At 38.4% G+C, this 114,383-nt stretch carries 106 protein-coding genes, 1 tRNA gene and 1 pseudogene (1 of these 108 running past the window's edge); 61 read left to right on the top strand and 47 right to left on the bottom strand.

Annotated elements, in window-relative coordinates; all coding sequences use genetic code 11:
- Nucleotides 1-145 precede the first annotated feature (145 nt).
- The 3 genes from AC1PJP_RS02605 (at nt 146) to AC1PJP_RS02595 (ending at nt 1,642) form a co-directional block, all read left to right on the top strand.
- Nucleotides 146-219 (top strand) — tRNA-Trp (locus tag AC1PJP_RS02605).
- A 461-nt stretch (nt 220-680) separates the two neighbouring features.
- Nucleotides 681-890 carry a cold-shock protein gene (locus AC1PJP_RS02600; protein ID WP_003650775.1) on the top strand — a complete coding sequence of 70 codons (210 nt, stop codon included), beginning with the start codon at nt 681-683 and terminating at the stop codon, nt 888-890.
- 281 nt (nt 891-1,171) lie between these two features.
- Entirely contained in the window at nt 1,172-1,642 is a 471-nt protein-coding gene (locus AC1PJP_RS02595; RefSeq protein WP_005306937.1) for an AnBLUF65 family BLUF photoreceptors, read from the top strand.
- Here the strand turns inward: AC1PJP_RS02595 and AC1PJP_RS02590 are convergent.
- Nucleotides 1,617-1,958: a hypothetical protein gene (locus AC1PJP_RS02590; protein WP_005306934.1), complete on the bottom strand. Its 342-nt coding sequence runs from the start codon at nt 1,956-1,958 to the stop codon at nt 1,617-1,619. The two genes, AC1PJP_RS02595 and AC1PJP_RS02590, sit on opposite strands and share 26 nt — an antisense overlap.
- A gap of 716 nt (nt 1,959-2,674) precedes the next feature.
- Nucleotides 2,675-3,826, bottom strand: coding sequence for an alpha/beta fold hydrolase (locus AC1PJP_RS02585; RefSeq protein ID WP_479766480.1), 1,152 nt, complete (start codon nt 3,824-3,826; stop codon nt 2,675-2,677).
- Between the two features lie 359 nt (nt 3,827-4,185).
- On the opposite strand from AC1PJP_RS02585, the gene gltS reads away from it, so the two are divergent.
- Nucleotides 4,186-5,421 carry a sodium/glutamate symporter gene (gltS, locus tag AC1PJP_RS02580; RefSeq protein ID WP_479766479.1) on the top strand — a complete coding sequence of 412 codons (1,236 nt, stop codon included), beginning with the start codon at nt 4,186-4,188 and terminating at the stop codon, nt 5,419-5,421.
- Nucleotides 5,422-5,630: 209 nt separating this feature from the next.
- Nucleotides 5,631-7,457 (top strand): monovalent cation:proton antiporter-2 (CPA2) family protein, encoded by a 1,827-nt coding sequence (locus AC1PJP_RS02575; protein WP_198306910.1) that lies wholly within the window; start codon nt 5,631-5,633, stop codon nt 7,455-7,457.
- Between the two features lie 126 nt (nt 7,458-7,583).
- Here the strand turns inward: AC1PJP_RS02575 and AC1PJP_RS02570 are convergent, their stop codons facing one another.
- The gene (locus AC1PJP_RS02570) at nt 7,584-8,417 is read right to left on the bottom strand and encodes an SDR family NAD(P)-dependent oxidoreductase (RefSeq protein WP_192835446.1); all 834 of its coding nucleotides are present in this window, start codon (nt 8,415-8,417) and stop codon (nt 7,584-7,586) included.
- Between the two features lie 50 nt (nt 8,418-8,467).
- On the bottom strand, nt 8,468-8,845 hold the full coding sequence (locus AC1PJP_RS02565) for a DoxX-like family protein (protein ID WP_005306921.1): 378 nt from the start codon (nt 8,843-8,845) through the stop codon (nt 8,468-8,470).
- A gap of 474 nt (nt 8,846-9,319) precedes the next feature.
- Between AC1PJP_RS02565 and AC1PJP_RS02560 the strand changes: the two genes are divergently transcribed.
- Nucleotides 9,320-10,411 carry a DUF6670 family protein gene (locus AC1PJP_RS02560; RefSeq protein ID WP_005306918.1) on the top strand — a complete coding sequence of 364 codons (1,092 nt, stop codon included), beginning with the start codon at nt 9,320-9,322 and terminating at the stop codon, nt 10,409-10,411.
- Between the two features lie 130 nt (nt 10,412-10,541).
- On the opposite strand, the gene AC1PJP_RS02555 is transcribed toward AC1PJP_RS02560, so the two are convergent.
- Nucleotides 10,542-11,600, bottom strand: a complete 1,059-nt coding sequence (locus AC1PJP_RS02555) for an AraC family transcriptional regulator (RefSeq protein WP_005306915.1) — start codon at nt 11,598-11,600, stop codon at nt 10,542-10,544.
- Between the two features lie 111 nt (nt 11,601-11,711).
- Here AC1PJP_RS02555 and AC1PJP_RS02550 point away from each other — a divergent pair, with 111 nt between their 5' ends.
- Both AC1PJP_RS02550 and AC1PJP_RS02545 read left to right on the top strand, forming a co-directional pair.
- Nucleotides 11,712-12,938: an oxygenase MpaB family protein gene (locus AC1PJP_RS02550; protein ID WP_479766478.1), complete on the top strand. Its 1,227-nt coding sequence runs from the start codon at nt 11,712-11,714 to the stop codon at nt 12,936-12,938.
- A gap of 627 nt (nt 12,939-13,565) precedes the next feature.
- Entirely contained in the window at nt 13,566-14,120 is a 555-nt protein-coding gene (locus AC1PJP_RS02545) for a TetR/AcrR family transcriptional regulator (RefSeq protein ID WP_005306909.1), read from the top strand.
- Nucleotides 14,121-14,203: 83 nt separating this feature from the next.
- On the opposite strand, the gene AC1PJP_RS02540 is transcribed toward AC1PJP_RS02545, so the two are convergent.
- Together AC1PJP_RS02540 and aspT are read right to left on the bottom strand one after the other, a co-directional pair.
- Entirely contained in the window at nt 14,204-15,802 is a 1,599-nt protein-coding gene (locus AC1PJP_RS02540) for a bifunctional aspartate transaminase/aspartate 4-decarboxylase (RefSeq protein WP_192835447.1), read from the bottom strand.
- Nucleotides 15,803-15,858: 56 nt separating this feature from the next.
- Entirely contained in the window at nt 15,859-17,544 is a 1,686-nt protein-coding gene (gene aspT, locus AC1PJP_RS02535) for an aspartate-alanine antiporter (RefSeq protein WP_013197284.1), read from the bottom strand.
- A gap of 1,059 nt (nt 17,545-18,603) precedes the next feature.
- On the opposite strand from aspT, the gene AC1PJP_RS02530 reads away from it, so the two are divergent.
- The 4 genes from AC1PJP_RS02530 to AC1PJP_RS02515 are packed head-to-tail and all read left to right on the top strand — an operon-like array spanning nt 18,604 to nt 22,390.
- Nucleotides 18,604-19,212 carry a paraquat-inducible protein A gene (locus AC1PJP_RS02530; RefSeq protein ID WP_479766477.1) on the top strand — a complete coding sequence of 203 codons (609 nt, stop codon included), beginning with the start codon at nt 18,604-18,606 and terminating at the stop codon, nt 19,210-19,212.
- A complete protein-coding gene (locus AC1PJP_RS02525) occupies nt 19,209-20,018 on the top strand; it encodes a paraquat-inducible protein A (protein ID WP_479766476.1) in 810 nt (269 codons plus the stop codon). The genes AC1PJP_RS02530 and AC1PJP_RS02525 overlap by 4 nt, the downstream gene beginning before the upstream one ends.
- 7 nt (nt 20,019-20,025) lie before the next feature.
- Nucleotides 20,026-21,693 (top strand): PqiB family protein, encoded by a 1,668-nt coding sequence (locus AC1PJP_RS02520; protein ID WP_479766486.1) that lies wholly within the window; start codon nt 20,026-20,028, stop codon nt 21,691-21,693.
- Nucleotides 21,683-22,390 (top strand): PqiC family protein, encoded by a 708-nt coding sequence (locus AC1PJP_RS02515; RefSeq protein WP_479766475.1) that lies wholly within the window; start codon nt 21,683-21,685, stop codon nt 22,388-22,390. Before AC1PJP_RS02520 ends, AC1PJP_RS02515 begins: the two co-directional genes overlap by 11 nt.
- Nucleotides 22,391-22,448: 58 nt before the next feature.
- On the opposite strand, the gene uraH is transcribed toward AC1PJP_RS02515, so the two are convergent.
- Entirely contained in the window at nt 22,449-22,850 is a 402-nt protein-coding gene (gene uraH, locus AC1PJP_RS02510; RefSeq protein WP_005306885.1) for a hydroxyisourate hydrolase, read from the bottom strand.
- A gap of 11 nt (nt 22,851-22,861) precedes the next feature.
- The gene (locus AC1PJP_RS02505) at nt 22,862-23,329 is read right to left on the bottom strand and encodes a GlcG/HbpS family heme-binding protein (protein WP_479766485.1); all 468 of its coding nucleotides are present in this window, start codon (nt 23,327-23,329) and stop codon (nt 22,862-22,864) included.
- 125 nt (nt 23,330-23,454) lie between these two features.
- On the opposite strand from AC1PJP_RS02505, the gene AC1PJP_RS02500 reads away from it, so the two are divergent.
- The 10 genes from AC1PJP_RS02500 (at nt 23,455) to AC1PJP_RS02455 (ending at nt 33,770) form a co-directional block, all read left to right on the top strand.
- The gene (locus AC1PJP_RS02500; protein ID WP_479766474.1) at nt 23,455-24,126 is read left to right on the top strand and encodes a heavy metal response regulator transcription factor; all 672 of its coding nucleotides are present in this window, start codon (nt 23,455-23,457) and stop codon (nt 24,124-24,126) included.
- Complete coding sequence (locus tag AC1PJP_RS02495) at nt 24,123-25,526, top strand: heavy metal sensor histidine kinase (RefSeq protein ID WP_479766473.1); 1,404 nt, start codon at nt 24,123-24,125, stop codon at nt 25,524-25,526. The genes AC1PJP_RS02500 and AC1PJP_RS02495 overlap by 4 nt, the downstream gene beginning before the upstream one ends.
- A gap of 96 nt (nt 25,527-25,622) precedes the next feature.
- Nucleotides 25,623-26,186, top strand: coding sequence for a lipocalin family protein (locus AC1PJP_RS02490; protein WP_479766472.1), 564 nt, complete (start codon nt 25,623-25,625; stop codon nt 26,184-26,186).
- A gap of 119 nt (nt 26,187-26,305) precedes the next feature.
- Nucleotides 26,306-27,277: an acyl-CoA desaturase gene (locus AC1PJP_RS02485; protein ID WP_479766471.1), complete on the top strand. Its 972-nt coding sequence runs from the start codon at nt 26,306-26,308 to the stop codon at nt 27,275-27,277.
- On the top strand, nt 27,274-28,536 hold the full coding sequence (locus AC1PJP_RS02480) for an NAD(P)/FAD-dependent oxidoreductase (protein WP_479766470.1): 1,263 nt from the start codon (nt 27,274-27,276) through the stop codon (nt 28,534-28,536). Before AC1PJP_RS02485 ends, AC1PJP_RS02480 begins: the two co-directional genes overlap by 4 nt.
- A 21-nt stretch (nt 28,537-28,557) precedes the next feature.
- Nucleotides 28,558-29,349: a DUF1365 domain-containing protein gene (locus AC1PJP_RS02475; protein WP_479766469.1), complete on the top strand. Its 792-nt coding sequence runs from the start codon at nt 28,558-28,560 to the stop codon at nt 29,347-29,349.
- Entirely contained in the window at nt 29,346-30,545 is a 1,200-nt protein-coding gene (locus AC1PJP_RS02470) for a class I SAM-dependent methyltransferase (RefSeq protein WP_479766468.1), read from the top strand. The genes AC1PJP_RS02475 and AC1PJP_RS02470 overlap by 4 nt, the downstream gene beginning before the upstream one ends.
- A 29-nt stretch (nt 30,546-30,574) precedes the next feature.
- Nucleotides 30,575-31,354: a DUF1295 domain-containing protein gene (locus AC1PJP_RS02465; RefSeq protein ID WP_191900017.1), complete on the top strand. Its 780-nt coding sequence runs from the start codon at nt 30,575-30,577 to the stop codon at nt 31,352-31,354.
- Between the two features lie 8 nt (nt 31,355-31,362).
- Complete coding sequence (locus AC1PJP_RS02460; RefSeq protein ID WP_479766467.1) at nt 31,363-32,412, top strand: SAM-dependent methyltransferase; 1,050 nt, start codon at nt 31,363-31,365, stop codon at nt 32,410-32,412.
- Nucleotides 32,413-32,441: 29 nt separating this feature from the next.
- Nucleotides 32,442-33,770, top strand: coding sequence for a sensor histidine kinase (locus AC1PJP_RS02455; protein WP_479766466.1), 1,329 nt, complete (start codon nt 32,442-32,444; stop codon nt 33,768-33,770).
- Here the strand turns inward: AC1PJP_RS02455 and AC1PJP_RS02450 are convergent.
- The 3 genes from AC1PJP_RS02450 to AC1PJP_RS02440 are packed head-to-tail and all read right to left on the bottom strand — an operon-like array spanning nt 33,767 to nt 35,513.
- On the bottom strand, nt 33,767-34,462 hold the full coding sequence (locus AC1PJP_RS02450) for a response regulator transcription factor (protein ID WP_479766465.1): 696 nt from the start codon (nt 34,460-34,462) through the stop codon (nt 33,767-33,769). The two genes, AC1PJP_RS02455 and AC1PJP_RS02450, sit on opposite strands and share 4 nt — an antisense overlap.
- Nucleotides 34,463-34,479: 17 nt before the next feature.
- Nucleotides 34,480-34,974: a chalcone isomerase family protein gene (locus AC1PJP_RS02445; protein WP_282496169.1), complete on the bottom strand. Its 495-nt coding sequence runs from the start codon at nt 34,972-34,974 to the stop codon at nt 34,480-34,482.
- A complete protein-coding gene (locus AC1PJP_RS02440) occupies nt 34,941-35,513 on the bottom strand; it encodes a nuclear transport factor 2 family protein (protein WP_282496170.1) in 573 nt (190 codons plus the stop codon). The genes AC1PJP_RS02445 and AC1PJP_RS02440 overlap by 34 nt, the downstream gene beginning before the upstream one ends.
- Nucleotides 35,514-35,791: 278 nt before the next feature.
- On the opposite strand from AC1PJP_RS02440, the gene AC1PJP_RS02435 reads away from it, so the two are divergent.
- From AC1PJP_RS02435 to AC1PJP_RS02400, 8 genes are all read left to right on the top strand, one after another.
- Nucleotides 35,792-36,544: an aspartate/glutamate racemase family protein gene (locus AC1PJP_RS02435; protein ID WP_479766464.1), complete on the top strand. Its 753-nt coding sequence runs from the start codon at nt 35,792-35,794 to the stop codon at nt 36,542-36,544.
- 136 nt (nt 36,545-36,680) lie between these two features.
- Nucleotides 36,681-37,667 carry a quinone oxidoreductase family protein gene (locus tag AC1PJP_RS02430; protein ID WP_479766463.1) on the top strand — a complete coding sequence of 329 codons (987 nt, stop codon included), beginning with the start codon at nt 36,681-36,683 and terminating at the stop codon, nt 37,665-37,667.
- Nucleotides 37,668-37,678: 11 nt separating this feature from the next.
- Nucleotides 37,679-38,527: a TauD/TfdA dioxygenase family protein gene (locus tag AC1PJP_RS02425; protein WP_263614069.1), complete on the top strand. Its 849-nt coding sequence runs from the start codon at nt 37,679-37,681 to the stop codon at nt 38,525-38,527.
- 60 nt (nt 38,528-38,587) lie between these two features.
- The gene (locus tag AC1PJP_RS02420) at nt 38,588-39,640 is read left to right on the top strand and encodes a beta-keto acid cleavage family enzyme (protein WP_416706767.1); all 1,053 of its coding nucleotides are present in this window, start codon (nt 38,588-38,590) and stop codon (nt 39,638-39,640) included.
- 115 nt (nt 39,641-39,755) lie between these two features.
- Complete coding sequence (locus AC1PJP_RS02415; RefSeq protein ID WP_479766462.1) at nt 39,756-41,105, top strand: MFS transporter; 1,350 nt, start codon at nt 39,756-39,758, stop codon at nt 41,103-41,105.
- Nucleotides 41,102-41,758 carry a DsbA family oxidoreductase gene (locus AC1PJP_RS02410; RefSeq protein WP_479766461.1) on the top strand — a complete coding sequence of 219 codons (657 nt, stop codon included), beginning with the start codon at nt 41,102-41,104 and terminating at the stop codon, nt 41,756-41,758. The genes AC1PJP_RS02415 and AC1PJP_RS02410 overlap by 4 nt, the downstream gene beginning before the upstream one ends.
- Nucleotides 41,759-41,772: 14 nt before the next feature.
- The gene (locus AC1PJP_RS02405; protein WP_479766484.1) at nt 41,773-42,081 is read left to right on the top strand and encodes a Rieske (2Fe-2S) protein; all 309 of its coding nucleotides are present in this window, start codon (nt 41,773-41,775) and stop codon (nt 42,079-42,081) included.
- On the top strand, nt 42,074-43,084 hold the full coding sequence (locus AC1PJP_RS02400) for a YeiH family protein (protein ID WP_479766460.1): 1,011 nt from the start codon (nt 42,074-42,076) through the stop codon (nt 43,082-43,084). Before AC1PJP_RS02405 ends, AC1PJP_RS02400 begins: the two co-directional genes overlap by 8 nt.
- Before the next feature lie 92 nt (nt 43,085-43,176).
- Here AC1PJP_RS02400 and AC1PJP_RS02395 read toward each other — a convergent pair whose 3' ends face one another.
- Entirely contained in the window at nt 43,177-44,187 is a 1,011-nt protein-coding gene (locus tag AC1PJP_RS02395) for an AraC family transcriptional regulator (protein ID WP_022575469.1), read from the bottom strand.
- 290 nt (nt 44,188-44,477) lie between these two features.
- On the opposite strand from AC1PJP_RS02395, the gene AC1PJP_RS02390 reads away from it, so the two are divergent.
- The 8 genes from AC1PJP_RS02390 to AC1PJP_RS02355 all read left to right on the top strand — a co-directional run bounded on the left by AC1PJP_RS02390 (nt 44,478) and on the right by AC1PJP_RS02355 (nt 54,054).
- Complete coding sequence (locus AC1PJP_RS02390; protein ID WP_479766459.1) at nt 44,478-45,083, top strand: RBBP9/YdeN family alpha/beta hydrolase; 606 nt, start codon at nt 44,478-44,480, stop codon at nt 45,081-45,083.
- Nucleotides 45,084-45,183: 100 nt separating this feature from the next.
- Complete coding sequence (locus AC1PJP_RS02385; RefSeq protein ID WP_479766483.1) at nt 45,184-47,013, top strand: DUF1302 domain-containing protein; 1,830 nt, start codon at nt 45,184-45,186, stop codon at nt 47,011-47,013.
- A 69-nt stretch (nt 47,014-47,082) separates the two neighbouring features.
- Complete coding sequence (locus tag AC1PJP_RS02380) at nt 47,083-47,493, top strand: PH domain-containing protein (protein WP_416661889.1); 411 nt, start codon at nt 47,083-47,085, stop codon at nt 47,491-47,493.
- Between the two features lie 70 nt (nt 47,494-47,563).
- Nucleotides 47,564-48,937, top strand: a complete 1,374-nt coding sequence (locus AC1PJP_RS02375; RefSeq protein WP_479766458.1) for a PQQ-dependent sugar dehydrogenase — start codon at nt 47,564-47,566, stop codon at nt 48,935-48,937.
- 177 nt (nt 48,938-49,114) lie between these two features.
- The gene (gene salA / locus AC1PJP_RS02370) at nt 49,115-50,392 is read left to right on the top strand and encodes a salicylate 1-monooxygenase (RefSeq protein ID WP_479766457.1); all 1,278 of its coding nucleotides are present in this window, start codon (nt 49,115-49,117) and stop codon (nt 50,390-50,392) included.
- A 42-nt stretch (nt 50,393-50,434) separates the two neighbouring features.
- On the top strand, nt 50,435-51,790 hold the full coding sequence (locus AC1PJP_RS02365) for an aromatic acid/H+ symport family MFS transporter (protein WP_479766456.1): 1,356 nt from the start codon (nt 50,435-50,437) through the stop codon (nt 51,788-51,790).
- Between the two features lie 89 nt (nt 51,791-51,879).
- The gene (locus tag AC1PJP_RS02360; protein ID WP_144731540.1) at nt 51,880-52,770 is read left to right on the top strand and encodes a LysR family transcriptional regulator; all 891 of its coding nucleotides are present in this window, start codon (nt 51,880-51,882) and stop codon (nt 52,768-52,770) included.
- Nucleotides 52,771-52,902: 132 nt separating this feature from the next.
- Nucleotides 52,903-54,054, top strand: a complete 1,152-nt coding sequence (locus AC1PJP_RS02355) for a sterol desaturase family protein (RefSeq protein ID WP_479766455.1) — start codon at nt 52,903-52,905, stop codon at nt 54,052-54,054.
- A 40-nt stretch (nt 54,055-54,094) separates the two neighbouring features.
- Here the strand turns inward: AC1PJP_RS02355 and AC1PJP_RS02350 are convergent, their stop codons facing one another.
- Complete coding sequence (locus AC1PJP_RS02350) at nt 54,095-55,297, bottom strand: MFS transporter (RefSeq protein ID WP_192833798.1); 1,203 nt, start codon at nt 55,295-55,297, stop codon at nt 54,095-54,097.
- 133 nt (nt 55,298-55,430) lie between these two features.
- Here AC1PJP_RS02350 and AC1PJP_RS02345 point away from each other — a divergent pair, with 133 nt between their 5' ends.
- Nucleotides 55,431-56,003: a TetR/AcrR family transcriptional regulator gene (locus AC1PJP_RS02345; protein WP_005306800.1), complete on the top strand. Its 573-nt coding sequence runs from the start codon at nt 55,431-55,433 to the stop codon at nt 56,001-56,003.
- A 446-nt stretch (nt 56,004-56,449) separates the two neighbouring features.
- Nucleotides 56,450-57,748, top strand: a complete 1,299-nt coding sequence (locus AC1PJP_RS02340; protein WP_004791418.1) for a dicarboxylate/amino acid:cation symporter — start codon at nt 56,450-56,452, stop codon at nt 57,746-57,748.
- Nucleotides 57,749-57,921: 173 nt separating this feature from the next.
- Here the strand turns inward: AC1PJP_RS02340 and AC1PJP_RS02335 are convergent, their stop codons facing one another.
- From AC1PJP_RS02335 to AC1PJP_RS02285, 11 genes are all read right to left on the bottom strand, one after another.
- Nucleotides 57,922-58,125 (bottom strand): hypothetical protein, encoded by a 204-nt coding sequence (locus tag AC1PJP_RS02335; protein WP_003652518.1) that lies wholly within the window; start codon nt 58,123-58,125, stop codon nt 57,922-57,924.
- Nucleotides 58,126-58,470: 345 nt separating this feature from the next.
- Entirely contained in the window at nt 58,471-59,202 is a 732-nt protein-coding gene (gloB, locus tag AC1PJP_RS02330; protein WP_479766454.1) for a hydroxyacylglutathione hydrolase, read from the bottom strand.
- Between the two features lie 161 nt (nt 59,203-59,363).
- Nucleotides 59,364-60,059, bottom strand: coding sequence for a methionine ABC transporter permease (locus AC1PJP_RS02325; protein ID WP_005306795.1), 696 nt, complete (start codon nt 60,057-60,059; stop codon nt 59,364-59,366).
- Complete coding sequence (locus AC1PJP_RS02320; protein ID WP_005306792.1) at nt 60,056-61,081, bottom strand: methionine ABC transporter ATP-binding protein; 1,026 nt, start codon at nt 61,079-61,081, stop codon at nt 60,056-60,058. Before AC1PJP_RS02320 ends, AC1PJP_RS02325 begins: the two co-directional genes overlap by 4 nt.
- A gap of 75 nt (nt 61,082-61,156) precedes the next feature.
- On the bottom strand, nt 61,157-62,029 hold the full coding sequence (locus tag AC1PJP_RS02315; protein WP_005306789.1) for a MetQ/NlpA family ABC transporter substrate-binding protein: 873 nt from the start codon (nt 62,027-62,029) through the stop codon (nt 61,157-61,159).
- A gap of 481 nt (nt 62,030-62,510) precedes the next feature.
- Nucleotides 62,511-63,794 (bottom strand): phosphoribosylamine--glycine ligase, encoded by a 1,284-nt coding sequence (gene purD, locus AC1PJP_RS02310; RefSeq protein WP_479766453.1) that lies wholly within the window; start codon nt 63,792-63,794, stop codon nt 62,511-62,513.
- A 124-nt stretch (nt 63,795-63,918) separates the two neighbouring features.
- Nucleotides 63,919-65,493: a bifunctional phosphoribosylaminoimidazolecarboxamide formyltransferase/IMP cyclohydrolase gene (gene purH, locus AC1PJP_RS02305; RefSeq protein WP_013197325.1), complete on the bottom strand. Its 1,575-nt coding sequence runs from the start codon at nt 65,491-65,493 to the stop codon at nt 63,919-63,921.
- Nucleotides 65,494-65,578: 85 nt separating this feature from the next.
- Complete coding sequence (fis, locus tag AC1PJP_RS02300) at nt 65,579-65,848, bottom strand: DNA-binding transcriptional regulator Fis (protein WP_001086304.1); 270 nt, start codon at nt 65,846-65,848, stop codon at nt 65,579-65,581.
- 376 nt (nt 65,849-66,224) lie between these two features.
- Nucleotides 66,225-67,070 (bottom strand): DUF3426 domain-containing protein, encoded by an 846-nt coding sequence (locus AC1PJP_RS02295; RefSeq protein ID WP_151767628.1) that lies wholly within the window; start codon nt 67,068-67,070, stop codon nt 66,225-66,227.
- Between the two features lie 12 nt (nt 67,071-67,082).
- Complete coding sequence (prmA, locus tag AC1PJP_RS02290; protein ID WP_005306779.1) at nt 67,083-67,988, bottom strand: 50S ribosomal protein L11 methyltransferase; 906 nt, start codon at nt 67,986-67,988, stop codon at nt 67,083-67,085.
- A gap of 155 nt (nt 67,989-68,143) precedes the next feature.
- Entirely contained in the window at nt 68,144-68,437 is a 294-nt protein-coding gene (locus AC1PJP_RS02285) for a lipase chaperone (RefSeq protein ID WP_013197328.1), read from the bottom strand.
- A gap of 231 nt (nt 68,438-68,668) precedes the next feature.
- Here AC1PJP_RS02285 and mnmG point away from each other — a divergent pair, with 231 nt between their 5' ends.
- Complete coding sequence (gene mnmG / locus AC1PJP_RS02280; protein ID WP_013197329.1) at nt 68,669-70,549, top strand: tRNA uridine-5-carboxymethylaminomethyl(34) synthesis enzyme MnmG; 1,881 nt, start codon at nt 68,669-68,671, stop codon at nt 70,547-70,549.
- A 377-nt stretch (nt 70,550-70,926) separates the two neighbouring features.
- Here the strand turns inward: mnmG and AC1PJP_RS02275 are convergent, their stop codons facing one another.
- A complete protein-coding gene (locus tag AC1PJP_RS02275; protein WP_004791440.1) occupies nt 70,927-71,934 on the bottom strand; it encodes a helix-turn-helix transcriptional regulator in 1,008 nt (335 codons plus the stop codon).
- A 228-nt stretch (nt 71,935-72,162) separates the two neighbouring features.
- Between AC1PJP_RS02275 and AC1PJP_RS02270 the strand changes: the two genes are divergently transcribed.
- Genes AC1PJP_RS02270 through AC1PJP_RS02255 form a run of 4 tightly spaced genes read left to right on the top strand, consistent with a single transcriptional unit; the run spans nt 72,163 to nt 75,865 of the window.
- Nucleotides 72,163-73,713, top strand: coding sequence for a circularly permuted type 2 ATP-grasp protein (locus AC1PJP_RS02270; RefSeq protein WP_199987763.1), 1,551 nt, complete (start codon nt 72,163-72,165; stop codon nt 73,711-73,713).
- 22 nt (nt 73,714-73,735) lie between these two features.
- On the top strand, nt 73,736-74,332 hold the full coding sequence (locus AC1PJP_RS02265; protein ID WP_282496183.1) for an alpha-E domain-containing protein: 597 nt from the start codon (nt 73,736-73,738) through the stop codon (nt 74,330-74,332).
- A 2-nt stretch (nt 74,333-74,334) separates the two neighbouring features.
- Nucleotides 74,335-75,114, top strand: coding sequence for a transglutaminase family protein (locus AC1PJP_RS02260; RefSeq protein WP_282496184.1), 780 nt, complete (start codon nt 74,335-74,337; stop codon nt 75,112-75,114).
- 16 nt (nt 75,115-75,130) lie between these two features.
- Entirely contained in the window at nt 75,131-75,865 is a 735-nt protein-coding gene (locus tag AC1PJP_RS02255; RefSeq protein ID WP_004791447.1) for a proteasome-type protease, read from the top strand.
- Nucleotides 75,866-75,925: 60 nt separating this feature from the next.
- Here AC1PJP_RS02255 and alr read toward each other — a convergent pair whose 3' ends face one another.
- The 12 genes from alr to ppsA form a co-directional block, all read right to left on the bottom strand.
- On the bottom strand, nt 75,926-76,996 hold the full coding sequence (gene alr, locus AC1PJP_RS02250; RefSeq protein ID WP_479766452.1) for an alanine racemase: 1,071 nt from the start codon (nt 76,994-76,996) through the stop codon (nt 75,926-75,928).
- 32 nt (nt 76,997-77,028) lie between these two features.
- Nucleotides 77,029-78,474, bottom strand: coding sequence for a replicative DNA helicase (gene dnaB / locus AC1PJP_RS02245; protein WP_004791451.1), 1,446 nt, complete (start codon nt 78,472-78,474; stop codon nt 77,029-77,031).
- Between the two features lie 198 nt (nt 78,475-78,672).
- Nucleotides 78,673-79,119: a 50S ribosomal protein L9 gene (rplI, locus tag AC1PJP_RS02240; protein ID WP_004700828.1), complete on the bottom strand. Its 447-nt coding sequence runs from the start codon at nt 79,117-79,119 to the stop codon at nt 78,673-78,675.
- An 8-nt stretch (nt 79,120-79,127) separates the two neighbouring features.
- Nucleotides 79,128-79,355 carry a 30S ribosomal protein S18 gene (rpsR, locus tag AC1PJP_RS02235; protein ID WP_004791454.1) on the bottom strand — a complete coding sequence of 76 codons (228 nt, stop codon included), beginning with the start codon at nt 79,353-79,355 and terminating at the stop codon, nt 79,128-79,130.
- Nucleotides 79,356-79,366: 11 nt separating this feature from the next.
- Nucleotides 79,367-79,750 (bottom strand): 30S ribosomal protein S6, encoded by a 384-nt coding sequence (gene rpsF / locus AC1PJP_RS02230; RefSeq protein ID WP_004791455.1) that lies wholly within the window; start codon nt 79,748-79,750, stop codon nt 79,367-79,369.
- Between the two features lie 184 nt (nt 79,751-79,934).
- On the bottom strand, nt 79,935-80,813 hold the full coding sequence (gene cyoE, locus AC1PJP_RS02225; RefSeq protein ID WP_005306754.1) for a heme o synthase: 879 nt from the start codon (nt 80,811-80,813) through the stop codon (nt 79,935-79,937).
- Between the two features lie 10 nt (nt 80,814-80,823).
- Nucleotides 80,824-81,153, bottom strand: coding sequence for a cytochrome o ubiquinol oxidase subunit IV (locus tag AC1PJP_RS02220; RefSeq protein ID WP_004643325.1), 330 nt, complete (start codon nt 81,151-81,153; stop codon nt 80,824-80,826).
- The gene (gene cyoC / locus AC1PJP_RS02215; RefSeq protein ID WP_005306751.1) at nt 81,153-81,773 is read right to left on the bottom strand and encodes a cytochrome o ubiquinol oxidase subunit III; all 621 of its coding nucleotides are present in this window, start codon (nt 81,771-81,773) and stop codon (nt 81,153-81,155) included. Before cyoC ends, AC1PJP_RS02220 begins: the two co-directional genes overlap by 1 nt.
- A gap of 4 nt (nt 81,774-81,777) precedes the next feature.
- Nucleotides 81,778-83,769, bottom strand: a complete 1,992-nt coding sequence (gene cyoB, locus AC1PJP_RS02210; protein ID WP_004791462.1) for a cytochrome o ubiquinol oxidase subunit I — start codon at nt 83,767-83,769, stop codon at nt 81,778-81,780.
- A 3-nt stretch (nt 83,770-83,772) separates the two neighbouring features.
- Nucleotides 83,773-84,807, bottom strand: a complete 1,035-nt coding sequence (cyoA, locus tag AC1PJP_RS02205) for a ubiquinol oxidase subunit II (RefSeq protein ID WP_004791463.1) — start codon at nt 84,805-84,807, stop codon at nt 83,773-83,775.
- Nucleotides 84,808-85,123: 316 nt separating this feature from the next.
- Complete coding sequence (locus tag AC1PJP_RS02200) at nt 85,124-85,879, bottom strand: RDD family protein (RefSeq protein WP_479766451.1); 756 nt, start codon at nt 85,877-85,879, stop codon at nt 85,124-85,126.
- A 64-nt stretch (nt 85,880-85,943) separates the two neighbouring features.
- Nucleotides 85,944-88,331, bottom strand: coding sequence for a phosphoenolpyruvate synthase (gene ppsA / locus AC1PJP_RS02195; RefSeq protein WP_171056848.1), 2,388 nt, complete (start codon nt 88,329-88,331; stop codon nt 85,944-85,946).
- A gap of 147 nt (nt 88,332-88,478) precedes the next feature.
- Between ppsA and ppsR the strand changes: the two genes are divergently transcribed.
- From ppsR to pgaD, 5 genes are all read left to right on the top strand, one after another.
- Nucleotides 88,479-89,315 carry a posphoenolpyruvate synthetase regulatory kinase/phosphorylase PpsR gene (ppsR, locus tag AC1PJP_RS02190; RefSeq protein ID WP_004791471.1) on the top strand — a complete coding sequence of 279 codons (837 nt, stop codon included), beginning with the start codon at nt 88,479-88,481 and terminating at the stop codon, nt 89,313-89,315.
- A gap of 384 nt (nt 89,316-89,699) precedes the next feature.
- Nucleotides 89,700-92,138, top strand: coding sequence for a poly-beta-1,6 N-acetyl-D-glucosamine export porin PgaA (gene pgaA / locus AC1PJP_RS02185; RefSeq protein WP_479766450.1), 2,439 nt, complete (start codon nt 89,700-89,702; stop codon nt 92,136-92,138).
- The gene (gene pgaB, locus AC1PJP_RS02180; protein ID WP_479766449.1) at nt 92,138-93,964 is read left to right on the top strand and encodes a poly-beta-1,6-N-acetyl-D-glucosamine N-deacetylase PgaB; all 1,827 of its coding nucleotides are present in this window, start codon (nt 92,138-92,140) and stop codon (nt 93,962-93,964) included. The genes pgaA and pgaB overlap by 1 nt, the downstream gene beginning before the upstream one ends.
- Nucleotides 93,964-95,211: a poly-beta-1,6-N-acetyl-D-glucosamine synthase gene (gene pgaC / locus AC1PJP_RS02175; RefSeq protein ID WP_479766448.1), complete on the top strand. Its 1,248-nt coding sequence runs from the start codon at nt 93,964-93,966 to the stop codon at nt 95,209-95,211. Before pgaB ends, pgaC begins: the two co-directional genes overlap by 1 nt.
- Complete coding sequence (pgaD, locus tag AC1PJP_RS02170; RefSeq protein ID WP_192835483.1) at nt 95,208-95,666, top strand: poly-beta-1,6-N-acetyl-D-glucosamine biosynthesis protein PgaD; 459 nt, start codon at nt 95,208-95,210, stop codon at nt 95,664-95,666. The genes pgaC and pgaD overlap by 4 nt, the downstream gene beginning before the upstream one ends.
- A gap of 38 nt (nt 95,667-95,704) precedes the next feature.
- On the opposite strand, the gene AC1PJP_RS02165 is transcribed toward pgaD, so the two are convergent.
- The 5 genes and pseudogenes from AC1PJP_RS02165 to AC1PJP_RS02145 all read right to left on the bottom strand — a co-directional run.
- Nucleotides 95,705-96,268 (bottom strand): NAD(P)/FAD-dependent oxidoreductase, encoded by a 564-nt coding sequence (locus AC1PJP_RS02165; protein WP_479766447.1) that lies wholly within the window; start codon nt 96,266-96,268, stop codon nt 95,705-95,707.
- A 147-nt stretch (nt 96,269-96,415) separates the two neighbouring features.
- Entirely contained in the window at nt 96,416-97,420 is a 1,005-nt protein-coding gene (locus AC1PJP_RS02160; protein ID WP_151767639.1) for an LLM class flavin-dependent oxidoreductase, read from the bottom strand.
- A gap of 133 nt (nt 97,421-97,553) precedes the next feature.
- Nucleotides 97,554-98,069, bottom strand: coding sequence for a glycine zipper domain-containing protein (locus AC1PJP_RS02155; protein ID WP_005306723.1), 516 nt, complete (start codon nt 98,067-98,069; stop codon nt 97,554-97,556).
- Between the two features lie 237 nt (nt 98,070-98,306).
- Entirely contained in the window at nt 98,307-98,726 is a 420-nt protein-coding gene (locus AC1PJP_RS02150; protein WP_005306721.1) for a glycine zipper domain-containing protein, read from the bottom strand.
- Nucleotides 98,727-98,922: 196 nt separating this feature from the next.
- Nucleotides 98,923-99,027: pseudogene (locus tag AC1PJP_RS02145) on the bottom strand (LysR family transcriptional regulator); the annotation flags it as partial.
- Between the two features lie 181 nt (nt 99,028-99,208).
- Between AC1PJP_RS02145 and prfA the strand changes: the two are divergent.
- On the top strand, nt 99,209-100,297 hold the full coding sequence (prfA, locus tag AC1PJP_RS02140) for a peptide chain release factor 1 (protein WP_151821854.1): 1,089 nt from the start codon (nt 99,209-99,211) through the stop codon (nt 100,295-100,297).
- On the top strand, nt 100,297-101,112 hold the full coding sequence (prmC, locus tag AC1PJP_RS02135; RefSeq protein WP_151828089.1) for a peptide chain release factor N(5)-glutamine methyltransferase: 816 nt from the start codon (nt 100,297-100,299) through the stop codon (nt 101,110-101,112). Before prfA ends, prmC begins: the two co-directional genes overlap by 1 nt.
- A 2-nt stretch (nt 101,113-101,114) precedes the next feature.
- Here the strand turns inward: prmC and AC1PJP_RS02130 are convergent, their stop codons facing one another.
- From AC1PJP_RS02130 to AC1PJP_RS02120, 3 genes are all read right to left on the bottom strand, one after another.
- Entirely contained in the window at nt 101,115-101,954 is an 840-nt protein-coding gene (locus tag AC1PJP_RS02130) for an ABC transporter permease (protein ID WP_199987758.1), read from the bottom strand.
- Nucleotides 101,955-101,957: 3 nt separating this feature from the next.
- Nucleotides 101,958-102,932, bottom strand: a complete 975-nt coding sequence (locus tag AC1PJP_RS02125; protein WP_199987757.1) for an aliphatic sulfonate ABC transporter substrate-binding protein — start codon at nt 102,930-102,932, stop codon at nt 101,958-101,960.
- Nucleotides 102,933-103,173: 241 nt separating this feature from the next.
- Nucleotides 103,174-104,202, bottom strand: coding sequence for an AraC family transcriptional regulator (locus tag AC1PJP_RS02120; RefSeq protein WP_199987756.1), 1,029 nt, complete (start codon nt 104,200-104,202; stop codon nt 103,174-103,176).
- Nucleotides 104,203-104,371: 169 nt separating this feature from the next.
- Here AC1PJP_RS02120 and AC1PJP_RS02115 point away from each other — a divergent pair, with 169 nt between their 5' ends.
- On the top strand, nt 104,372-105,142 hold the full coding sequence (locus AC1PJP_RS02115) for a 3-hydroxyacyl-CoA dehydrogenase (protein WP_199987755.1): 771 nt from the start codon (nt 104,372-104,374) through the stop codon (nt 105,140-105,142).
- A 19-nt stretch (nt 105,143-105,161) separates the two neighbouring features.
- Complete coding sequence (locus AC1PJP_RS02110; protein ID WP_479766446.1) at nt 105,162-106,298, top strand: acyl-CoA dehydrogenase family protein; 1,137 nt, start codon at nt 105,162-105,164, stop codon at nt 106,296-106,298.
- A 139-nt stretch (nt 106,299-106,437) separates the two neighbouring features.
- Here the strand turns inward: AC1PJP_RS02110 and AC1PJP_RS02105 are convergent, their stop codons facing one another.
- Nucleotides 106,438-107,016, bottom strand: coding sequence for a flavin reductase family protein (locus AC1PJP_RS02105; protein ID WP_151827445.1), 579 nt, complete (start codon nt 107,014-107,016; stop codon nt 106,438-106,440).
- A gap of 174 nt (nt 107,017-107,190) precedes the next feature.
- Between AC1PJP_RS02105 and AC1PJP_RS02100 the strand changes: the two genes are divergently transcribed.
- The 7 genes from AC1PJP_RS02100 to kdpC form a co-directional block, all read left to right on the top strand.
- The gene (locus tag AC1PJP_RS02100) at nt 107,191-107,967 is read left to right on the top strand and encodes a HesA/MoeB/ThiF family protein (RefSeq protein ID WP_144731468.1); all 777 of its coding nucleotides are present in this window, start codon (nt 107,191-107,193) and stop codon (nt 107,965-107,967) included.
- A gap of 58 nt (nt 107,968-108,025) precedes the next feature.
- Complete coding sequence (locus AC1PJP_RS02095) at nt 108,026-109,324, top strand: ABC1 kinase family protein (RefSeq protein WP_005306693.1); 1,299 nt, start codon at nt 108,026-108,028, stop codon at nt 109,322-109,324.
- 15 nt (nt 109,325-109,339) lie between these two features.
- Nucleotides 109,340-109,720, top strand: a complete 381-nt coding sequence (folB, locus tag AC1PJP_RS02090; protein WP_198308471.1) for a dihydroneopterin aldolase — start codon at nt 109,340-109,342, stop codon at nt 109,718-109,720.
- On the top strand, nt 109,677-110,114 hold the full coding sequence (locus tag AC1PJP_RS02085; RefSeq protein WP_198308472.1) for a 2-amino-4-hydroxy-6-hydroxymethyldihydropteridine diphosphokinase: 438 nt from the start codon (nt 109,677-109,679) through the stop codon (nt 110,112-110,114). Before folB ends, AC1PJP_RS02085 begins: the two co-directional genes overlap by 44 nt.
- Nucleotides 110,115-110,372: 258 nt before the next feature.
- Complete coding sequence (gene kdpA, locus AC1PJP_RS02080; protein ID WP_479766445.1) at nt 110,373-112,082, top strand: potassium-transporting ATPase subunit KdpA; 1,710 nt, start codon at nt 110,373-110,375, stop codon at nt 112,080-112,082.
- Nucleotides 112,083-112,090: 8 nt separating this feature from the next.
- The gene (gene kdpB / locus AC1PJP_RS02075; protein WP_416704575.1) at nt 112,091-114,130 is read left to right on the top strand and encodes a potassium-transporting ATPase subunit KdpB; all 2,040 of its coding nucleotides are present in this window, start codon (nt 112,091-112,093) and stop codon (nt 114,128-114,130) included.
- Nucleotides 114,131-114,143: 13 nt separating this feature from the next.
- Nucleotides 114,144-114,383 carry the 5' portion of a potassium-transporting ATPase subunit KdpC gene (gene kdpC / locus AC1PJP_RS02070; RefSeq protein ID WP_479766444.1) on the top strand. Its footprint extends 366 nt past the window's final position, so only the first 240 of its 606 coding nucleotides appear in the window; the start codon lies at nt 114,144-114,146; its stop codon lies beyond the right edge, outside the window.

Raw genomic sequence — 114,383 nt, 5'->3', positions numbered from 1 at the left:
GGCGAAATTGGTAGACGCACTGGATTTAGGTTCCAGCGCCGCAAGGTGTAAGAGTTCGAGTCTCTTCGCCCCCACCATTAAAAGAAGCAAGACGATGTTCTTGCTTTTTTTATGATTAAATCATGAGTTGTTTAATCATAAATATAGAGGATTGGTGTAATGGTAGCATGACGGTCTCCAAAACCGTTCGTCAAGGTTCGAGTCCTTGATCCTCTGCCAATGATTTAAAAAATGAAGCTCCTGTTTAGGAGTTTTTTTATTGCCTGAATTTCTAAAAGCTAAATTATTTAAAGTCTATTTTCATATTTTTTATTCTGTTACTTAATACGTCATAAGTGATGATCTTTCTATTCTTCAACAACTGATCCGATCGGTTGTAAGTTGTTGGTTAAGTAGGGAATATACTAAGTTTTTAGTTGCGCTATTAAGTTATTGTTTTTTGGTTTTTTATTAGAATTTATAAAATTTTTCTCATAAAAAGCTTGAATAGAAATTTATTTCATGTATCATGCTCTTAACTAGAAAAAAGTCTTGTTAGTAAATCTTCTTTAAAGTATCGTAGTTTTAGTCATAATCCTTCGTTTTTTAAGATCTTAACTCAATTTGTTATTCTTTTTTCAAAGTTATGTTAGTGTCATTATTAAATGATACTAAAATATTAGAAATCAGTAGGATATATCATGTCTAATACAGTAAGCGGTACAGTAAAATGGTTTAACGAAACTAAAGGTTTCGGTTTCATTCAACAAGACAATGGTCCAGATGTGTTTGCACACTTCAAAGAGATCTCTGGTTCAGGTTTCAAAACGTTACACGAAGGTCAACGTGTAACGTTTACTGTTACTCAAGGTCAAAAAGGCCCAAATGCTGTAAATATTATTCCACAATAATATTTCAGTAAGAAAAAAAGCACTATTTAGTGCTTTTTTTATTTTAGTCTTTTAAAAGAAATTTCATTGTTCTTTTATAAGCTATAAAAGCCCTCTATAAGAGGGCTTTTTATTTTCTTGTTAATATAAATTATTAGTTATTAAGCTCTTATAGTTAATAATCGAACGTATTTTTTTACCTAAACTTTAGAATATGTGTGAAATATAAATTATTAGTAATAGAGATATGGTAGATTAAAAAATCTTTAAATAAAGAAATTTTATATTTCACGGAATTGCTAATGAACGTTCGCTTGTGTTATGCCAGTCAACGAAACGAAAAAAATGAAGATTTATTGCAAGATTTACGTGATATTTTGACAGAAGCACGAGATTTCAATGATTTGAATCAAATTTGTGGGGTGCTCTATTACGCAGATAATGCTTTCTTTCAATGCTTGGAAGGTGAACGGGAGGTAGTTGAACGATTATTTGAAAAAATTCAAAATGATCAAAGACACTACAATGTTAAATGGTTGTGTACATATTCCATCGAGAAGAACTCTTTTCAGCGTTGGTCAATGAAATATGTACAGCGTAATACAAATATTGAATCTTTCTTTTTAAAGATGGGAGAAACTAGTTTTAATCCCATTCGTCTTGATGAGCAAAATTTAAAAATTTTCTTAAATGAATTATTAAGTGCTGAACAAACCAAAATTAATACAGTTAAGAAAGTAGGTATGGTTAAGCGTGGGGTGAACCCTTTTTAGCTATTACACTGATATGGATGGTCTTGAATTTAGGAATCATTTTAGTCATCACTAGGTAGACAATCACTGAACTGGCGAGCATCCATATCACTTCTAAACTTTGACTAATTACAAACATTGCCCAGTAAAAAAAACTAAATAATGCGAGACATAGTCCGCTACCTTTGTAATACCAAGTAATAAATATTCCAAAAAGTGCTGAAGAGAGCAAAAGGTTAGTCGTCTCATTCATTCCAAGGTAGTTAAAGAAAATAATCAGTAAGCATAAAGCTAACATTGATAGTAAATATACAAATATATTTTTTGCAATAAACATTTTCTATACCCTATCTGATGATTAAAAAAAGATCTTTCCTCTGTTTCCAGAGGAAAGATAGTACATATTAATTTTTTGAGATTCTTTTTCTATTATTAAGAGTTTTTATATTAATAAAGATAACGTTACCGTTTCTCCAGATCTCTTCATTAATACTCAGCTTTCTATTTAATAGTAAAGAGTGCTTATATGTACTGAAATTAATTATAGGAAAAACAATTAGTTGTGTTGTAAGTTTTGACTTACATGATTGTGAGAAATTACCTACATTTGTATAAAAAATATACAAATTTTACAAAATAAAATTAAATAAAAATCATATTTAACATATAGTTATTTAATTTTATTGTTAAGGTGGGCTTTACATAAATAACAAAAAGTAACATCTACTTGATAAGGATAATTTTAAAAATAAAAATATTAATTTGATGGCAGATACTATGTTTGAATAATTTTTAACGATTGATAAAATATTTTATTCTTAAACTATATTCTTTATAAATAAAATTTATATTTTTGGATAATTTAAATACTTTTTTGTGAATTGAAATACTAATATATCTTTATAGTATCTATATATTTTAAAATAAGTTGCTTTTAAAATTTCGAAAAAAACTACGATTCAACATACATAAAGATAAACAGAATAGTTTTGCAAAGTTTGAATATTAACCAGTGTAGATATGACTACACTGGTCTGATGATGTGTGAGTGAGTTAATCTGAACGTGTAGCTAGCCAATGACTCATTTCTGGCCAAACCGCAGTAGGGGCTTGGCTTCCAGAAACGACACCCATATGACCACCAGGAACGACTTTAAAGGTTTTGTCTTGGCTGCTAATCAAAGTCATGAGTGGCTTAACAGCATCAGCAGTCACAATAATGTCTGTGCTGCCGCCGACTGCGAGTACTGAACATTTAATATCTTTTAGATAGGCTGTAAGTTCGCCGAATTTAATTACCCCATTGGATAGTTCATTATCAATCCAGAAACGGAGGATAATGTCACGCATGACACCGCCCGGATAGGCGAGCATATTATCGATGAATGAACTTGAGGTTGCATGGTCGACAATAAACTCTCGGTTATCAAGATTCTTAAAAAGTTCCCAATACGTTTTCAAATTTCCAATCGGGTCTGTTAATTTAAAACCTAGCGTGTTTTGCCAGCCATGAATATGAAATGCCTTACTTGGTACGTGGTGGCGAATACGAAATGGCGTATATTTACGAACCCATTCGGCAGGTTTAGTCAGACTGCCATAAAGTTTCCCCATATAACCCGCTTTATGGGTATCGATAGGGGAAGCGAGAATAATTAGATTCTTAATATCTTTATCTTTAAATAATGCGGTATAGCAGAGCGAAAGTGCGCCACCTAAACTCCAGCCATGTAAAGAAAGCTGTTGCTGTCCACTATGCTCGCGAACCTGCTTTAGCATTTGAGGCATAAAGACTTTAATGTAGGTGCCGAAATTGTATTTTGCTTGGTGGCGGGTTGGCACACCCCAGTCAATTAAATAGACATCAAAACCTTGTGCCAAAAAGAAACGTACAAAACTGCGAGTAGGAAACAAATCATAAATGAGCATATTCACTGCTAATGGCGGAACAATCACTAAAGGAACACGGTGTTTTGGTGTAGAGGTATCGGCTTCGTTTCTATAATGGCGTAAGCTAATAATTTCATGCTTATAGATCACGTCAAAAGGTGTTTTTCCTGACAAGGCAATTTCAGGACCTCTAAAAAATAGATCCGATGCATTGATCAACATGTGAGGTATTTTTTGACCAGCACGTGTCTGAAGAGATTTTTTAATAGACTGTAGCTGTGGAACGTTCTGACGAACTTTAAGCAATAAACTCATTGAATATAAAACCTATAAAGATGTTGCCCAGAGCAATAAGGAGCTGGTCTTTTCAGGGATATTAAAGGGAATGAGTTCTAAGTTCCGTGACCCAAAAGACAGTATTTTCTGTTTAAGGTGTCAAGGAATAATTATTTTTAATTAAAAATAATTTTAAATAAATATTTGAAATTAATAATGAAATAAATTTATTTAATATTTTTGTATGAAACCTTTAAAAATTTAAGCTTTTTTTAAGAATAGTAAAAATCTATTGGTAGGGTAGTTTTGTAAAGTTTATTTGTGTTTTTTTTACATATGAAAAAATAAAATATAATTATTTTACAATCCTTTAGGAATGTAATTAGAAAGTAGTTTATATGGAATTTGTTTTTAATGGTTTTTATACGCTAATTTCGGCGGTCATTGTTTTATTGTTAGGCCGCTTTCTTGTTAATCGAATTGATTTTTTAAAACGCTACAATATTCCCGAACCTGTAGCAGGTGGTTTGGTGGCTGCGGTCATTTCTCTACTTGTCCATACACTATGGGGATATAGCATTGTTTTTAGTAGCGAATTGCAAACCAGCTTTATGCTCGTATTCTTTGCTTCTATTGGTTTAAGTGCCAATTTCATGAAGCTTAAAGAAGGCGGTATGGCTTTGGTTATCTTCTTAGTTTGTGTAGCATCCTTCATTGTTGTGCAAAATGCGGTCGGCATGAGCCTTGCAACTTTGCTTGGCCTTGACCCATTAATTGGTTTAATTGCAGGTTCAATTACCTTAACAGGTGGTCATGGTACAGCCGGAGCTTGGGGTGAAATTTTAGAAACTCAGCATGGCATTCAAGGTGCTTTAGCACTGGGTATGGCAAGTGCGACTTTTGGCTTGATTATTGGTGGTGTGATTGGTGGGCCGTTAGCTAAATTGCTCATCAATCGTTATAGCCTTGCACAACCGAAAACCAATGCTGAAATCCAACATCGTGATGGTCATGTTGAGCAAAATTCGGATGACCTTGCGCCGTTTGAAAACCCGCATCAAGTTCGTTTAATTACTGCTGATAATGCAATTACTACACTAGGTATGTTTGCAGCATGTTTGGCGTTTGCAGAGTTTATGACTGGCTTTAGTAAGGGAACTTGGTTTGAGTTACCAACCTTCGTTTGGGCGCTCGGTGGTGGTGTAATCTTAAGAAATATTTTAGAAAGCGTGTTGAAAATTGATATTTTTGACCGTGCGATTGATGTTTTTGGTAATGCGTCTTTGTCGCTTTATTTAGCAATGGCACTGCTTTCATTAAAGCTTTGGCAACTTGCAGATTTGGCTGGGCCTCTTGTGGTTATTTTAGGCGCTCAAACGATTACGATGGCGTTATATGCAGCATTTGTGACGTTCCGTGTAATGGGCAAAAACTATGATGCAGCGGTGTTGTCAGCAGGGCATTGTGGTTTTGGTATGGGCGCAACGCCAACAGCAGTAGCAAATATGCAAGCGATTACCAACATGTATGGTCCATCGCATAAGGCATTTTTAATTGTTCCGCTTTGTGGTGCGTTCTTTGTCGATTTAATTAATGCCACGGTTATTCAGCTCATGTTGAAATTCGTTGTTTAATCAAAAAAAGCCCGTAAGGGCTTTTTTTACGAGTGCTTAATTATGAACCTTAAAATAGAGATATATTTCGTTTATACAGATGCTCTAAATTTTCATTTTCGGACGATTTAAGTCATTTTATTTTTAGGATGCTTTTTCTCAAAACTAATAATCGCCCTTAAACCTAGTTTCACATAGAATAAATTGCAGATAAATAAAATGAGAAATGTATGAGCTCAGAAGCACATTCAATTAGCTTGGTTGCCCCCGTAGTTTTATTGGCAGCGGCCGTCATTGCAGTCCCTATTTTTAAACGTATTGGTTTAGGTTCAGTATTAGGTTATTTAATTGCGGGTCTGATTATTGGCCCATTCGGTTTTGCTTTTTTTCAAGATTCCACCGCAATTTTGCATATTGCCGAGTTAGGAATTGTGATGTACCTATTTGTGATTGGTTTGGAAATGCAACCATCGCATTTATGGAGTCTTAGACGCGAAATTTTTGGCCTTGGTACGCTACAAATTATCATTTGTGCGTTGGCTTTGACTGGCGTCGGATTATTATTTGGTTTTACGTGGCAAGTCGCTTTTATTGGTGCGGCAGGTTTCGTACTGACCTCGACTGCTATTGTGATGCAGTTGTTGGGTGATCGGGGTGACTTGACTCAGCCTCGTGGGCAAAAAATTGTAGCCATCTTACTTTTTGAAGATTTACTAATTGTACCTTTGCTGGCTATTGTTGCTTTTATGGCACCGAATCATGTGGTCGAAAGCACATCTGTACGTCTAGAAAATATAGGAATTGGCTTGGTCGCAATTGCAGGTCTGATTGCGGCAGGGTATTGGCTACTGAACCCATTATTTAGGCTTTTGGCTGCCGCTAAAGCCCGAGAAGTCATGACTGCCGCAGCATTATTAGTGGTGTTAGGGGCAGCGTTACTCATGCAAGTCAGCGGTTTGACCATGGCAATGGGTGCTTTCTTAGCAGGTGTGCTTTTATCTGAATCGACCTTTAGACATCAAATTGAAGCTGATATTGAACCATTTCGAGGAATCTTGTTAGGTCTGTTTTTCCTTGGCGTGGGCATGTCACTGGATTTATCAGTTGTCGCTCAGAATTGGCAACTGATTGTGAGTGGGGTAATTGCCCTGATGCTTGCCAAAGCGCTCATGATTTATATAGTCGCCCGAGTAACGAAAAGCTCTCATACTGAAGCGTTGGATCGCGCTTTACTTATGGCTCAGGGTGGAGAATTTGCTTTTGTGCTTTTCTCTGCCGCGCTAAGTGCACAAGTTATTGATAGTACGGTTAAATCTAATCTTACTGCTATTGTGGTACTTTCAATGGTGTTGACCCCAATTGTCGGTATTATTTTCAAACGTTTTACTCAAACTAAAGCGGATGTTTCATTAGAAAACGTCAATATTGCCGAGGGTTTAAGCGGTAGTGTTTTAATGATCGGTTTTGGACGTTTTGGACAGGTCACCAGTCAATTATTGTTGGCAAGAGGTGTCGATGTCACCATTATTGATAATAATACGGACATGATTCAAAACGCCGAAAAATTTGGTTTTAAAATTTATTATGGCGATGGCTGCCGTCTAGATATTCTACATGCTTCTGGTGCTGCAACAGCACAAGCGATTGTGGTGTGTGTGGACAGTAAAGAAACCACAAATAGAATTGTGGAACTCGTCACCCATGAATTTCCTTTAGCGAAACTATTAGTCCGTTCATATGATCGTGAGCACTCACTGCATTTAGTTAAACAAAAAGTGGACTTCATGATCCGTGAAACGTTTGAATCTGCAATTAAGTTTGGTGGCGTGATTTTGCAAGAACTGGGTGTAGATGAAGACGAAGTAGAACGAATTACCGAGGAAATTCGAGATCTCGATAACGAGCGTTTTGAAACTGAAATCGCAGCAGATGACGTCAATGCGGGAGTAGGAATGCAATATACACATACGCATCCACGACCAACTGCACCATTGATTCGACCAAAACGGGAAGGGCGGATTTTAAATAAAGAAGATAGCTCAGATAACGATTCTTGATGAATATAAAGTTCAGTAAAAGCTCTCTTTAGAAGAACTTTTACTGAACAATAAAACCCGATGCGCCTATCAACCAAACCATCTTAACTGAGTGAGATTAGATTTTTAGTCACATTATAAGCCCGACTACAAATGCTCTAAAGCTGTGCCTTTAACGGGGTTTCTACGCCAGTAATAAGGTTGCAAAAATCTAAGAAAAAGCTTCCATGGCGTGATCCAAGCAATGCGTCGGTTGGCTTTTTTATTTTGAATAATTTGTTTTGCTAAATACGCACAAACAATTTCTGGTGGATCAATCACAAAGAAAAATAAGCGCTTCATTTTTTTCCAGTTTTGGATGTTGCCATTGGTCCAAGAAGAAACTAACAGGTCGGTTGCAACCATGCCTGGGCTGAGTGTGCCAGTTAAAATTGGAGTCGATTTTGTTTCTTTAGAAAGTGCTTTACTGAAATAACTTACGGCTCGTTTTGTGGTTGCATAAGGCGTCATGCCTGCACTCCATTCGCCGTTGCTTCCCCAACCTTCCATATTAAAGATTTGACCATAACCTTGTTTGAGCATGCCTTTTAAAGCGACTTGCGAACCCAACATCGTGCCTAGAATATTGGTTGAAACAGCCGCGTTTAACTCTTCTGGCTGAAGGTCGATAAAGTCTTTAGTGGGGTGGCAGCTTCCTGCGTTATTAATCCACACATCGACTTGCCCAAAGCGCTCAATTGCACCATCCCATAGGGTTTGCACATCTGACACTTGAGTCACATCGCAACACAGACCAATGAATTTTTCTTTATTGAAATGAGTTTCTAAATGAGAAAGAGCCTGCTTAAGATGTTCTGGGTTTCGTCCAGCAATGACAACAGAACATCCAAGATCTAAAAAAGCATGGGCAAGGGCTAAACCAATACCTTTTGTACTGCCTGTAATGACCACACTGCAAACTTCAGTTTTGGGTAAACTCATTGCACTCTCTATATAAAATCTTTAAAAATAGTTACATGAATGGCTGTAAGTTAATTTAGCTCATTTAATAAGATGAGATAGACAATAGATAAACTTATCATCGAAAGATTCATTACGATAGGGTTGTAGGGCAAGATCAGGGTAGAGGGTATTAAAAAACCAATTAAAAGAAGTAAGCCAAGCAAACCCCAAATGCTTAAATAATGAATATATTTATGTGCAGTAAAGAGAAAACATAAACCAAAAATTATTTCAGCAATACCACTCGCATGGCCTGCAAGTTTTGCATGTTCAAGTGATAGTCCTACCCATTGCCATACAAAAATTTCATCAGAATTAAGAAATAGGAATTTGGGAACAAGTCCTTGATAGATCCATAAAAAGGCCAGCACAAGGTTTATAAATTTGAAGATATTAATATTTTTCATGCAAATTACTTTAAGAGTTTAAAATTTTCTTTAGATCAAGCTTATTATATTAACTCATCAGATATAGTATTGAAGTAATTCACTATAGAACAATTTAGAATATTTAGAAAAATAGTAGGGCTGAAGTATTTATAATGTCTTATTCCAATTCTTATTCGAGTAGGGCGGGCAATTGGTTCTTTTGGAGTAGTATTCAATAGGTGAGTTCAGATGTTTTTTAATTGAAATGTCATAAAGAAAGGTTAATTTAAACCCATAAGAAAAATTGATGAAAATTGTTGCGAACAATAAAATTAAAAACAATTTTTAAAGACGTGGTCATGAGGTAATTAGAGCTAATTCGAAAGAGTTGGCTTTTTTGTTTTAGTGCATTTGCTTAGATCAAGATGTCCTTTATTAACATTCAATTGCAAATTATCAAGTTCTAATATGGAACTTCATTTTTTAAGTAGATAAAAATAAAGGATCTTAAAAATGCTAATCTCAAGCCATAGATTACCGAAGAGTCTTAAAGACAAAGCCAATCAAAAAGTTGCTAAACTTTCAGGGTCATTGTTAGGAGCTGTTACACCAGAGCGGCAATCGGTATTGCCAAAAGAGTTTGAACTTACTCCTCATACTCTTTATAAACGCTTTGGGAGTACACATTACGGGATCATGGTACCTGACTTACCTGAACCATTTCGATATTTATCTTGGGCTTCAGTTTTAGGTTATGTAGGATTTACGATTACAGATACCAACTATCAAATGTCTAAGGATGGAAAAGGGGATACAGCTTCGTTAGTGCATGGAACAGCCTTATCGACAACTTCTGAAGCTTACAGAACATATTCAATTAAAAATGATATTAAATTTAGCCAAAATCCTTTTGCGATTAATTTTGACAATCAAACTATCATGCATGAGCAAGGCGATGGATTCTTACTCATTACTAAAAGAGAAGATTTAGAGCTAGAACTTTATTTAAAGCCCACAAAAGCTATTTCATGGTTTGCCTATAGTGGCCTGTATAAGCACTTTAGTGTGCTCATGCAATATGAAGGTCATATCAAACAAAAGGGAAATAGTGAAACCGTTCAAGGACTTTGCACGTTGGAGTCTTGGAAAGCTGTAGCTACCTCAATGCTCAAAAACAAATGGTTAGTTGAGAATATTCAACTTCCTGTAAAAGTCTTTAGCTATCAAGTTATTAATATTGACCACGAACAGCAGTTATTGCTGGCTTTTATTTGCTATGAAGACCAACCCATTTTGACTTCTGTTTACTATCGTCATATTGATGGAACGTCAATTCAATATAATGGAGATATACTTTTTGAAGTAACGAGTCTTCAAGAAGAACCGCAGATTACTCCCGATAATTTTTCAATGAATGTACCAAATACTTTTCGCTGGGTTGCTTATCACAACAATCAAAAGGTTTTAGATATTTCAGCACATGTAGATACCCCGTATTGTTTCGGATTGGCAGCTGGTTTTGTTTCTTCATATGCATGGCAAGGTGAATTCTATGATCAGCCATTAGTGGGAAGGGGTTACTTAGAATATATCGACCGAAGGTAGAAACTTATTGCTTTTAACTTGCCAAATAAGCAAGGTAAGTTGATCAGGTTTATCAGTGGATGGGATTTATTGTCCAGAAACTCTAGACGAAGCTAATTTTGCTGTGCATTCTGTTTTCTGAATGTACAGCCTATTCAGACTTTAATTTTTTTCTATATTGATGAGGAGTTATACCTGAATATTTTTTAAAAGCCCTAACAAAGTTAGTAGACTCTTCATATCCAATCAAGTTTGCAATATCTTGAATATTATATTGTTCTTTTGCTAAAAGTTTTTTTGCTTCCTTGAAACGAATCTCATTAAGAAGTTGAAGAAAGCTAGTTCCTTGTGTCTGTAAATGGCGTTTAATCGTTCTTTCAGACATATTTAAACGTTTAGCAATCTCGGGAAGAGAAGGATAGTTTTTATTAAAATTATGTAAAAGTTCCATCTTTATCGAGTTTTGCAAATGATGTGTGGCATCTTTTACTATTAAACCTTTATCTTTTTCACAGTATTGAATAGCTTGTTGGAAGGCAACTAAATCACCTTGTGGATTGGACTGTTTTAAATATTTTAAAGGAAAAGCTATAGCATTCCGCTTACTATTAAAATGATATTTTATATTTTTATTTAAAATCTCTTCATAATCTGAAGATTCACACCAATCTAGAAAAATTTCACATTCCTCTAAATTTTCTTGAATAAGTAGTTCTAATAAATGAATTCCACCAAATAAAAGACTTTCAATTAAAAATGCTCTTAGTTGTTGAGACTGCTGTTCATCACCTAATTTTACTGGATGAACATCGTCTAGATAAATGTATACAAGTTTTTCGTCGAAAGTCCAATTAGGTATGAAACTTTGAATACGTGTACAGAAAAAATGTTGGCAAAGATTTAGAGCTGTTTCTACATCTACGCAACTCAAAAAAGCAAAACCTAATGAGCCATGGGCCGTTGGTCGTAAAGCTGATCCGTATTCTATTCCTAGACGGTTGTTACCAGTCAGCCGAAGTGCATTGGCTACTAATTTAGACCATTGATGTGCACTCATCTTTGCATCATATTGCTTGATGTCTAATAAGGATAGCCCTGTATTTTCTAGAAGAATCGCAGCACTAATATCATATTTTTCGCAAATCTCTAATAAAAGACGGGCATAAGAAATGGATATGGTCTCATGAAATAATCCAAAAGGATCTTGCATATATTTAGTCTTGGCCTAAATTGATCATTAATATGGCATATCTACACCTATTGTGTGAAGAGTTTTTTTAATAACTTATAAAAATAATATTTGATCATTTTGAGTTCCCAGATGCTGGATAAATATTCTTATGCAATTGTTGAAAATCCAAGTGCAATGAAACAGTTTCCTTTCAATGTAGCCTCTAGATTTTTTAATAAAGATGCACCGAACGCTACAGAAGCACAGATAGCATCCTTTAATTGCTTTAGACAAATTGGTGATCCTATAGCAGATAATTTAGTTGAATGTATGCATAGAGTTGGATCTTCATCTAGGCATATGTTTAATCAAGCTCTTGAATATGGAATTGAGACTGTCGATAACCCACCTCAAGAACTCATAGATTTTTTTGCTGTAGTGGATGACTTCCCATATTGGGTAGATCATAAAAGGCTGGAGCGTGCTACTCGTTTTTATCAATTAATAGGTAAAGAAGCTTTTGCCATTTTTATTCCTGGTTTGGCTGTGAGTTATGTCGCTCCAGTTGCCAATCACGTTTTATTAAGATCGGGAGATCTTTATAAAAAAGCAGGAAAGCGTGCTGTAGAAACATTAAATTGGTTTAATGATGTCACTGCTCCGAATGGTATGTCTAGTCGTTTTAGTCCGGGATATAAGGCATGTATACGAATAAGAATGATCCATGCACATATGCGCAAAGCTATGAAATCCAAAAATGACTGGGATTTTGATCAGTGGGATGAACCTATTCATCAAGTTATTTACACTGCAACAATTTTACCATTCGCCTTACTTGCAACTTTGGGTGCAAATATTTTAGGAGTACTTTATGCGAAACAGGAGCGTGAAGATATTTTTCACCTGTGGCGTTTAATAGCACATGTTGTTGGGGTGCATCCTTCACTTGTTCCAACGAATGAACGAGATATTTGGCGTTTAACTTGGATCGAATTACATCAAGTTTTTATCCCTGATGAGACATCTGCCATGTTAGGAGGTGCTCTGTGGCAATCCTTAGATGAAATAATATGCATTGATCAAAATAAACTTATAGACCGTATTCAAAGAAAAATGACCCAAGATTATATTAGTACTCTTGCTCATTTAATGCTTGGTAAAGAGATCGCAAGCTCATTAACTTTCCCAAAAAAATCAATGACAGGCATCGCACTAGTCGGTGGTTCATTTGCTAAGAATTTTGTTGTCACTTCAGTTGCACGTGTTCTACCTAATGGTATTGATCGTTTAGGTAAATATAAAGCTAAACAACGCAATGAGTTCATGCAACAAATCATTAAAAATACTCAGGCTGATCTTAGTTATGAGAGGGGATAATGATAAAATAGTTGTATAAACCAAATTTAATAATAAATTTTAATTATTTATCCTTACTTTTTTAATGATCTAATTTAAAACAGATGTCATTTTGTGTGCTTGACTGTAATAGTGTTGAGCACTATCCTTTGCCTGCTGGTCACATTGCCAGTGGGTTTTAGCAGACCCTTTATACACAAGAGTACTGAAGAGCTTGCTTTTTAGTACTGGATCCTCACGTCCCCCTTTTTCGCTATGGTAGGACGGAGGGGGACGCGCTTGCGCGTGCTGGGTCCTTGTGTACCAGTCTGCTAACCCCTTTCGTTCTGCCACCATTATTTAGCAGTAATCGTGGTAGTTCTTCTTTAATACACAAGGAGTCCGCCATGCGTACTATTTCTTCTTATTCTTTGGCCTTTGCCAAGCTTTCTTTACCCATATCCCTTATTTGGTCTTTAAAACGGTTTAAATATTTGTAGATTAAACTGTACTTCGTTACGACTAAAAACTCATAGCAACAATAAAGTCTGAGATACGCTAGGGCACGGTTTTATGCTGCCTTGGCATGCCTGTTTTCTCGCCTAATATTTTGGTGAAGGTATTTCTATCTCATTTACTTACAACAAAAAAATATTTTAAGCGGTACATATGAAAAATTTAGAAGCTTCATCTAGAGCGACGCGAGCGCTTCACATAGCAGCAGATTTATTTAAACAATATGGCTTCAACAAGGTCGGGGTGGACCGAATCATGATTGAGACCAAAATTCCCAAAGCCACTTTTTATAACTACTTTCATTCAAAAGAAAGACTGATTGAAATGTGTCTGGTTCTTCAAAAAGACCAGTTAAAAGAAAAAGTGAGAGCAGTGTGTGAATCTTGCCAATATCCAGATTTGTCTCTTAAGCTTAGACAAATCTATCTTTTACATGCTGACTTAAAAAGTGCTTATTATTTGTTGTTTAAAGCGATTTTTGAAATTGAAAAGCTTTATCCCAATGCTTATCAAAGTGCGGTGAGATATAGACAATGGCTTAAAAATGAAATTTTCAGCCTGCTTATGGAAAATAAGAAAACAGCTTCGTATGAGGAGTCTGATATTTTTGTATTTATGATTGATGGCGCAATTCTTGGGCGTTTAAGTTCAAGTAAAAATGAAGAGCCTGAGAGGTTACTGGATTACTTTTTAAATATGGTTTATTAAGTTGAACTTATTAAATTGAAATAGAAAATTAAAGAACAGAAAGGAAAAAGTGAGGCTGTTAGAGCCTCACTTTATATAGGTACTTATTTTCCTTTTTTAGTTTTTAAATATTCTGCATAAGCTTCATCCGCAAAGCGTCTTAAAGAATCACCAATTGCAGCATATTGGTATTCATTCAGGTTAGCTAAAGATGCACGAGCAGAAGGATGCTGCACACCGAAGCCAGAACCCGGTAATAAAACCACACCTGTTTCATCAGCTACTCTAAATAAAAGTTCTGTCGGATTTTTATTTTTCATGACCCAGTCGGCAAACTCATCTCCATAGAGAGTCCGTGAGGTGTTTTCAAGGTTGACTAGGGTGTAGTAGTCAACAGCATTTGGATCTGTTGGTACTTCAACACCAAGTTGTCGGTAAAGTGCCGCATCGCGTTCACGCACAACAGACTTAACCGCTTTTTTGTAGCTTTGGCGTGAGTCCATTAAATTAAACAAGGCAAATAAAACCATTTGAACTTGTTGTGGTGTAGATAGACCCGCAGTGTGGTTTAAAGCAACATTACGGCTGTCTGCAACTAAACGATCAATAAATTTAATGCTTGCAGGGTCAGTGGTTAAAGATGAGTAGCGCTCTTCAAGCTCTTTCTTTTCTTTTTTTGATAAGTTCGCAATTTGTTTATCAAGCACATTGTCATTTGAAAGTGCAATGACACCAAGTCGCCAACCAGTTGCACCGAAGTATTTAGAGAATGAGTAAACCAGAATTGTATTGTCAGGACAAATTGCAAATAGCGATTTGAAGTTATCTGCAAAAGTACCGTATACATCATCTGTCAAAATAATCAGATCAGGGCGTTTTTTGACAATATCGGCCAAAATCGCAAGTCCTTCATCACTCATTTTTACAGATGGGGGGTTACTTGGGTTGACTAAAAAGAACGCTTTAATAGATGGATCTTCTAACTTTCTAAGCTCCGATTCTGGATATTGCCAACCGAGATTAGGGTCTGCCTCAATGAGTACCTCTTCAAGCTGATAGTCGTTGAGTTTTGGAATTTCCAGATATGGCGTGAAAATTGGGCTACCAATAGCAATACGGTCGCCGTTTTTAATAATTTTATTTTCTTTTAATGAGTTAAAAATATAGGCCATTGCTGCTGTTCCGCCTTCAACCGCAAACAAGTCTAAATCTTTTTTCTGCATGCCTTGTACGCCCATTTCTCGTAAGACGTACTCTTTAATAATCGTTTCACTCACTCTGAGCATACGGTCTGGTACTGGATAGTTACACCCTAAAATGCCTTCAACCATTTCCAGCAGAAAAAGATCTGGGTCTAAGCCTAACTGATCTCGCACATAAGACACAGCTTTGCCTAAAAAGACGACGCCGGGTTTGTCACGGTTTTCCAAAATAAAATTATCAAATCGTGACTGGAGTCCAACGGGGCGAGGGAAGCCACCTAGGCCTTCTGGCATGTAAGAAAATGAAAACTCAGATTCAGTCGCCGAAAACAAACCCAATTGAAAGAATGCTCTACGAGGAACGGTTGCGAGAAAGTTTGGATTACCTCGCCCAGCATTTAACATCATTCTGTCAGTTCTGCTTTGAGCTAATTCTATTAAATTATCTTTTAGTTCAAATGGGCTGAGTTTTGCATATTTAGAATAATCGACTTTCCCCATGGGACGTCTCCTTAATTATAGTGAGATGAATAAAATTTCTAATTCAATGTATAAACTTAGGCCAAGCCTACGATCAGTGGTCCGAGTAGGGTCAAGAACACATTTGCCAAGGCATAGGTGATTGCAAAAGGAACAGTCGGAATTGAGTTTCCTGCTTTGTCTAAGATTGCCCCAAATGCAGGGTTTGCACTGCGTGAACCAGATAGCGCACCTGCCATCACTGCAACGTTGTTATAACGCAGAACATAACGTGCAAAGAGCATAGAAAGTAGGAGAGGAACCAGTGTTACGACAACTCCAATCATAAAGAGTGAAAGGCCACTTTCTTTAATGGTTTGAATGGCTTGTAAACCTGATTGTAAGCCGACGGCAGCAACGAATCCTGCCAGACCTAAATCTTTAAGAAGCTGTGAAGCCGCTAGAGGCATATTACCATGCACCTGATTTCTGCTTCGAATCCAACCAAAAAGCAGTCCTGATAGTAAAGCTCCGCCACCCGCACCAAGCGTTAAGGGCACATCACCTAAACGAATAACAAACAGACCAATAACTAAACCGACTACAAGGCCTGCACCATGGAAAATCCAGTCTGTTTTTAAGCTTTCAGGTAAGGCTTTACCAGCTTCTTTCACTAAACGATCGAGGTCGCTTTTTGTACCGTAGACGGTGACTACATCACCTTGGCGTAAAACAGTGTCGTCACTTAAAGGTTGTGGCTCATCGTTATGCTTAATCGCAAGTACATAAATACCGTGCTTTAAATACGCAGGCGTATTGGCCTTAATATCTCCTAAAGTACGGTTAATGTATTTAGAATTTCTTAGGATGACATCGCTGGTATCCATAATCATTTCCATACCTTGCGATGACTGTAATTCGCTACCGATTTGCTCGGCAACTGAAACCACATTGGCACGACGACCAACCAGCAAGACGACATCATCAGTTTGTAAGGTCAGTTCGGGAGCAACATCAATAAATTGATCTTTACGTTTTAACCGTTCAATCGTAATACTCGGTTCTTTTGCTTCAATCTCCGCAATAGTGTGTCCATTGGCTTGTTTAACTTTATAAATACGGCCAACAATTTCCGGCATTGCCAGTTCTTGACCTGGGGCTAATTCAAAAGCACCTTTGAGTCGTTCACTTTGAGCTTTTAATGCATCGTCGTGAATTTCTTTACCCATAAATTTAGGCAAGATATTCACACAGACAATAATCGCTCCCAATGATCCAAAAATGTAAGTCACGGCGTATCCAATCGCGACATTGGCTTGAAGCCTTTGAATTTCTGCGAGTGGAAGATCGAGTCTAGAAATTGCATCTCCCGCAGTCCCAATAATGGCTGATTGAGTCATGCCACCCGCAGCAAGACCCGCGGCCAAGCCTTTATCGAGGTGAAAAATTTTAGCCATCACTAAGACGGTGACTAAACCACAAACCGCCATGAATACTGCTAAAAGAATTTCTTTTATGGACTGTGGTCCTAGTGATTTAAAAAACTGAGGGCCACTTTCAAAGCCTACCGCGTAAATGAAAAGGGCAAATAAAATTGCTTTAACGCCATTATCGACAGGTACGCCAATAAGACTTAAAACAACTGCGACAAGTAAGGAGCCTGCGACTCCGCCAAACTGAAATTTTCCAAACTGGAACTGTCCAATCCAGAAGCCGATTGCGAGTGATAAGAACAATAATATTTCGGGGCTGTGCTTTAAGACACTTTGTAACCATTCAATCATTTTGATCTCACTTTTATTATTAGATCTATCTTTAATATATGAAATTATTTATTTTTCCTTTTTTAAAATACAGTATGAAAATTGTTTAAGCAAACCTTCAAATCTGGTGAATTTCTTAAGTTTAATTGTAGAAATAATATATTTAAAATGCTTGTGATCCAGATATATCGGTAATTCTGAGTGATTAAATCAACTTTTGTTTTTAACTTGGAGTAAAATTTAATTACAATAATATAAAGAATGTTTCATAATGTAAAAGAGCATATATACTAATTTTTGATTTAATATTTTTATTAAATTATTGATATTTATTAGTAATTATTTTTTTATTGTTATTGGGGATGTTAATTTGTAAAAAATTAAAAAATAATCTACTTAAAATTAAATTTTTGTTAATTGTGTCGCATAATTTATATTTAAATTAATCTTCATAATAATATTTAAGTTTTTAAATCTGCTTATATTTAAGTGAGGTTTTGTTGGTATTTAATTTTATATTTAAATATAAATTTATCATATTAAAAAGAGAGCTTTATTGTGGTTTTGAATTTGAGAGCTAGTTTATCGATACTAACTTTTTTAATAAAACATTTACTCGTTTGCATGACCAAAGTACCAATCTTCTGCTCTATTTTGCCCAATCACAAACATGACATCCTGCTTAGGAATGCTAAATTTTTTGCAGGAACTGTTCTGTCACATGCTGCATTAAATCTGATTCTTGTTGCGGCGTTCACGGGATAAAAGTGATCTAGAGCATCATGAACTTTTCAATAGGGAAAGATGTTAAGCAATAGTTAGGGTTTACTTATTTGACGCTCAGCTACTTGGGGCAAAAAGTGTGTTATCTGAGCTTAAGCTGATGACTTTATATAACTATTTTTATTTGATCACCGAATGTGTACAGATTATTTAGCAGTTTCAACAATATATTGAACAGTACTTATGGTAATTTCCATTATCTGATATAGCTTTTAGATTGATTTATATTTTAATTTATCTTAGTAATAAAAAGAGCTTTGTGTGACACAGTAAAACGATAAACCTTAGAGTATAACTATGAAGCTTAAAGAATTAGCAGGTTGTGAGGAGTGCGATACTGTCTATCGTAGAACCCCGCTTGCTTATGGAAAAAGAGCTTATTGCGTATGCTGCGGTGCTGAACTCTATCGGCACACCAAACCTTTTTCGACATTATTGGCTTTGATCTTAACGGCATTAATCGTATTTGTTATTGCCAATAGCTTTCCGATTGTAAAAATTGAATTACAGGGAAACATATCTGAAACCACCTTACTTGGAGCAGTTTGGGTGATGTTTCATTATGATCGAGCTTTCGTTGGGGTACTCATCTTAATCACTACCTTTGTTGTGCCGCTTTCCTATCTTCTCTTACTTTCTTATGTATTGGGTACAGTAAGCGTATTGAAGAAAAGACCAACGTTTTTGGTGATGGCCTTACGCACACTTTTTTTTATGAGAGTGTGGGGAATGGTTGAGGTGTTTTTAATCGGAATTTTGGTCACGCTTGTAAAGTTAATGGGAATGGTCTTGGTGATTCCTGAGATTGCGTTATGGGCGTTTGCGATCTTAAGTGTATTGTTGGTCTATATTACTTCCATAAAGGTGAGTGATATATGGAATGAAATTGATAGGTCACTGCCATGAAAACAATAAAAAAAGTGACCCAAACACAAAGCTCGCAGCAAGGGTCAGTGCTTAAGCAATATCCAAGAGCTAAAGATCTTTCATTAATTGTGTGTCACTGCTGTGGTGTTGTAAATTCTGCTCAAAATGAGAAAAGACGACTTAAGCAAAGTCCTCAAGTTTTACGTTGTATTCGATGTAATAGCGTGCTGCATTCACGTAAACCAGCGAGTTTAAATCGAACTTTTGCTTTAGTGGTTGCTGCAACTATTCTATATATTCCGGCCAATGTACTTCCCATGACGGTGACTGACTCACTTTTGGGAAGTCAGCAAGATACCATCATGAGTGGGGTTATTTACTTTTGGCAAAGTGGAGACTATCTAGTTTCAGTGGTCATTTTCATGGCCAGTATTTTTATTCCCATGTTGAAGCTACTGATTTTGTATTTTTTATTAGTGGCGGTATATCTTCAACAATCGGCAGGTTGGAAATTTTTACCCGAGCAGTGTGTAAAATTATATCGAATTGTTGAGTTTATTGGCCGTTGGTCAATGATTGATGTATTTGTTGTGGCATTATTAACAGCACTCATTCAGATTCAATCGCTTGCTACCATTTTAGCAGGGCCAGGTTCGATAGCTTTTGGCGCGGTTGTAGTCTTAACCATGTTTGCATCGTTAAGTTTTGACCCACGTATTATTTGGGATAACTTCTACGCATCTCAAAATACCAATAAACCTTCTTCTTTTGCTTCAGAAAAACCAAAGATTATTCAGGCAGAACATCCGCCGTTGAATAATGATTCCATTAATCCCAGTCAATAAAAGAACAATGAGTATGTCTGAAAATGAAATAACTACTGGTAACTCAGATCATCGTGATCCGGATGTTGAACTGGATAACATGAATGATTTGCCAGAACCCCAAGAAAAGAAAAGTCGATGGAAGCCTCTTTTGATTTGGCTGATTCCATTAATTGCTCTTTTAATCGCGCTTTCATTAGCTGTAAAGGCGTTACTATCTCATGGCCCTACCATTGATGTGTCTTTTCGCACAGCTGAAGGGTTGGTTGCTGGTAAAACAACAGTTCGCTATAAGCAGGTCGATATTGGTGTAGTACGGCAGATTGATCTTTCAGATGATCGTTCACACGTTATTGCCAGAATTGATTTACGTAAAGGCGCCAGTAACTTTGCAGCAAAAGATTCACGATTTTGGGTCGTGCGACCGCGTATTGGGACGAGTGGAGTTTCAGGAATAGACACCTTATTGTCAGGTTCATACATTGAAGTGGATGGCGGTAAATCAGAAGAGGATAAGTTCGAATTTACTGGATTAGAAGTACCACCAGTGATTTCTTCAGATGTTCCCGGAAAAGTATTTTTCTTAAATGCAGATGATTTGGGATCTTTAGATATAGGTTCTCCAATTTATTATCGTCGAATTAACGTAGGGCAAATTACAGCCTATAAATTATCTGATGATGGTAAATCTGTAGAGTTGCAAACTTTTATTCGTGCGCCGTATGACAAGTTTGTCACTACCGATGCACGTTTTTGGCAGGCCAGCGGGATCGATGTAACCTTAAATGCTTCAGGCTTTAATTTAGATACTCAATCTTTGGCAAGTATTGTCGCAGGTGGTATTGCATTTGGATTCCCTGAAAGTTCACATGCCACAATGGCAGCGAATCAGAGTCGCTTTAATCTTTGGGATTCAAAATCTGAAGCATTAAAAGAGCCTGACGGACAACCTCGTGGTGTGATTATGTATTTTGATCATTCATTACGTGGGCTTTCTGTTGGAGCGCCAATTGATTTCATGGGTATTGAAATTGGTAATGTTAAATCAATTAATGCAGAGTTTTATGACCACTATAAACAGATTCGTATGCGTGTTGAGGCGGTCATTTATCCTTCACGTGTTGAAAATGGTCAAGCGCTTAATCCAAATAGTGAAATTTTCAAAGATTTTGTTGAACATGGCTGGCGTGCTCAAATGAGAACAGGCAATCTGCTCACGGGTCAAAATTACATTGCATTAGATAAGTTCCCTAAAGCTAAACCAGCGACATTACAAATTTTGAGTGATGACCGTGTAGTAATTCCGACTACACCAACTGAACTGAGTGGCTTACAAGCTCAAGTTTCTCAGATTGCTGATAAGTTAACGAAATTCCCATTAGTTGAGATTGGGCAAGATGTACGTAAAACGCTCAATAATATGAACACCGCCATTGCCTCTACCGACAAACTGATTAAACAGTTAGATGGAAAAGTTGCGCCTGGTTTACAAGCAACTTTAGACGATGTTCGTAAAACTGTAAGATCGTCCGAGTCTATTTTGTCGAGCGATGCGCCGTTACAACAAGACGTACGTAAAGCATTGCAGCAAATGACACGTGCGGCAGCTTCACTACAGTTAATGGCAGATTATATTGAGCAACATCCTGAATCAATTATTCGTGGTAAGACACCAGAGGCCGATGATGAAAAATAAAAACACTCTATCTTTTCAACATCCTAAAGCAGCCAAATGGCTGCTTGGGAGCGGCCTGTTTTTAACGGCAGTTGCCATGACGGCATGTTCGAGTTCGCCAACGCCCAACTATTATACGATTTCCCCTAAAATTACTCCGGCAGTTAGCTCGAGTATTCGAGTCATTGAAGTTTTACCAGTTGGACTGCCTGACCGTTTAGACCGTGCGCCTTTGGTGCTGCAAGACAGTAGTGGCAAGTCTACGGTGTTAAACAATGAGCGCTGGACATCAACCATGGGCACGCAATTACGCGATACTTTGTCGGCGGGTTTGCAACAAAAATTAGGCGCAATTGACAGTTATAGCAGTGGGCTTGCTGGAAATAATCAGCCTTTATATCGAGTTTCTACAGACTTTTCTCATTTTGATATTGTAGATAAAAGCTATATTAATATTGCAGTGTCTTGGGTGGTGAAGCGTCAAATACCGCCTAGTCAATTAGAGTCAAATAATGCAAAAGTCATCACGAATGCAGGATCTCAGTTAAATTGTCGAATTGCTTTTAAGCAGCCGATTGATCAAAAAGCTAAAAAGATGGATGCGATTGTGAATGCTTCAAGTGAGGCAATGACTCAAATTATTAATACGGTTTCTTCTTCAATTGTAGCGTTAGATTCAAACAAAAAATCGGTTATTAGCAATGGTGTTTGTTCGTAAAATGTATCGCTTTTAATCAACCCCTTTATTTGTACAACAGATAAAGGGGTTTTCTATTTTAGTTGCCTCGATAGGTTGAGTAACCGTAAGGGCTGAGTAATAAAGGAATATGGTAGTGGTTTACGCTTCCATCGACTTTAAAAATTACAGGTACTTCGGCAAAAAAAGTTTGTTGTTTATTCTTTTTAAACCAGTCTTCAGTTTTAAAAGTAACTTTATAAACCCCTTGCTCTAATTTTTTATTTTCTGGATAGAGCGCAGTAATACGTCCATTTGAATCGGTCACTTGCTGATTAAGTTTAATCCACTGGTTATTGGTGTTTTTTTCTAAAACCACTTCAACCTGAGAAGAGGGCAAACCCGTCTCTAGATTTAACACATGCACACTTAGCGGATTAGTTTGTGCAAATGTAGCCGAAGCAATAAATAACGAAGATAAAGCAATAAATGATTTAGGCATGTTGAAGCTCCTTATGAATGAAAAATGGTTTCAATGGCTTTGCTTGCGCATTGATTGTCATTTTGTGCGCCGCCAGCACCCGCGACTCCAATCGCTCCGATTACTTGGTTCTCAAAACGAACAGGTACGCCGCCACCTAACAAAAGTAAATTTGCTACGGTGGTTAAATTTTTTGCATCGGGGTTTTGGTTACTGTTTTGGCTTAAAACTAAGGTCGATGTTTTGGTAGATAACGCGGTATATGCTTTTTTCTCGGCAGCCATTAAATTATGCGGACCCACCAGCTCATGCCGTTCGGCAGTTAATGGATTACCGCCGCGATCTACAACAACAACCGCAATGTTTTGATTTAATTTTTTGCATGCCTCTTTCGCACTATCGGCTAACAGGTGGGCGGTTTTTAGATCTAACGAATAAACTTGATTCAAAGCAGGGGGCTGTGCAAAAGTACTATTACCGAATAGCAAGGCTGCTAACATCAGCCAGTTCAATTTTTTCATAATGATTGCCTCTATGTCGCTTTGAAAATCTTAAACAAATTGCTTAACTTCAAGCGTGACAATCACATTACAAAGTTGTCATCTTTCAAATGAGTCTCTACAAAATGCGTATCCTTATTATTGAAGACGAGATCAAGATCGCCACTTATTTGGTCAAAGGATTAAAAGAGTCTGGATATCAAGCGGAGTGTGTTTACTTCGGGCTTCAAGGTTTGGAAATGCTAAAGAGAGATCAATATGACTTGCTTATTCTTGATGTGATGTTGCCGGACATAGACGGCTGGAGCGTATTACAAGTACTACGTCAGTTTTCAAAAATTCCGGTGATTTTCTTAACGGCAAAAGATCAGGTGATGGATAGAGTGAAAGGGTTGGAGTTGGGTGCTGATGATTACTTGGCTAAACCATTTTCCTATATTGAACTGTTGGCACGCATTAAAAGTCTGTTAAGACGACAGCAATATCTGCAAGAAAATGAGCTGTCTATTAGTGATTTAAAAATGGATGTGGTCGGTCATAAAGTATGGCGTAACGGAAACGTAATTGAGCTAAGTAAAACCGAATTTAATTTGTTGCGTTACATGTTGCTCAACAAAGAACAAATCGTGACGCGCAGACAAATTGGTTCCGAAGTTTGGAACATTAACTTTGACACTGATACCAACTTTATTGATGTTGCGGTACGTCGTTTACGAAGCAAAATTGATGAGGGATACGACTTAAAACTCATTCATACCATACGTGGTTTGGGCTATAAAATTTCGGTTAGCTTATGAACTTTAAATTTCTGCGTTCTCTTGAAGTCCATATTACATTACTGGTCACGCTCTGTTCTGCCTTAATTTTATGTTCAGTCGGCTTTATGACCTATTTAGGCATTAATCAAATTTTATTGAAGCAGCAAGATAAGGCTTTAGCAGAGCGAATTAACCGTTTGGAAATTTTGCTGCAAGATAGTGAAAATGTAGAGCAAATCATTGCGCGTCCTAAGCTGTATCAAAACATGCTTGGCAACCAAGACAACTTGTTTCTACTCATTCATAAAGACTCAACTTTAATTAATATCAATCCGCTCCATATTCAACTACCTGAACTTGCACAGCGCGACAGTCTTCAGTTTCAAGATTTAGCCAACAACTCATATCCAACACGAATTGCGTGGAAAACCATAAAAATTAATAGCGAGCCTTATTTGCTGATTGCAGGTAAACAGTGGTCGGAACGCATTAATATTCTTTTACCTTTTCAAGAAAGTCTTTTGATGTATGTGGTCGGGGGCGTGTTTGCAATCTTTGTGCTTTGTATTTTAGCGTGTCATTTAGGTTTAAAGTCGCTACAACAGCTTCGCAAACAAACTCACTCTATTAACGTAAATCAGCTACAAAAACGATTAAACCTCCCAAATTCACCTTTAGAAGTTGAGCTACTTTCCAAAGATATAAACCACATGCTTGAGCGTATCGAAAAGGGCTATACGCAGCTCAACCGTTTTTCTGAAGATATCGCTCATGAGTTCCGAACACCTTTAAATAATTTGATTGGGCAAACCGAGATTGCTTTAACTGGGGAACGCTCGGTTGAGCAATATGAAGATTTGCTGGTGTCTCATTTAGACGACTACCACAGATTAAAACGCATGATTGATAGTATGCTTTTCTTGGCAAGAGCCGATCAGAAAATGGTTCTTGTAAACAAACAGGAAATAAACGTTCAAGACGTTATAGATGGCCTATGCCAGATTTTTGAATATCAAGCTGAAGAACAAGAGTGTCATTTTAGGTTTAACTTAGAAGCTCAAACCTTATTTGCAGATCCTGAGCTATTTCAAAGAGCTGTTTATAACCTTGTGTTAAATGCGTTGGTTCACGGTGGCAATAACCGAACTATTTATATCGCAACTAAAAATAAGATGATTGAACATAGGCAATGGGTGAGCCTGACTGTGGTAACGGGTGGGGTTTCAATTGCGGTTCATCAACTTGAGCATCTTTTTGAAAGATTCTACCAATGTCACTCAAGTCGAAGTGATGAGAACCAGACAGGTGGGTTAGGTTTGTCGATTGTTGCTTCAATTATGGATCTACACCATGGCCTTTATCGAGTTTATAACACGGTCGAGGGTGTGTGCTTTGAGCTTGATTTTCCAGTTGCAGATGCTGCAAAGAAATACAATTAAATCCTTATTAATGTTCCTTAATTTTTAAAATTCACACTTTGTTCACAGCCCTCTGACGTATGTTTGATCATATGAAATAAACAGAAGAGGGTAGTCATGAAATTATTATTTAAGTCACTGGTCATGAGCAGCAGTCTTGCAGCGGTTAGTTTAATGCTTCCTTTGAGCACCTTTGCCGACACCAATACTAAACCTGTCGCTGTTGATTCTATCGATATTAATAAATACGCGGGTAAATGGTATGAAATTGCGCATTTACCTATGTTTTTTCAGCGTAATTGTGTAGCCAATACAACTGCAAACTATTCTATTAACGCAGACAAAACCGTTGGTGTTTTAAATAGTTGTACGAATAAAAATGGAGAAACGATCTCATCTGAAGGCGTTGCTTATTCGCAAAATGAAGGCAACAGTAAATTGAAGGTGAGCTTTCTACCTTCTGGCCTAAGATGGATTCCTTTTACAAAAGGCGATTACTGGGTTTTAAGAGTTGACCCAAATTATCAGGTCGCTTTAGTCGGTGGCCCAAGCCAAAAATATTTATGGATTCTTTCTCGTAGCCCTCAACTTGATGAGGCGACATATCAATCTTATCTGCAAACCGCAAAAAGCTATGGCTACGACGTTTCTAGACTCGTTAAGACAACACAGTCTAAATAGTGAAATGCTGGTTGTGTAGATTCTTATATTTATCTCGTAACCGAGTGAACTTCACATAAAATTCATTGCGCATTTTCTAAATTAGAACCAAAAGAAATGCTTTAGATCAGGAAGAATCAATGTCTAAATTTTTTCTGCGCTGGATTGATAGCTGGTCAGATTCAGAAAATGCGCAAGTGGGTGCTTCTAGCGAATATGTCATTGAAAAGAACATTCAATGGTTAAGAATTATTCCTTTTATTTTATTACATATCGCTTGTTTAGCAGCGTTTTGGGTGGGCGTATCTTGGTTCGCTGTGTTCTTCATGCTGGGGTTTTATTTTCTTCGCATGTTTGCAATTACTGCTTTTTTCCACCGCTATCTTTCGCATAAAACTTTTCAGACATCACGTATTGTTCAATTCATTTTTGTACTGATCGGAACCATGAGTGCGCAGCGCGGACCTTTATGGTGGGCAGCACATCACCGTTATCACCATCATTTTACCGACACCGATCAGGACCCGCATTCAGCGAAAGCAGGCTTTTGGTATTCCCATGTAGGCTGGTTTTTAAATGAGCAGAATTTTGCCACTCGAAAAAAAGTCATTAAAGACTGGTTGAAATATCCTGAGCTGATTTGGCTGGACCGATTTAGTTTACCTATTGTGATTTTGTCGGCTTTAGCAATTTATGGTTTCGGTTCATGGCTTGCACAACATTTTCCTGAGTTAGGTACTAATGGCTTACAGCTTTTGGTGTGGGGTTTTGTGATTTCCACAGTTCTATTAACGCATGCAACCTTGTGTATTAATTCACTTGCTCATCGTTATGGCTCACGTGAGTTTAATACCCCAGATGATAGTCGTAATAACTTCCTACTTTCTTTAATTACCTTGGGTGAGGGATGGCACAACAACCATCACTTTTACGCTGGCAGTGTGCGTCAAGGTTTTTATTGGTGGCAGGTTGATATCACCTTTTATGTACTCAAAATGATGTCTTTATTTGGTTTAGTGTGGGGACTAAAGCCCGTACCAGACAAGGTTTATCAATATAAAAAGATTAAAAACCTATCGATAGAAAAAATTGAAAACGGTGAAGTGTTATGAAAATTGCCATTATTGGTTCAGGTATATCTGGACTTTACGCAGCTTGGAGATTGTCAGAACAACATCAGGTCACTGTGTATGAAAAAAATAACTATTTTGGCGGTCATACTGACACTCACGAGCTAGAGATAGAAGGCACTAAAGTCGCGGTAGATAGTGGTTTTATTGTGTTTAATGACTATAACTATCCGTTATTTACCAACATGCTTAAAAAATTAGGCGTAGAAACTCAAAGCAGCGATATGAGTTTTTCGGTGAATAATTTGGTCAGTGGACTTCAATATAATCCTTCAAAAAAATGGTCGCTCTTTGCCCGTCCGCAGAACTTTTTAAACCGTAAATTCCTGCAAATGCTCTCAGATTTGCTACGTTTTTATGATGATAATAAAGATATAGATGTGGCAGATATTGATCCAAATTTATCGATTGAAGAGTATTTGGACCTCCATAAATATAGTCATGAGTTCCGTTATGAGCATCTTTATCCGATGTGCGGAGCCTTATGGTCAGCTCCCGTTGAGCAGGTAGGCCAAATTCCATATCGATTTGTGGTGAGCTTTTTTCAACATCACCGCATGTTACAGCTAAAAGAGCGGCCACAATGGCAAACGGTTAAACACGGTTCAGCAAGTTACATTCGTGCCATTCAAAAGCATTGCCCATCCATTGAGTGGAAGTTTGCAGAAGTAAAAGCTGTGAGCCGTTCACCAGAAACTGTGTTGATCGAAACTGTTGAAGGACAAACCCAATACGACTGGGTGATTTTTGCAAGCCACGCTGACGATAGCCTAAGTCTCTTAAAAGATAGTTCTTTGCTTGAACGGGAAATCTTAAGCAAATTTGGTTATCAAGATAATCGAATGGTGGTTCACCGTGATCTTTCAATTATGCCTAAAAGCCGTTTGCAGTGGGCAAGCTGGCATGTACATGTAACACCAAAATCTCAAGTTCAAAACGAAGTATCCGACATACATTATGGTTTTACCTACTGGATGAACAATTTGCAGAATTTATCCTGCGCTACTCAGATTTTTTCTACGTTAAATCCGAATATGAAAATTAAAGCTCAAGACATCTTGGTTGAGCGTAAATATCGTCATCCTGTGTTTGATGCAAAAGCGATTCAAGCTCAATCTCGTTGGCAAGAAATTAATGGACAAAATCGTACTTCGTTTTGTGGAGCGTATTGGGGCTGGGGGTTTCATGAAGATGGAGCCCGCAGTGCAGCACGTGTTGTAGAGCAACTCTTAGCGTTATAAAAATAGGTAAGGAGCTTTCAAATGTTATTAAATAAACTTGCTATCGCTCCTGCACTTATTCGTCACCGACGCTATAGTCCGAAACCGCATCAATTTACATCGACCCTAAATTATTTATGGTTCGATCCAGATCAATTAGATGATATTACAAAAGATTGCTCACTGTGGTCGACTGATCATTGGAATGTACTAACACTATCTAAAAATGATTTTTTAAACATGTATCGCGGTTCTATAAAGGATCGAGTCGAGAAAGCGATACTGCAAAATAACAACTCACATCTTCGGCCAGACTGGCAAATCAGAGTATTGGCTTTGCCTCGTTGTTTGGGTTTTAGGTTTAATTCGGTCGTATTTTATTTTGTTTTAAACAAAACTGGAAAACCCGTATTTATTGTCAGTGAAATTACCAATACCCCGTGGAATGAACGAAAAGTTTATATACACGACTGCTCAAAACAACAAAAAAATATGGGTGATTATCAGAGTTTTGATTTTCATTTTGAAAAATCATTTCATGTTTCGCCGTTCATGCCCATGCAGTTGACTTACCACTGGCGGTTTAGCTTTTCAGATCAGCAAAATGTCATTCACATGGAGCTCTTTGAAGAACAAAAACAACTCTTTGATGCCACTATGCGCTTTGAACTTGTGCCCATCACATTTCCTTCACAGCAATATCGATATGCTCTTATGAACAGCCTAGCGCCTTTTAAAATGCTGTTTTCAATATATTTAGAGGCATTTAAGTTGTGGCGAAAAAAAGTTCCATTTTATCGCCATCCTAAAAAGATAAAGGTAGATAAGACATGATAAAAACATTTCTTTATGGTGAAGATGAGTCACTACCATTGTTACTCAAGAGCCTTCTTAAACTACGTCATGGACAGATTACTTTTCAGGGCGCGTGGAGTGGTACGGTTGGCGAGGTTTCAGACTTACATGCTGTGATTGAAGTTCGCAATCCTCTATTGATGGATCTGATTTTAAAAAATGGGGTTTTAGGGGCAGCGGAAGGCTATATCCGTGGTGACTGGAGCAGCGAGCAACTTGTAGAGTTGGTGCAGATCTTGGCACGTAATCGAGATGTATTGGACCAGTTCAACCAGAATGTTATTGCACAAGCGAGCCAGCTTTTTCTTAAAGCTTGGTATAAAAATAGAAAGAATTCTTTAAGCGGTAGCCGTAAAAATATTGCTGAGCATTACGACTTAAGCAATGACTTTTTTAAATTATTTCTAGATCCATCTTTAATGTATTCGAGCGCATTTTTTGAAAATGAAAATATGACACTCGAAGACGCATCTGAATTTAAAAAAGAGCTGATCTGTAAAAAGTTAGATTTAAAGCCATTGGATCATTTGGTTGAAATCGGAAGCGGTTGGGGCGGTTTTGCCATTTATGCAGCTCAACATTATGGCTGTAGAGTGACCACCATTACCATTTCACAAGCTCAATATGATGAAGCGATTACTCGTGTAAATGACGCAGGCTTAGCACATCGAATTGATGTGCAATTAAAAGATTACCGCTTGCTCGAAGGCAAGTTCGATAAGCTGGTTTCAATTGAAATGGTTGAGGCCGTTGGTGCGCAATATTTATCGACATACTTTGATCAGTGTAAAGCGCTATTAAAACCAAAAGGTTTGGCATTTATTCAAGCCATTACCATTGAAGATTTTCGATATAAAAAAGCATTAAATACCGTTGATTATATTAAGCGCTATATTTTCCCTGGTAGCTTCATTCCTAGCATAAGTGTATTGACTCAAACAGCCTCTGAGAGTGGTTTAAGGCTAAAACATTTAAATGACATTGGTTTAAGTTATGCACAAACAATTCATCACTGGCGAGCACGGTTTTTAACCGCACGAGAAGAAGTATTGGCTCTGGGTTTCGATGAAAACTTCATTCGCATGTGGGATTTCTATTTATGTTATTGCGAGGGTGGTTTTAAAGAGGGCGTGATAAGCAATGTTCACTTGTTGTTTGAGAGTGCTAGTTACTAACTCAAACAGCTCAAGTAGGGAGGCTGCTGATGTTTTGGAATTTACTGATTCTAGATTTAATGATCATGTTGCTGAGCTGGCTACTTGCCACTCTAAATGGCCGAGCTGGAATTGTAGATGCTGCATGGAGTTTCTGTCTGGCAGTAAACATTATTGTGTCTTCTTTACTCATTTCAGTTGCTCCTGTTGAAGTACGATTTTTTATCGGTATTTTTAGCGGCTTATGGTTTCTAAGATTATTTTGGCATCTGTTAAGACGTTATCAATCTGAACAAAAAGAAGATGGCCGTTACGCGAGCATGCGTCAAGCCATGGGAAAGTTTCAGCATTTTGGCTTCTTCTTATTTTTTATCTTTCAAACACTTTTAGTGCTTTTGTTCTTCTTACCAATGTGGACGCTACTCAATGTAGAAGCAACTGAATGGAGTAGTGGATATAAAGTCACTTTAGTGATTGCGGCAGTCATCATGGCGATTGCCTTTATTGGAGAGCAGCTCGCTGATCAGCAGTTATATCGGTTTAAATTAAATCCAGATCATCATGGCAAAACCATGGATCAGGGTTTATGGCGTTATTCACGTCACCCTAATTATTTTTTTGAATGGTTACATTGGTTTGCCTATCCAATTATTGGTTTAGCGGCAGGCCAATATTTATTGTGGATTTATCCGTTACTGATGTGGCTGTTTTTATATTACGTCACGGGTATTCCATTTAGTGAAAAACAAGCAATTAAAAGTCGCGGTCAAAATTATCGTGATTATCAGCAAAAAACATCAATGTTTATTCCGCGAAAACCCAAAAAATAGGTGCGCATATGGATTTAATTGTTCATCAGTCTTTGAGAATTGTTGAAAGTGGTTTAGTTCCAGATCATGCAATTCGAGCTGCAATCCGTGCTTTAAGCAAAAAACGCTTAATTCAAGAAGGTCGTTATGACCCTGAACAAGGGGCGCAGCGATACATGGATGTCCTTAATATGCTAAAAAGGAGTGAAATCGCCGTTGAAACGGACAAGGCAAACGAGCAGCACTATGAATTACCCACTGAGTTTTTTCAGGCGGTGCTTGGAAAAAGACTCAAATATAGTGCATGTTATTTTCCGACTAAAACAACAACTTTAGATCAGGCAGAGGAGCTTGCACTTCAGCTTTATTGTGAACGTGCACAACTTAAAAATGGTCAACACATTTTAGAGTTAGGCTGTGGCTGGGGTTCTTTAACTTTGTGGATGGCAGAAAACTATCCACGTTCACAGATTACAGCTGTTTCAAATTCTGCAACTCAGAAAAAGCATATTCTCGGGCAAGCAGAATTGAGAGGTTTAACCAATGTTGAAGTGCTCACCTGTGATGTAAATGTACTTGAATTAGACCAAGCCCAGTTTGATCGCGTTGTATCGGTTGAAATGTTTGAACACGTCCGTAATTACCAACGTCTTTTTGAAAAAATTCAGGGCTGGTTAAAAGCAGATGGTTTACTTTGGTGTCATATTTTTTGCCATCGCTTTTTACATTATCCTTTTGAAGTAAAATCAGATTATGATTGGATGTCCAAGTATTTCTTTACTGGCGGTTTAATGCCGTCGACTTCCACTTTTTTGCATTTTCAAGAGCATTTAGAGTTGGCTCAACAGTGGCAATGGTCGGGTGAGCACTATATGAGAACAGCAAACGCTTGGCTTGAGAATATGGATAACCAAGAAGTCGAACTGAAACCATTGTTTAAAAAAATCTATGGAAAAGATGCCAATATTTGGTGGCAACGCTGGCGTATTTTCTTCATGGCTTGTGCTGAGCTATTCGGTTTTGAGCAAGGACAAGAATGGGTCATTGGTCACTTTTTATTTAAAAAGAGAGCATTGTAATTTCTACAGCCTATCCCGGCGATAAAGATATGATAAGAACTCGAAACGATGGCAAAGCGAGTCATCCATTAGCCCAAATGTTCAATCGATATTATTGGTTGCAGATTGGTCTGATTGCATTATCGATCGTGGTCGGGTTGGCGTGTAGTGCTTGGGTGATTAAAGGCTCTTTACTTAAAACTGCTTTAGAGCAGGAAATGGAACATTACTGGTTACGTATCGAACGTAACCCAAATGCAGATTTACCTGATACCAAAAATTTATATGGATATCGGTGGAATACAGAGGTCGCACCTCAACCTTTTAAAGACATGCGTTTAGAAAGTGGCGTGCATCGAGTATTTGTTGATGGTAAAGAACGGATGACAGTCTATGGTGAGCATAACGGTCAGCATGTTCTATTGGTATTTGGCGAAAGTAATGTCAATAAACTGATCTGGTTATTTGGCCTTGCTCCACTCATGTTCAGTTTATCTGTTCTATATAGCTTTTTGTGGTGGTCAAACCGAAGAGCAAGACGCTATTTTTCCCCAATTACGCGTTTAGCGAATGCTTTAGAAAATATTGATTGGGCACATCAAGATACTCAAGCATCTCCTTTTAAAGATATTAATACCAATGGCAATATGGAAGCAGAATATCTCAAACAAGCCTTGGAAAAATATCATCAGGTTTTAAGTGATTTTATTCGACGCGAAAGGGAGTTTACTGGAGATGTAAGTCATGAGTTACGCACTCCGCTCACAATCTTAAAGGGTAATGTGCAACTTTGTCAGGCGAAATATGGAGAGGATAAAGCCCTAGTTCGACTTCATAATACAATTGAAGATATGCAGTTATTAGTCGACACCTTGCTGGCAATCGCACGTAATACAGTAAAAAGCTTACCGTCTGAGAAGAATTTTTTATCTAGAATTGTGAAGGATTTAGTCGAAAGTTTAGATGCGGTCAGCGAGAGTAAGGGCATACATATACATATTCAACCCGATCTTTCTGAACAGCCGCGTTGGTTATATCCCTCTATGACACAAATGGTGTTAAGCAATATTTTACGTAATGCGCTGAACTATTCTCAAGGCTCACAAATCGACATCATTCAACAAAAAAACAGCCTAATTATTGCAGATAATGGAATTGGAATTTCTTTACCAAACGATGTGAAAGTACAAGAGCTTAGCGACTCACAACTCTCTTTAAAGGCTAAAGGCCATGGAATTGGTTTGCAATTGGTACAAAAGCTTTGTAAACAATTAGGATGGCGAGTCGAGTTGTTTGATCGACAATATTATTTAACTACTCATCCTGAACTAGAGTTGGAGCCGACCACGGGTTTAATTGTTGTGGTCTATTTAAGTTAAGTAGGGGAATCTTCCAAAGCAATTTTTAAACCGACACCTGCTACTGTGTGTAATAGTTTAGGGTCAAAAGGTTTATCAACCATTTTTCTCAAATTATAGATGTGACTGCGTAACGCATCGCTTTCAGGTTCTTCGTCGCCCCATAATTCCATCATTAGTTCTTGCTTGGTCACCACTTTTGGAGACTGGCGCATCAAAATTTTTAATAGTTTAAATTGAATGGGGGGTAACTCAATATTATTTCCGGCACGAACTACAGTTTGAGTTGCGCTATCAAGAATTAAGTCGTGAATCTGAATTTTATGATGAGTAACTTCACCAGCTGCTCTTTTTATTAATGCACGAATCCGCATCACTAATTCGTTAAAATCAAAAGGTTTAACTAAATAATCATCTGTGCCAGCAGTAAAACCTTTAAGTTTGTCATCTAAAGTATCTCTTGCTGTCAGCATAAGAACTGGAATATCAACACCTTGTTCGGTACGTAACCAGTTGCATAGGTCATAACCCGAGCCATCGGGCAGATTTATGTCGAGCAGTAGAAGGTGATAATGCTGAGATTTAAGAAAAGTCCGTGCAGCATCTAAATTACGCGCATGGTCGACGACATAACCATGCACTTCAAGAAATTCGCAGACCGTTGCTGCAAGTTCAAAATGGTCCTCAACCATGAGGATAAAGTGATTACCCATGAGATTTTATTAAGCCATTAATTTAATAGTTGTTGTTTTAATTTAGCATTAAACGGTTCGCTACCAAACCAGATTTTAAAATATTGATTTGCATTCGGATTGTCTATAGAACCGAGCAGCTTCTGGTTTAATTTTAGTTCTAGTTTTTGATTTTCATGTTGATAGTAAAGACTGTAAAGATCTCCACTCTTAATTGGTCTGTATAGTTCATTAATATGATTAAGCGGAGATTTTGCATCAAAGCCGCTAACATTTTTCTTCAAAAAGTGGGTTGCTGCGCGTTTAAATGCCCACTCGGGAATATCGCGGTTATAGCTAAAGTCCATTTTGATGCTTTGACTTTGCCAATTTTTTAAGCAATCTTCAGCAAAGTAACTAACATTTCCCACTTTCTTGCTCGTCACCATTAAAGGAGCTGAACTGCATTTTTTTAGTTCAGCCGCATTCGCTTGAGATACGATTAAGATTCCCAGAAATATCAAGATTCGACTTTTTTGAACGGTAATACCCATTTATATACTCCTCCAAATATTGGTAAAGAACGATAAAGGCCATTCGCCGGATCCCAATAATCTTGCTGGAAAATAATTTTTTGCTGCTCATTAATCTTAATTTGACTAATTCCATAAGAAGCCATGGTTTTTGAGCGACCTAACATTTTAAAGTCATAGGTCATGTACCAATGAATGTAGGCTGTATCTTGGTGATGAGTTGCACTAATGAGTTTTACAGTGACATTACTCACTCGGGCATTCATACCTTCAAAATGCTTAATCAGATCTTTTTTCTGAGAGAACTGCGAGAGTGTATCGTTGATATAAAGTTGATCAGCGTAAAGATGACTCGCGTTATTCACAAAAGAAGGGGTACCAAGCGTATTAAATGCGGCAACAAAACGGTTGCCAATGTCTAGCGCTTGTTGGTCATTTAATTCTATTCCAGTAATTTTTTGTTCGGCTTTGCTGTAGTCACCCGAGTAACTAGGCACACTTTTACACGCTGTTAAACCTACCAAGGTAATCAACCCTAGGGCTGTAGTTATAATTTTCATGTCTATATCCGAGCCAACTTTATAAGATTAAATTAAAGAGCTGGTCGTGAAGTTTGCGTGAATTCTTGTTTTATGATTTGGGTTTAATGGAGAGCATTTTCTGTTTTAGAATTTTCATCAATTAGGTCTATTCAACTTAGACGTTTCTTTGGACGTCACACCGTTTAAAATTAATAAATAAGATAAGCTAGAAAAAATTTAATAAAGCAATTTTATTCTAGCTGCGCTTTACCCATAAGAGATATAGATAAGTTTTGCATAAATAGAAGGGTTCAATAATGAAAACAATCGGCTTATTAGGCGGAATGAGTTGGGAATCTACAGCACTTTATTATCAACAAATCAATAAAATGGTTCATCGTAAGTTAGGAAAATTGCACTCAGCTAAGGTCATTATTAATAGTGTCGATTTTGAAGAAATAGCAGCCTTACAAGCGAAGGGTTTATGGCAAGAAGCTGGCGCATATTTAGCTGAGCAAGTACAAAATTTAGAAAAGGCAGGGGCAGATTGTATTTTGGTGTGTACTAACACCATGCATAAAGTTGCTGCACAGATTGAAGATTCAATTTCGATTCCTTTCTTACACATCGCTGACGCAACTGCAAAAGAAATTTTGAGTCAAAACATTGGTAAAGTTGCACTGTTAGGGACCGCTTTTACAATGGAGCAAGATTTTTATAAAGCTCGATTGCAGGATTATGGAATTGATGTCGTTATTCCAAATGAAGCCGATAGAAAGATAGTTCATCGCATCATTTATGAAGAACTTTGTTTAGGTGTGATCAACCCAGATTCTCAGCAACAGTACATCGCTATTGTAGAGAAACTCATAGCTGCAGGCGCCCAAGGCGTTATCTTGGGTTGTACTGAAATTTGTATGTTGATGGGTGAGCTTAAATTCTCGGTTCCTTTATTTGATACGACGACCATTCATGCAAAAGAGGCGGTCAGTTTTAGCTTAAACGAAAATAAAAACTCTAGTAGCACCAATCTACATAAGTCTGCTGCAATTGCTGGGAGTATTCTTTAGCAATATTTGGAATATCCTTTGTCATTAAACGTTAAGCTTGTGTCGTGAAATGTAAAGTGGCCCATATCCTAACTGTTGTAATTTTGGTTATTGCTTTTATAGGCACTCAATAAAAAACCAAAATATGGAATAGGACATGACGTTGACGAAAGCTATACGTTTCTATGGAACAGGAACGCCAGAAGTAATGCGCTATGAAGATGTAGAAGTAGGAGATCCAAAAGCTGGAGAAGTACGCCTACGTCATGTGGCAGTCGGTCTAAATTATGCCGATACATATTTTCGTAATGGAACCTATCAAATTCCAATGCCTAATGGCATGGGCGTCGAAGCTTCAGGTGTCATTGAAGCTTTAGGCGAAGGAGTGACTCAGCTTAAAGTTGGTGATCGAGTTACTTATACAGGTTTTTTAAATACCTTAGGTGCATATAGCACCCACCGTCTAATTCCAGCAAATGCTTTAATTAAATTACCCGAAGAAATTTCTTGTGAAACAGCGGCTGCCATGACCATGAGAGGGCTGACCGCTGCTTATCTGATGCGCCGCATTTATGACTTTAAAGCGGGCGATTCAATTTTATTACATGCAGCCGCTGGTGGTGTTGGGCTGATCGTTTCTCAATGGGCTAAATTACTTGGCTTGACTGTTATCGGTACCACATCTTCAGAAGAAAAAGCTGCCGTAGCGCGAGCTCATGGTTGTGATCATGTCATTAACTACAGCTATGAAAATGTTGCCGAACGTGTACGTGAGTTAACAGGTGGCGTTGGTGTAAATGTCGTTTTCGATAGTGTTGGCCAAGCCACTTTCATAAGCTCATTAGACTCTCTCAAACGCCGTGGTTTGTTGGTCTGCGTAGGAACAGCGTCTGGTCCAATTCCTGCTTTTGATCCGGTATTACTTGCCGTGAAAGGTTCATTGTTTGTCACACGTCCAGCTTTGGCAGATTACATTGCAGATCCAACCGAGAAGAAAGAACTTGCAAATGAATTATTTGATCATGTTCGGCATGGACGAATCAAAATTGAAATTAATCAGCGCTATGAGCTAAAGGATGCAGTACAAGCTCATCGTGATTTGGAAGCACGTAAAACAATAGGTTCATCAATCTTTGTAATTTGAAGGGATTTCTTATGCAAATTGAACAGTTAACTTGCAATATTGGTGCAGAGCTCAGTGGCGTCAAACTCGCTGATGCGATTTATGATGATGGATTATTTGCTGAAATTCGCACACAACTACTTAAACACCGTGTGTTGTTTTTACGAGATCAGCATTTAACCCGTCAGGATCATGTCGCATTTGCAGAAAAATTTGGACAGCTCGAAGATCATCCTGCGGTAGGCAGCCATCCTGATCATCCGGGTTTGGTGCAGATTTATAAACATCCTGAAAGTCCTGTTGATCGTTATGAAAATGCTTGGCACAGTGATGCAAGCTGGCGCAAGGTTCCACCGATGGGATGTGTGTTGCACTGTGTTGAATGCCCACCAGTGGGTGGCGATACTATGTGGACCAATATGGTCATGGCCTATGCGTCTTTACCCGACGATATTAAAAATAAGATTGCTGACTTACGTGCCTACCACAGCATAGAGGCGAGTTTTGGTGCTGCTATGCCACTTGAAAAACGCTTGGACTTAAAAGCAAAGTTTCCCGATGCTGAGCATCCAGTGGTACGTACTCATCCTGAAACTGGTGAGAAAATTTTATACGTCAACGCGTTCACAACCCACTTCAGTAACTATCACACCAAAGAGCGCGTCAGATTTGGACAAGACGCCAATCCGGGCGCAGCTGAACTACTACGTTACTTAATTTCTCAAGCTTATATTCCAGAGTTTCAAGTGCGTTGGCGTTGGAAGCCTAACAGCATTGCCATCTGGGATAACCGCAGCACACAACATTATGCAGTCATGGATTATCCACCTTGCCACCGAAAAATGGAGCGGGCCGGCATTATTGGTGACGCAACCTATTAAATCTATAGGTTAATAATTTTATCTAATTGAAAATTTTAAAAAATATATGAGGAGATGCACATGCAATTCTTTGACGACTCATTGCACCCGGAAAATATGGAAAAAGTGGTAATCACGGTTGCGCCGTATGGTCCCGAATGGATGCCAGAAGACTTTCCTGAAGATATTCCAGTGACCATGGATGAGCAAATACAAAAAGCGGTTGAGTGCTATGAAGCAGGCGCGACGGTGCTGCATTTACATGTCCGTGAGCTTGATGGCAAAGGCTCTAAACGCTTGTCAAAGTTTAATGAGCTTATCGCAGGTGTTCGTGAGGCTGTGCCTGACATGATTATTCAGGTAGGTGGTTCGATTTCATTTGCACCAGAGAGTGAAGGTGAAGCGGCTCTATGGCTAAGTGATGACACCCGACATATGTTGGCTGAACTTACACCAAAGCCCGATCAAGTTACGGTAGCAATTAACACCACACAAATGAATATTATGGAATTGCTCTATCCTGAATATTTAGAAGGGACTTCATTGGCACATCCAGCGACTCAGGCAGCATATGCAGAGATGACTGTGCCTGCAGGGCCTGCATGGGTCACTGAACACATCAAGCGCTTATGTAAAAACAATATTCAACCGCACTTTCAGTTAACGGGTATGCATGGTCTTGAGACGCTAGAACGTATGGTGCGTAAAGGATTGTACATGGGGCCGTTAAACTTAACTTGGATTGGAATCGGTGGCGGTTTTGATGGTCCAAACCCATTTAATTTCTTTAATTTTATTCATCGCGTACCTGATGGATGTACTTTGACATCGGAATCTTTGCTCAAAAATGTATTGCCTTTTAATACGATGTCGATGGCAATGGGTTTACATGCCCGTGTGGGTAATGAAGACACGATCATTGATCATCACGGACGCCGTTTTTCATCTGTAGAGCAAATTAAGCAAACCGTTCGGATTGCCCATGAACTAGGCCGTGAAATTGCCTCAGGAAAAGAAGCCCGTGACATTTATCGTATTGGGGTGCAATACAACAGTATTGAAGAAACCCTAATCGCAAATGGTATGGCACCCAATCGTAAAGCAGGGCAAAAGGGCGTGCCGCAGCGTAACTAATGTGACAAGGTCTAACGGAATTTAGACCTCAAATGTAGTGCAGCTTATTCGCTTTGTTTTTAAAAGCGTTGCTGCACTAGCTAAATAGAAATTATAAAAAATACAAGGAGGTCGTATGAATGCACATCAGTATTCAGATCAGATGAGCGATGTTGATACGTCAATCAGTATACCTCGTCGTTATGCATGGCTTGTTTTTGCTTTGACATTTGGTTTGCTCATTTCAGATTACATGTCAAGGCAAGTCTTAAACGCAGTCTTTCCTTTACTTAAAAATGAGTGGTTGCTCAGCGATAGTCAGTTAGGTTTGCTCAGTGGCATTGTCGCGTTAATGGTGGGTTTATTGACTCTGCCGTTGTCATTAATGGCAGACCGTTTTGGAAGAGTGAAAAGCTTGGCCATTATGGCGGCTTTATGGAGTTTGGCGACTTTAGGATGTGCACTGGCTGAGAACTATGAGCAAATGTTTATTGCTCGCTTTATGGTTGGTGTGGGTGAAGCTGCTTATGGCAGCGTGGGAATCGCGGTGGTTGTGGCTGTTTTTCCACGAGAAATGCGTGCAACACTCGCCAGTGCTTTTATGGCGGGTGGCGTATTTGGCTCGTTTTTGGGTGTGGCTTTAGGTGGTGTACTCGCACAGCATTTCGGTTGGCGTTGGGCTTTTGGAGGCATTGCTTTATTTGGTCTCATTTTGGCTTTTCTATATCCAATTTTAGTGAAAGAAAACAGAATAAACGCAGCACCTCAAAATAAAAATCGTAGTAAAACTCAGCACATTAAAAGCCCTTTAAAAACTTTATATTCAAGTCGTTCAGTCATTGCCACTTACATTGGTAGTGGTCTGCAATTATTTGTTGGTGGCACAGTAATTGTCTGGATGCCGAGTTATCTCAATCGATATTACGGCATGAGTACCGACAAGGCAGGTGTGATGGCAGCGGTCATTTTGCTATGTAGTGCAGTAGGCACAATTCTATGCGGCATGTTGTGTGATTATTTGGGCCGTAACTGTCCAGATCGTAAGGTCAGTTTAGCGATTACATACTGCTTGTTCGGTTGTGTTCTTTTATTCATTGCTTTTGCTATGCCTGCGGGACGGAATCAGTTACTTATCATCTGCCTCGGAATGTTTATTGCCCTAGGAACCAATGGGCCATCTAGTGCCATGGTGGCCAATCTCACACATAACTCAGTTCATGGCTCTGCATTTGCAACACTCACTTTAGCTAACAATTTTCTTGGTTTAGCGCTTGGTCCTTTAGTCGTTGGCAAAGTATCTGATGTGATTGGTTTACATAGCGCATTTCAACTTATGCCATTGGTCAGTATTGCAGCAGCAGCCGTATTTTTTTATGCCAAACGCCATTATCACAAAGATATTGCACGCTTTGAGCAGCAAGGAATAACTGAGCTTAAAAATCATTCAGGTAACCAAATACAAAAATGCGGGATGAATAACAAATGATGATTCGGCAATTACACATTGATGTATTTTTTGACTTTATTTGTCCTTGGTGTTTGATCGGAAAACGTCAGTTACTGATCGCTATAAATAGATTTTATCAGCTTCACCCCAAAGTCAAAGTTATCGTGCACTGGCGAGGTGTTCAGCTCATACCGGACTTAGCAGTTGAAGGTGTACCGTTTCAAACGTTTTATTTGAAACGGTTAGGTAGCTTGACAGCAGTTCGTATGAGACAAGAACAGGTCAATAAAGCTGCAAATAAAGTTGGGCTCAAGATCGATTTTGAGCAAATTAAACGGATGCCAAATACGGCCAAAGCTCATCGCTTATTTGATAAAGCTTTAAAGATAGGAACTCCTGAGCAGTGCAATGCGTTGTTAGAACAACTCTTTGCTGCCTATTTTTATGATGGGTTAGATATTGGAAACACCATTACTTTATCCAAAATAGCAAAACAGTGTGGTTTTTCATCTGAACTTATAAAAAGTGCGCTTATTCAAGATCATCAAGATTTTATCTCTGCAAGTACAGGAGGTAATGGCGTGCCTTACTTTATTTTTGATAGGGCTTCTGCCTTAGTGGGCGCGCAATCAGCAGATGCGCTTTATCAAGCGATGCAAGAGGCAATGCTGGCACAAGGAGAGTTGATATGACTAACCGATTTGAAGTGCCTTTTGAGAAAATTCCCAATTCAGGTGAGCGGGCTTTTTTTAAAATTGGAGATAAAACTCTCGCACTATTTAATGTTGCGACTCAGTTTTATGCAATCGATGATAGTTGTCCTCATCAGGGGGCATCACTATTTAGTGGACGGTTAGAAGGACGGGTGATTCAGTGCTGTGCCCATGGTCTACGTTTTGATTTAACAAATGGCTGTTTGGTTAATTCTGCTCATCTTAAAGTTGCGACTTATCCCGTAGAAGTGGCCGAGGACAAGGTATTTATTGTGATGCGTTGTGGGGAAAATCATGAGTAGTTTAGTTTTGAAAAATTTTTCCCAGCGTACAAGAGAATTAGCACCAGGCTTTGTGGTCAGTTCGGTCGTTGCTGCGGCTGCCTGTTTTTTATCAGAGCACTATGGTGCGCCAGTCATGCTATTTGCGCTACTGCTCGGCATGAGCGTGAATTTTTTAGCTGCTGAAAGTAAATGTAAGGCAGGTATCGAGTTTACCGCACGTAGTGTGCTCAGAATGGGCATCGCGTTACTCGGAATGCGTATTACTTTGGGTCAAATCACCGCACTAGGTTGGCAGCCTGTTGCGTTAGTCATTACTCTGGTTATTGTCACAATTGCCGTTTCTGTCATTGCCGCTAAAATTTTAGGCTTCCAAAAACTATTTGGCATGCTCACTGGTGGATCAACGGCAATCTGTGGTGCTTCAGCCGCACTGGCACTATCGGCTGCTTTTCCAAATCATCCGCAAAAAGAAAAAGCGACCTTGTTTACCGTGATTGGCGTGTCGGCACTTTCAACTTTTGCAATGATTGTCTATCCGATGATTGCGAAGTGGTTAGAGTTATCGCCACAAGCGGCTGGTGTGTTTCTTGGTGCTACGATTCACGATGTGGCGCAAGTGGTCGGCGCTGGTTATAGCATGTCTACTCAAACGGGTGATACGGCGACTGTAGTTAAACTCATGCGTGTGGCAATGCTGCTTCCAGTAATCGTTTGTGCAGCCATGATTACCCGTATGCAAGGTGCAGATTCAACGGGGGAACGACCGCCATTACTGCCTTGGTTTGCTGTTGGCTTTCTACTACTGGCTTGTATTAACAGTACAGGATGGGTACCAACGATAGTTCAAAATGGAATTAATGATTTATCACGCTGGTTTTTAGTCATTGCAATTAGTGCTTTAGGAATGAAAACTCAGTTAAAAGAATTGGCATCTGTCGGAATTAAACCGATTCTTTTAATGATCGGCGAAAGCATCTTTTTAGTGGTATTGGTTCTTGGACTTATGCGCTTGTGGTTTTAATTTAAAAAATTAGACTTTTAAGGAAGTTCCGGAGTGGTTCTCCAGCTTCCTTACATTTTAAATGACTTCATTGGGCTTCACATAAAGAGAAATTAATTGAGCAGGGCTTTATTGTGACTACGCCACATATTTGGTGACATACCAAATTGGCTAATGAACCAACGCGTAAAAGAACTCGGCATTGAGTAACCTAAAATATCAGACACTTGAGCAAGTGAATAATTTAGATTTTTTAAATAACGAAATACGAGATCTTTGCGTACTTCATTCATTAAATCACTAAAACTCGTTTGAGCTTCTTCTAATCGACGTTGTAAAGTCCGTACGTGAATACCGTGTGTTTGAGCGACTTGATCAATCGTAGCGCGCCCCATTGGCAAAAGAAGATAAATACTTTTACGAATATCAAAAATCATGGTCGATTCATTACTATTCTGCAAAATATCTAAATAACGCTGTGCATGGTTGGCCATAGCCAGATTTGCTTGAGGATTTGTTGTATCAAGTTCGGCCGCTGTACAAACAATGCCATTAAAGTCACTACCAAACTCGAGCGCACAGCCAAAAATCCGCCGATGCAAAGTTAAATCACTAGGTGGGTTATGAGTGAAGTGTACACTTAACGGCCGCCATTTTTGCATCATGAGTGCTGCACAAAAACGATGGGTGATTCCTAAAGCAAGTTCTGTGGCTTGCCGGCTATATCCGCAAGTTGTGGTTATAACTTCTTCTCGAATAACAACCGTATCGTCAATTTCTTCTATATATATTTCAAGTGAGTTATTGAGTAAGTTCCTATAACGAACAATCGTTTGCAGCGCTTCTCTCAAAGTATATTGGTAACTTAATAATAAGCTCAGTTCACCAAAATCCGCGATTTCGCGTTGCTCAGCCATATGTAAACCGAATACATCGCAATTACTCATTTGGGCTGAGTCTTCAAGCAAGGTAATGGCTTTATCGACAGGAATACGTTGTTTAAGATCATTCAATTGAGTTTGGCTAAGCCCAACACGTGATAATAAATGGTAGGGATTTAGATCTAATTGCTGAGCAACTGCCAAATAATTTTTTAAAGAGGCGGTATGCGCAAGAGGCACCATTTTATTATCTCCTGGTCTTAATCAGCCATATTCCTTACAGCTCATATCTAGTTATAACTAAAATATCTGCATTACAAAAGCTTTTATTTAAGCGCCTAATCATGATGTCGATTCAATTTTAAAGTTATTCTTTTAATTCATTTGTAATTACAAAAACTAATTTAATTAATTTACGAAATTTTAAAAAGATGTGTCGTCAAATGAAAAGTCCGTGACGTCTTATGTACACCATTAACTGAAATGAGCCTTTATTGTGAATGGAGTTTTATAAAAATTCTTAAGCCTCTTAGATGGCAAAATTCACAGGCGTCGAAATGGAAAAAATACAAACTAAAGCAACAATTTTAATTATTCCGGGGTTACGCGATCATGTTCCCGAGCATTGGCAAACGATCTTAGAAACAAAGCTAGCAAAGGTTCGCTCCGTACCACCTGTACAAACCAATAAACTCAATTGTGAAAATAGAGTTGCTGCCATACAAAAACAACTCGAAAAAATACAAGGTCCTGTCATTTTAGTTGCCCACAGTGCGGGTGTTCTGATGACTATACACTGGGCTGCCAAACATCAAAGACCAATTCAAGGTGCTCTACTTGTTGCTCCTCCTGATTTAAACAAAAGTTGGCCTGAAAATTATCCTAGTCCAACTGTACTTCATCAAGAAGGATGGAGTCCTTTACCAGATCAAACACTACCTTTCCCTAGCATTTTGGTTGCAAGCACCAATGACTATTTAGCTCGCTATGAAGCTGTAAGTGAAATGGCAGAAAAGTGGGGGAGTCAACTCGTAAATTTGGGTGAAGTGGGTCATTTAAACCCTGCAGCTGGCTTTGGCTATTGGCCTTTAGCTGAACAATTCATTCAACAGTTAGATCAGGTCGAACAACCTGCCTAGTACAAAAAATACCTGCTTATGTAAACCATTTAAAGCCAATGGATGGCTTTGAGTAATAAGCAATAAATAAGAAAAATCATATTTATAGGGAGATAATATGATGGGTCATTACGTCTATTTAAATCAAAGAAATAATCACGTTTTATATATTCAAAAAATAGGTGTTTCATTAAGCCTAATTTTATTCATGTCTAAAGCGAACGCAGCCAGTTTTGATATTGATAAAGACTGGAAGTTCGAGACAAAAACGACATTAAGCCTAGGTGCCAGTTGGAGTACACAAGACCCATCTGTTTCATTACTTTATCGGCCTGACGCAAACAAAATAGGGAAACAAGGCGCTAGCATTGATGTGAATGGTGATGATGGGCGTATGAATTTTAGTAAATATGATGCCATTTCACAGATTATTAGAGGCATAACTGAAGTTAAGCTAAATGGAAAACAGCAGGGTGCGGTCATTAGCACTAAATACTGGTATGACCATGCCTATGAGACAGGGCACGGAGATTTTAAACCCTTTAATGATTCAGCGTGGCCAAGGCTCGCAAAGTTCAAAGGTATTGATTTATGGAATGCCTATATATGGAAAGATTTTGAATTAGACGATGGACGAACCATAAATTTAAAATTAGGCAAACAGACTTTAAATTGGGGGAAATCTCAGTTTTTTCAAAACGGTTTAAATTCGGTAAGTGCATTCGATTTTGCTGCAATTAACCGACCAGGTGGTGATGTAAAAGAAAGAATCATTCCAACCGAAATGTTTTCATTCGACACAAGCATTAATAAAAATTTGAAAATAGAAGGGTTCTATCAATTTAAATTTAGACCTTCAGTTGTTGATGGTAACGGAACTTTCTTTGAGATTTCAGACTTTGTGCCCGAAAATGCAGGTCCAGTTCTGATTGCTGGAGGTGGAGATAAATTATCAGATACCGCAATTCGTTTACGTACCTATATTCCACGTGCAGAAAGTAGAAAAGCAAAGGACAATGGCCAATATGGTATTGCTTTAAAACAGACATTACCAAGTTTAAATAATGCTGAGCTAGGTATTTACTATGCGAACTACCATAGCCGTAATGCAAACTTTGATGGAACAGCTGTAACAGCAGCAGGACCTGAACATTTTAATACTGCGAGTTATTTTTCTATCTATCCTGAAAATATCAAAATGTTTGGATTAAGTTTGACTGGGAAAGTTGGAACAACAACTGTTTTTAGTGAGTTAACCCACAAACCTAATCAACCTTTACAACTAAACGGTACAGACATTGTCTATGCTCAAGTGCTATCGGAAGGAACACCATTTGCGCCGCCGGGAAAAACTGTTGAATTAGGTCAATATATTCAAGGATATGTACGCTTGCCCGTAACACAATTTTCAGTTGGAGCAACTGATAGTATATTCAATATTTGGGGCGCAAACTCGATGACATGGTCTACAGAGTTTGCCTTAAACCATATTGCAGATATTGGTAATCATCGGCTTGGCCGGACAGGCGCATTTGGTCGTAGTGAGCTTTCAACAGGGGCTTATAATCCTGAAACAGGCGAGTTTAAGTGTACGCCGTATGGTACAGCTCATCTTACTAATACAGAAATTGATAACTTGAATGAACGCTTTTGTAATAAAAATGGTTTTTTTAATGAATGGTCATTTGGCTACCGATTACGTGGTGCATTAAATTATCAAGATATTTTACCCTCTACAGTGATTACGCCAAGTCTTAGTTTTAGACATGATGTTTATGGATATAGCCAAAACTTTCAAGAAGGGCAAATGAGTGTAAGTGCAGCGTTATCTATGACTTATCAGCAAAAATATACAACAGAGATTGCCTATAATAACTTTTTTGGTTCTAATGAATTTAGCACGATAGATGATCGAGATTTTTTATCATTAACATTTAAAGCTAATTTTTAGTTCAATTATTTTATAAAAAATATATAGAAATACTCGTTATAAATGAGATTTAGACGTGGAGGATAACTTTTGAAATTTAGATCAAAAATTGATTGGTGGCTTTTATTAATATTTGTTGTTATCACTGCCAATATCCTTATGAAGATTTATGAAGCAAATCATCATTATTCTTTAGCTTCAAATTTTCCACATCTCGTCATTTATAGTTTAATCATTTTTATTATTTGGCTTCCCATCTTTAATACTTATTATGTGGTAGAAAACAACACTTTAATGATCAAGAGTTTGGTATTCCGATGGAAAATTAATATTGATGATATTACCCAAATAGAGCCTACTCATAATCCACTTTCATCTCCAGCGCTCTCATTAGATCGACTCAAAATTTATTATATGAAAAATGGAGAAATTAGTTCAGTGATGATTTCACCAAAAGATAAAGAACGTTTTTTTCAAGCCATAAACAAAAGACTCCATTAAAGTTGCTTGTTTAATTGCAAACATAAATTACGCTATTTCCATGACGACAAAAAATAAATGGAGATAACCCATGGCGACACGTTTTTTACTGCCAATTTTTGGCACTACGGTTTTAATTACATTAGCTGGATGCGCTTCATCCTCTCAATATCCAATTACCGACAGTTATGGGCCAGACCCAAAACTTCCTGAACCTAAATCAAGCCTATTACCAACTGTTAATATAGCTCCAGCAGAAGGCTGGCCGAGTGGGGTAATGCCAAAACCAGCAGAAGGTTTAAAGGTCAAAGCATTTGCCAAAGGACTTGAACACCCACGTTGGCTTTATGTATTACCAAATGGCGATGTATTGGTTGCTGAAACGGATGCCCCGCCTAAACCAGAAGACAGCAAAGGGATTAAAGGTAAAATTATGTCTTTTGTGATGAGACGTGCAGGCTCATCTCATCCAAGTGCAAACCGTATTAGTTTACTTCGTGACACCAATGGGGATGGCGTCGCTGACCAGAAAACAGTATTTCTTCAAAACTTAAATTCTCCATTTGGTATGGCATTGGTGGGTAATAACTTATATATCGCCAATACAGATGCACTGGTACGTTTTCCTTATCAAGAAGGTGAAACTCAAATTACGGCCAGTGGAACCAAAGTGTTGGACTTACCGGGTGGCCCTTTAAATCACCATTGGACCAAAAATGTGATTGCTAACCCAGCTGGTACCAAGCTGTACATTACCGTCGGTTCTAACAGTAACGTTGCTGAAAATGGTTTAGATCAAGAAAAAGGCCGTGCACAAATTACGGAGTTTGACATCGCAAGTGGTCAGTCACGCCCATTTGCAACGGGCCTACGTAATCCAAATGGTATGGCTTGGCAACCTCAAAGTGGAAAACTCTGGACGGTTGTTAATGAGCGCGATGAAATTGGGAGTGACCTAGTACCCGACTATATGACGTCAGTTCAAGATGGAGCTTTTTATGGTTGGCCTTACAGCTACTATGGTCAACATGTTGATGTACGAGTTAAACCACAAAATCCAGCAATGGTTGCCCGTGCAATTAAACCAGACTATGCACTAGGCAACCATACGGCTTCTTTAGGCCTCACATTTTATGCAGCCGAACTCATGCCGCAATTTAGAGGAGGTGCATTGATCGGTCAGCATGGTTCTTGGAACCGTAAGCCTCACAGTGGTTATAAAGTCATTTTTGTACCATTTAGAAGTGGTCAACCTTCTGGTCCGCCGCAAGATATTTTGACGGGATTCCTTAGTGATAAAGGCAAAGCGTATGGTCGTCCTGTGGGTGTGACAATTGATTTCTCAGGTGCCGTGTTAGTTGCAGATGATGTGGGCAATACGATTTGGCGCGTTTCGCCAGTTGCAGAGACAACTTATGAAGCTCCAATGAAATATGCTATTGGAACCCCGCCAGGCACACCATAAAGTGTTTTAACGATCATTTATTAGCATGGGCGGCCTTTAGGCTTTATAGAGGCTCGCCCAAATGGCTATTATTTAATTTTTAAATAATTGAACAAAAAAAATACTAATTGGACTTTATAAGCCAACTTCTCAAAAATGAATATGTGAAAACGATAATGATGTTTAAGGAACAAACACATGAATACACATATTCGAATTGCCGTGGTCGGTGGTGGTATTGCTGGTCTGGCTTTAGCAAGTAATTTAAGTAAACACGCTCATTTAAATGTCCAAATGTTTGAATCTGCACCTCAGTTTTCTGAAATTGGGGCAGGAATTTCTTTTGGTGCCAATGCAGTCAAAGCCATTGAACTGTTAGGTTTAGCTAACGAATATCATGCAATTGCAGATAAAGTATCGCCGCCATTTCAAGATGTTTGGTTTCAATGGCGTAATGGTTATACCGATGAATATTTATCTGCATCGATCGCGACAGGTGTAGGGCAGTCATCTGTTCATCGTGCTGACTTTCTTGATGCCATTATTCCTCACATGCCTACGCAAAATGTCCACTTTTCTAAACGCCTAGAGACGATTGAAGAACAAGATGATCAGGTGATTTTGCACTTTAATGATGGTAGTCAGCATGAATGCGATTATTTGATCGGGGCTGACGGTATCCGCTCGGTGGCTCGCCAATATGTTTTAGCTTCTCATCATTTACCACCAGTTCATCCACGTTTTTCAGGAACTTGGGCATATCGTGGCATTATTTCTCACGCTTCATTTAAAGAAGCTTTGCAGCAAATAAATGGCGATACAGATTTAGCAGATATTCCTCAAATGTTATTGGGCAAAGACAAACATATTTTAACGTTCCCGATTCGTAAGGGGGAGCAAATTAATATTGTTGCTTTCTGCTCAAACCGTGAAGATACAATACTACCAGCCGATACACCGTGGACTAAGCCTGTCGATAAAGCTCAAATGCTTTCCGATTTTTCAGAGTGGAGTGAAAGCTGCCAAACATTACTCGGTTTAATTGAACAGCCTACCATTTGGGCCTTACATGAAATTGAAGAAATTTCGACTTATCAAAGTACCTCAGGTCATGTCATTGTCATGGGCGATGCCGCACATGCCATGTTACCTCACCAAGGTGCAGGAGCAGGCCAAGGTCTTGAAGATGCATTAATCCTTGCGGCCTTATTGTCGACAAAAAACTTACAAGCAGATCAGTTAACCGATGTGTCTTCAATATATGAAAAGCTCCGTTTAAAACGTGCTTGTCGTGTTCAGCAAACCTCTCGTGAGTCTGGCGAAATTTATGAGTGTTATTCAACTCAGTACCAAACGTTTGCCGAAATTGGAGAACATCTTGAGCATCGCTTTGACTGGTTATGGCAACATGATCTAGAACAGGATGTTGCAGAAGCACAGCAACAATTACATCAGCTAGGAATGGCAACCATTTAAATAAATTTTTGTTTTACACACAATTTGCTAAGGAAAGCAATTATGGAAAAACTAAATGCAAATCAATTGATTGATGACGCAAGATTAACACCATTACATTGGCGGGTGATCTTGCTGAGTGCGCTCATTATTATTTTTGATGGCTATGACTTAGTTATTTATGGTGTTGCATTGCCTAAGCTCATGCAACATTGGCAGTTAGATAGTATGACTGCTGGATTGCTGGGCAGTGTTGCATTATTTGGCATGATGTTTGGTGCCATGATTTTCGGTAGTTTGGCTGACAAATTAGAGTCATATGGCTTTAGCCGTAAGCGTTTAATTATGCTTTGTGTCTTCATTTTTAGCGGTTTTACGGTGTTATGTGGTTTTGCCAATAGTCCTAAAGAGTTTGCCATTTATCGTTTTATTGCCGGCCTAGGTTTGGGCGGCGTAATGCCAAATGTTATTGCCATAATGACCGAATTTGCCCCAAAGAAATTACGATCAACTCTGGTATCGCTCATGTTTAGTGGCTATGCGATTGGTGGCATGAGCTCAGCACTTTTAGGCATGTGGTTAGTTCCTAAATTTGGTTGGCAAATCATGTTTATTTTGGCGGGTATTCCACTCATTTCATTACCTATTATTTGGAAATTTTTACCCGAATCAATTGATTATCTGGTTCGCCAAAAAAAATGGAATGAGGTGCGTGATTTACTTAAACAGTTAGCGCCAGAACAAAACATAGCTGATCATACAAACATCGTATTACATCAAGAAAATCAACAAACTGCGGCTCGACCTTTGGTTGCTCTTTTTACCGAGAACCGTGCTTTAGTCACTGTGTTTTTCTGGCTGAGTGTATTTATGGCTTTATTGATGGTGTATGCGCTCGGTAACTGGATACCAAAACTTATGGTCGAGGCTGGATATGATTTATCAACCAGTCTGGTCTTTTTATTGGCGCTAAACTTGGGTGGGATGTTGGGTGCAATCGGTGGAGGATACTTTGCTGATCGTTTTCACCTAGGTAAAGTTATTTGTTCACTCTTCTTGGCGGGTGCAATTTCACTTTACTTGCTGAGCTATGCTTTACCCATGGTCATTTTATATCTCTGTATTGCCATTGCAGGAGCGGCGTCTATTGGCGGGCAAATTTTATTGCTAGCTTATATGGCACAGTTTTATCCTTCACCAATTCGCAGTACTGGCATTGGTATGGCTTTGGGTGTAGGCCGTATTGGAGCGATTTTAGGTCCGATTTTATGTGGCTGGCTTTTAAGTTTGCACTTACCCATTGAATATAATTTTATCGCGCTAGCCATTCCTTGTGTGCTGGCAACCTTAAGTGTTATTGCCATAAGTATTTGTAATCGAACCAAACGTGTAATGCTAAATTCAAGTATATCTCCATAAGAATTAAGCATTTTTATTCCTGTAAAAGGAACTAAACTCTAAACAAAGAAGTTAAAGTCTTTGTTTAGAGTATTTAAAGGATCAGAACCATGGATTTAGGTTTGATTAAAGTTTTTGTCTGTATCTATGAGTCTCGGCATATTAGTAAAGCTGCTGATAAATTGAATTTGAGCCAGCCTTCAGTGACTTATAATTTGAACCGTTTACGCCGTCAGTTAAATGACGAGTTGTTTACCAGAAGCCGAGGCGGTGTAGAACCTACAAAAGTTGCACATGAGCTTTATCCAATTTTTCATCAAGCAATTTTTAATATTGAATCAGCGATTGCTCAAGCACAGGAGTTTCATCCTCAAAACTCCAATAAAACTTTCCGAATCGGACTGTCCGACGCAGGGGAGATTTGCCTATTGCCTAGTCTTATGGCCTTTTTGCAGAAAACAGCGCCCTATATTCAAATTGAGATTGAAGAGATTCAGTCGTCTAAGGTTGAACAGTGGCTTATTGATGGCTTTTTAGATCTAGCTGTATTTAATAGTACACAGACCATAATGCCTAAAATAGAAACACGTACTTTATTTGAAGAAAGATATGTATGCATTGCTAGAGCTGACCATCCAAGGCTACAGCAGCAACTGACATTAGAGCAATATTTGCAAGAAGATCATATTGCTATCAAGTCATCGACAGGGCATATCCAAGTTGAGCAATATTTAAAAACAATGGATTTGAAGCGACGAATTCGTTTAGAGGTTCCACATTTTAGTGTTTTACAAGGTGTTTTGCAGAGTTCAGATATGTTGGTGACATTACCGTCGCGAGCAGCTCGGCATTATCTAGCGCATGGTAATGTCCAAATGTTTGAATTACCTTTCGCTATGGATTCTTTTAAAGTGAGCTTGAACTGGTTTAATCGTAGTGATGATATTATTGCCAGAAAATGGCTGATTCAATCTGTCGGTCAAATATTTGAAGTTTTATAAAAACTATTTACAGCTATTTAAAATTTCATTTTCAGATTAAGCGCTTTGATCTGAGAACTTAAAGTTCTTTCCAATTTATTATTAAATTTTGATAGCATTCGCGTTATAAACAATAAGAATTGTATATGAATTATGACAGATCAATTAAGAGCAAAATTTGAGAATTTAGAACTGAACGCAGGTTTAGGGAAAATCAGCGCCTTTATTTCGATGTCACTCAGCTTACTTTGTCTGTTTGGTGCATTATGCTTTTTATTTCCTAGTGTATTAACGACTCCAGAACTCCGTCCTCTTTACGCAAAACATTATCATTTTTTTTATTATGGACTGATTACGGGCATTATTATTAGTGCTGGTTTTGGTGCATTTAGTGCAATTGTCCGTCAAAATCGTTATGGCTTTTACGGACTATGTTCTTCACTTGTAGCAGCAGTTTTGGGCTGTGGTGTAATTGAGGCACCCGTTTTACCAAGTGTACCGTTTTATGCAGGTATCGATTATTTTGTCCTAACTCTATTTATTTTAGCGTTCATTTTTATTCCGCTTGAAGGTTTTTTTGCTAAAAACCCTGAACAGAAAATATTAAGAGTCGGTTGGGTGACCGATATGAAGTATTTCATGGTCAGCCATGTTGGGATTCAATTATTTAGCTTTTTAACCGTCATGCCGATTCAATATTGGATTACGCATCTACCTGATAATCCAATTGTGCCTTATGTACAAGCTCAGCCAATTTGGCTGCAATTTATTGAACTATTAATTGTGGTCGACTTTACTGTGTATTGGTTGCACCGCGCTATGCATGAAGTTAATTTCTTATGGCGCTTTCACGCGATTCATCATTCGACTGAATATATGGATTGGTTAGCATCTTCTCGTTTGCATGTCATTGAAGTGCTAATGACTCGCTTTATTGCCACTTTACCGATTTTCCTATTGGGTTTTCATACTTCAGCTGTTTTTGCTTATTTAATTTTTATTTCATTTCACGCTATTTTTATTCATTCCAATGTACGTTTTCGTTTTCCATATTTGCGCTGGATTATCGCAACGCCAGAATTCCACCATTGGCATCATTCTTCAGAAAAACCTGCTATTGATAAGAATTACGCTGCATTTATTCCACTCTATGATGTCATTTTTAAAAGCGTATATATGCCTAAACATTTGGCAAGTGTGTATGGAACAGTGGGTTATAAAATCCCAAATAGTTTTATAAAACAGTTTACTTGGCCTTTTAAAAAGTATGTAAAACGTTTTTTGAAGCCTTGGCGTGATCAGTAAAGTAAAAAACAGCCTTCATCGAGGCTGTTTTTTTTAATCCTTATTTACTTTTAATATTTTTAAAAATCATTAGAAGGGCAATCAGTGCAAGACCAATAATTAAACTCATATAAATATTGGCACTGTTCATAAGTCCGATTTTACCCACAAAGTAGCCTGCCAGAATTGCTGGAACACTAAAAGCCAAATAGCTTTCAACAAAGAATGCAGCCATTAAACCTGCGCGTTCTTCGGGTAAAGCTAGGGGCATGACTGTGCGAATTGCTCCCATGAAAGCTGTACCAAACCCCACTCCGGTAATAATAGAACCAATAAGTAGAACCACGGCACTTGTAAAATTGATCGCTAAAAATAAAACGGTTGCACCAATAATGATGGATAAGGTGCCCGTGAGCAAAATACGAAAATTGGTAGATTTTCTAAGAGTCAGAATCCCTGCCGCACCTGAAAGGGCGAGCGCCATAAACATACTGCCGTTTAGCCAAGCTGAAGATGTCTGAAAAATTTTTGCCAGTAAAGAGGGCATAAGTGATAAGAAAAAACCACTGACCATCCAAAGTGCAATATTAATAGGGCTAATACTTAATAGAGCACCTCTTGCTTGATGAGGAATAGCCATGTTGGGTTTTAAAGAAGCCAAAGCTCCAGATCTTTTACGTACAGTCTCAGGATTAAAGAAACTTAAAATAAGTTCAAGTGCAAACAAAACACATAAGAGTTCAAAAACCAAATGTAAGGGTTGAGCTGAAAATTGCAGAATAAAACATGTAATAAAAACTCCTGCTGCCATGCCGACCATTGGGGCAATACTATTAATTAAGGAACCATGATGCTTACTAAAATCTAAGATTGCAGCTCCAATTGCAGAAACGGCAAGACCTGTTGCGATACCTTGTAGGCCACGCGCAATAAATAACATAGAAACATCTGAGGCAAAAAGGAAAAAGCTCATTGAAGCGATTTGCAAAAAAATTGCTGAAATAATGACGGGCCGACGTCCGATATAATCAGATAAAGAGCCAATAATGAGTAAAGAAGCAAGTAAGGTAAACGCGTAGGTTGCAAAAATTAAAGTTAAGATAACGGGCGAAAATTGCCATATCTGCTGATACAAACGATATAAAGGCGTAGGGGCACTAGACGCCGCCATAAAGGTCATAAGCGTGATTGTGTTTAAGGTCAACGCTACTGTTGAATCTAACTGAAAAACTGATCCAGACCGTTTTGAACTTGAATTGTTCATATAAGATGAATAACATAAAAGCGAATATTTAGCTTTTATACATGATTTTTACACTAAAGCAAATCATTAGCTTTAGTGTATTTTGTATATACAAATATTATTTTAATCGTTTTTATTGAAGTAGAGCTAATTAATGGCAAAAGTTGTTACTGGGTTACGCCCGGGTGGTCGTAGTGAAAGAATTCAAACTGCGGTACATCAAGCAGTAAAAGAGCTTCAAAAAAATCTGGAGCAAAGCCAAATTACTATACCCATGATTGCTGATGAAGCAGGTGTAACACCTTCTACAATTTATCGTCGTTGGGGAGATATCAATCAGTTATTTTCAGATGTTGCTCTTAATGAGCTGAAACCCGATATGGAGCCAAAAGATTTAGGCTCATTTCAGCTTGATATCACGACATGGGTCGAACAATATTTTGAAGAGTACTCTTCTGAAGTAGGGCAAACACTGCTACGAGATTTGCTATATGCAACTGAATCTTCAAACGCTCGAAAGTGCGAAACTTTAATCGTTCAACAACTTGATATTATTCAAGCCAGAGCTAAGGCACGTAGTGAATTAACTATAGAAAATCAAGAAATTATCGAAGCTGTTATTGCACCTATGTTATTCCGCATCTTATTCACTGATCGTACATTAAGCTTAGACTATGTCCATATTTTATTAGAGCGGTTATTTAAGGCCCACCCTAATTTTAATTAATTTATCACAGCTTATTAGTGTAATTTTTTAACAAGAAATAGGCATTTTCTCTTGTTAAAAAATTATATATCAATTTTTCTTATTATTTTTAAATTAAATTTTCATAATTTATAATTTACATGTTTTTAATAAAGTCATTTATTTAATAAATGATAGTCCTGAATCAGTTAAACAAGTTATTAAAGCCGGTTTTATTAACTTAAATAGAGTTTAATTTTAACATAAACAATAATTTAATCTTATTTTTAATAAATTTTATAATTTTTTAAATCTTAAAATAAAAAGTATTCTATACAAATTAATGCATGATTTTTGAATTTGACATTTTTTAAATTTATAACACAGGGTGTTTTTTATTCTTTACAATGGCTTTTCCTTGTTAAAGCAGCTTGTGGTGCTAGCTTTATATTTTATTTTTTTATCCCCATCGAAAAGGTATTTAGATAATGGATTTCAATACCCTTGACCAAGAAACGGTACAGAAAAAACAGAAATTTCACCAAATTTTGTATGTACAGGTCATTTTTGCAATTATTTTGGGCATTTTAATTGGTCATTTTTACCCAGAACTTGGCGAAAGTTTAAAACCGCTTGGTGATGCATTCATCAAGATCGTTAAAATGATTATTGCTCCCGTCATCTTTTTAACAGTTGTTACAGGCATTGCCAGTATGACAAACATGAGCCGTGTGGGTCGTGTAACTGGTAAAGCGATGCTTTATTTTCTGACCTTCTCAAGCTTGGCTCTTGTGGTTGGTATGATTGTGGCAAATATTATCCAACCGGGTAAAGGCCTTAACATTGATCCTGCTACCTTGGTCAACGACAAAGTAAATACTTATGTTGAGAAGGCACATGCAACAAATATTACCGATTTCTTCATGAATATTATCCCGCAAACCTTAGTCAGTCCTCTGGCTGGTGGCGAGATTTTGCAGGTATTATTTGTAGCGGTGTTATTTGGTATTTCTTTAGCTGCTTTAGGCGACCGAGCGCGCCCAATTACCGATTTTTTAAATAACTTAACAGCTCCAGTTTTCTACTTGGTTGGTATGTTAATGAAGCTTGCTCCAATTGGTGCTTTTGGTGCAATGGCTTTCACAATCGGTGCTTATGGAATCGAATCAATTGGTAATTTATTATTATTAATTATGACGTTCTATATTACTGCGGTGTTATTTGTCGTAGTGATCTTAGGTGCAGTAGCTCGTTACAATGGTTTTTCAATTATTCACTTAATTCGTTATATCAAAGATGAGCTTTGGTTGGTTTTAGGAACAAGTTCTTCAGAAGCAGCTTTACCATCTTTAATGGACAAAATGCAAAAAGCAGGTTGTGAAAAATCGGTGGTAGGTCTAGTCATTCCAACAGGTTATTCATTTAACCTTGATGGTACAAATATCTACATGACTATGGCAGCTCTGTTTATTGCACAAGCGTGTAATGTAGATTTATCAATTAGTGAACAAATTGCATTGCTTCTTGTTGCAATGGTAAGTTCTAAAGGTGCAGCAGGGGTGACTGGTGCAGGCTTTATTACTCTGGCTGCAACTCTATCCGTTGTGCCGGCTGTTCCTGTCGCAGGTATGGCTTTAATTCTTGGTATCGACCGTTTTATGTCTGAATGCCGTGCATTAACAAACTTAGTTGGTAATGCTTGTGCAACAATTGTGGTGGCACGTTGGGATAAGGCTTTAGATAAAGATCTTCTTGATAAAGCATTAAAGAACCATAAAGCAGATTAACCTTACAAAATAAAAAAATCTGTAGCTAAGGGCAATTTGGGAGAGTAGCCCTGCTACAGATTTTTTATTTAATAACTAAAAAATATATTTTAATTAAGCCATTCTAAAGTTCTGCAACATTACTTGTCTTTCAGGAAAGACAGTACTGTAATTAAAATCAAGTCGTAAAAAAATTATGCTTTTAAGTGATCCTCAAACTCTTCACCTAATTGCATAGCTAATGAATTACCTGCTAACTCACAAGTGACCAAACCATATTCTTTTTTAAAACTAAAAGTAAAACCTTTCCCGTCAGCGAGATTTTTAACTGAATACCCTAACTTTTCTAACCAAATACGAAACGCAATCAAATTTTTAGCTTTAACAACCTTTTTCACGTGAGAACTCCTTCTATCCGTGGCATTACATCTTATTTATTAATAGGGTTTTAATTGGATTTTTTAAAGGGGTAAAACTTTTTTTTATTTTTCAACTTGTAAAAAAGTAAGAAAAGATTTTATTTTTATAAAATAATAAATTCATCATATGTATGAAAAATAATAAATTTTTATTTAAAGAGCAGTCTTCTTGAGTGTTTTTGAAAATATAAACTCAACGTTATTTTTAGAATAGTGAGTAAATAAAAAACAGAGTAAATGTAAAAAATAATTACAGACAACAGCTAATAAGCAAAAAGATACAGTTCTTAAAATGAAACCGTATCTTTTTTTTAAAGCCCAATTTTAGAAATTATCTTTAAGAGTACGTATATGTGCGAAGTCTTCAACACTTTCTGCGCGAAGAAAGGGGTTGGTCGCCAATTCAAGTTCAATCGTACTTGGTAGCGTGATTAAACCTTGTTTACGTAGTTCACGGACTTTTTGAGCTCGTTCTGATAAGGCAAGATTATGCGGTTCTACCGTTAAAGCAAATTCGGCATTTGAAAGCGTGTATTCATGTGTGCAATAAACTTTTGTGTTGGTTGGTAATGCTGCTAGACGGCTCAGTGAGTGATACATTTGTTCAGCCGTGCCTTCAAATAATCGACCACATCCCATTGCAAACAAAGTATCACCACAAAATACAGCTTCTAATTCTTCAATAAAATATACAATGTGCCCTAAGGTATGACCTGGAGTTGCAATAATTTCTACTTTTAAATCATTAAATTTTAGATGATCGTCATGTTGTAAGGGATGGGTAATTCCCGGAATCTTTGTGAGCTCACCACGGGGACCATAGACAGTAATATTTTGGGTGGCCGTTAAATCAGCAACACCCCCTATATGGTCTTTATGCCAATGAGTAAGCCAAATTTGTTTTAAATTTAACTGATGCTTCTGACAAAATTGTGTGACTAGTTCTGCTTCTGTTGGGTCAACTGCTACAGCTTCTTGGGTTTCAGTATCTTCTAAAATCCAGATATAGTTTTGGAGGGCATTCTGCACATCAATAAAATGAATTCTATAACGCATTGTTTTATCCTGAAACTAAATCCAAAGAGTAAATGAATAATAATGACTAAGTCTGATCATACCAGAAAATGGTATTGAGCCATGTACTCAACTATCTTTAAGAAAAGAGTTGTATAAAACAAAAAAAGCCCTCTAGAAGAGAGCTTTTTTGTATGGATGACTTAACGGAGTTTAGCGAGCCAGTTTCCTAGCGTTTGTACGATCTGTACTAATAGTAATAGGATAATGACTGTTAAAATAACAACGCTGGTATCAAAACGTTGATAACCATAAGAAATCGCTAAATCACCAATACCACCTGCACCAACTGCGCCAGCCATAGCGGTTGCACCGATAAGACTGATTGTCGCTGTTGTAAGGTTTAAAATGAGCGAACTGCGTGCTTCAGGCAAAATAAAGCGATAGATAATTTGCCAAGGTGTAGCACCCATTGCTTGAGCAGATTCAATAATTCCTTCATTGACTTCAAGCAATGAAGTTTCAATCAGACGTCCCATATAAGGACCAACATAAATAGTCAATGGAACAATAGCTGCCCATGTACCAATTGAAGTACCTACTAACAGCTTAGTAAGAGGAATCACTGCAATAAGTAAAATAATAAAAGGGAGGGAGCGTAAAGCATTTACAATTGGATTAAGTAAATGATAAATCACTTTATTCGGTAAAATGCCATCTGGACGGGTAACTAATAAAATAATTCCCTGAATAAATCCCCAAATACCACCAAACAAAAGTGCGAAGAAAACCATATTAAAGGTTTCTTGCAAAGCTGTAACGAATTGATCAATAGAAAGGGAGCTGTGCCAGAAAGGTTGAGTAAGTTCAGTTAACCATTGTACGATTAAATCTCTCATACTTGATCTCCTGATTGAACTACACCTACTTCATTTTGTTCCAAAAACTCAATAGCCTGCTTAATTAGCTGAGGATCACCTAAAAGCTGCACAAACATTTGACCAATGACTGTGCCATTAATTTCAGTCATGTTGGCAAATAAAATATTTAAGCTAATATCGAATTGTTTAATCAGTGACTGAATTACAGGTTCTTGAGCAGAACGCCCTAAAAACTGTAAACAGTAAATACTATGATGATGCTGGTTTTCAAGCTGATTTAAAATGTTCACAGGCAACTGTTGATGTAAAACAGTTTGAATGAAGTTTTTAGTCGTTGGATGTTGAGGTTTACTAAAGATATCAATCGTTGAACCTTGTTCAATGACTTTACCTGCTTCCATCACAGCCACATGATCACAAATAGTTTCGATGACATCCATTTCATGGGTCACCATAACAATCGTGATTTTTTGCTCTTGATTAATTTTCTTCAGCAGTTCTAAAACTGATTTGGTAGTTTGCGGATCTAGAGCAGAAGTTGCTTCATCACACAAAAGAATTTTTGGATGATTTGCCAAAGCACGGGCAATACCGACACGTTGCTTTTGTCCGCCAGAAAGTTCATCTGGGTAAGCATCTTTTTTATGCTTAAGATCAATGAACTCCAATAACTCATTCAGGCGTTTTTCACGTTCTACCTTATTGTAATTCAGTAGGCGCATTGGCATTTCAATATTTTCAGCAACTGTCTTGGTTTGTAGCAAATTGAAGTGCTGGAAAATCATTCCAATACTTGCACGTTCCTGACGTAATGAGCGCGCATCCAAAGCGGTGAAATCTTTCTGATTAATAATGATTTGACCTTCTGTTGGTCGCTCAAGTAGGTTGATCAGGCGGATTAAGGTACTTTTACCTGCACCACTATAGCCAATGATGCCAAAAATACTGCCCTCTGGAATCTCTAAATTGATTTCGTCGAGTGCGCGTATGGTTTGACTTTTGAGCTGATAGTGCTTTGAAATGTTTTTAAATTGAATCATATCTTCAGAAACTATGCTGGAAAGAAAAAACAGGCAAAGAGAATTTGCCTGTTTCACGTTTGGGCTATTATATTACTATTTAGCTTCTGAGAGATAGCTGATTGGTTTGTCTACGTCAACTTTTGTTCCACCAAAGTGTTCTTCAATGTATTTTTTAACAGCTGCATTGTGGTAAAGCTTACCAACTTTTTGCAAGACAGGATCATTTTTACGTGATTCAGCAGTTGCTAGAACGTTGACACTAATTTTTGAGATTTGATCAATAGGTTCATAGAACATAGAATCTTTGAGTACGTTTAAACCTCCCTCGAGTGCTATGGTATTATTTAATACAACTGCATCAAATTCATTTTTAAGACGTAATGCAGTTTCCATTTTGATTGGTTTGATGTTGATCTTTTTGGGATTTTCGATAACATCAATTGGACTGCCTTGAATAGGATTAAAGTCAGCTTTAAGCTTGATTAAGCCAGCAGTTTGTAACAAGAGTAGCGCACGAGATTCGCTGGCAGCATCATCCGGGATTGAAATAATTGCACCTTCAGGAAGTTCTTCAATTTTTTTGTATTTACTTGAATAAATCCCCATTGGCTCAATATAAGTGGTAGAAACCGCTGCAATCTTATCCGGGTTTGAATTATTAAATGCAGTAAGATAAGAATAAGCTTGGAATGCGTTCAAATCTACTTCTTTATTTGCAATTGCTGTATTCATTGAAACGGAGTCTGTGAAGTTTTTCACTTCTAACTTTAAGCCAGCAGCTTGGGTTTCAGGTAAAGTTGCGATATAACGCCAAATATCAGCATCTGAACCTGTAGAGGCAATTACTACCTTTTGTACTTTGGAACTATCATTGTTTTGTTCGGCTTGTTGAGCATTTTCTTGTTTGCTACATGCTGTCAATAATACTACTGACATGCTTAAAAAAAGGCTGATCAGCTTTTTCATTTAAAAAAGTCCTAAGATATAGAACAATAAAGATTGATCTATATCAATATGAAAAGAGAGGAGTTGAAATTACAACTAGTCTAAACTCTGTGATCTTTTTCTGGGGTTCCATAATTTGCTTGCATATTTTGGCTATAACAGAGGGTAATTGTTTAATAAACAAAAACTGTTTCCCCAAACAGTTCATCCCCAACAGTAGCCAAACGAGCATTCATAAATTTAGAATATTAAAAAACTCTCTACAGTCATAATGTGTAGAGCAAGTCTTTATGGAAATTATTAAAACAGCAGTGTCTGATGACAGTTACAACGTATGCTAATGATATCAATAAAAGTATGCTTGATATAGGGGGCTTCTTTTTATTTGTTGATATCTTTAGCAAAATTTTAAAGATTTATACGATTTTCTTATATCGTGATACGTAATAAAAAAGCCTCTATATAGAGGCTTTTTTATTAGCATTTTAAACTTGTAGGTTTTTTAAGCTTTTTCACGTGCAATTGCGCGGTAGCCAATGTCATTACGATATTGCATACCAGTAAAGGTAACTTGACCACATACTTCTAGCGCATTAATTTGTGCTTCAAGAACGCTGTCGCCCAATGCTGTTACGCAAAGAACTCGACCACCAGAAGTCACAATGTGACCATCTTCACGAGTTGCAGTGCCTGCATGGAAAATTTTAGTATCTTCAGGTGATTGTCCGATACCAGAAATTACATCACCTTTGCGTACGCTATCAGGATAGCCTTCAGCTGCGAGTACAATACCGATTGACTTGCGTTCATCCCATTCAGCTTCTTTTGGTAAATTACCAGCAATACCAGCTTCTACCAATTCCACAAGAGATGATTTTAAACGCATCATGATCGGTTGAGTTTCAGGGTCGCCAAAACGACAGTTAAACTCGATCACACGTGGTTGGCCTTGTTCATCAATCATTAGACCAGCATATAAGAAACCAGTGTAAACATGTCCATCAGCAGCCATACCATCAACAGTCGGACGCATGATTTCAGTCATAACGCTTTCGAAAATGTCAGAAGTTACCACTGGAGCAGGAGAGTAAGCACCCATACCACCGGTATTAGGACCTTGATCGCCTTCAAAAATACGCTTGTGATCTTGTGAAGTTGCCATTGGTAAAATATTTTTACCATCAATCATACAAATGAAAGAAGCTTCTTCACCTGCAAGGAACTGTTCAATCACAACGCGTGAACCAGCATCACCAAATTTGTTGCCAGCAAGCATGTCATCAATTGCGTCAAAAGCTTCTTCGTTGGTCATTGCAACGATTACGCCTTTACCAGCAGCAAGACCATCAGCTTTAATTACAATTGGTGCACCATTTTTTTCAACATATGCTTTAGCTGCATCTACTTCAGTGAAAACGTCATAGAACGCAGTTGGAATGTTGTGACGCTTTAAAAAGTGCTTAGCAAATGCTTTTGAACCTTCAAGCTGCGCTGCATATTGAGTAGGTCCCCAAATTTTTAAACCTGCTTCACGTGCAGCATCTACCACGCCATTAACTAATGGTGCTTCTGGGCCAACAATAATAAGATCAACATTATTTTCTTTAGCAAAAGCAATGATTGCTGAGTTGTCTAAAATATCAAGTTGAACATTAACACATTTGTCTTCTGTTGCAGTTCCAGCATTACCTGGCGCAACAAAAACTTGAGTAACATTGGTATCTTGCGCAATTTTCCATGCTAAAGCATGTTCACGACCACCACTACCTAAAACTAAAATATTCATTTTTAATTTGTTCCTTAACTTTAATCCTTTTCATCTCCCTCTATCCCTCAAGTTGGAGAGTTAGCTCCATTATTGTGGAAAACCCTCCTGAATAAAAGGAGGGTTAGGGAGGACTAAATTTAAATTAGTGGCGGAAATGGCGCATACCAGTGAAGACCATTGCAATACCAGCTTCGTCAGCTGCTGCGATTACTTCTTCATCACGCATAGAACCACCCGGTTGAATAATGCATTTAATGCCAGCTTTAGCTGCATTATCAATCCCGTCACGGAACGGGAAGAATGCATCAGATGCCATCACAGCACCTTCAACAACCAAACCTGCATGTTCAGCTTTGATGGCAGCAATACGAGCTGAGTTAACACGGCTCATTTGACCTGCACCAACACCAATAGTCTGGCGATTTTTCGCATAAACAATTGCATTTGATTTTACATATTTCGCAACTTTCCAAGCAAAGATGAGGTCATCAATTTCTTGTTCAGTTGGTGCGCATTTAGTTACTACTTTAAGATCATCTTTAGTAATCATACCTAAGTCTTGATCTTGAACTAATAAACCGCCATTAACGCGTTTGTAGTCAAGTTGTGGTGCACGTGCATCAATCGCAGGTAATTCGCCACATACTAAAACACGTACGTTTTTCTTAGCACCAGTAACTTCAAGCACACCATCAGCAATACTTGGAGCAATAATAACTTCAACGAATTGACGGTCAACGATTGCTTGAGCAGTTGCGACATCTAACTCACGGTTAAATGCAATAATGCCACCGAAAGCAGATTCTGGATCTGTTGCATAAGCTAAATCGTAAGCAGCTTTAATGCCGTCTAAAGAAACAGCAACACCACAAGGGTTAGCATGTTTTACAATTACACAAGCAGGTTTTGCGAATGATTTAACACATTCAAGTGCAGCATCTGTGTCAGCAATGTTGTTATAAGACAATTCTTTGCCTTGTAACTGTTTTGCTGTAGAAACTGATGCTTCTTTTGCATTTGCTTCAACGTAAAATGCAGCAGATTGATGTGGGTTTTCACCGTAACGTAGATCTTGTGCTTTGTTCAATTGAGTATTGAACGTACGAGGGAATAAATCAGCTTCACCTTCGGTCTTACCAACGCGAGCGCCTAAGTAAGAAGCGATCATGCCGTCGTATTGAGCAGTATGTTCAAATGCTTTAACAGCTAAATCAAAACGTGTTTCATAAGAAAGTGAACCAGCAGTTTTTAATTCATTGATTACGGTGTCGTAATCTGAAGCATTTACTACAATACCTACAGAAGCATGGTTTTTAGCAGCTGCGCGAACCATTGTAGGACCACCGATGTCGATATTTTCGATTGCATCAGGAAGAGTACAGTCAGGTTTTGCAACTGTCGCAGCGAATGGATAAAGGTTTACAACAACTAGATCAATCGGATCAATGTTGTGTTCTTCCATTACTGCTTCGTCTAAGCCACGACGAGCAAGAATACCGCCATGAATTTTTGGATGTAATGTCTTAACACGACCATCCATCATTTCAGGGAAGCCAGTATGTTCAGATACTTCAACAACTGCGATGTTATTATCTTTAAGCAACTTGTATGTGCCGCCTGTAGATAATAATTCCACCCCTAAAGCTGCAAGGTTTTGAGCAAATTCGACAATTCCTGTCTTATCAGATACAGAAATCAAAGCACGTTTAATAGTCATGATGTTTAATTCAACAATTTCAAGTCTACGGATTAAAACCAATAAGCATAAAAAAATGCCCACGAAGTCGTGAGCATTTTATCATTTATTCACTCATTAAACCGTGAGCTTTTAACTTTTTACGTAAAGTGCCACGGTTGAGTCCAAGAATCTCTGCAGCACGGGTCTGATTACCACGTGTATATTCAAGAACTACAGATAAAAGAGGTTTCTCCATTTCTGCTAGCACCATGTCATATACCTGAGATGGTTGCTCACCTTGCAATTGTGCAAAATAATGACGAACTGCGCGATCCACGTGGATGCGAAGAGCAACATCAGATTGTGCAGTAAAAATAGGAGATTTGCTATTCATGCGAGTTAATCCGAAAATCAAATACTAACTTGGATAAAGTAGTATATAAATGTGGTCTAAAAATACGGAGTCCTGTTTTAGATCCTAAAACAGTGACTCTAAAACATAAGAACAATTAGCTTGCCATATTTCTTCGTATTGAATAAAAAATAAGCGTAACAATAGTTAAATATTTGTTACAGCTCCCTCAAAAACAAAAAAAGTTAGGCTATGTGCTTAAAGTAGAAAAGCACACATGCTTAACAGTATTTTTTTTGGATTGAGAGCGAGGAGTATATGAGTCAAAGCTTTCGTGGCGCGTATCATACCATTGTCTAGGAAAAAGTGAGCAAATTAACTGCATTTTTTTTTATTTTTTTTTCACTTTTTTTACATTTTAGGGGTGGACAATTTCTAATCGATAATTTAATAGGCTTTTTTTGCTTTTGTTTAGCTCAAATTGGAATCGGAAAGGAGTATCAGAGGGGATGCGCTGAATACCTCTTAAGTTTTCAACAAGATATTGTTGAGGAGTCAATATAATTTCTTCTGTTTTATTTGGCTCTGTTGAAAAACTCAACTTTAGGTTGGGAAGTTCAATACTTTTATCATTCTGATTAAGCAATATGCCTGAGAATTGCGTATGACTTGTGTCAACTTTGCGAAGCTTTAACTTTTCTATATAAATAAGTTGATATTGTTCGGCTGACTTATTGCAGTGCATTATTCCGCAAACATAATTAAACGCATGGCTAACGGTTGGGCTTGCATGCATGAGCTTAGGATTAAACCAGAGAATTTGAAAAGTAAAAACTAAAATTAAAATAAGGTTAGCAGAACTCCAGAGCGTGTAGTACAGCCAACTATGCTTTTTATTATTGTCTTGTTCTTGCGAGGAAGTTTGTTCAGCTAAATTAAGATTTGGTAGGGCGTTAATAGGTTCGTTATGAAAATAATTTAAGTTGTTGAGATAGGTTAAAAGATCAATATTAGAATTTTCAACTTTTTGATCGAAGATATCTAATACGTGCGAATGTGTCATATATCTTGTTTGCATTGAACCATTGGCTAATGTAGATGAGTTAACTATGACAGGGTTTTCAATATTAATCAGATGGGTGAGTGCATTAAAGCTCGAATCACATTTAGGGCAACAAACCATACCCTGAGCAACAGTCAATTGAGTAAGAGATACTTTATAAACTGTTAAACACTTAGGGCAGCGGGTTTGTTTTTCATTCATGAGTTAAAAGTCTCAATTTATTGTTTTACGTTTTCCTGAAATGCGACACCAGTTCTCTTCGCGCTTTTCGACATCTAATATATCAAAAAATTCAGAATAAACACCTGAAACATCAGCAACTTGCTCTTCAATTACACCTGCGAGTGCGAACTCACCCTCAGATTTAATTAAATTTGCAAACTCTGGCGCAAGTGCCATTAATGGACCAGCCAAAATATTTGCAACTAGAACATCTGCTTGCTGAGGTTTGAACTCTTGATCGAATTCTTCAGGAAGACCTACATATAGTCCGTCTAATACCCCATTAAGTTCAGCATTTTGTTTTGTTGCTAAAACAGCTTGAGGGTCAATATCTGTGGCATATACTTTTTTTGCGCCTAATAATAAAGCGGCTACACCTAAAATGCCTGAACCACAACCATAATCAATCACGATCTTATCTTTAACATCAGTTTTACCTAGCCATTGTAAGCATAAGAAGGTACTTGCATGGTTACCTGTACCAAACGCAAGACCTGGATCTAACTTAATATTTGTTGCATCTGCTTCTGGTGGCTCTAGCCATTCAGGTACGATCCAGAACTTTTCCCCAATTTGGATTGGTTCGTAATAATCCATCCATGCGCGTTCCCATACTTGGTCTTCAAGTTCTTCGTGACGTATAGGAGCATCTGGAAGTTGAGCTTTTAAGAAAGCTTCTAAAGTGTCGACATCAATTGGGTCTTGTTCGTCTTGTTGATAGATGCCTGTCACGATTACTTTGTTCCATAAAGGTGTTTCACCTGGTAATGGTTCAAGTAAAGCCTGATCTTCAGCATCATCCAGAGTTACGCTTACCGCACCTAGAGACATTAAAAGTGTTTCTGTGAACTCAACTTGTTCTTGATCAACGGTAATGTGTATTTGTAACCACTTCACAAAAAGGACCTAAAAATTTTATTTAAAGGCGTATTGTAGCGGACTAGACCATTTTAAAAAAGAAAGCGGCTCATCTTTAATGAGCCGTCTTTGAAAATACTGATGAGATGTGGCGGGAAATAAATGACTTCTTCTCTACCTTATGTCAAAACTGCTTAAGGAGCAGGGGCTTTAAATTGTAGTTTGCCATTTTCGTTTGGTTCACAAGTACCATTAAAGGTTACACCATTATGGCTATAAGACACCCATTCACCTTGCTGTTTTTTTACACAGGCTCTAAGTTCTTTTTGCGCAACTGATTTGCTCGAATCTGCAGTATGACTAGCTGTTTTACTCGATTTAGCCGTATGTGTCGATTTAGCCGTATGATTCGTCGCAGCGTGGGTAAACGTTACGCCTGAAAAACAAAGGAGAGATGCGGTTAAGATTTTTAACATAGTCGTTTTCATTTTGTGTTCCTTCTCGTTGCGTTAATTTTAAAGTCGTAGAAGTGCTGTACATTTTTTATTCTAAGATGAAAAATTCTTAAAAACATTCACTTTGTATTGAATTCATGCAACAAAATGTCAAAACATGTGGAGTACCGTAAACCGTGTAGAGACAATTTTGTAATTATGTACATCAATAAGCAGATAATTTTGCTATAATGTTCCGTCTTTTTTTTCTGGTGTTTTGTACTCATGCACTACCCTAAAGTTTATGATGTTATTGTTATCGGCGGCGGTCACGCAGGTACGGAAGCGGCCCTTGCTGCTGCGCGTATGGGACGACAGACTTTGCTTTTGACCCATAACATTGAGACTTTGGGCCAAATGAGTTGTAACCCAGCAATCGGTGGTATTGGTAAGTCGCATTTAGTACGTGAAATTGATGCACTTGGTGGCGCAATGGCGTTAGCTGCCGATAAAGGTGGTATTCAGTTCCGTATTTTAAACTCGCGTAAAGGTGCCGCAGTGCGTGCAACACGTGCTCAAGCTGACCGTGTGCGCTATAAAGCTGCCATCCGCGATACTTTGGAAAATCAAGCAAATCTTGATATTTTCCAGCAAGCAGCTGATGACCTGATTGTTGAAGGTGATACAGTTAAAGGTGTAGTTACCCAAATGGGTATTCGCTTTGATGCTAAAACTGTTGTGTTGACTACAGGTACATTCCTAGGCGGTGTAATCCACGTTGGTTTAGAAAAATCAAGCGGTGGTCGTGCGGGTGATCCACCTTCTATTGCACTTGCTCAACGTTTACGTGAATTAAAACTACCTGTTGGTCGCTTAAAAACTGGTACTCCACCACGTATTGATGCACGTTCGGTTGATTTTTCAGTCATGATTCCACAGCCGGGTGATTTCCCGTCTCCAGTCATGTCATTCATGGGTGATGCTTCTATGCACCCAGAACAAGTAAATTGTTATATCACGCATACGAATGAAAAAACTCACGACATTATTCGTGGTGGTTTAGATCGTTCACCTATGTATACAGGTGTTATTGAAGGTGTTGGGCCACGTTACTGCCCGTCAATCGAAGATAAAATTCACCGTTTCGCTGATAAAGACTCACATCAAGTATTTTTGGAACCAGAAGGTTTAGATACACACGAGCTTTATCCAAATGGTATTTCGACTTCGCTTCCATTTGATGTGCAGTTTGAGCTTGTTCGCTCTATTCGTGGTATGGAAAATGCGCATATTTTGCGTCCAGGCTATGCGATTGAATACGATTATTTCAATCCGCAAGCTTTGAAATTCACCCTCGAAACTAAAGCGATTAATGGTCTATATTTTGCTGGCCAAATTAATGGTACGACAGGTTATGAAGAGGCAGGTGCTCAAGGTTTACTTGCTGGCTTAAATGCTGCGCGCCGTGCGTGGGAGCAAGAAGAGTGGACACCTAAGCGTGACCAAGCTTACATGGGTGTGTTGGTTGATGACCTCATCACTTTAGGAACCAAAGAACCGTACCGTATGTTTACCTCACGTGCGGAATACCGTTTGATGCTACGTGAAGACAATGCAGATCAGCGTTTAACGACTGTTGGTCGTGAACTTGGTTTGGTTGATGATGTTCGTTGGGCTGCTTATTGTGAAAAAATGGAAGCGGTTGAGCGTGAAACCTCTCGTTTACAACATTTGTGGGCAGCACCAAATAACCCTATGGGTAAGAAATTCGTTGAGATGACGGGTGCTGACTTAAGTAAAGAATGTAGCGCAATTGATTTGCTTAAACGCCCTAATATTAGCTTTGGTCAAATTGCAGAACTTACAGGTTCTGAAGTTTCTGAGCAGGTTGGTGAGCAAATCGAGATTGCTGTGAAATACGAAGGTTATATTAACCGTCAGCATGAAGATGTGGCACAGTTAAAGCGTCTTGAAGAAACTAAAATTCCTACCGATTTTGATTATGACGTCGTGTCTGGTTTATCTCGCGAAATTACCCAGAAATTAAAAACAGTTCTTCCGGAAACATTAGCTCAAGCAAGCCGTATTCCTGGTGTTACACCAGCAGCTGTTCAGCTTGTAATGATCACAATTCGTAAAAACAATATGATTAAGAAAACAGCTTAATCATTTAAGTGTACAAAAAGCCCAGTTAAGACTGGGCTTTTTTATTTTCTGTTCAAAAAATATATGGAAACTTCCTAAGGAAGAAAATAGATTTCGCTTCCTTTTTTTCTTATTTCACATATTTCAGGTAGCCAGTTATATTAAATTCACGTTCAAACAAGAGGGCTTTAACCATGACAATGAAATCAATTCGCTACAATGGATATGAAATGGCATGCCAATGTTCATGTTCAAAATAGCGCAAAAGAAAGAGCAGATCAGTTTTGTAGGGGGAGAACAGGCTGATCTGAAACAACTATAAATATAAGAGCCAATATAAAATTAAGAAAATTATAATTCAAAATCTAAAGAGAACCTTATGGTTCTCTTTTTTATATCTATTTATTTTCAGACTCAATTTCTCGTACAGCGTTGTGTACTTGAATTGGTTCAATATGCAGTAATTTTTTGCCAAAACTACGTAGCCACCACACAAGTTGAGATGTAAAAGGTACTGTTGCGGTAACTTCTACAATATTTTCTTCAAGTGGAATGATAGTTTGGTCCTTACTTAACTGACTTTCATAGAAAGTTCGAGCAGTTTGCTCTGTCATAGTTAATGTGAGCTGGATTGATTCAGTTGGCTGTTTATAGTCCACTCTGAAGCCTAAAGCACCTGAATCAATATAATGATCAATATCAAAATTGACAGGATGCAGTGCTCGACTATCTAAGACTTTTGCTGATTTAAAACGGTGCAAGGCAAATGTTTGAACTTCAGTTTTGTCATGCCGTGTGCAAATCAAATAAATTACTGCACCTTTTTGTACCAAAGCCAAAGGATTTAAAACATAAGTTTTGTCTTCACCTTGATTTACTCGAGCCTGATAAACACATTCAATTTGTTTGTCTTGGAGTAGACCTTCATAAATTGCTTGTTGAGCAGCACGGTCGACTACAGGTGGAATAAGTGGTTGGCTTGCGGGGACAATACGTACTCGGTTAATCCACTGTCTTACATTATTTTGTGTAGAGAGGCTGCGTTTAGCTAAATCAAACCAAGGTCCCATCTCATCAAGAAGACTAGGTGGAAGCAAGTGTTTAAGATGCTCCTCAACCATCATAAAGGTTACTGCCTGAGAGCTCGTCATGTGCGGTAAGCTCTGAATAGGCGCATCGGATTGCCACCGCCAGCCTTGAGGTACTGCCTTATTGCTTTCAATCGGAAAGCGCTGAGCAATTTGATTTAAATCACGCTGAATAGTCCTTAAACTGATATCAATACCTTCACGTTCAAGCATTTCTTGTAATTCCCGTGTTCCGATCCATTTACCGGTTGGAAGGCGCGACAAGATCTGCCATTGGCGATATAAACTATTCGAAGTTTCTTTTTCTATTACAGACATAAGCGTAATACATCTATATCCAATTGCTTTGGTGTCAACACAATAAAAAATCTTTACACATTTAGCAAGTTTGTCAGATTCGGTTTACTGAACCTTTTACAATCGATGTTAAGATTTGGAAGAAGAAAGTTATAACAAAACACCGTAAAAAATATTAAACATATATAAATGGCACTGAAATTGCTTATTTAAAAATGAAATATAGATAAATGATAAGACGAGGTGGTTATGTCAGAACAAGAGCATGAATTACATATTGAAAATGATTTTTTTATACAAGAGCAGACAACTACGGCACTCATTGACCCAACCTCTTTTTTAGAACATATTTCCGTACAAACCAATTTATTTGAACAGCTAAAATCAGAGTTTTTTAATGAGATGCTGGATGATGTGACATCAAATGGAGCGGCTTCTAAAAAAATTGAACAATGGTTGAGTATTCGTACTTTAGATGAGTTAAAAGAATTAAATGCTCAAGCGAAGCAGCATTTTCTTTATCATGGAATTACTTTTAACGTATACGGTGATAAAGAAGGTACAGAGCGAACGATTCCTTTTGATTTAATTCCACGGATAATTGAAAAAAAACAGTGGGAGAAAATAGCTTCGGGCTGTGCGCAGCGCGTTAAAGCATTAAATTATTTCCTAGATGATATTTATCATGGACAACATATTTTAAAAGAACAACTGATTCCCGAAGATCAAATCATGGGGAATGAGGCTTTCCAACCCCATATGCTCAAACATGCTTTGAAAGGTAAAATTTATTCACAAATTAGCGGAATTGATATTATCCGTGATGGAGAAGGAGAGTTTTTTGTATTGGAGGATAATTTAAGAACACCTTCTGGTGTGTCTTACATGATCGAAAGCCGAAACATTAGCCAACAATTGATGCCGGAGCTATGTGCAGCCAATAATTTACAGGGAATTGAGCATTATCCAAAACTTTTAAAAGAAATCTTGCAGGAGAATTCACCTGCGGATCAACCTTTTGTGGTGGTACTAACACCGGGACGTTTTAACAGTGCTTTTTATGAGCATGCTTTTCTGGCACGTGAAATGGATGTGCCGCTGGTTACAAATCGGGATTTATTTGTAGAAAATGATCAAGTTTTTGTCAAAACTATTCGCGGTCGTCAAAAAGTAGATGTAATTTACCGCCGTTTAGATGACGATTTTCTAGATCCTTTAGCATTTAGACCAGATAGTGCATTAGGCGTGGCAGGTCTTATGTCTGCTTATTTGCAAAAAAATGTGGTGATTGCAAATGCACCTGGAACTGGAGTGGCTGATGATAAATCTATTTATCCTTACGTAGACCAAATGATCCAATACTATTTGGGTGAAACTCCAATTTTAAAAAATGTACCTACTTATCAGTGTCGTAAAGATGAACATTTAGATTATGTACTGTCTAATTTAGATCAATTGGTTGTTAAAGAAGCACAGGGTTCAGGTGGTTATGGCATGTTAATTGGGCCTAAAGCTAGTTCGTGTGAAATTGATGACTTTAGGAAAAAATTAATCGCTACGCCTCATATGTACATTGCACAACCTACCTTAGCTTTATCTGTTGCTCCGACTTTAACTACAGGAGGGGTGGCTGAACGTCACATCGACTTACGCCCATTTGTATTGAGTTCACCTTATCGTACAGAAATAGTACCGGGTGGTTTAACACGTGTGGCTATGCAGGCTGGCTCTCTAGTCGTAAATTCGTCCCAAGGTGGCGGTATAAAAGATACATGGGTTGTCGAAACATTACATTCCTGATTGTGGGTTAAAGAGGAACTTTATGGTTTTACTCAATTCGAGTGCGCATCAAATATATTGGTTGGGTCGATATTTAATGCGAGTTAAATTCGCAGCTTCTCATTTACCTTTTACACAAGATGAGAAAGCAACAAAATTTGCAGCAGCATTTGGTTTGGTCATAGAAAATGCTGAATTACTAAATCACTATATGTTAGACAAGAAGCAAACATTTTCATTACTGAACCAGTTCATTATTGCTAAAGATAATATTCAGGGACTAAGAGGTATATTGTCATCAAAAGCTTATGCAGAATTAAATCATGTTATTAACACGCTTGAAGCTCAACCTGAAATCTTGAGAAAAGCTGTTGAACAATGTACTCAAATATTAGAAGCGGAAAATGAAGATGTTTGTTTATTTCTGCATTTAGGTCAAAAAATAGAGCAATTTGATATTGAGTTACGTTTTGGACAAGATTTATCAGCTCTTATTACTGAGCTAGATATTTTGGTGAAACGGCTTGCTGATTTAGGGTGGAAGACTATAGATCAAAATTGGCAAGTGCTGAAACAGCAACTTACGTGGGACGCTTATTATACTTTTACGCAGCAGTTGGAAAATATGTTTGAGGTCTAATTATGAAATTGATGGTTAATCATCAAACGCATTATAGCTATACGGAAACTGCTCAAAACAGTATTCAGTATATTAAAATGATGCCTCAAACATCACCGCATCAACATGTTATGAATTGGGCAATTAGCGTGCCGGGTGATAAAACGATCAAAAGGGACATATTTAACAATGTCTGGATGACGGCTAGTCAGCGCTATCAATACCAACATCTTACATTTATGGCTCAAGGGATTGTTGAGCTTCAAGATTTAGAGCTGGGTTGTGTAAATTTATCTACACCTACAAATTTGTTTTTGCAGATGACAGGTGCAACACGATGTGATCCAGAAATGTTGGATTTTGCTAGAAATATTGTAGTAGTCAAAGATCGACAGCATATTGCATTATTAAGTGAATATATTTTACAGAAAATACTTTATCAGCCTGAAAGTACTTCAGTTCAGACAACTGCAGCTGAAGCCTTTCATGCTGGAGAAGGTGTATGCCAAGATCATGCTCATGTTTTAATTGCAATGTGTCGTGCGCTACAATTACCAGCACGTTATGTCTCTGGTTATCTATTTGATCAAAACTATCCGCACCTTGCCAGTCACGCTTGGGCGGAAGTATTTGTAGAAAATCAGTGGTATTGTTTTGATGTAAGCAATCAGTTGTTTACACCCAAACATCATATCTACCTTGCAGTTGGCCGTGACTATCTCGATGTGGCACCTATTCGTGGTGTAAGAGAACAAGGTGGGGTTGAGAACATGATGTCTGTGGTTCAAGTGTTGGCATGTTGAATGTAAAGAGAATGAAATGACTTATTGTTGTGCGCTAAGATTGGAACAAGGTTTAGTGTTTATTAGTGACACGAGGACTAATGCAGGAGTTGACCATATTTCTGTGTTCCGAAAATTGCATACTTTCGGCGTTACCGGAGAACGTTTTATTGCTTTGCAAACAGCCGGTAATTTAGCCACAACACAAGCTGTTATAGGTCATTTGCAAAATGCGCTTACTTTACAGCAAGAGCCTAATTTATATAGTGTTAATACGATGTTTGAGGCAGCAGAACTGATTGGTAAAACTTTAAAAGCAGTTTTAGAGGATATTAGTTCGGACACCCAAGAACAAATGAATTATGCCTGTAGTATTTTGGTGGGTGGACAGATTAAAGGTGGTGACATGCAACTTTATAATGTCTATCCACAAGGCAATTTTATTTGTGCAACAACAGATACGCCTTATTTTCAAATTGGTGAAAGTAAATATGGCAAACCGATTCTGGACCGGGCTTTATATTATGCAATGCCATTAGATGATGCATTACGTTGTAGCTTAATTTCTTTTGATTCGACTTTACGTTCAAATGTTTCTGTTGGCTTACCACTAGATGCATTGATTTATATGAAAGATAGCTTTGTAATTCCGATGGGAAAACGAATTACAGAAGATGATCCTTATTTTTCACAAATCAGTCGGCAGTGGTCGGATACTCTCCGTCGCGGCTTACAGGAAATGCCAAAACCGACTGATGACTACTGGCGATAAAATTTTGAGTACATAAATAAAAAAATCCAAGCATGCTTGGATTTTTTTATATTTTATTATTTAACTGCTTTTACGAGTAGGGCGATTGCTTAAGCGACAGAGTAATTCATATCCTATTGTTCCGTTTGCATCTGCAACATCATCCACTAAACGGTGTGCACCCCAAAGTTCGACTGGCGTACCTAATTTTACTTGCATACCTGTCACATCGATTGCAAGCATATCCATGCTCACCCGGCCTACAACTGCACAGAGCTGTTTATCAATAGCGACATAGTTCTGTTTAATATAAGCTCGTGGATAACCATCACCATAACCTATAGAAACAATCGCGATATCCATTGCTTGCTTTGCACAGAAAGTAGAACCATAACCGACATGCTCATCAGGTTGAATATGGTTTAGTGCAATGACTTCTGCTGAAAAAGTCATGACTGGTTTTAAGTCAAGTTCATGGATTGTCTTATCCGCAAAAGGTGAAGCGCCGTAAAGCATAATACCCGGACGAACATAATCAAAATGTAATTCTGGCCATTTATAAATAGCAGCAGAGTTGCAGCAAGATGCTAAAACTGGATCACAAGCTTGTTTAACTTGTAAAAATTGTTGCTTTTGTTGTTCGTTAAGCGGGTGGTCTACATCTGCATTTGCGAAATGCATCGCCAGCACACAGGTAAATCCTTCGGCTTTTAAAGTTTTAATAACTTCAATAATTTCAGTAACTTTAAAACCTAAACGGTTCATGCCGCTATTAAGCTTAACCCAGACTTTTAAACCTTGAGCGATGTATTTTTGCTTATGTTTAATTAACCATTCAAATTGTTGTTGATGGTGAATCACACATTCAAATTTTTGTTCAATTGCAATTGGCATTTCATCTTCAGAAAATACCCCTTCAATTAAAGTAACAGGTTGTTGAAATCCGAGTTCACGAATTTCTAAACCTTCTTGTAGGCAGGCGACACCAAAGGCATCTGAGGCATTTAAGGCTGCTAAACAGTCTTTGATTCCATGTCCATAAGCATTAGCTTTCACCATACTTACAATTTTTGAATTTGCTGCGAGTTGTTTGACACGGTTTAAATTATATTGAAGCGCATTGCGATCAATATAAACTGTTGCTTGGCGCACCCTCATTTACTCCTTTGGGCTAGAGATAGAGTTTATTCTTCATCATCATATTGGCTGTAATACTCAGGAGAGAGATTACTAAATCGAGTATATTGACCTTCAAAGGCAAGTCGAACTGAACCAATTGGACCGTTACGCTGCTTACCAATAATAATTTCTGCAGTGCCGGCTTCTTTAGACTCTTTGTTATAAACCTCATCACGGTAAATAAACATAATTAAGTCGGCATCCTGCTCGATCGCACCAGATTCACGTAAGTCGGACATTACTGGGCGTTTATTTGGACGGTTTTCCAGACTTCGGTTGAGCTGGGAAAGTGCGATAACTGGGCATTGCATTTCTTTTGCTAATGCTTTCAAACTACGTGAAATTTCAGAAATCTCACCTACACGGTTATCACCCATGCCAGGAACTTTCATGAGCTGCAAGTAATCGACCATGATACAACCAATTTTGCCATCATGCATTTTGGCAACGCGTCGAGCACGGGCACGAAGTTCCGTTGGAGGTAGGGCAGATGAGTCATCAATATACAAATGCATTTGTTGTAGTTGTAAAATGGTACCAGTCACTTTGGTCCATTCATCTGCATCTAAGTTACCCGAACGTAAATGTCCTTGGTGAACTTTACCCATTGCAGAAATAAGACGCATCGCAATCGAGTCTGCTGGCATCTCCATTGAAAATACTAGAGCGGGTAGCTTGTTATATTGCAAAACGCTTTCAACCAAATTCATGGCAAAAGTAGTTTTACCCATCGATGGACGTGCGGCAACAATAATTAAGTCGCCAGGCTGCATACCTGATGTTTTATTATCAAGTTCTAAGAAGCCGGTGGTTAAACCTGTAATATTGCCATCGAGTTTTGAGAGTTCATCAAGTTTACTAATTACATCGGCGGTAACAGAGCTAATAGATTTAGGACCTGCATCCTTTTTATTGTTATTGTGCTGTTCTGCTAAAGAGAAAATACTCGTTTCGGCCAAGTCTAGAATTTCACTAACACCACGACCTTTTGTGTCATAAGCATTTTGTAAAATTTCAGTACTAACTTTAATCATGCTGCGAAGCGTAGAGAATTCTTTAATTTTACTGGCATACGTTTCTAAGTTATAGAAACTTGATGGTGAATCAGCCATAAGCTGCATTAAATACTCTTCGCCACCAATTGCATCGAGTAAATTTTGTTTTAAGAGCCAGTCACTTACTAATACAGCATCATAAGGAGAGTTTTCTTGTGCTAATTTCTCAATGGCACGATAGATATATTTGTGACGTGTTGCATAAAAATCATTTTCTTTTAATAAGTCGCTGACTTGCTCAAAAGATTCAGCAACTGTCATTAAGGCCGCAAGAACAGCCTGTTCAATGGCTAAATTGTGTGGGGGAGTGCGAAACTCTTTAAGTTGGCCTGATTCACTCGTCTTATTTTCTGTTGGAGATGAAAGAGTTAAAGAAGTGGCATTCGCCTGAGACATAATTAGACCTGATGATAAAGAAAGATGTACGCAAATAGCCTGTGAGGCCGAGAACTATCTTAAAACAAAATGAAATAAACTACCTAATTAAAAAACCAATTAAACTAAAGAACTGATCAGGAATTAATATATCTTATTTTAAAAGTAGGGCACATAAAAAAAGAGCATGCAGAAGCATGCTCTTTTTTTGATGAGAAATTACTCAGATACGATAGTAACGAGAACTTCTGCAACAACATCATGATGCAATTGGATTGCGATGTTGAATTCACCAGTGTGACGAAGCGCGCCATTCGGTAAACGAACTTCTGCACGGTCAACTGTAAGACCAGCATTCGTTAAAGCGTCAGCGATGTCACGAGTACCGATAGAACCGAAGAGTTTACCTTCGTCACCAGCTTTAGCAGTGATAACGATGTTAACTTCATTCAATTGTTCAGCACGTGCTTGAGCAGCAGCTAAAATTTCAGCTTCTTGCTTTTCAAGTTCAGCGCGACGAGCTTCGAAAGCAGCAGTGTTAGCTTCAGTAGCTGCAACTGCTTTACCTTGAGGGATAAGGAAGTTACGGCCGTAACCAGCTTTAACTGATACTTTATCGCCTAATTTACCAAGGTTCTTAATGCGTTGTAATAAGATAACGTCCACAGATCACCTCACTTATGGTTGTCAGTGTACGGAATCAAAGACAAGTAGCGAGCTTGCTTGATAGCAAGAGCTAATTGACGTTGATAACGAGCTTTAGTACCAGTGATACGGCTAGGAACAATCTTGCCGTTTTCAGTGATGTACTGTTTTAAAGTATCGATATCTTTGTAGTCGATGTACACAACATTCTCAGCTGTAAAGCGGCAGAACTTGCGACGACGGTAAAAACGTGCCATTGATGTTCTCCTTATTCAGCGTCTTGAGCAACTTGCTGTGCTTCTTCACGTTGAGCTTTACGCGCACGCTTTTCTTCAGCACTTTTAGCAAGCAATGACTCTTCAGTGATTGCGTGTTCACGACGAATGATAAGGTTACGAATGATCGCGTCATTATAACGGAACAATTCTTCTAACTCATCAAGTGTAGTTTGGCCACACTCAACATTCATAAGAATGTAGTGTGCTTTGTGAATTTTGTTAATTGGGTAAGCCAATTGACGACGGCCCCAATCTTCTAAACGGTGAATTTGACCTTCAGCTTCTTTGATCTGAGAGATATAGCGTTCAACCATACCTACAACTTGATCGCTTTGATCTGGGTGTACTAAAAGTACGATTTCGTAATGACGCATTGTCAGCTCCTTACGGTTTAAACAGCCCCTAATAAATAAAAAATTAGAAGCAAGGAGTCATAACTTGAAAGTTATGTCGCAAAATTTGCGAAGGCTGAATTATAAGTAAAAGTTCGACTAAAAACAAATCTTTTGATGAGAAAAGTAAAACTTCTTTACTATCGAGGAGGAAATCCTCCCTTATTTAAAAGAGAGGAAGATTTGGAGCAGGGGATTGATAGGTAAAGCTAAAACTCAAACTTAACAGGGTAATTAATATGACCGAGTAAAGGAAAAAACGTTTAGCCCAAAGTTGGTCATTTTCAGCTTTAAAGCCAATAATTGATAAATAGAACCAATATGCTGTTAATGCATTAAAGGTTACTAGAAAAAATATATTGGTATAGCCAAAACAATATAAACCATTCAATACGGCTGCAAACAACACAATATAAATGACACACTCTACTTTCGTGCGATAAATAGAACGTGCAACAGGCAGAATGGGGATTCCCGCATTTTTGTAATCGTCAAAACGATAAATAGCAATTGCCCATGAATGTGGCATTTGCCATAGCGCGTAAGCTAAAAACAAAAGTAAAGCGGCTACATCAAAATGATGAGTTACTGCTGTATAACCAATAACAGGAGGGCTCGCTCCGGAAATACTACCAATGACGGTTTGATGGATTGAGGTACGTTTTGTCCACAAACTATAAAAACCGACATAGACAACAAAACCAATCATTGCAAACAAGAAAGCGTAAGCATTTACACCGAACCACAAAATACTAAAACCGATAAGTCCAAGAACAAATGCATATATAAGTGCAACAGTAGGAGAGATGGTTTTTTTGACTAATGCACGGTTTTGCGTGCGCTGCATTTTTGTGTCGATGTCTTGGTCTATCACATTATTTACAACACAACCAGAAGCGACAACTAAAGTTGTTCCAAGTAAGGTGAGTAGTAATAATAAGATGTCTATAGAGCCTTGGGCGGCTAAGAAAAAGCCGCCCAAGGTGGTAATGAAATTACCGAAGAGAATTCCTGGTTTAGTCAGGAATAGATATTTTTTCAACATGACAATCAGTTTAGATCATCATATTGTAGTGAAGGTAATTCATAATCCACACAGAACCGATTAAAAGCACAGCGATACATAAGATTGTGTAGATGAATGCAATCATATTCCAGCGTTGTTCAGATGATGTATTCATGTGTAGGAAGTACACAAGTTGTACAAGAACCTGAGCAACAGCAGCGATAGCAATTACTGTAACTAAGATGCCACGACTGAAACCACCCGCCATCACCATCCCGAACGGGATGATGGTGAGGATAACAGAAAGGATAAATCCAACAGTGTATTGCTTAAAGTTACCGTGTGACGCACCTGCAGCATTATGGTCATGACTACTCATTAGAGAACTCCCAGTAAGTAAACGACGCTGAATACACAGATCCAAACGATGTCAAGGAAGTGCCAGAACAAGCTTAAGCAAGCTAGACGACGTGTATTCGGTAATGTCAAACCTTTAGTTTTGATTTGATACATCAATACCAACATCCACACTAAACCAGAAGTTACGTGGATACCGTGTGTACCAACCAAAGTAAAGAACGATGATAAGAATGCACTGTGAGTTGGACCATGACCTTCTTCTACAAGGTGATGGAACTCATAAAGCTCCATTCCAATGAACGTTGCACCAAAAAGGAATGTAATAAATAACCAAGTGATAACTTGATTTACATTCTTTTTATAAGATGCAAGTACAGCAAAACCGAAAGTTACCGATGAAATCAATAAGGCAAATGTTTCAGTTAAAACGTAGCCTAATGAATCATGGAACAGGTCATATGCACTTGGAGTTCCTGGTGGAATATGACTGCTTAATACAGCGAACGCAATGAAGAGTGATCCGAAAAGAATCAAGTCACTCATCAAGTATGTCCAAAAACCAAAGACCGTTAAGTCAGTATCATCATGTTCATGATGACCATCGTGGCCGTGGTTGTCGTGATGAAGTACTTCAGCCATTTCCTTAGTCCTTCTTCAAGTGTTTTTCAAGTAAAGCATAGCGTTCGTTTTCAATACGCTCAACTTCAGCAGCAGGAACGTAGTAATCAACATTCTTAGTGAATGAGCTTACGATCAAGCTAACAACAGCTGAAACGAATGAAACAACAACGAGCCACCAAATATGCCAGATGAGTGCAAAGCCAAGAAGAGTAATGAACATTGCAATGACAAAACCAGCAGCACGATCAGTCGGCATGTGGATGTCTTCATATTTAGTGTTACGTGCGTATGCTACACCATTTTCTTTGTCAGTCCAGAAACGGTCAATACCGCTTGCGTCTGGTTCATGCGCAAAGTTATAGAATGGAGCAGGGGAAGAAGTCGCCCATTCAAGCGTACGTGCATCCCATGGATCGCCCGTAAGGTCCATGTTGTCTTTGCGTTGTAAGAAACCAACAATGATTTGCATTAAGAAACATGCAATACCAATCGCAACGAGAACAGCACCAAATAATGCAATTGCAAGGTAAGGGTCCCATTCTGGGTTGTCATATGTATTCAAGCGACGAGTCATACCCATGAAACCAAGGATATAAAGTGGCATGAATGCAAAATAGAAACCGAAGAACCAGAACCAAAACGCAGCTTTACCCCATGCTTCATTGAGCTTCCAACCAAACATTTTTGGCCAGTAGTAAATGATGCCGGCAAACATACCAAACACCACACCACCGATAATTACGTTATGGAAGTGAGCGATCAAGAATAATGAGTTGTGTACAAGGAAGTCCGCAGGTGGAACAGCCATAAGTACACCAGTTAAACCACCGATACCAAATGTAATAAGGAAGCCAAGCGTCCATAACATTGGAGTAGTAAAGGTGATGCGACCTTTATACATGGTGAATAACCAAGAGAAGATTTTCACACCAGTAGGAATCGCAATAACCATGGTCATGATACCGAAGAACGCGTTAACGTTCGCACCAGCACCCATGGTAAAGAAGTGGTGAAGCCATACAACGAACGCAAGAACTGTAATCGCGATAGTTGCATATACCATAGACTTGTAACCGAACAACGCTTTACGAGAGAAGGTTGCAACGATTTCTGAGTATAGACCAAATGCTGGTAATACTAAGATATATACTTCAGGGTGACCCCATGTCCAGATCAAGTTCACATAAAGCATTGGGCTACCGCCAAGCTCATTTGTGAAGAAATGGAAACCGAAGTAACGGTCTAGAGTTAACATTGCAAGTGTACCTGTTAATACAGGGAACGATGCAATGATTAATACAGCCGTACAAAGTGAAGTCCACGTAAAAATAGGCATGTCCATTAATTTCATGCCAGGTGCACGCATTTTGATGATGGTAACGAAGAAGTTAACACCAGATAAAAGCGTACCTAGACCAGAAACCTGAAGTGCCCAGATATAGTAGTCAACACCTACACCAGGAGAATATTGAATGCCAGACAGAGGAGGGTAAGCCATCCAACCAGTCGCAGCAAATTCACCTAATACAAGTGAAAGCATCATTAAACCAGCAGCACCAGCGAATAACCAGAAGCTTAAAGAGTTCAATAATGGGAATGCAACGTCACGAGCACCAATCTGTAATGGTACAGAGATGTTCATCATACCAACAACAAGACCCATTGCTACGAAGAAGATCATGATTACACCGTGTGCGGTGAAGATCTGGTCGTAATGGTCTGGATGTAGATAACCTTCGCCGCCGCCTTTAGCGAGGAAAAGTTGTAGACGCATCATAATTGCATCGGCGAAACCACGCAAAAGCATGACCACAGATACAAGAATGTACATGATACCAATTTTTTTATGGTCTACCGTAATAAACCACTCATTCCACAAGTATCCCCATTTTTTGAAATAGGTGATACCGCCAAGCACAACAATTGCACCAAGTGCCATAAGGACCATGGTGACAAGCACGATTGGCTCTGTCGGGATAGAGTCCCAACCCAGTTTACCAAAAATCATATCCATGTCTTATTCCCCTTGAGCAGCGTGTTCAGCTGTTGCATGCGCAGCAGAGTGGTCAACACCATGATAGTTACTCATATAATGGTTGATAATTGTTTCAAACAATTGTGGTTCAACTGAAGAGTAATAAGTCACAGGGTGTGGCTTAGTCGGGAACGGTTTCATAGCTTCAGCTTTAGCAAGCGCTTCTTGATCACCAGCAGCTTTAGCACGATTTACTAAATGCTCGATCTGGTGCTTAGAACGGTCACCATCACGTAAGGTTGCTAATTCAGCTTGGTCAAGCGTAGTTTTTTGAACTGCTTCTGGGTTAATAGTAGAACCATTACCCGCTTTTACAGCTGCTACCCATTCGTTGAACTGTTGCTCTGTAACACTATGCGCCTTGAAACGCATTTGAGAGAAACCGTAACCTGAGTAGTTAGAAGAGAAACCACGATATACGCCAGTTTCATTTGCTAACAAATGAAGGTGAGTTTGCATACCTGCCATTGCATAAATCTGGCCGCCTAACTGTGGAATGAAGAATGAGTTCATTGTAAAGTTAGAGGTGATTTTAAAGCTTAACGGAGTTTTTTCAGGGAAACGTACTTCGTTAACAGTTGCAATGTTTTGTTCAGGATAAATGAAGATCCACTTAAACTGTTCTGCAACAACTTGAATAGTTAAAGGAGCTTTATCTGATTCTAAAGGACGGTATGGGTCATACTTGTGGGAACCCCACCAAGTTAACCAAGCTAAAATACCAATAATAATGACAGGGATACCCCATACTACAACTTCAATTGTAGTTGAGTGTGCCCATGTAGGTTTATAGTCTGCATCTTTATTTGACGCGCGATATTTCCAACCAAACCATAATGCCATGATGATTGAAGGAATCACCACAAGTAACATTAAATAGATCGCAGTCATCATAAGGTCACTTTGACCTTGACCAACTGGACCTTTAGAGTTTAGAAGTACCATATCACCACCACACCCAGTCAAAAGTGCGGCAAGCGTTGATAAAGACAATACAGCTAAAATCGTTTGTCTCATTTTACAACCTCGGTGAAGAGTCCCATTCCCTAATTAAATATGGGATAGCGATTAAAGTGTCGCATGATTGAGAACGCTAATCCTTAAATTTAGACTTCTCAATTATATGACACCGCTACGTTGTAGGGCATTATGCCTCATATCGACAAACTAAGCTATACATAAAGTAGTCTGAAATAATTGTTTTAAAACCCGATTTTTTTTGTAGGGTATCGAATCAATATGGAGCTTTTATTTAAATATCAACTCTCTATAGAAAAAAGGAGGCGGGGTGCCTCCTTTTTTTTTAGACCTTAAATGAATGAGTCATTCACTATCATTTGATCACTTTTGTTCTTGCAATTTTGTCATGTAGCGCCTGTCTCTTTTGCCCTAATGCAAAAGTGTAGTCAATAATTGTACTAATAGGCATAAACAACAAGTTGAGTATGATGAAAACAACACTTCTTAATAAGAAGATGCGAGTTAAATTAACTTTACCATTGCTCTCAGCATCTACGATTTTAATTCCAACAATTTTCTTACCTATACTTTGCCCGTATTTTGTTAAAAGAAAGGCTTGAATTGCAAGCATGATTACGACGTAAGCAAGCATAGAATGCCAAGCTTCAATAGGAATTAAAGTAAAAAGTTGATGTTGTAGCTCTGCTGCTTTAGTTGAAGCAACTTCAGCTGATTGCATTTGTTTTTGCAATTCAAATAATTGCTTATATTGAGATTCATTAAAGAAAAAAGAAGGAATCGCAGCTATGGGTAACCAAAGTAATAAATCAATAATTTTTGCCAAAGCTCGAGATTGAATAGAGGCAAGTTCGTGAATTTTAGGCTCTACACGAATTTGACGAATAGTTTCATTAGGTGAGCTACTGGTGTTTATAACAGGTGCAGAATAACCGATAGGTTGATATACAAGTTTACCTTGGGTTAATTCTCCTAAAGCTTTCCATTCTGTCATGCCTTCATGCCAAGCTAAATCAGTTAACAAAATTTGTTGGCTAGCCAACATTTGATTTACTTGCTCTAAGGTGTAAGGCCCAGCTTGTTGATTATTACGTGCCAAGTAAATTTGCATAAATAAAAATTCTCTATTCTAAAGATGAAAAAAGACCCACGGATGGGCCTTTTTTTATAACATATTAGATTTGTTTGATTTTTTCTTCAGCAAGGAAGAACCATGTATCTAAAACTGAGTCTGGGTTAAGAGAGACAGACTCAATACCTTGTTCCATTAACCATTTTGCAAGATCTGGATGGTCTGAAGGACCTTGACCACAGATACCTACATATTTACCTGCTTTACGGCAGGCATGGATTGCCATTGAAAGAAGGGCTTTAACTGCTGCATCACGTTCATCAAATAGGTGTGAAACAATGCCAGAGTCACGGTCAAGACCGAGCGTTAACTGAGTTAAGTCATTGGAACCAATAGAGAAGCCATCAAAATGCTCTAGGAACTGTTCAGCTAACAAAGCGTTAGTTGGTAATTCACACATCATGATTACTTTTAAGCCGTTTTCACCGCGTCTCAAACCATTTTGTGCAAGTAACTCAATAACGCGTTTTGCTTCAGATACAGTACGTACAAAAGGAATCATGATTTGAATATTGGTTAAACCCATTTCATCACGAGCTTTTTTAAGTGCACGGCATTCTAATTCGAAACAGTCACGGAAGTTATCAGATACATAACGGCTTGCACCACGGAAACCGAGCATCGGGTTTTCTTCTTCAGGCTCGTATAACTTACCGCCAATCAAGTTTGCATATTCATTTGATTTGAAGTCAGACATACGAACGATAACTGGCTTGTCACCGAATGCAGCAGCAAGAGTCGCAATACCTTCAACCAATTTTTCAACATAGAAATCCACTGGTGAAGCATAACCCGCAGTACGAGTTAGAACCGCAGCACGAGTTTCACGCGGTAGGCTATCAATGTTGAGTAGGGCTTTAGGATGCACGCCGATCATACGGTTAATAATGAACTCAAGACGAGCAAGACCAATACCTTCATTTGGAATTTGAGCAAAGTCAAACGCGCGGTCAGGGTTACCTACGTTCATCATAATTTTGAACGATAGCTTAGGCATAGATTCAATTGAGTTACGTTGAACTTCGAAATCTAAAGCACCTTCATAAATGAAGCCAGTGTCACCTTCAGCACAAGAAACAGTTACTTCTTGTCCATCAGTTAATACTTCTGTTGCGTTACCACAGCCGACAATAGCTGGTACACCAAGTTCACGTGCAATAATTGCCGCGTGACATGTACGACCACCGCGGTTAGTAATAATTGCCGCAGCACGTTTCATTACCGGTTCCCAATCAGGATCGGTCATATCTGATACAAGAACGTCGCCTTCTTGAACTTTGTCCATTTCTTTAATTGAGTTAATGATACGGACTTTACCAGAACCAATACGTTGACCAATTGAACGACCTTCACAAAGAACAGTACCTCTTTGTTTAAGAAGGTAGCGTTCCATTGTGCCTACATTTTGACGGCTTTTTACTGTTTCAGGGCGAGCTTGAACAATGTAAATTTGACCATCATCGCCATCTTTTGCCCATTCGATATCCATTGGCGCACCGTAGTGCTGCTCAATAATAAGCGCTTGTTTAGCTAGCTCTTGTAACTCATGATCATTTAAAGCAAATTGTTGGCGCTCTTGTTTCTCAACATCAACAACGACAACTGATTTACCAGCAGAACCTTCTTCACCATAAATCATTTTCTGGTGTTTTGAACCAAGGTTGCGGCGTAAGACTGAATGTCTACCAGCATTTAATAATGGTTTAGATAAGTAAAATTCGTCTGGGTTAACGGCACCCTGTACAACCATTTCACCTAAACCATAAGATGCTGTAATAAATACAACGTCGCGGAAACCAGACTCAGTATCAAGTGTAAACATTACACCCGCAGCGCCAGTTTCAGAGCGAACCATACGCTGAACGCCTGCAGAAAGAGCAACGACGTCATGGTCAAAACCTTGATGTACACGATAAGAAATTGCGCGGTCATTATATAAAGAAGCGAATACTTCTTTAATCGCAATAAGAACGTTATCAATACCGCGAATATTCAAGAAAGTTTCTTGCTGACCTGCGAATGAAGCATCTGGTAAATCTTCAGCAGTTGCAGATGAACGAACGGCAACCGCGATTTCTGGGTTGCCGTTAGAAAGTGTTGTAAAAGCGGCGCGAATTTCTTGTTCTAGGTTTGCAGTGAGTGGAGTCTCTACAATCCATTGACGAATTTTAGCACCTGTTTCTGCAAGAGCATTTACGTCATCAACATTGAGTTGAGCAAGTTCTGCTTGAATTCGAGCGTTAAGACCGCTTTGATCTAAGAACTCACGATAGGCATCAGCAGTAGTTGCAAAACCGCCAGGTACCGATACACCAGCATTTGATAAATGGCTGATCATTTCACCCAAAGATGAGTTTTTCCCACCTACGAGTTCGACATCGTGTTTCCCTAATTTTTCTAGACCGATTACGCGCGCTTCCAAAGTTTTCACTCCACTTTTGCAGTATTAATGTCTATCTTGGCATGAAATTATAAAAATAAAGTGCTTAGTTGAGAATTATACTAAGCGACAGTCATGTAAGATCAGTTTACTATAAAGATTATATAGCACTAAGACAAATGTTTAAGGAGAATTTTAATGTCAGAAAGTAAACAGTTTAGACGGAGCGTTTTTTTTATTTCTGATGGAACTGCAATTACTGCCGAGACTCTTGGACATTCGTTATTAGCACAATTTCCCAATGTTGATTTTGATATTCATATCATGCCGTATATTACAACTGAAGAGGCGGCAATGGATGTTGTGATTGAAATTAATAGATGTCAAACCAAAGATGGTTGTCTACCTTTAGTCTTTGATACTTTAGTTGATCCACACGTACGAGAAATCATTAATACTGCCAAAGCAGTTAATCTTGATGTGTTTGAAGGTTTAATCAGCAAATTGGAACAAGAGTTAGGTACGCCTCCTACGACATTAGTTGGGCAGACACATGCCGTAACCGACTCTGAATCTTATAAGGCTCGTATTGATGCTGTTCATTTTGCGCTTGATAATGATGATGGAGCGCGTACTCGTCATTATGATAAAGCGGACTTAATCTTAATTGGCGTTTCTCGTTCGGGTAAAACTCCAACTTCTATTTACTTATCTCTTCAATTCGGTATCCGTGTTGCAAACTATCCTTTAACAGAAGAAGATTTGGATGATAACCGTTTGCCAGCAGTACTAAGACCGCATCGCAGTAAATTGTTTGGTTTAATGATTGATGCTGAGCGATTAGTTGCGATTCGTAGTGAGCGTAAAGCGAATAGTCGTTATGCAAGTTTTAGTCAATGCCAAATGGAACTTAGAGCAATTGAAGGAATCTATATTTCAGAAGGGATTAAATATTTAAACGTGACTGAAATGTCGATTGAAGAAATTTCAACGCGTGTTTTACAAATGACAGGATTAAAACGTCGTATTGGTTAATTTAATCAAACCTTTATTTTAACCATTCAATTTATATATATTTATTTGTGATTAAATTGAATGGTTTTAAATATTAAACATGAGAAAAATAAAAGTTTTAAATATAAAACAAAAAGTTATTAAAACGTTTTTATTGGTTATCAGCCTGTAAGGTTTTTATAATCCAATTGTGAAATAAAATAAGAGTATTGAAAAGAAATGTATATATTTGAGTAAGTTTAAAATCCTAATTAATTAATTTTTCTAAATATTTTTAAAAATAATGTAAAAATACATTAAATATTTGAAAATGATAAATAGTTCACATTATTTTTGTGTTGTGTGATTGGTTTTTGATTTTAATTATACTTTCCCACCTCGATATGGGACTATCCGATTATCAAAATGCTAAAAAAATGTGTTTTTTCATTGGTATACATCTTGCCTCTCAACTTATATGCTGCTCAAGTGGATGAATTGAGAGAGCAGGCTATTCACACTTACAAAACTGGACAAACTCACCAAGCAATATTTCAACTAGATCAATTGCTAAAAACCTATCCGCATGATCAAAAATTGCTAGCTGATTATTTAGTTGTAATGTCAAATGAAAAAAAAGATCTAGTAACTTTTTCTCAGCATTTAGCGAATATTAATTTAGTTACTTTTCCAGAATATGGACAGCTACCTTTAATACGTAATTTTCGTGATTTTAAACACTTTAAAGATGCGATTGCTTGGTCAAATAAATTTAATATTCAAAAAACGCCTGATGGACAGATTTTGCTGGCAGTTTTATATGCTGAAGCTAAAGATGTTGTAAATGGCAAAGCACAGTTAGCAAAGATTAATACTAAAAATCTGAAGACTGATCAACTTGTACAAATCGCCTATGCATATCGACTTATCAATTCGCCTGTAGATGCTTTATCTGTAATTGAACAAGCATATAAGCAGCAGCCGAAGTCTTTTGCCGTTTTACAAGAATATAGTTATGACTTAGCGGGTGTAGGGGCTTATAACAAGGCTCAGCAGTTAGTGCTTGCCAACGATAAAAATGCACAAACAGAATCGTTACAACACTGGCTACAAGTAAGTGAATTTTCTCAACGTGTAAATAACGCAATTACTCGTTATAAATATTTGAATCGGGAAGGCATGGCAGATAGTGAAGCTTTTGCTGAGCTTGATGCTGTGTTGAAGCAAGGCGAGCAAATGCAGCCTTTGATTCAACCGTCAGATCCTAATTATTTAAGATTCCATTATGATTATATATATGCCTTAGATTTCCGCGGGCGTAGCCGTACGGTATTAGATCAATTTACTAAATTAAATGTACCTCTAGAAAAACTACCTGCCTATATTCGTCATGCGATCGCTGATAGTTATTTGGCTGAAAGACAGCCGCAACAAGCTGAGCTTGCTTTTAAAACCTTGCTTGCTGAAAAAAACTATTCAGATATGACGGTATATACGGGGCTTTATTATTCGTATATTGAACAAGAAAAATATAAACAAGCTGAACAACTTTTGAATGAAGTTGATGTATTGATTCCTACATATAAATATAGCCAAGCCAAAGGAGTAGATAAATCAAGCCATCCTGACCGTGATGATTATATTGCTTTACAAGGCATGCATTTAGCTTACGCCAATCATTTGGATAAATCAGAAAAGCATTTTCAGAAACAAGTAGATCTTGCACCTGCTAATGAAGGTTTAATTAATAACCTTGCTCGTGTTGAGCGCTGGAGAGATAAACCGTTACAGGCAAAGCAAACAATTGCTCGTTTAAATGGTTTAACACCAGTTGCCAAAGATACTCGAATTAACCAGATGCAAAATGCTCAGGCTTTAGGGGATATTCCTGAGTGGCGCAAAAGTACAGAAACTCTTTTGCAATATTATCCTGAAGATAGCGGTGTAGTTAAAAGTCGAAAGGAGTTGGATGATCGTGATAGAGCAACCATCTCGCACTCAACAACTTGGGGCCAAAGTAAAGCAGAGAACAGTGATTCTGTGAGTGGGCAAAATGGTTTAAAAGACCGTGAAATGGAAACTCGTCTTAATAGCCCGTGGATTAAAGATAATTATCGTCTATTTGCTTGGCATCAAGATCGTTTCGGAGAATATCGTTTTGGTGATGTGCATGACCAACGTTATGGCGTCGGTGCTGAGTGGCAAGCGAACCGTAAGGCATTGTCGGCAATTTTTTCGCAAAGTACGGATGGTGGACAAGCAGGAGTTCGTCTTGATTGGTCGCAATGGTTAAACGACCACTGGCAATATCAATTGCAATATGACAGTCAAGCTAATATTCCATTGCAGGCAATTGACGCTGGTGAGGATGGACAAGCTTACCGTGCCGCTTTGACATGGCAAAAAGATGAGTCACGTCAAATTGGGGCGAGTTATGGTTTAACGGATATAAGCGATGGTAATAAACAACAAGAATTTTCTACTTTTTGGCGCGAGCGATTATTTGATGCGCCTCACCATATTACTTACGGAACCGTTCGTGGATTTTATGGCAGTAATAGCCAAGATCAGACAGCTTACTTTAGCCCAAGCAATCACTACAGTGCTGAGTTGAATTTAAGCCATGACTGGGTCACTTGGCGAGAATACGAACGCTCATTTAAGCAGCATTTTGAAGCTGGAGTCGGGCTTTATAAACAAGCAGATTACTCAGCTCGACCAACATATTCTTTGCAATATCAACATCAATGGCAGCTCTCACGGACCTGGCAACTTAATTATGGAATTGGTTGGCAATACCATCCATACGATGGTCATAATGAACAACATACCTATGGTATTTTCGGATTTGAGGGGCGTTTTTAATGAATAATATGAAGTTAAAAATGTTGAGCTGTGTGTTTGCTTCAACATTATTACCTGTACAGTTTTCTCATGCCCGTATTGAAACTGAACTACCAAAAAATCATACGGTTTCTTTAACTTTTCATGATGTACGAGATGACGTACTAAAGGAAGGCGACCGTGATGTTTATGCGATTCAGACCAATAATCTGGCGCAGTTTCTCGATTGGCTCAGTCAGTCTGATTGGAAACCGATTCGCTTAAAAGATATTGAAGAGGCGCGTAAGCAAGGTAAAGAATTACCTCATAACTCTATTCTACTTACCTTCGACGATGGTGCATTGAGCAGTTATAGCCGAGTATTTCCTTTACTTAAGCAATATAAAATTCCAGCAGTATTTGCTCTTCCAACCAGTTGGTTAAATGGCAATACTCAGGCAGGTTATGAAGCTTATGGGCAGGGTAACTTGGTGAACTGGGCTCAAGTTCATGAAATGCAAGCATCGGGCTTAGCCGAGTTTGCAAGCCATAGTGATGATTTACATCATGGTGTATTGGCCAATCCTCAAGGTAATGAGCAACCGGCTGCAACTTCTTATGCCTATTTAAAATCGCAATCACGTTATGAAACAGATGCAGAATATCAACAACGTATTTTGCAGGATTTGAAAAAATCCTACGCCGTTTTGAAAAAAGAAGTCGGTGTTAATCCGAAAGCTATTATTTGGCCTTATGGCGCTGTGAATGAGCAACTGGAAAAACTAGCCCAGCAAGCAGGCTTTGAGTTTTCTTTCAGTTTGGGTCGTGATGGTATGAATCGTGTGAATGATTCAACTTTTAAGCGTAGCTTGGTTATAGGTAACCCTACAGCTGAACAGCTCACCGAAGGTATGTTAAATATTCTGAATTTCGAAGAGTCAGACTTATTTAAGCAACCTCGTCATTTTGTGAGTATGGATTTAAAGCAATTAGCAGCTCAACAAAATGCTCAGACCGATGAAAAACTAGGGCAGTTGTTATCAAAACTATATAGCCTAAAAAACAATGCTCTAATCTTAAAGCCTTTGGAAGATAAAAACGGAGATGGGCAATACGATGTTGCTTATTTCCCTACAGATAAAATGCCTGTTCAACAAGATATTTTAAACCGTAGTTTATGGCAGGCTCAAACTCGGGCAGGTCAATCGGTGATATTAGAGTTGCCAGCTTATCCTCAAAAAGATAAGCCATTTTTAACAGTAGATTTAGCTAAGGATATAGCACGCTTTAACAGTAATTTAAGCGGTGTTCAGCTCAATGCAGGAACAGCTTTAAACTGCGCAATGCAAAAAATAACAGTGCAAGAAAACAGTTGTATTGAGCAATCAAAACAGCTCGCACAACTGAGTCAAATGACTAAAAAAGCGGTCAAACCTTATTTAAATATGAGTAATCAGGCACAGTTTAGTTTATTGCTTACACCTGATTTAGATCATGTGGAAAAGCTACCTGAGCTTATAAAAACGCTTTTATTACAACATGATTTAGTCAATTTGAAGTTCGATGTGATTGGTAAGAAAAAGCAATTTAATGAGTTGCTAATGCTTTTAAATAGACTTAATGAAAATGATAAGCAAAGAATAATGCTGACTTTAGAATTACCAGAAAACTCGCAAAAAACGGCTTGGGAAGAAGTACAGCAAGGACTTGTTTCGATTCAGCGAGTAGGAATCCAGAAATTTGGTATCGATGGCTATGACTTTGAAAAATCAAAAGATGTTCATCAATATTTGTATAATCCAATTAGTCTGAATGCTAGTCCTGTGATGTATCAGCCTTTTGCTGAATTGGTAGAGGGGAAAAAGTAATGAGAGTATTACTTGATATTCTATTTGCTTTTGCCTTTTTATACCCCTTACTGATGGCTTGGACATGGATGGTAGGGGGACTTTGGTTCTTCTTTAAAAGAGAATACCGTGAACAAGCACTTCCTGAACCGACCAGCGAAGGATGCAGTATCATCATTCCGTGTTTTAACGAAGAAGCCCAAGTACGCCAAACAATTCGTTATGCACTGCAAACCAAATATCCTAATTTTGAAGTGATCGCCGTCAATGATGGAAGTAGTGACAGGACAGCTGAAATTCTAGATGAATTATCAGCGCAAGATTCACGACTTCGGGTTGTACACTTAGCAGAGAATCAGGGTAAGGCCGTAGCTTTAAGATCGGGCGTATTGGTTAGTAAATACGAATATCTTGTTTGTATCGATGGAGATGCATTGTTACATCCGCACGCCGTACTTTGGTTAATGCAGCCATTTATTAACTTCCCACGAATTGGTGCTGTAACGGGGAACCCACGAATTTTAAACCGATCTAGTATTTTAGGAAAATTACAGGTTGGCGAGTTTTCTTCGATTATTGGTTTGATCAAACGTGCGCAGCGTACATATGGTCGTATTTTTACAGTGTCTGGTGTGATTGCAGCATTTCGTAAAACAGCACTCGTTCGAGTCGGTTTTTGGTCAGACGATAAAATTACCGAAGATATTGATATTTCATGGAAGTTACAGCTCGACCATTGGGATATTCAGTATATTCCACAAGCGCTTTGTTATATCTATATGCCTGAGACATTTAAAGGGTTATGGAGGCAACGCCTTCGTTGGGCACAAGGTGGGGTAGAGGTTCTTATAGAATATATTCCACAAATGTTCAAACTGCGTGTTCGCAGAATGTGGCCAGTCATGATTGAGGCGCTAGTTAGTATTATCTGGTCTTATGTCATGATTCTGATTTTTACGCTATTTTTTGTCGGATTGTTTATTGAACTACCTCAGCAATGGCAGATCAAAACGCTTATGCCACAGTGGTACGGTGTAATACTCGGTGGAACATGTTTAATCCAGTTTTTAGTGAGTTTGTGGATTGATCAGCGCTATGACCGTAGCCGCTTCTTTAGAAATTATTTTTGGGTGATTTGGTACCCGTTATTTTTCTGGCTACTGACTTTGTTTACAAGTGTCGTTGCGGTGCCAAAAACTTTATTTAATACTAAAAAACGTGCCCGCTGGGTAAGTCCAGACCGAGGCTTCCGTGGAGATAACTCATGAAACCTGAGGAAAATAAGGATATCGAAATGTTAGATATCCCTGAATATATTGACCAGCCAGAATACGTCAAAAATAAAACGGCAAACTACACATTACAAACCATTGGTTGGTTTTGTTTGATGTGGTTGCTATTTCCCTTGGTTTCACTGTTTTTATGGGTTTTTGAAGGACACTTAATTTATGATTATGTCTGGGTTGACCATATATCAGAAGTTAAGACCTTATTACATTTAGCATTACTCATTGGAATTAGCGCGCTCATTTTAATTTTATGGGCGAGTTATAACTGGATTAGGTTTAGTGGCGAGGACCGAAGAGCTAAGGCGCCTAATAGTTCTGTTGAACTGTTAGCAGCCCAATTTTCGGTTAGTTCCGAGATGTTAAGTGAATTGCAAAAGAAACAACGGGTCATTTTGCATTACGATGATCATGGCAATTTGCAAAAGTATGAGTAAATAAAAAAGCATGGCTTAAAAACCATGCTTTTTTTATTTTATGTGGTTGCTCTAATAATGATATCAACAGGTTGTTCTATGCCATCCATACTATGGATTGATGTAGGGTTAACTTTAACAATGGGCCAAGTTTGTAATTTACAGTTGGATTTTTGGAGTGCCGCATAATAACTATCAGATTTAAAAAATACCTTTTTAGCCGTTGCCATATTGGGGGTTAAAAGGCGCTTAAGCCATGTTTCACTCACCTGAGTATCAAGAAAACGTAAGGCCAAAAGACTTTTTACTCGATTGTTAAATAATCTCCGGTTTTTGATAATGAGAGGATGGGTAATTAACTTATTTGTACCCGTTTGACTGTGGGGCAAAATAAAGTGAGGTGTGATTTGAAATACGGTCACAAATTTTGCTTGTTGACAGATTTTTTCAAGATGGGTCACGGTATCTTGATTTGTACCAATAATCGCGACAGATGAATCTGAAAAATCAAATTCTTTAATTGAGGTTGATGGAATCACTTGACCAGTAAAATCTTCAAAATCTTGAGAGGTATTTTGAAAAATTGCTGATTTTGAAGTGTTATTTTTAATATTAATACTCATTTTTCCAAAAGTCCTTTTGGTTTTTAAATCATGATGTTTTTATCGTTTTAATATAAATAACCAAGCAGGAAGTCGGGGTAAAGTCTTTTCAGATAGATGGTCACCCATACTCGAAATCAATTCAAGTATGGGCATGCAAAGCGGAGTTTAATGTTCTGTTTTTACATTCATTAGTTGTGTAAAGCTTTCTAAACGTTTAGCTGTATCGTATATATCGCATGTGAAAATAAATTCATCAACATCGTATGTCGCTAAAAGTTTTTGTAAACCAGAGCGAACTGTATCTACAGAACCAATTTGCGCCATTGCATAGAAGTTCTCAACAGAAAGCTGTTCTGCTGTATTCCATAATCCCTGCATTGATTCAACCGGCGGCTTAAGCTTTAAACTTTCGCCACGAATTAAACCTAATACACGTTGGTACGCACTCGTTGCTAAGAACTGAGCTTCCTCATCTGTATCTGCCACAACAACAGGCACACCCATAGAAACATAAGGTTTATCTAAGTACTCAGAAGGCTCAAAGTTCTCTCGATAGAGCTGAATCGCTTGACCTAACATACGCGGTGCAAAATGAGAGGCAAATGAGTAAGGAAGTCCAAGTTTTGCCGCCAGTTGCGCACTAAAAAGACTAGACCCAAGTAACCAAACAGGAACATGGGTATTTTGGCCTGGCGTTGCAATAATCTTTTGTCCTGCCTGAGGGGCATCAAAATATTTTAGGATTTCGACAACATCTCTTGGAAACTGATCTTCTGTTTCTTGATGACCACGACGTAAAGCTCGCATGGTAAGTTGATCTGTACCAGGAGCACGGCCTAAGCCAAGTTCAATACGATTTGGATATAAAGTAGCTAGTGTTCCAAATTGTTCTGCGACAACTAAAGGAGCATGGTTAGGAAGCATAATGCCGCCGGAACCTAAACGAATATGCTGTGTATGAGCTGCAATAAAACCGAGTAAGACCGCTGTAGCAGAGCTCGCAATTCCATCCATGTTGTGATGTTCTGCAAGCCAGAAACGTTCATAACCTAATTTCTCTGCATGTTGTGCTAACTCTAATGCATGACGTAACGAAAATTCTATGGTTTTATCATTACGAATGGGAGCAAGTTCCAAAATTGAAAACTTGGTATCTTGAAGTGATCGCATGCGATATTCTCGAATAGGGGTATATCGAAATACTACGATATATGAGGGGTAATGTATATCGTTTTTTTTCGATATTAACTTTTATCTCTCAATAAAAAAGCACCCGAAGGTGCTCTTTTGTTTTATATGTGAATTAGCGATTTTTATACCAACCACGGTGTAAACCATTGTCATGACGGCGATGATGGCCACCTTTACTATAGTAACGACGGTCACCATCGTCATATCTACGATCATCTCGATCATAACGGCTACCACGATCATAGCGATCATCGTAGTTACGATCTTCAGAAACTTTACGACCTAGCGCTGAACCACCCGCAGCACCTACCGCTGCACCGATGTAACCACCGTTGGTACCGCCCATATTTTTACCGACGGTATAACCAGCACCACCACCTAAAGCACCACCAATGGCAGCTTCGGTACGATTGCGACGGTCACTCGCTGCCGCTGCACCACCAGCACCACCTAAAGCAGCACCAATTGTTGCGCCTGTTGTGCCGCCCATGCTTTTACCAATTGCTGTACCAACAACACTACCTAATGCAGAGGTTGCAGCAACACGAGTACCATTATCTGCATGTGCAACTGTCACCATAGACGATGTTGCAATTAATGCACTAGCTAACCAAATATTCATTTTCATCTTGCAACTCCATGTCCTTTTTACTGAGAAGGACAGTATTTTTATCTTGAGATAAATGTAATAAAAAATTTCGTGATAATTATGGAGAACCCCAAAGGAGATACGTTAGTTTTGTGTCTGTTTGTATGGTTTCTATTAATTTATGGATAAATCCTGAGCAAGCGAGAGGTTATGAATATTTATTGATCTTAATAAAAAAGCACCCGAAGGTGCTTAGAGACGTTTCATCAAATTTGATTAGTGATGACGACGGTGTTTTTTCTTCCAGTGTTTAGAAGAGCGATCATAATCGCGGTCTTTAGAAATTTTATTACCTAAAGCAGAACCACCCGCAGCACCTAAAGCAGCACCAATGTATCCACCGTTTGTACCACCCATGCTTTTACCAACAGTATAGCCAGCACCACCACCTAAACCACCGCCAATTGCAGATTCTGTACGGTGACGACGGTCACTTGCAACTGCTGCACCACCAGCACCACCTAAAGCAGCACCAATTGTTGCGCCAGATGTACCACCCATGCTTTTACCAATTGCAGTACCAGCAACACTACCTAAAGCAGAAGCAGCTGCTACATGTGTTGTGTTGTCAGCATGCGCTACAGTAACCATAGAAGTTGCTAAAACAGCACTACATAACCAAGCATTTAATTTCATTTTCTACTCCGTGTCCTTAGCAGCAGGACGCTATATCTTTTGTTACGGCAAATGTAACAAAACACGTTTCTCAAAATATGGAGAACCATCAATTCATTATTGTAGTTTAGTGTCTGGTTTGTATGTTTTCTATTAAAATAGAATATTTAATACCCATATAAATAAACATGAGTCTCATTTAATTTTAATGAGTTGATTACTCACAATCTGAACATGGAAAGTTGATTAAAGCTCTCGTGGCAAAAGACATATATTTATGTTGTGCATATAGTAAAGAGAAGAGACGTGAGTGACCTGCAAATCTCATCTAAAATCATTACATTGATAAGTCGCTATTTACAGTGAAAGTTGATGAATTGGCTGATTATATATGTCATTTAAGCGGCATAATCTGTAAACTATGCGCTATTTTTACGATTTTGCTTATCTTCTATTTATATAGCATTCGATAAGCTTTTTGGACTTTTGAGATATTTCCTCTTATGAAAGCGTCACTCCGTTTACGACTTGATCAACTCTGTGATCGACATGAAGAACTTACCGCGTTGCTTGCAGATGTGGAAGTCATCTCCGATAACAAACGTTTCCGTAAATTGTCTCGCGAACATAGTGATTTATCTGAAATTACCGAAGTTTGGGGCAAATACCGTCAAGCAGAAGACGACATTGAAACTGCTGAAATGATGAAGTCTGATCCTGACTTTAAAGATATGGCTGAAGAAGAAATTCAAGCAAATAAAGATTTGCTTGTCGAGTTAGAAAGCCAGCTCAATATTTTGATGATTCCAAAAGATCCAAATGACTCTAATGCAGCTTATTTAGAAATTCGCGCTGGAACGGGTGGTGACGAGGCTGCAATTTTCTCTGGTGACTTATTCCGTATGTACAGTAAATATGCCGAGACACAAAATTGGCGTATAGAAGTACTTTCTGAAAATGAAGGTGAGCATGGTGGCTTTAAAGAAGTCATTTGCCGTGTAGATGGTGATGGTGTTTATGGTCGCCTAAAATTTGAAAGTGGTGCGCATCGTGTACAGCGTGTGCCAGCAACTGAGTCACAAGGCCGTGTTCATACTTCAGCTTGTACAGTTGCAATCTTGCCTGAAATTGATGTTGATACTAACGTTGAAATTAACCCGGCAGATTTGCGTATTGATACTTACCGTGCCTCTGGTGCAGGTGGTCAGCACATTAACAAAACTGATTCGGCGGTACGTATTACCCACATTCCAACAGGTACAGTAGTTGAGTGCCAAGAAGAACGTTCACAGCATAAAAACAAAGCTAAAGCGATGGCATTGTTAGTATCGCGTTTAGAAAATGCTAAACGTGCAGCAGCAGATGCAGCGACTTCTGAAATGCGCCGTGATTTGGTCGGTTCTGGTGACCGTTCTGAACGTATCCGTACTTATAACTACCCACAAGGTCGTATGACTGACCACCGTATTAACCTAACTTTATATAAGTTAGACGCGATTATGGAAGGTGATTTAACTGAATTGCTTGATAGCTTACATCGTGAATATCAAGCAGATCAGCTTGCGATGCTTGCACAGGAAAATGGCGGCTAATGAATATTGCTCAAGCGCTTGCAATTCGTGGTGAGCCTGATAGTTATGAACGACAAGAAAATGCTTGGTTACTTGAGCATTTTCTAAAAATCAATTCGCTTGAATTAAAGTTTAGACTTGAGCAAGAGTTAACTACCCAACAAGAGAAAGATTATTTGGCTGGTCTTGAACGTATTCAAAAAGGTGAACCTTTAGCTTATGTAACGGGTTCACAGCCATTTTGGACGCTCGATTTAAAAGTAACATCTGATACTTTAGTGCCACGACCTGATACTGAAATTTTAGTTGAAACCGTTTTAAATCTAAATTTGCCAAATAATGCAAATATTGTGGATTTAGGAACGGGGACAGGTGCAATTGCGCTTGCGTTAGCGAGTGAACGTCTTGATTGGTTCGTCACAGCAACTGATATTTATGCACCTACTTTAGAAGTCGCAAAAGAAAATGCACTAGCTCATAATTTGCAACGTGTAAAATTCGCTTGTGGCGCTTGGTTTGAAGCACTAGAGCCACAAAAATTTGATTTAATTGTTTCTAATCCGCCGTATATCGACCCTGAAGATGAACACATGCAAGCTTTGGCAACAGAACCACGCCGTGCATTGGTTGCAGATCATCAGGGACTGGCTGATATTGAAATTATTATTGCTCAAGGAAAAAACTGGTTAAAACCTCAAGGCTGGATTGCACTAGAGCATGGTTATGATCAGGGGCAAGCTGTTCGAAATATATTTGCTGAGCATGGTTTTAGTGAGATTAAAACCATTCAAGACTATGGCCAAAATGATCGAGTCACTTTGGCATGCTGGATTTAAAATTACTTTTGTAGTGTATCCCGCCAACGTAATAACCAGTTTTCAATAAGTTTCATTAAGGTATCGGTTACTTTACCCAATAGGGCTAATAAAATAATTGCAATGATAACAATATCTGGGCGAGAGGTTTCTCGGCCATCACTGAGTAAATAGCCAACCCCTTGAGTAGCTGCAATCAGTTCAGCTGCAATCATAAACATCCAAGATAAGCTTAAACTGTTGCGTAAACCCGTTAAAATGCCCGGAGAGGCTGCCGGTAAAATAATAGATATAATCCGCTGAAAAGCATTAAGCCGATAAACTTTTCCAACTTCAATGAGCTTTCTATCTACATTATGAATTGCTGCAACTGTATTGGTATAGGTTGGAAAAAATGCTCCAATTGCAATAAGCGTAATTTTTGAACCCTCATCAATTCCTAACCAAAGTAATAGCAGTGGGATCCACGCAAGACTTGGAATTGATTTAATTGCTGAAAAAGTTGGTTCTAAATATGCTTCTGCCTCTTTACTTAATCCCACCCAAATCGCAAAAACTAAACCTAAACCGCTTCCTATAATAAAGCCCAACAGAACACGCCATGTACTAATATAAATGTGGGCAAATAGATCGCTATGAGCTAAATCTAAAAAAGATTGCCATAAACTAGAGGGTGCAGGCAGTAGATAAGCATCGATATAGCCATTTCTGACTAAAAATTCACAAGCCCCCAAAAAGATGAGTGGAATGAGTAGCGCTTTAAACCAACGTGTAAATTTATTATTTAAATGCTTTTTCTGCGATTTTAAAGCCTGCTGAGCTAAGAAATGATTTAGCTCAGCTTTGTTAAGTGAATCACTCATATACTATTTCACGACTTTTTGAGCAAAGCGAGGATCTAACAACTGATCAACCACTTGATTGACATTGGTACCTTTTCTAACCAAGTCTTCTTCTGTCAAAATTTTCCCAGAACGTTTTAGCGCTTGTGCTTGAGTTGCCGATGGAATGCTTTGATCAAAGTTGGTTCGGCTCAATTGTAGCTTAGCCACAGGTAGAGGGAGTTTTGATTCTTGAGCTAAAAGTGCTGCCACTTTATCTGGATTGGCTTTTGCCCATTTTCTAGCTTGTTCGTAGGCTTTAATAACTGCTTCAACCGCTTCAGGGCTTTGCTTTGCAAAGTCTTCTTTAACATTCAGTACGCTATAACTATTAAATGCCACATTACGATAAAGCAATTTGGCACCCGATTGAATTTGAGCTGAAGCCATTAAAGGATCAAGTCCAGCCCAAGCATCTACTTGACCGCGTTCTAATGCAGTTTTACCATCTGGGTGTTGTAAATGAACCAGCTGTACATCGCGTTTACTCAAGCCTACAGTGTCTAGCGCTTGTAGGGTAAATAAGAATGGATCGGTTCCTTTGGTGGCTGCAATTTTCTTTCCTTTTAAGTCTTTTAGACTTTTAATTGGTGAGTCTTTTGCGACAACAAGGGCGGTCCATTCCGGTTGGCTTTGTACGTAAACAGTTTTAATTGGACTACCATTTGCTCGGCTTAATACAGCTGCTAATCCAGCAGTAGAAGCAAAATCGATGCTGTTACTATTAAGGTATTCTAATGAGCGATTACTGCCTTGACTAAAAACCCATTTAATTTGAGTATTTGGAAGTGCTTTCTCAAGAAGTTTTTGATCCTTGACGACTAAACTGGTTGGTGCGTAGTAAGCATAATCAAGTTTAAGTGTAGTCGGAACTGCTGCAAAAGCAGATGAAGCAAATACAAACCCCAATGTTGATGCCAACAAAGTCTTTGATAAAGAAAATTTTGATTTTAAAGACATGATAAAAATAGAACCGAAATGAAATAAGAGATTATCCTTTCACGCGTTTGATGGCTTACAAACTTAGTTATTTTGATTTATAAATCAGATTGAAAGATAAAAGTTTAGATAAAATTATAAGTTGATGTTTTATAGTGATTATTAAGTTTTGAGGAATACACTTATCTGAAATATTGAATTTAAAAGACATAAATATCATAAGCTTAAGCTTCTATATCTCAAGCTTCGTTGAGTTTGTATTTTATTGCTTGTGTGCAGTTAAATTATCTCGATACGCACCTGGACTAACGCCAGTCCATTTTTTAAAAGCACGGTGAAAGGCGCTTGGATCTTGGAAACTTAAATCTTCACTAATATCTTGAATTGAATCATTAGTTTTACTTAAACGTTCAACCGCAATATCACAGCGGATTTCATTTTTAATTTGTTGATAACTGACTCCTTCATGTTTCAGACGGCGTTGAATGGTGGCTTCTGAAATATTGAGTTGTTTTGCAACATCTTTGAGTTCGGGCCATTGGGCGGGGTGGAGTTTCAATAAATGACGACGAATAAGAACGCTCAAGGCGTTTTCATTTTTAAAGCGAACTAAAAGATTTTGTGGAGTTTGTTCTAAAAAATCATGAAGCGCTTTTTTATCTTTTTTAATTTTAATATCTAAATAGTGAGCATCGAATTCAACTCGATTTATCTCGGCATTAAATTGAATATCTTCACCAAAACGTACGAGATAATCCTGAATATCGTTCGGTTTAGGACAACGTACTCTAATACTATTTAAGCCAATTCGTTGGTCTACTAACCAACACATAATTCCGTGTACTAATATTAAAAAGGTTGCATAGGTAAACATGCGTTTAGGTTGTTCACGATCATGAATCACCAAATAAGCTTTTTCTTGATCTCGTATTAATTCTCCGCGCATGTCATCAAGCACAAAGTTAAAAAACTTCAAAATATCGTAGAGGGCCTTTTCTAAAGTTTCGGCCGTACTGACAAGTTTAGTCAATAACTTATAGCTGCCACGACGCATAGGATGACTATCCATACCAAAAAACTCATCGTTCATGGCGTTGGCAAGCTCTATCCATAATTGGGCATATGTCGTAACAGGCACACGAGCCTTTGGAGACATCAGCAATTCAACGGGAATGCCTGCTTTATTTAGAATTATTTGTGTATTTAGGCCTTTGGCATAAGCTGCACTCAGTGCTTCATGTACTAGTGCAATCGAAATTGTGCCTTTACTTAAAGAAGATTGGACAACCATGTCAAAGACTCATATTTTCTTCATATATTTCAAGTGAAATATTTCATATTTAAAATTTGGATTGATCAAAAGCTGCAAGCATATTGAGGCTTTTTGAAATTGTATCGGAAAACAACAACTTTTACTCTCACAACTAAAGTTAAAGAACATTTTTATAGGATCGTAAATAATGAAAATTCAAGGGAAACATTTCGTGATTACAGGTGGTGGCTCTGGTTTAGGGGCTGCTACAGCTGAATATCTAGTGCAACAAGGCGCCTCTGTCACGTTGGTCGACATGAATGTAGAAGCAGGCGAGCAGCAAGTAAAACAATTAGGGCCAAAAGCTGACTTCGTAAAACTTGATGTAACCGATGAAGCTGCTGCTGAACAGTTCTTTAAAGATGTGTTAGTAAAACATGGCAGCTTGCATGGTTTGGTTAACTGTGCGGGTATTGGTCCTTCTGCAAAAGTAGTTGGCCGTGAAGGCGTACATGATTTGGGGCTATTTTCAAAAACACTGCAAATTAATGTCACAGGCACATTTAACATGCTGCGTTTTGCAGCAGATGCAATGAGTAAAAATACGGTTGAAGCAGGTGAAGAAGATCGTGGAATCATTGTTAACACTGCTTCCGTTGCAGCATTCGACGGTCAAATCGGTCAGGCTGCCTATTCAGCATCTAAAGGTGCTATTGTTGCCATGACATTGCCAATTGCTCGTGAGCTTGCGCGACATGCCATTCGTATTATGACCATTGCGCCAGGAATTATGGAAACTCCAATGCTTAAGGGCATGCCACAAAATGTGCAAGATGCTTTGGGACAAATGGTGCCATATCCATCGCGTTTAGGAAAACCCGAAGAATTTGCTCGTTTAGTTGGGCATATTGCTGAAAACTCATATTTAAATGGTGAAGTCATCCGTCTAGATGGTGCGATTCGTATGGCAGCAAAATAATAAAAATAAGGATGTTGAAATGATCTTAAATGCTGAACAAAGTATGGTTCAGGAGATGATGCGTAACTACTCGCAGAATCAGTTAAAACCAACAGCCGCACATCGCGATAAAACTCATGAATTTCCTGCTCAGGAATTAAAAGATTTAGGTGCACTAGGTGCTATGGGGATGACTGTTCCAAATGAATGGGGCGGTGCCGGAATAGACTATGTATCTTTGGTGCTTGCAATTGAAGAAATTGCCGCAGGTGATGGCGCTATTTCGACAATCGTCAGTGTTCAAAATTCATTGATTTGCGGTATTACGCTCGCGTACGGTTCAGAGCAGCAAAAACAAACCTATTTGCCAAAATTTGCATCTGGTGAATGGCTAGGATGTTTTTGTTTAACTGAACCTCATGTCGGTTCTGATGCGAGCGCGATTTTATGTAAAGCCGAGCGAGATGGTGACCATTGGGTTTTAAATGGCGTAAAACAATTTATTACCAGCGGTAAAAACGCCCAAGTGGCTTTGGTATTTGCGTTCACAGATAAACAAGCTGGCAAAAAAGGCATTTCGTGTTTTCTTGTGCCGACCAATACACAAGGTTACTTGGTGACTCGAATTGAAGACAAAATGGGCCAACATGCTTCGGACACTGCAACCATTACTCTCGAAAACTGCCGGATTCCTTTAGAAAATTTGGTGGGTCAAGAAGGTGAAGGTTATAAAATTGCATTATCTAATTTGGCAGCTGGACGTATTGGAATTGCCGCTCAATCTGTTGGAATGGCAAGAGCGGCTTTTGATGCAGCGGTGCAATATGCAAATGAGCGTAAAGCTTTTGGAGTCGAATTAGTTCAGCATCAGGCGGTTGGTTTCCGTTTAGCCGATATGGCGACCCAGATTGAAGCTGCGCATCAGTTGGTTTTGCATGCTGCAACTTTAAAAGACGCGGGGCTGCCTTGTTTAAAAGAAGCCTCGATGGCAAAGCTATTTGCATCAACAATGGCTGAGCGAGTTTGTTCAGATGCGATCCAGATTCATGGTGGCTATGGCTATGTCAGTGACTTCCCGGTTGAGAGAATTTATCGTGATGTTCGTGTAAGCCAGATTTATGAAGGCGCTTCTGATATTCAACGTTTGGTGATTGCTCGTGAAGTTGCTCAAGTTTAAATATGAAATTTTAAAAAATAGTCACTGACTGCAAAAGACCGCAATTATTATGCGGTCTTTTGCCATTGAGCAGAGATTTTCTAGGTTGAATTCGATTCAATACACTTCAAAAATTTAAATGAAACTCGCTTTTTGATGATTAAAGCTGAGCTTTGACTTCTTCACCAATTAAATAAAAGGTTCCTCCAGCAATATAATGCAGGCTTCGAAGTTCTTTCGGTGCATCTTGAAAATGCCAGTGCCCATCTCTAAAAACGCGACTATCTGCCCATGCGCCTACGACAGAACCAATAAATAAATCATGAACTGACTGATTATGGGGTTCTGGAATAAGTTTACAGACAAGCCATGCAATGCAACCTGATACAAGCGGGCTAGGAAGACCTTCTTGATAAAATAGTTCAACATCACAATGCTCAAGTTTTTGTGGATCATCCAACTTACTAATGGTTCCAAGTTGATGAGTCAGATCGAGCTGTGCATAGCAGGGAACTTGTAGTGTGAAATAACCACTTTGCTCAACGAGCTGTCGGGTTTTAGTACTTTTATCAAGAACCACGGACACTTTGGCTGGTTTGAACTCTAAGGCACATGCCCAAGCAGCAGCCATTACATTGCGGTCGTCTCCATGTTGTGCGGAAACAAGCACAGTTGGGCCATGATTTAATAAACGATAAGCTTTTTCTAACTCTACAGGTGCAATATATGATTGCGTCATATTTAGCCTAAGTAATAAAGAAAATAGATATTTCTATTGTTGCAGAAAGCTTAATAGATGCAATGTTGGTAAATAAGCTTTATTAGAATAAAAAAAGTTGTTTCTATTTTATAGCTTTCATAATAACGAACTTAGTCATAAAATCATTTCGCTTCTAAGTGAAAGGATTAACGCGTGACCGAGCTTCAAGATATCGATTTTGTAGAGTTAAGTGATGAAGAAATGCATCTCTATAGCCGCCAGATTTTACTTGATGGATGGGATATTGAAGCTCAGGAAAAACTCAAACTTGCTAATGTGCTGATTGTAGGTGCTGGTGGAATAGGCTGTAGCAGTGCAGAGCTACTTGCGCGAGCAGGGGTTGGGAAAATTACACTGATTGATGTAGATACGATTGAGATAAGTAATTTACAGCGTCAAATTGCATTTGGTCATGAAGATATCGGACGTTATAAAGCAGAAATTTTGGCTAAACGTTTACAGAAAATTAACCCTTATATCTGTGTTGAATACTATAACGAACGGTTAGACGAACATAACATTGATAGACTGGTTGAACACCAAGATGTGGTTTTAGATGGCTGTGATAATTTTACAACTCGCTATTTAGTAAATGCAGCTTGTAAGAAGCATCAGGTCGCACTAATTAGTGCTTCAGCAATTGGTTTTCAGGCACAAATGTTTATGGTTGAAGGAGATTCAGCTTGTTATGAATGTCTTTTTCCGAAAGAACAACATAGCAATGAAGGACTGCGCTGTGCAGAATCAGGGGTGCTTGCGACTACTCCTGTAATGATAGCGTCATTACAAGCACATCACACTTTGCTATATTTAGGTTTAAATCGTACACCTTTAAAGCAGAAACTATTATTGTGGGATGGTTTAAATATGACACAACGTATTGTTAGTTTTGATAAAGATGTAAATTGTCCACTTTGTCAGGCAAGCTAATCAGTAAATGAAACAAAATTTGCTACACTCAACCTGAATGATTTGGTTTTGAAGAAATATGAAAAAAAATATTTTGTTTGATGGATTACGTTCCGTCGCCCGCATTGGTGAAACAGCAGTGGTTGCGGCCAAAGCTGGAATTAAATACGCAACTGAAAAACCAAGTAATGCCAAACTCATGCGAGAGACTTTTGAGTCGCTTGGCTCAACTTATATTAAGCTTGGTCAGTTTATTGCGAGTACTCCATCGCTTTTCCCGCGAGAATATGTAGAAGAATTTCAAGGTTGTCTAGACCAGACACCAACACTCCCATTTAGTTATATTCAAGGTGTGCTTGCGTCTGAATTTGAAGGGCGTGATTTAAGCCAAATTTTTAGCTATATCGATGAAAAACCATTAGCTTCTGCTTCAATTGCTCAGGTTCATGCAGCTAAACTGACTACAGGTGAAGATGTCGTTATCAAAGTACAAAAGCCTGGCGTTGAAACCATTTTATATACAGACTTAAGTGTGGTGCATTGGGCTGCCAAGCTGCTTGAGCGTGCGGTACCAAAAATCAAATTTGCTGCTCTTTCCGAAATTGTTGATGAAATTAAAAGCCGTATGGTTCGTGAAGTGGATTTCATTGAAGAAGCACAAAACTTAGATGACTTTATTGAATATCTGAATATTTCACAAAACAAAGCTGCGACTGCACCTAAAGTTTATCATCAGTTTTCTACGCGCCGTGTCTTAACCATGCAACGCCTATACGGTGTGTCTTTGACAGACTTTAGTGTTGTAAAACAATATGCTAAAGATCCATCGCAAGTACTAATTACTGCCATGAATACATGGTTCGGTAGCCTCATGCTATGCAAGAGTTTCCATGCGGATTTACATGCTGGAAACCTAATGTTGCTTGAAGATGGTCGAATTGGTTTTATCGATTTCGGTATTGTCGGCCAGTTAAAGCCAGAAGTCTGGACAGCATGCATGGCCTTTATGGATGCATTGCAAAAAACTGATTATCAGGCAATGGCTGAAAATATGCTGAAAATGGGTATGACTCATAACAAAGTTGATGTTGATGTATTGGCACAAGATTTAGAGCGCTTGTTTAACGGCGTATTAATGTCTGACCCTCAACAAATTCTCGCTTCAAATCCAGCTGATTTAAACGACATTATGATGGATATGGTAGGAGTTGGTGAGCGCCACGGTATTAAATTCCCACGTGATTTTGCCTTGTTATTTAAGCAAATGCTTTATTTCGATCGTTTTATGCGCGTACTCGCACCATATACTGATATTTATGCAGACCAACGTTTGAAAATGGTTCAAAATATGGAACCTGCTTCGTTGTTAAAGCACTAAGGTCAGTTTAAATTTATGGATGCCATTATTATTGAAGGCTTGAAGGTTGAGACAGTGATTGGCTGTTTCAACTGGGAAAGACAAATCATTCAACCTTTAATGTTGGATTTAACCATCCATAATGATTTGAGCCGAGCTGCAGCGTCTGACAAGCTTGAGGACACACTCAACTATGCGCAGATTTGTGAGTTATCGGCTCAAACTATTCAACAAGCTAAACCTGAATTAATTGAACATGCAGCACATCTTGTTTTGAAATGTTTGTTTGAAACCTTTCCAACAATTGAAAAAATTACCATAACCATCCGTAAGCCCGCCATCATTGCAGAAGCTAATGCTGTAGGAATTCGTCTTGAACGCACCAGAAACAATTTTTGCGCTCGCCCTAGCGAGTAATTTAGACGCAGATCAGCACTTTACTTTTGCGTATACGCAATTAGCAACTTTGGGGAAAGTGCAGTTTTCATCTGTTTATCAAATTCCATGCCGAGATGGTATTGGAGATGATTATTGGAATTCAGCATGTCTATTAAATAGCACTTTATCGTGTGACCAAATTGAATCTTTTTTAAAGCAACTTGAGTCAGATTCTGGGCGTGTTCGTCCATCGCATCATATCTCATTAGATGTAGATTTGATTGCATGGGGAAGTGATCTGGACCATATGCAATTTAATTCTAAAAAATTACCTTTGGCACTTGATGTAAAAATTCCTTTATATGAACTTTGGCCTTGTGAAACCTTAAAGGCTGATAGCATGCTTTATCCAGTCGTTAATTTTAAAGTTTAAAGGCTTTCACACAAGATTTTACGCAAACTTTACGCGGTCTTTAATTTCCTCAATAGAGAATTTACGGACATTTTATCCATACTGAAATTCACTAAATTAGTGTTATTTCAGGACAATAAAGATGCTTATAAATTCTCAAATGTGCATCTTGCATCAGTCTGGCATTGTCTTATGCGGACTTAAAACAAATGATATTTCTTCATCTCTCCTTATTTCCAGTTTGGCAAATCAAGCCAAGGGGTATAGAGGAGAATAGCCATGTTAGAACTTATCCTTGTTTTATTTATTGCTATTTTTCTAGCATGGTGCCTCGGTAAATATCTATCCAAAGTGATGACAAATCAGCCGATGGCGGGCGATGGATTATTTCGCTGGATTGAAAATCCTGTTTATCGCTTGTTAGGTATATCTCCACAACAACAAATGAACTGGAAACAATATTCTCTAGCATTTGTTGTGAGCTGTGTTTTTCTAGCTATAGCCGTTTTTGCTATTTTTATGACACAAGCATGGCTACCATTAAATCCAAATCATGCACCAAATATGAGTTGGGATTTAGCATTACACACGGTTATTTCATTTTTAACTAATACCAATCAACAGCATTATTCTGGGCAAGCTCAATTATCTTATTTGTCGCAAATGACAGGTATTGTGGGCTTGCAAGTCATTACTCCAATGATGGGGCTGGCTTTGGTGGTCGCGACCTTAAGAGCTTTCTTTTATCAGCGCCCAAGCCATATTGCAGCCGATGTTGCCGAGCAACCAGATCAAATTTTAATTGGGAACTATTGGGCAGATGTAATTCGCCCTACAGTCCGATTCTTACTTCCGCTCTGTTTTGTCTGGTCTTTATTGCTCAACAGCCAAGGCGTACCAGCGACTTTCCAAGGCGGGCCAGAAGTACAGCTGATTGATAAAGCGAATACCATACAAACCCAAAAAATTCCTTTAGGTCCAGTTGCACCAATGGTAGCGATTAAGCAATTGGGTAGTAATGGTGGTGGTTGGTATGGTCCAAATAGTAGTGTGCCTTTAGAAAATCCAACACCGCTTTCTAATTTATTAGAAATGATTGCGATATTACTTATTCCACTTACCGTGATTTTTATGGTTGGGCATTTTACCCAGCGTAAAAAGTTTGCTTACTTTGTGTTTGGTAGCATGCTTTTCATGTCGATTATTTCAGGTGCGGCGGCTGTCTGGTCTGAGAGTATGTCATCGACAGCATCTCAACTTGCCGTAATGGACGGTAAAGAACAACGTTTTGGACCAGCTGCATCAGCAGTTTGGGCAGCGATCACTACGCAGGTGAATAACGGTTCGGTCAATATGATGCATGATTCTTCTGCGCCGCTTACTGGTTTAGTCGAACTCATTAACATGCTGATTAATGCCATTTGGGGTGGTGTGGGCTGTGGTCTGCAACAGTTTATGATTTATCTGTTACTCGCAGTATTTATTGCAGGTTTAATGACAGGTCGTACCCCTGAATTGTTTGGGCGCAAGATTGAAGCGGCAGAAATTAAGTTGCTCGCGATTATTATCTTGATTCAACCTTTAGTCATTCTTGCATTTACCGCATTAAGCCTCAGCATTCCAGGCATATCTGGAATTAGTAATCCGGGACCACATGGTATTAGCCAAGTGTTCTATGAATATGTCTCTGCATTTGCAAACAATGGTTCAGGTTTTGAAGGTCTTGGAGACAACACTGTATGGTGGAATGTCACTTGTAGTATTGCTCTTCTTTTAGGACGTTTCCCTACATTAATTTTGCCATTAATGATTGCGACACGTTTAGCAGCAAAAAGAAAAGCACCCGAAACAGCAGGAAGCCTCCAAGTTGAAACTCCAACTTTTGCCTTAACGCTGATCACGATTGTGGTGTTGCTTACCTTATTACAATTTATGCCAGTTCTTGTCCTTGGGCCAATTGCTGATCAACTTTTGTTGGTTAAAGGCTAAGGAGGCGAGTGAAAATGAATACACAAACTCATGTAAATAGCCATAAACAAACCATGGCAGTGCCAAATTTTGAAGTTTGGAAAAATGCATTTGTGAAACTGCTACCGCAGCATGCAATTAAAAATCCTGTGATGGCAATTGTATGGCTTGGAACAGTAGTTACAGGCATTAGTACAATCTTGGGTTACACCACGCTGTTATTTGGTTTAGTGGTTACAGCAATTCTGTTTATTACCATTTTATTTGCTAACTATGCTGAAGCAGTTGCAGAGGCCAGAGGTCGTGGACAGGCATCTTCATTACGTGCAGCAAGAGAAAATTTAACGGCTCGAAGACTCAACTCTTTGACAGACCGTCAAACCACTCAAATTGCAGCTACTGAACTTCATTTAAATGATTTTATTGAAGTACATGCAGGTGAGCTTGTTCCTGCCGACGGTGAGATTGTAGAAGGCTTTGCCACTATTAATGAATCAGCTGTTACAGGTGAGTCAGCACCTGTGCTACGTGAAGCTGGAACAGACCGTTCAGGTGTTATTGGCGGAACCAAAGTTCTTACAGATCGTATTGTTGTGCAAGTGACTGCTGAATCTGGTCAAAGTTTCTTAGACCGTATGATTGCTTTGGTTGAAGGCTCAAATCGCCAAAAAACACCGAATGAGATTGCACTTGGCTTCTTGTTAATGGTGATGACAATCACGTTTTTAATTGTCGTGATTAGCTTGCCATTTATTGCCAAGTATTTGCATATTGAACTTGATCCAGTTGTGCTCGTGGCGTTATTGGTCTGCTTGATTCCTACAACCATTGGTGGCTTGTTACCTGCGATTGGTATTGCGGGGATGAACCGTGCACTCAAAGCCAATGTTTTGGCAAAATCAGGTAAAGCGGTAGAAGTTGCGGGTGACATTGATGTGCTTTTACTCGATAAAACAGGAACCATTACTTATGGTGACCGTCAAGCGACTTCCTTTTATCCTTTAACTTCGGTAACCGAGTCTGAGTTGAGAGCTGCTGCTTGGGTAAGTTCACTTGCTGACCCAACACCAGAAGGGAAATCGATTGTTAAGTTAGCAAAAGAGCAAGGCTTAAAACAGCAAGAACCTGAGCAAGCCGAATTTATCTCTTTTAGTGCTTCAACTCGAATTTCCGGTGTGAATTTACCGAATGGTGACCAAATTCGTAAAGGTGCTTTAGATGCAATCTTGAAGTTTGTAGATGAAGATTATTCGCAAGATTTAGAGTTAAAAGCACGTGTTGAACAAGTTGCTAAAAAAGGTGCAACACCATTAGTTGTCGCAAATCAACATCATGTATTAGGTGTGATTGAACTCTCTGATGTAATTAAACACGGCATTAAAGAACGTTTTGCACGTTTAAGAGAAATGGGCATCAAAACCGTTATGGTTACAGGTGATAACCCATTAACTGCGGCCGCGATTGCTGCTGAAGCTGGTGTGGATGATTATATTGCCGAAGCAAAACCAGAAGACAAATTGGCTTGTATTCGCACAGAACAACAACAAGGCCGTTTAGTTGCGATGGTCGGTGACGGAACCAACGATGCACCAGCATTAGCGCAAGCTGATATTGGTTTAGCCATGAACTCGGGTACACAAGCTGCAAAAGAAGCCGGCAACATGGTCGACTTAGACTCTGACCCAACCAAACTACTCGCTGTGGTTGAGATTGGGAAACAGCAGCTGATTACCCGTGGTGCTTTAACAACATTTTCGTTAGCAAACGACGTTTCTAAATACTTTGCCATTTTGCCTGCATTGTTCGCTGCTGCGATTCCACAAATGCAAGTATTGAATGTAATGCACTTAGCAAGTCCAAGCAGTGCGATTTTATCTGCATTAATTTTTAACGCGATTATTATCCCGTTATTAATTCCAATCGCACTCCGAGGCGTGAAATTTAAACCTTCAACTGCAACTCAGTTACTACGTCGAAATATGTTGATTTATGGGGTGGGCGGTGTGGTTCTACCATTCATTGCCATTAAAGCGATTGATGTAGTGATTGTTCAATTATTTGGTTTGTAATCTGGAGTTTGAAATGAAAACTTATGTACAAAATTCAGAAGCAAATTTGGGTCAGACCTTAAGAGCATCTTTCGGACTTCTAATTTTTACACTTGTCGGCTGTGGTGCTGTTTATAGTGCTATCGCTACGGGCGCAGGACAGGTGTTATTTAATGATCAAGCGAATGGTAGCTTGATTGAAATAGATCATAAAGTTTTAGGGTCAAAATTAGTCGCTCAGCCATTTGTTGGAGAGACTTATTTTCATCCGCGT

It is taken from the genome of Acinetobacter sp. V116_7 (genome assembly GCF_056735735.1).
This window is presented reverse-complemented; position numbering and strand designations above follow the sequence as displayed.

What these genes read in the sequence shown, in the direction of transcription:
- AC1PJP_RS02160 (WP_151767639.1), bottom strand. Translation starts at nt 97,420, where the DNA reads ATGCGATCACTTCAAGATACCAAGTTTTCAATTTTGGAACTTGCTCCC.
- AC1PJP_RS02495 (WP_479766473.1), top strand. Translation starts at nt 24,123, where the DNA reads ATGAACTTTAAATTTCTGCGTTCTCTTGAAGTCCATATTACATTACTG.
- AC1PJP_RS02565 (WP_005306921.1), bottom strand. Translation starts at nt 8,845, where the DNA reads ATGAAAAATATTAATATCTTCAAATTTATAAACCTTGTGCTGGCCTTT.
- folB (WP_198308471.1), top strand. Translation starts at nt 109,340, where the DNA reads ATGGATGCCATTATTATTGAAGGCTTGAAGGTTGAGACAGTGATTGGC.
- AC1PJP_RS02360 (WP_144731540.1), top strand. Translation starts at nt 51,880, where the DNA reads ATGGATTTAGGTTTGATTAAAGTTTTTGTCTGTATCTATGAGTCTCGG.
- AC1PJP_RS02320 (WP_005306792.1), bottom strand. Translation starts at nt 61,081, where the DNA reads ATGATTCAATTTAAAAACATTTCAAAGCACTATCAGCTCAAAAGTCAA.
- cyoE (WP_005306754.1), bottom strand. Translation starts at nt 80,813, where the DNA reads ATGTTGAAAAAATATCTATTCCTGACTAAACCAGGAATTCTCTTCGGT.
- AC1PJP_RS02150 (WP_005306721.1), bottom strand. Translation starts at nt 98,726, where the DNA reads ATGAAATTAAATGCTTGGTTATGTAGTGCTGTTTTAGCAACTTCTATG.
- AC1PJP_RS02460 (WP_479766467.1), top strand. Translation starts at nt 31,363, where the DNA reads ATGGATTTAATTGTTCATCAGTCTTTGAGAATTGTTGAAAGTGGTTTA.
- AC1PJP_RS02130 (WP_199987758.1), bottom strand. Translation starts at nt 101,954, where the DNA reads ATGAGTGATTCACTTAACAAAGCTGAGCTAAATCATTTCTTAGCTCAG.
- AC1PJP_RS02425 (WP_263614069.1), top strand. Translation starts at nt 37,679, where the DNA reads ATGCAAATTGAACAGTTAACTTGCAATATTGGTGCAGAGCTCAGTGGC.
- rpsF (WP_004791455.1), bottom strand. Translation starts at nt 79,750, where the DNA reads ATGCGTCATTACGAAATCGTACTTTTAGTACACCCAGATCAAAGCGAT.
- AC1PJP_RS02325 (WP_005306795.1), bottom strand. Translation starts at nt 60,059, where the DNA reads ATGAGAGATTTAATCGTACAATGGTTAACTGAACTTACTCAACCTTTC.
- prfA (WP_151821854.1), top strand. Translation starts at nt 99,209, where the DNA reads ATGAAAGCGTCACTCCGTTTACGACTTGATCAACTCTGTGATCGACAT.
- pgaD (WP_192835483.1), top strand. Translation starts at nt 95,208, where the DNA reads ATGAAACCTGAGGAAAATAAGGATATCGAAATGTTAGATATCCCTGAA.
- AC1PJP_RS02415 (WP_479766462.1), top strand. Translation starts at nt 39,756, where the DNA reads ATGAATGCACATCAGTATTCAGATCAGATGAGCGATGTTGATACGTCA.
- uraH (WP_005306885.1), bottom strand. Translation starts at nt 22,850, where the DNA reads ATGCCTAAATCATTTATTGCTTTATCTTCGTTATTTATTGCTTCGGCT.
- AC1PJP_RS02560 (WP_005306918.1), top strand. Translation starts at nt 9,320, where the DNA reads ATGCTAATCTCAAGCCATAGATTACCGAAGAGTCTTAAAGACAAAGCC.
- AC1PJP_RS02365 (WP_479766456.1), top strand. Translation starts at nt 50,435, where the DNA reads ATGGAAAAACTAAATGCAAATCAATTGATTGATGACGCAAGATTAACA.
- pgaA (WP_479766450.1), top strand. Translation starts at nt 89,700, where the DNA reads ATGCTAAAAAAATGTGTTTTTTCATTGGTATACATCTTGCCTCTCAAC.
- AC1PJP_RS02260 (WP_282496184.1), top strand. Translation starts at nt 74,335, where the DNA reads ATGAAATTGATGGTTAATCATCAAACGCATTATAGCTATACGGAAACT.
- AC1PJP_RS02455 (WP_479766466.1), top strand. Translation starts at nt 32,442, where the DNA reads ATGATAAGAACTCGAAACGATGGCAAAGCGAGTCATCCATTAGCCCAA.
- AC1PJP_RS02095 (WP_005306693.1), top strand. Translation starts at nt 108,026, where the DNA reads ATGAAAAAAAATATTTTGTTTGATGGATTACGTTCCGTCGCCCGCATT.
- AC1PJP_RS02220 (WP_004643325.1), bottom strand. Translation starts at nt 81,153, where the DNA reads ATGAGTAGTCATGACCATAATGCTGCAGGTGCGTCACACGGTAACTTT.
- pgaB (WP_479766449.1), top strand. Translation starts at nt 92,138, where the DNA reads ATGAATAATATGAAGTTAAAAATGTTGAGCTGTGTGTTTGCTTCAACA.
- purD (WP_479766453.1), bottom strand. Translation starts at nt 63,794, where the DNA reads ATGAATATTTTAGTTTTAGGTAGTGGTGGTCGTGAACATGCTTTAGCA.
- AC1PJP_RS02315 (WP_005306789.1), bottom strand. Translation starts at nt 62,029, where the DNA reads ATGAAAAAGCTGATCAGCCTTTTTTTAAGCATGTCAGTAGTATTATTG.
- ppsR (WP_004791471.1), top strand. Translation starts at nt 88,479, where the DNA reads ATGTCAGAAAGTAAACAGTTTAGACGGAGCGTTTTTTTTATTTCTGAT.
- AC1PJP_RS02355 (WP_479766455.1), top strand. Translation starts at nt 52,903, where the DNA reads ATGACAGATCAATTAAGAGCAAAATTTGAGAATTTAGAACTGAACGCA.
- AC1PJP_RS02490 (WP_479766472.1), top strand. Translation starts at nt 25,623, where the DNA reads ATGAAATTATTATTTAAGTCACTGGTCATGAGCAGCAGTCTTGCAGCG.
- AC1PJP_RS02385 (WP_479766483.1), top strand. Translation starts at nt 45,184, where the DNA reads ATGGGTCATTACGTCTATTTAAATCAAAGAAATAATCACGTTTTATAT.
- AC1PJP_RS02550 (WP_479766478.1), top strand. Translation starts at nt 11,712, where the DNA reads ATGCTGGATAAATATTCTTATGCAATTGTTGAAAATCCAAGTGCAATG.
- gltS (WP_479766479.1), top strand. Translation starts at nt 4,186, where the DNA reads ATGGAATTTGTTTTTAATGGTTTTTATACGCTAATTTCGGCGGTCATT.
- AC1PJP_RS02430 (WP_479766463.1), top strand. Translation starts at nt 36,681, where the DNA reads ATGACGTTGACGAAAGCTATACGTTTCTATGGAACAGGAACGCCAGAA.
- AC1PJP_RS02275 (WP_004791440.1), bottom strand. Translation starts at nt 71,934, where the DNA reads ATGTCTGTAATAGAAAAAGAAACTTCGAATAGTTTATATCGCCAATGG.
- kdpA (WP_479766445.1), top strand. Translation starts at nt 110,373, where the DNA reads ATGTTAGAACTTATCCTTGTTTTATTTATTGCTATTTTTCTAGCATGG.
- AC1PJP_RS02525 (WP_479766476.1), top strand. Translation starts at nt 19,209, where the DNA reads ATGAAAACAATAAAAAAAGTGACCCAAACACAAAGCTCGCAGCAAGGG.
- purH (WP_013197325.1), bottom strand. Translation starts at nt 65,493, where the DNA reads ATGACTATTAAACGTGCTTTGATTTCTGTATCTGATAAGACAGGAATT.
- AC1PJP_RS02395 (WP_022575469.1), bottom strand. Translation starts at nt 44,187, where the DNA reads ATGGTGCCTCTTGCGCATACCGCCTCTTTAAAAAATTATTTGGCAGTT.
- AC1PJP_RS02540 (WP_192835447.1), bottom strand. Translation starts at nt 15,802, where the DNA reads ATGGGGAAAGTCGATTATTCTAAATATGCAAAACTCAGCCCATTTGAA.
- prmC (WP_151828089.1), top strand. Translation starts at nt 100,297, where the DNA reads ATGAATATTGCTCAAGCGCTTGCAATTCGTGGTGAGCCTGATAGTTAT.
- AC1PJP_RS02165 (WP_479766447.1), bottom strand. Translation starts at nt 96,268, where the DNA reads ATGAGTATTAATATTAAAAATAACACTTCAAAATCAGCAATTTTTCAA.
- AC1PJP_RS02575 (WP_198306910.1), top strand. Translation starts at nt 5,631, where the DNA reads ATGAGCTCAGAAGCACATTCAATTAGCTTGGTTGCCCCCGTAGTTTTA.
- AC1PJP_RS02155 (WP_005306723.1), bottom strand. Translation starts at nt 98,069, where the DNA reads ATGAAAATGAATATTTGGTTAGCTAGTGCATTAATTGCAACATCGTCT.
- AC1PJP_RS02450 (WP_479766465.1), bottom strand. Translation starts at nt 34,462, where the DNA reads ATGGGTAATCACTTTATCCTCATGGTTGAGGACCATTTTGAACTTGCA.
- AC1PJP_RS02375 (WP_479766458.1), top strand. Translation starts at nt 47,564, where the DNA reads ATGGCGACACGTTTTTTACTGCCAATTTTTGGCACTACGGTTTTAATT.
- salA (WP_479766457.1), top strand. Translation starts at nt 49,115, where the DNA reads ATGAATACACATATTCGAATTGCCGTGGTCGGTGGTGGTATTGCTGGT.
- AC1PJP_RS02345 (WP_005306800.1), top strand. Translation starts at nt 55,431, where the DNA reads ATGGCAAAAGTTGTTACTGGGTTACGCCCGGGTGGTCGTAGTGAAAGA.
- AC1PJP_RS02465 (WP_191900017.1), top strand. Translation starts at nt 30,575, where the DNA reads ATGTTTTGGAATTTACTGATTCTAGATTTAATGATCATGTTGCTGAGC.
- AC1PJP_RS02340 (WP_004791418.1), top strand. Translation starts at nt 56,450, where the DNA reads ATGGATTTCAATACCCTTGACCAAGAAACGGTACAGAAAAAACAGAAA.
- AC1PJP_RS02585 (WP_479766480.1), bottom strand. Translation starts at nt 3,826, where the DNA reads ATGAGTTTATTGCTTAAAGTTCGTCAGAACGTTCCACAGCTACAGTCT.
- AC1PJP_RS02435 (WP_479766464.1), top strand. Translation starts at nt 35,792, where the DNA reads ATGAAAACAATCGGCTTATTAGGCGGAATGAGTTGGGAATCTACAGCA.
- aspT (WP_013197284.1), bottom strand. Translation starts at nt 17,544, where the DNA reads ATGATTGAATGGTTACAAAGTGTCTTAAAGCACAGCCCCGAAATATTA.
- AC1PJP_RS02515 (WP_479766475.1), top strand. Translation starts at nt 21,683, where the DNA reads ATGAAAAATAAAAACACTCTATCTTTTCAACATCCTAAAGCAGCCAAA.
- cyoA (WP_004791463.1), bottom strand. Translation starts at nt 84,807, where the DNA reads ATGAGACAAACGATTTTAGCTGTATTGTCTTTATCAACGCTTGCCGCA.
- fis (WP_001086304.1), bottom strand. Translation starts at nt 65,848, where the DNA reads ATGAATAGCAAATCTCCTATTTTTACTGCACAATCTGATGTTGCTCTT.
- AC1PJP_RS02285 (WP_013197328.1), bottom strand. Translation starts at nt 68,437, where the DNA reads ATGAAAACGACTATGTTAAAAATCTTAACCGCATCTCTCCTTTGTTTT.
- AC1PJP_RS02410 (WP_479766461.1), top strand. Translation starts at nt 41,102, where the DNA reads ATGATGATTCGGCAATTACACATTGATGTATTTTTTGACTTTATTTGT.
- AC1PJP_RS02570 (WP_192835446.1), bottom strand. Translation starts at nt 8,417, where the DNA reads ATGAGTTTACCCAAAACTGAAGTTTGCAGTGTGGTCATTACAGGCAGT.
- gloB (WP_479766454.1), bottom strand. Translation starts at nt 59,202, where the DNA reads ATGCGTTATAGAATTCATTTTATTGATGTGCAGAATGCCCTCCAAAAC.
- AC1PJP_RS02440 (WP_282496170.1), bottom strand. Translation starts at nt 35,513, where the DNA reads ATGAAAATTATAACTACAGCCCTAGGGTTGATTACCTTGGTAGGTTTA.
- AC1PJP_RS02200 (WP_479766451.1), bottom strand. Translation starts at nt 85,879, where the DNA reads ATGCAAATTTACTTGGCACGTAATAATCAACAAGCTGGGCCTTACACC.
- AC1PJP_RS02120 (WP_199987756.1), bottom strand. Translation starts at nt 104,202, where the DNA reads ATGGTTGTCCAATCTTCTTTAAGTAAAGGCACAATTTCGATTGCACTA.
- AC1PJP_RS02545 (WP_005306909.1), top strand. Translation starts at nt 13,566, where the DNA reads ATGAAAAATTTAGAAGCTTCATCTAGAGCGACGCGAGCGCTTCACATA.
- AC1PJP_RS02500 (WP_479766474.1), top strand. Translation starts at nt 23,455, where the DNA reads ATGCGTATCCTTATTATTGAAGACGAGATCAAGATCGCCACTTATTTG.
- AC1PJP_RS02485 (WP_479766471.1), top strand. Translation starts at nt 26,306, where the DNA reads ATGTCTAAATTTTTTCTGCGCTGGATTGATAGCTGGTCAGATTCAGAA.
- dnaB (WP_004791451.1), bottom strand. Translation starts at nt 78,474, where the DNA reads ATGTCTCAGGCGAATGCCACTTCTTTAACTCTTTCATCTCCAACAGAA.
- AC1PJP_RS02530 (WP_479766477.1), top strand. Translation starts at nt 18,604, where the DNA reads ATGAAGCTTAAAGAATTAGCAGGTTGTGAGGAGTGCGATACTGTCTAT.
- AC1PJP_RS02445 (WP_282496169.1), bottom strand. Translation starts at nt 34,974, where the DNA reads ATGGGTATTACCGTTCAAAAAAGTCGAATCTTGATATTTCTGGGAATC.
- AC1PJP_RS02390 (WP_479766459.1), top strand. Translation starts at nt 44,478, where the DNA reads ATGGCAAAATTCACAGGCGTCGAAATGGAAAAAATACAAACTAAAGCA.
- AC1PJP_RS02590 (WP_005306934.1), bottom strand. Translation starts at nt 1,958, where the DNA reads ATGTTTATTGCAAAAAATATATTTGTATATTTACTATCAATGTTAGCT.
- AC1PJP_RS02115 (WP_199987755.1), top strand. Translation starts at nt 104,372, where the DNA reads ATGAAAATTCAAGGGAAACATTTCGTGATTACAGGTGGTGGCTCTGGT.
- AC1PJP_RS02420 (WP_416706767.1), top strand. Translation starts at nt 38,588, where the DNA reads ATGCAATTCTTTGACGACTCATTGCACCCGGAAAATATGGAAAAAGTG.
- pgaC (WP_479766448.1), top strand. Translation starts at nt 93,964, where the DNA reads ATGAGAGTATTACTTGATATTCTATTTGCTTTTGCCTTTTTATACCCC.
- mnmG (WP_013197329.1), top strand. Translation starts at nt 68,669, where the DNA reads ATGCACTACCCTAAAGTTTATGATGTTATTGTTATCGGCGGCGGTCAC.
- AC1PJP_RS02400 (WP_479766460.1), top strand. Translation starts at nt 42,074, where the DNA reads ATGAGTAGTTTAGTTTTGAAAAATTTTTCCCAGCGTACAAGAGAATTA.
- cyoC (WP_005306751.1), bottom strand. Translation starts at nt 81,773, where the DNA reads ATGGCTGAAGTACTTCATCACGACAACCACGGCCACGATGGTCATCAT.
- AC1PJP_RS02270 (WP_199987763.1), top strand. Translation starts at nt 72,163, where the DNA reads ATGTCAGAACAAGAGCATGAATTACATATTGAAAATGATTTTTTTATA.
- AC1PJP_RS02110 (WP_479766446.1), top strand. Translation starts at nt 105,162, where the DNA reads ATGATCTTAAATGCTGAACAAAGTATGGTTCAGGAGATGATGCGTAAC.
- AC1PJP_RS02470 (WP_479766468.1), top strand. Translation starts at nt 29,346, where the DNA reads ATGATAAAAACATTTCTTTATGGTGAAGATGAGTCACTACCATTGTTA.
- AC1PJP_RS02350 (WP_192833798.1), bottom strand. Translation starts at nt 55,297, where the DNA reads ATGAACAATTCAAGTTCAAAACGGTCTGGATCAGTTTTTCAGTTAGAT.
- AC1PJP_RS02105 (WP_151827445.1), bottom strand. Translation starts at nt 107,016, where the DNA reads ATGACGCAATCATATATTGCACCTGTAGAGTTAGAAAAAGCTTATCGT.
- AC1PJP_RS02125 (WP_199987757.1), bottom strand. Translation starts at nt 102,932, where the DNA reads ATGTCTTTAAAATCAAAATTTTCTTTATCAAAGACTTTGTTGGCATCA.
- AC1PJP_RS02520 (WP_479766486.1), top strand. Translation starts at nt 20,026, where the DNA reads ATGAGTATGTCTGAAAATGAAATAACTACTGGTAACTCAGATCATCGT.
- AC1PJP_RS02600 (WP_003650775.1), top strand. Translation starts at nt 681, where the DNA reads ATGTCTAATACAGTAAGCGGTACAGTAAAATGGTTTAACGAAACTAAA.
- AC1PJP_RS02480 (WP_479766470.1), top strand. Translation starts at nt 27,274, where the DNA reads ATGAAAATTGCCATTATTGGTTCAGGTATATCTGGACTTTACGCAGCT.
- AC1PJP_RS02475 (WP_479766469.1), top strand. Translation starts at nt 28,558, where the DNA reads ATGTTATTAAATAAACTTGCTATCGCTCCTGCACTTATTCGTCACCGA.
- AC1PJP_RS02595 (WP_005306937.1), top strand. Translation starts at nt 1,172, where the DNA reads ATGAACGTTCGCTTGTGTTATGCCAGTCAACGAAACGAAAAAAATGAA.
- AC1PJP_RS02265 (WP_282496183.1), top strand. Translation starts at nt 73,736, where the DNA reads ATGGTTTTACTCAATTCGAGTGCGCATCAAATATATTGGTTGGGTCGA.
- AC1PJP_RS02505 (WP_479766485.1), bottom strand. Translation starts at nt 23,329, where the DNA reads ATGTTAGCAGCCTTGCTATTCGGTAATAGTACTTTTGCACAGCCCCCT.
- AC1PJP_RS02255 (WP_004791447.1), top strand. Translation starts at nt 75,131, where the DNA reads ATGACTTATTGTTGTGCGCTAAGATTGGAACAAGGTTTAGTGTTTATT.
- rpsR (WP_004791454.1), bottom strand. Translation starts at nt 79,355, where the DNA reads ATGGCACGTTTTTACCGTCGTCGCAAGTTCTGCCGCTTTACAGCTGAG.
- cyoB (WP_004791462.1), bottom strand. Translation starts at nt 83,769, where the DNA reads ATGGATATGATTTTTGGTAAACTGGGTTGGGACTCTATCCCGACAGAG.
- AC1PJP_RS02295 (WP_151767628.1), bottom strand. Translation starts at nt 67,070, where the DNA reads ATGAATGAAAAACAAACCCGCTGCCCTAAGTGTTTAACAGTTTATAAA.
- AC1PJP_RS02555 (WP_005306915.1), bottom strand. Translation starts at nt 11,600, where the DNA reads ATGCAAGATCCTTTTGGATTATTTCATGAGACCATATCCATTTCTTAT.